The 114,146-nt window shown below is 74.1% G+C and carries 103 protein-coding genes, 1 tRNA gene, 2 rRNA genes, 1 pseudogene and 1 riboswitch (1 of these 108 running past the window's edge); of the genes and pseudogenes, 69 read left to right on the forward strand and 38 right to left on the reverse strand.

Annotated features, from left to right (window positions below):
- The 12 genes from BM237_RS06525 to BM237_RS06580 form a co-directional block, all read left to right on the forward strand.
- Nucleotides 1–103: ribosomal RNA gene (locus tag BM237_RS06525) — 23S ribosomal RNA — on the forward strand; the annotation flags it as partial.
- 70 nt (nt 104–173) lie between these two features.
- Nucleotides 174–290, forward strand: a 5S ribosomal RNA gene (gene rrf / locus BM237_RS06530).
- Between the two features lie 143 nt (nt 291–433).
- A complete protein-coding gene (gene clsA, locus BM237_RS06535) occupies nt 434–1,042 on the forward strand; it encodes a cardiolipin synthase ClsA (RefSeq protein ID WP_093848586.1) in 609 nt (202 codons plus the stop codon).
- A gap of 115 nt (nt 1,043–1,157) precedes the next feature.
- Nucleotides 1,158–3,653 carry a mannose-1-phosphate guanyltransferase gene (locus BM237_RS06540; RefSeq protein WP_093848587.1) on the forward strand — a complete coding sequence of 832 codons (2,496 nt, stop codon included), beginning with the start codon at nt 1,158–1,160 and terminating at the stop codon, nt 3,651–3,653.
- Nucleotides 3,654–3,773: 120 nt separating this feature from the next.
- Nucleotides 3,774–4,682: a DUF881 domain-containing protein gene (locus BM237_RS06545; protein WP_093848588.1), complete on the forward strand. Its 909-nt coding sequence runs from the start codon at nt 3,774–3,776 to the stop codon at nt 4,680–4,682.
- The gene (locus tag BM237_RS06550) at nt 4,679–5,011 is read left to right on the forward strand and encodes a small basic family protein (protein ID WP_093658545.1); all 333 of its coding nucleotides are present in this window, start codon (nt 4,679–4,681) and stop codon (nt 5,009–5,011) included. The genes BM237_RS06545 and BM237_RS06550 overlap by 4 nt, the downstream gene beginning before the upstream one ends.
- A gap of 7 nt (nt 5,012–5,018) precedes the next feature.
- Nucleotides 5,019–5,882, forward strand: a complete 864-nt coding sequence (locus BM237_RS06555; protein WP_093848589.1) for a DUF881 domain-containing protein — start codon at nt 5,019–5,021, stop codon at nt 5,880–5,882.
- A 402-nt stretch (nt 5,883–6,284) separates the two neighbouring features.
- Nucleotides 6,285–6,815 carry an FHA domain-containing protein gene (locus BM237_RS29730; RefSeq protein ID WP_420882496.1) on the forward strand — a complete coding sequence of 177 codons (531 nt, stop codon included), beginning with the start codon at nt 6,285–6,287 and terminating at the stop codon, nt 6,813–6,815.
- 21 nt (nt 6,816–6,836) lie between these two features.
- Complete coding sequence (gene ftsR / locus BM237_RS06565) at nt 6,837–7,637, forward strand: transcriptional regulator FtsR (RefSeq protein WP_093848591.1); 801 nt, start codon at nt 6,837–6,839, stop codon at nt 7,635–7,637.
- 97 nt (nt 7,638–7,734) lie between these two features.
- Nucleotides 7,735–8,208: a bifunctional nuclease family protein gene (locus tag BM237_RS06570; protein WP_093658537.1), complete on the forward strand. Its 474-nt coding sequence runs from the start codon at nt 7,735–7,737 to the stop codon at nt 8,206–8,208.
- A gap of 184 nt (nt 8,209–8,392) precedes the next feature.
- Nucleotides 8,393–8,992, forward strand: coding sequence for a MerR family transcriptional regulator (locus BM237_RS06575; protein ID WP_093848592.1), 600 nt, complete (start codon nt 8,393–8,395; stop codon nt 8,990–8,992).
- A 101-nt stretch (nt 8,993–9,093) separates the two neighbouring features.
- Nucleotides 9,094–10,548 carry a DNA polymerase IV gene (locus BM237_RS06580; protein WP_093848593.1) on the forward strand — a complete coding sequence of 485 codons (1,455 nt, stop codon included), beginning with the start codon at nt 9,094–9,096 and terminating at the stop codon, nt 10,546–10,548.
- On the opposite strand, the gene BM237_RS06585 is transcribed toward BM237_RS06580, so the two are convergent.
- Entirely contained in the window at nt 10,464–10,841 is a 378-nt protein-coding gene (locus tag BM237_RS06585; RefSeq protein ID WP_093848594.1) for a PRC-barrel domain-containing protein, read from the reverse strand. The two genes, BM237_RS06580 and BM237_RS06585, sit on opposite strands and share 85 nt — an antisense overlap.
- A 159-nt stretch (nt 10,842–11,000) precedes the next feature.
- A riboswitch (glycine riboswitch) is annotated at nt 11,001–11,098 on the forward strand.
- A 183-nt stretch (nt 11,099–11,281) separates the two neighbouring features.
- On the opposite strand from BM237_RS06585, the gene gcvP reads away from it, so the two are divergent.
- Nucleotides 11,282–14,188 carry an aminomethyl-transferring glycine dehydrogenase gene (gene gcvP, locus BM237_RS06590; RefSeq protein ID WP_093848595.1) on the forward strand — a complete coding sequence of 969 codons (2,907 nt, stop codon included), beginning with the start codon at nt 11,282–11,284 and terminating at the stop codon, nt 14,186–14,188.
- Nucleotides 14,189–14,275: 87 nt separating this feature from the next.
- Here the strand turns inward: gcvP and BM237_RS06595 are convergent, their stop codons facing one another.
- Together BM237_RS06595 and BM237_RS06600 are read right to left on the reverse strand one after the other, a co-directional pair.
- Nucleotides 14,276–14,482, reverse strand: coding sequence for a DUF5999 family protein (locus BM237_RS06595; RefSeq protein WP_281253909.1), 207 nt, complete (start codon nt 14,480–14,482; stop codon nt 14,276–14,278).
- A gap of 324 nt (nt 14,483–14,806) precedes the next feature.
- Nucleotides 14,807–15,397 carry a hypothetical protein gene (locus BM237_RS06600; protein ID WP_093848597.1) on the reverse strand — a complete coding sequence of 197 codons (591 nt, stop codon included), beginning with the start codon at nt 15,395–15,397 and terminating at the stop codon, nt 14,807–14,809.
- A 538-nt stretch (nt 15,398–15,935) separates the two neighbouring features.
- Between BM237_RS06600 and BM237_RS06605 the strand changes: the two genes are divergently transcribed.
- Both BM237_RS06605 and BM237_RS06610 read left to right on the forward strand, forming a co-directional pair.
- Nucleotides 15,936–17,432: a glutamate-cysteine ligase family protein gene (locus BM237_RS06605; protein WP_093848598.1), complete on the forward strand. Its 1,497-nt coding sequence runs from the start codon at nt 15,936–15,938 to the stop codon at nt 17,430–17,432.
- Between the two features lie 190 nt (nt 17,433–17,622).
- The gene (locus BM237_RS06610) at nt 17,623–18,462 is read left to right on the forward strand and encodes a CPBP family intramembrane glutamic endopeptidase (protein ID WP_412721459.1); all 840 of its coding nucleotides are present in this window, start codon (nt 17,623–17,625) and stop codon (nt 18,460–18,462) included.
- A 51-nt stretch (nt 18,463–18,513) separates the two neighbouring features.
- Here BM237_RS06610 and BM237_RS06615 read toward each other — a convergent pair whose 3' ends face one another.
- Nucleotides 18,514–19,344 (reverse strand): PhzF family phenazine biosynthesis protein, encoded by an 831-nt coding sequence (locus BM237_RS06615; protein ID WP_093848599.1) that lies wholly within the window; start codon nt 19,342–19,344, stop codon nt 18,514–18,516.
- 299 nt (nt 19,345–19,643) lie between these two features.
- Here BM237_RS06615 and selA point away from each other — a divergent pair, with 299 nt between their 5' ends.
- The 5 genes from selA (at nt 19,644) to BM237_RS06640 (ending at nt 24,794) form a co-directional block, all read left to right on the forward strand.
- The gene (selA, locus tag BM237_RS06620; protein WP_093848600.1) at nt 19,644–21,035 is read left to right on the forward strand and encodes an L-seryl-tRNA(Sec) selenium transferase; all 1,392 of its coding nucleotides are present in this window, start codon (nt 19,644–19,646) and stop codon (nt 21,033–21,035) included.
- Between the two features lie 8 nt (nt 21,036–21,043).
- Nucleotides 21,044–22,861 (forward strand): selenocysteine-specific translation elongation factor, encoded by a 1,818-nt coding sequence (locus BM237_RS06625; protein WP_093848884.1) that lies wholly within the window; start codon nt 21,044–21,046, stop codon nt 22,859–22,861.
- Nucleotides 22,862–22,935: 74 nt separating this feature from the next.
- Nucleotides 22,936–23,400, forward strand: a complete 465-nt coding sequence (locus tag BM237_RS06630) for a hypothetical protein (RefSeq protein WP_093848601.1) — start codon at nt 22,936–22,938, stop codon at nt 23,398–23,400.
- Nucleotides 23,401–23,505: 105 nt separating this feature from the next.
- On the forward strand, nt 23,506–24,060 hold the full coding sequence (locus BM237_RS06635) for a DoxX family protein (protein WP_093848885.1): 555 nt from the start codon (nt 23,506–23,508) through the stop codon (nt 24,058–24,060).
- A gap of 110 nt (nt 24,061–24,170) precedes the next feature.
- Entirely contained in the window at nt 24,171–24,794 is a 624-nt protein-coding gene (locus BM237_RS06640; RefSeq protein WP_217655807.1) for a DUF6939 family protein, read from the forward strand.
- A 45-nt stretch (nt 24,795–24,839) separates the two neighbouring features.
- Here the strand turns inward: BM237_RS06640 and BM237_RS06645 are convergent.
- Nucleotides 24,840–24,932 (reverse strand) — tRNA-Sec (locus BM237_RS06645).
- Between the two features lie 148 nt (nt 24,933–25,080).
- Between BM237_RS06645 and selD the strand changes: the two genes are divergently transcribed.
- A complete protein-coding gene (selD, locus tag BM237_RS06650) occupies nt 25,081–26,145 on the forward strand; it encodes a selenide, water dikinase SelD (protein WP_093848602.1) in 1,065 nt (354 codons plus the stop codon).
- 86 nt (nt 26,146–26,231) lie between these two features.
- Here the strand turns inward: selD and fdh are convergent, their stop codons facing one another.
- The 3 genes from fdh to BM237_RS06670 all read right to left on the reverse strand — a co-directional run bounded on the left by fdh (nt 26,232) and on the right by BM237_RS06670 (nt 31,851).
- Nucleotides 26,232–29,516, reverse strand: a complete 3,285-nt coding sequence (gene fdh / locus BM237_RS06655; protein ID WP_175540904.1) for a formate dehydrogenase — start codon at nt 29,514–29,516, stop codon at nt 26,232–26,234.
- 134 nt (nt 29,517–29,650) lie between these two features.
- Nucleotides 29,651–30,796: an NrfD/PsrC family molybdoenzyme membrane anchor subunit gene (gene nrfD, locus BM237_RS06665; protein ID WP_425443658.1), complete on the reverse strand. Its 1,146-nt coding sequence runs from the start codon at nt 30,794–30,796 to the stop codon at nt 29,651–29,653.
- Complete coding sequence (locus tag BM237_RS06670) at nt 30,793–31,851, reverse strand: 4Fe-4S dicluster domain-containing protein (RefSeq protein ID WP_093848605.1); 1,059 nt, start codon at nt 31,849–31,851, stop codon at nt 30,793–30,795. The genes nrfD and BM237_RS06670 overlap by 4 nt, the downstream gene beginning before the upstream one ends.
- A gap of 227 nt (nt 31,852–32,078) precedes the next feature.
- Here BM237_RS06670 and BM237_RS06675 point away from each other — a divergent pair, with 227 nt between their 5' ends.
- The 3 genes from BM237_RS06675 to BM237_RS06685 all read left to right on the forward strand — a co-directional run bounded on the left by BM237_RS06675 (nt 32,079) and on the right by BM237_RS06685 (nt 34,996).
- A complete protein-coding gene (locus BM237_RS06675) occupies nt 32,079–32,648 on the forward strand; it encodes a Clp protease N-terminal domain-containing protein (RefSeq protein ID WP_245793492.1) in 570 nt (189 codons plus the stop codon).
- Nucleotides 32,649–32,679: 31 nt separating this feature from the next.
- Complete coding sequence (locus BM237_RS06680; RefSeq protein WP_093848606.1) at nt 32,680–33,750, forward strand: EamA family transporter; 1,071 nt, start codon at nt 32,680–32,682, stop codon at nt 33,748–33,750.
- A 241-nt stretch (nt 33,751–33,991) separates the two neighbouring features.
- Nucleotides 33,992–34,996, forward strand: coding sequence for a DMT family transporter (locus tag BM237_RS06685; protein WP_245793493.1), 1,005 nt, complete (start codon nt 33,992–33,994; stop codon nt 34,994–34,996).
- 102 nt (nt 34,997–35,098) lie between these two features.
- On the opposite strand, the gene BM237_RS06690 is transcribed toward BM237_RS06685, so the two are convergent.
- Nucleotides 35,099–35,779: a pyridoxamine 5'-phosphate oxidase family protein gene (locus tag BM237_RS06690; protein ID WP_093848607.1), complete on the reverse strand. Its 681-nt coding sequence runs from the start codon at nt 35,777–35,779 to the stop codon at nt 35,099–35,101.
- 79 nt (nt 35,780–35,858) lie between these two features.
- On the opposite strand from BM237_RS06690, the gene BM237_RS06695 reads away from it, so the two are divergent.
- Nucleotides 35,859–37,199 carry an aminotransferase class I/II-fold pyridoxal phosphate-dependent enzyme gene (locus BM237_RS06695; protein WP_093848888.1) on the forward strand — a complete coding sequence of 447 codons (1,341 nt, stop codon included), beginning with the start codon at nt 35,859–35,861 and terminating at the stop codon, nt 37,197–37,199.
- A gap of 13 nt (nt 37,200–37,212) precedes the next feature.
- Here BM237_RS06695 and BM237_RS06700 read toward each other — a convergent pair whose 3' ends face one another.
- Nucleotides 37,213–38,241 (reverse strand): DMT family transporter, encoded by a 1,029-nt coding sequence (locus tag BM237_RS06700; protein WP_093848608.1) that lies wholly within the window; start codon nt 38,239–38,241, stop codon nt 37,213–37,215.
- Nucleotides 38,242–38,314: 73 nt separating this feature from the next.
- Between BM237_RS06700 and BM237_RS06705 the strand changes: the two are divergent.
- Nucleotides 38,315–39,211, forward strand: a pseudogene (locus BM237_RS06705) (LysR family transcriptional regulator); the annotation flags it as partial.
- A gap of 32 nt (nt 39,212–39,243) precedes the next feature.
- Here BM237_RS06705 and BM237_RS06710 read toward each other — a convergent pair.
- Nucleotides 39,244–41,394 carry a S9 family peptidase gene (locus BM237_RS06710; RefSeq protein WP_093848609.1) on the reverse strand — a complete coding sequence of 717 codons (2,151 nt, stop codon included), beginning with the start codon at nt 41,392–41,394 and terminating at the stop codon, nt 39,244–39,246.
- Between the two features lie 222 nt (nt 41,395–41,616).
- On the opposite strand from BM237_RS06710, the gene BM237_RS06715 reads away from it, so the two are divergent.
- The 10 genes from BM237_RS06715 (at nt 41,617) to BM237_RS06755 (ending at nt 51,523) form a co-directional block, all read left to right on the forward strand.
- Nucleotides 41,617–42,327 carry a GntR family transcriptional regulator gene (locus BM237_RS06715; RefSeq protein WP_093848610.1) on the forward strand — a complete coding sequence of 237 codons (711 nt, stop codon included), beginning with the start codon at nt 41,617–41,619 and terminating at the stop codon, nt 42,325–42,327.
- A gap of 324 nt (nt 42,328–42,651) precedes the next feature.
- Nucleotides 42,652–44,754 (forward strand): ATP-binding SpoIIE family protein phosphatase, encoded by a 2,103-nt coding sequence (locus BM237_RS06720; protein ID WP_093848611.1) that lies wholly within the window; start codon nt 42,652–42,654, stop codon nt 44,752–44,754.
- Between the two features lie 187 nt (nt 44,755–44,941).
- Entirely contained in the window at nt 44,942–45,139 is a 198-nt protein-coding gene (locus tag BM237_RS29175) for a hypothetical protein (protein WP_175540906.1), read from the forward strand.
- Between the two features lie 24 nt (nt 45,140–45,163).
- Entirely contained in the window at nt 45,164–45,442 is a 279-nt protein-coding gene (locus BM237_RS29180; RefSeq protein ID WP_175540907.1) for a hypothetical protein, read from the forward strand.
- 296 nt (nt 45,443–45,738) lie between these two features.
- On the forward strand, nt 45,739–46,584 hold the full coding sequence (locus BM237_RS06730; RefSeq protein WP_093848612.1) for a HipA family kinase: 846 nt from the start codon (nt 45,739–45,741) through the stop codon (nt 46,582–46,584).
- Nucleotides 46,581–46,976, forward strand: coding sequence for a DUF3037 domain-containing protein (locus BM237_RS06735; RefSeq protein ID WP_093848613.1), 396 nt, complete (start codon nt 46,581–46,583; stop codon nt 46,974–46,976). Before BM237_RS06730 ends, BM237_RS06735 begins: the two co-directional genes overlap by 4 nt.
- Before the next feature lie 202 nt (nt 46,977–47,178).
- Nucleotides 47,179–47,940 carry a 3-oxoacyl-ACP reductase FabG gene (fabG, locus tag BM237_RS06740; protein WP_093848614.1) on the forward strand — a complete coding sequence of 254 codons (762 nt, stop codon included), beginning with the start codon at nt 47,179–47,181 and terminating at the stop codon, nt 47,938–47,940.
- A gap of 46 nt (nt 47,941–47,986) precedes the next feature.
- Nucleotides 47,987–48,742 (forward strand): SDR family oxidoreductase, encoded by a 756-nt coding sequence (locus BM237_RS06745; RefSeq protein WP_093848615.1) that lies wholly within the window; start codon nt 47,987–47,989, stop codon nt 48,740–48,742.
- A gap of 374 nt (nt 48,743–49,116) precedes the next feature.
- On the forward strand, nt 49,117–50,697 hold the full coding sequence (locus BM237_RS06750; RefSeq protein ID WP_093848616.1) for an ABC transporter substrate-binding protein: 1,581 nt from the start codon (nt 49,117–49,119) through the stop codon (nt 50,695–50,697).
- A 154-nt stretch (nt 50,698–50,851) separates the two neighbouring features.
- Nucleotides 50,852–51,523, forward strand: a complete 672-nt coding sequence (locus BM237_RS06755) for a uracil-DNA glycosylase (RefSeq protein ID WP_175540931.1) — start codon at nt 50,852–50,854, stop codon at nt 51,521–51,523.
- Nucleotides 51,524–51,581: 58 nt separating this feature from the next.
- On the opposite strand, the gene BM237_RS06760 is transcribed toward BM237_RS06755, so the two are convergent.
- Entirely contained in the window at nt 51,582–52,037 is a 456-nt protein-coding gene (locus BM237_RS06760; RefSeq protein ID WP_093848618.1) for a DUF3224 domain-containing protein, read from the reverse strand.
- Between the two features lie 105 nt (nt 52,038–52,142).
- Here BM237_RS06760 and BM237_RS06765 point away from each other — a divergent pair, with 105 nt between their 5' ends.
- Both BM237_RS06765 and BM237_RS06770 read left to right on the forward strand, forming a co-directional pair.
- Nucleotides 52,143–53,174, forward strand: coding sequence for a helix-turn-helix transcriptional regulator (locus tag BM237_RS06765; protein WP_093848619.1), 1,032 nt, complete (start codon nt 52,143–52,145; stop codon nt 53,172–53,174).
- 92 nt (nt 53,175–53,266) lie between these two features.
- A complete protein-coding gene (locus tag BM237_RS06770) occupies nt 53,267–53,773 on the forward strand; it encodes a hypothetical protein (protein ID WP_245793451.1) in 507 nt (168 codons plus the stop codon).
- On the opposite strand, the gene BM237_RS06775 is transcribed toward BM237_RS06770, so the two are convergent.
- Together BM237_RS06775 and BM237_RS06780 are read right to left on the reverse strand one after the other, a co-directional pair.
- Nucleotides 53,761–54,237: a hypothetical protein gene (locus tag BM237_RS06775; RefSeq protein ID WP_245793452.1), complete on the reverse strand. Its 477-nt coding sequence runs from the start codon at nt 54,235–54,237 to the stop codon at nt 53,761–53,763. The genes BM237_RS06770 and BM237_RS06775 overlap by 13 nt on opposite strands.
- A gap of 160 nt (nt 54,238–54,397) precedes the next feature.
- Nucleotides 54,398–54,997: a TetR/AcrR family transcriptional regulator gene (locus BM237_RS06780; RefSeq protein WP_093848620.1), complete on the reverse strand. Its 600-nt coding sequence runs from the start codon at nt 54,995–54,997 to the stop codon at nt 54,398–54,400.
- 108 nt (nt 54,998–55,105) lie between these two features.
- Between BM237_RS06780 and BM237_RS06785 the strand changes: the two genes are divergently transcribed.
- Nucleotides 55,106–56,359, forward strand: coding sequence for an FAD-dependent monooxygenase (locus tag BM237_RS06785; protein WP_093848621.1), 1,254 nt, complete (start codon nt 55,106–55,108; stop codon nt 56,357–56,359).
- Between the two features lie 64 nt (nt 56,360–56,423).
- Nucleotides 56,424–57,329: a Gfo/Idh/MocA family protein gene (locus BM237_RS06790; protein ID WP_175540908.1), complete on the forward strand. Its 906-nt coding sequence runs from the start codon at nt 56,424–56,426 to the stop codon at nt 57,327–57,329.
- On the opposite strand, the gene lnt is transcribed toward BM237_RS06790, so the two are convergent.
- Nucleotides 57,301–58,848 (reverse strand): apolipoprotein N-acyltransferase, encoded by a 1,548-nt coding sequence (gene lnt / locus BM237_RS06795; protein WP_093848623.1) that lies wholly within the window; start codon nt 58,846–58,848, stop codon nt 57,301–57,303. The two genes, BM237_RS06790 and lnt, sit on opposite strands and share 29 nt — an antisense overlap.
- A gap of 248 nt (nt 58,849–59,096) precedes the next feature.
- Between lnt and BM237_RS06800 the strand changes: the two genes are divergently transcribed.
- Genes BM237_RS06800 through BM237_RS06810 form a run of 3 tightly spaced genes read left to right on the forward strand, consistent with a single transcriptional unit; the run spans nt 59,097 to nt 63,362 of the window.
- Nucleotides 59,097–59,933 carry a universal stress protein gene (locus BM237_RS06800; RefSeq protein ID WP_093848891.1) on the forward strand — a complete coding sequence of 279 codons (837 nt, stop codon included), beginning with the start codon at nt 59,097–59,099 and terminating at the stop codon, nt 59,931–59,933.
- 40 nt (nt 59,934–59,973) lie between these two features.
- Nucleotides 59,974–60,852, forward strand: a complete 879-nt coding sequence (locus BM237_RS06805; RefSeq protein ID WP_093848624.1) for an HAD family hydrolase — start codon at nt 59,974–59,976, stop codon at nt 60,850–60,852.
- A gap of 20 nt (nt 60,853–60,872) precedes the next feature.
- Nucleotides 60,873–63,362, forward strand: coding sequence for a glycoside hydrolase family 65 protein (locus BM237_RS06810; protein ID WP_093848892.1), 2,490 nt, complete (start codon nt 60,873–60,875; stop codon nt 63,360–63,362).
- A 27-nt stretch (nt 63,363–63,389) separates the two neighbouring features.
- Here the strand turns inward: BM237_RS06810 and BM237_RS06815 are convergent, their stop codons facing one another.
- Together BM237_RS06815 and BM237_RS06820 are read right to left on the reverse strand one after the other, a co-directional pair.
- Nucleotides 63,390–63,719, reverse strand: coding sequence for a hypothetical protein (locus BM237_RS06815; RefSeq protein WP_139238067.1), 330 nt, complete (start codon nt 63,717–63,719; stop codon nt 63,390–63,392).
- Nucleotides 63,720–63,856: 137 nt separating this feature from the next.
- Complete coding sequence (locus BM237_RS06820) at nt 63,857–64,855, reverse strand: PP2C family protein-serine/threonine phosphatase (RefSeq protein ID WP_093848893.1); 999 nt, start codon at nt 64,853–64,855, stop codon at nt 63,857–63,859.
- Between the two features lie 403 nt (nt 64,856–65,258).
- Between BM237_RS06820 and BM237_RS06825 the strand changes: the two genes are divergently transcribed.
- Nucleotides 65,259–66,476, forward strand: a complete 1,218-nt coding sequence (locus tag BM237_RS06825) for a CapA family protein (protein WP_093848626.1) — start codon at nt 65,259–65,261, stop codon at nt 66,474–66,476.
- Nucleotides 66,477–66,519: 43 nt separating this feature from the next.
- On the opposite strand, the gene BM237_RS06830 is transcribed toward BM237_RS06825, so the two are convergent.
- A complete protein-coding gene (locus BM237_RS06830) occupies nt 66,520–67,392 on the reverse strand; it encodes an undecaprenyl-diphosphate phosphatase (RefSeq protein WP_093848627.1) in 873 nt (290 codons plus the stop codon).
- A 52-nt stretch (nt 67,393–67,444) separates the two neighbouring features.
- Nucleotides 67,445–68,293 carry a TVP38/TMEM64 family protein gene (locus tag BM237_RS06835; RefSeq protein ID WP_093848628.1) on the reverse strand — a complete coding sequence of 283 codons (849 nt, stop codon included), beginning with the start codon at nt 68,291–68,293 and terminating at the stop codon, nt 67,445–67,447.
- 151 nt (nt 68,294–68,444) lie between these two features.
- On the opposite strand from BM237_RS06835, the gene BM237_RS06840 reads away from it, so the two are divergent.
- Entirely contained in the window at nt 68,445–69,344 is a 900-nt protein-coding gene (locus BM237_RS06840) for a spermidine synthase (RefSeq protein ID WP_093848629.1), read from the forward strand.
- On the opposite strand, the gene BM237_RS06845 is transcribed toward BM237_RS06840, so the two are convergent.
- The 3 genes from BM237_RS06845 to BM237_RS06855 all read right to left on the reverse strand — a co-directional run bounded on the left by BM237_RS06845 (nt 69,284) and on the right by BM237_RS06855 (nt 72,340).
- Complete coding sequence (locus BM237_RS06845) at nt 69,284–70,609, reverse strand: MFS transporter (RefSeq protein ID WP_093848630.1); 1,326 nt, start codon at nt 70,607–70,609, stop codon at nt 69,284–69,286. The two genes, BM237_RS06840 and BM237_RS06845, sit on opposite strands and share 61 nt — an antisense overlap.
- A complete protein-coding gene (locus tag BM237_RS06850; RefSeq protein ID WP_093848631.1) occupies nt 70,606–71,676 on the reverse strand; it encodes a DUF8017 domain-containing protein in 1,071 nt (356 codons plus the stop codon). The genes BM237_RS06845 and BM237_RS06850 overlap by 4 nt, the downstream gene beginning before the upstream one ends.
- 115 nt (nt 71,677–71,791) lie before the next feature.
- Nucleotides 71,792–72,340, reverse strand: a complete 549-nt coding sequence (locus BM237_RS06855; protein WP_093848632.1) for a gamma carbonic anhydrase family protein — start codon at nt 72,338–72,340, stop codon at nt 71,792–71,794.
- A gap of 142 nt (nt 72,341–72,482) precedes the next feature.
- On the opposite strand from BM237_RS06855, the gene BM237_RS06860 reads away from it, so the two are divergent.
- The 6 genes from BM237_RS06860 to BM237_RS06885 all read left to right on the forward strand — a co-directional run bounded on the left by BM237_RS06860 (nt 72,483) and on the right by BM237_RS06885 (nt 76,541).
- Nucleotides 72,483–73,349, forward strand: a complete 867-nt coding sequence (locus BM237_RS06860) for an acyltransferase (protein ID WP_093848633.1) — start codon at nt 72,483–72,485, stop codon at nt 73,347–73,349.
- A gap of 181 nt (nt 73,350–73,530) precedes the next feature.
- Complete coding sequence (locus tag BM237_RS06865; protein WP_093848634.1) at nt 73,531–74,094, forward strand: YbaK/EbsC family protein; 564 nt, start codon at nt 73,531–73,533, stop codon at nt 74,092–74,094.
- A 28-nt stretch (nt 74,095–74,122) separates the two neighbouring features.
- On the forward strand, nt 74,123–74,494 hold the full coding sequence (locus BM237_RS06870; RefSeq protein ID WP_093848635.1) for a GvpU-like protein: 372 nt from the start codon (nt 74,123–74,125) through the stop codon (nt 74,492–74,494).
- Between the two features lie 61 nt (nt 74,495–74,555).
- Nucleotides 74,556–74,957 (forward strand): SRPBCC family protein, encoded by a 402-nt coding sequence (locus BM237_RS06875; RefSeq protein WP_175540910.1) that lies wholly within the window; start codon nt 74,556–74,558, stop codon nt 74,955–74,957.
- 218 nt (nt 74,958–75,175) lie between these two features.
- Nucleotides 75,176–75,424, forward strand: coding sequence for a WhiB family transcriptional regulator (locus tag BM237_RS06880; RefSeq protein WP_093848636.1), 249 nt, complete (start codon nt 75,176–75,178; stop codon nt 75,422–75,424).
- 109 nt (nt 75,425–75,533) lie between these two features.
- Nucleotides 75,534–76,541, forward strand: coding sequence for an NADP-dependent oxidoreductase (locus tag BM237_RS06885; RefSeq protein WP_175540911.1), 1,008 nt, complete (start codon nt 75,534–75,536; stop codon nt 76,539–76,541).
- A 61-nt stretch (nt 76,542–76,602) separates the two neighbouring features.
- On the opposite strand, the gene BM237_RS06890 is transcribed toward BM237_RS06885, so the two are convergent.
- Complete coding sequence (locus BM237_RS06890) at nt 76,603–77,010, reverse strand: CoA-binding protein (RefSeq protein WP_093848637.1); 408 nt, start codon at nt 77,008–77,010, stop codon at nt 76,603–76,605.
- Between the two features lie 61 nt (nt 77,011–77,071).
- Here BM237_RS06890 and BM237_RS06895 point away from each other — a divergent pair, with 61 nt between their 5' ends.
- Both BM237_RS06895 and BM237_RS06900 read left to right on the forward strand, forming a co-directional pair.
- The gene (locus BM237_RS06895; protein WP_093848638.1) at nt 77,072–77,725 is read left to right on the forward strand and encodes a YigZ family protein; all 654 of its coding nucleotides are present in this window, start codon (nt 77,072–77,074) and stop codon (nt 77,723–77,725) included.
- A gap of 311 nt (nt 77,726–78,036) precedes the next feature.
- Nucleotides 78,037–79,371, forward strand: a complete 1,335-nt coding sequence (locus tag BM237_RS06900; RefSeq protein ID WP_245793453.1) for a sugar transferase — start codon at nt 78,037–78,039, stop codon at nt 79,369–79,371.
- A 40-nt stretch (nt 79,372–79,411) separates the two neighbouring features.
- Here BM237_RS06900 and BM237_RS06905 read toward each other — a convergent pair whose 3' ends face one another.
- Nucleotides 79,412–80,356 carry a GDP-L-fucose synthase family protein gene (locus BM237_RS06905; protein ID WP_175540912.1) on the reverse strand — a complete coding sequence of 315 codons (945 nt, stop codon included), beginning with the start codon at nt 80,354–80,356 and terminating at the stop codon, nt 79,412–79,414.
- Between the two features lie 137 nt (nt 80,357–80,493).
- On the opposite strand from BM237_RS06905, the gene gmd reads away from it, so the two are divergent.
- From gmd to BM237_RS06920, 3 genes are read left to right on the forward strand one after another with little or no spacing between them, the layout of a single operon-like run.
- Nucleotides 80,494–81,507, forward strand: a complete 1,014-nt coding sequence (gmd, locus tag BM237_RS06910; protein ID WP_093848640.1) for a GDP-mannose 4,6-dehydratase — start codon at nt 80,494–80,496, stop codon at nt 81,505–81,507.
- Nucleotides 81,504–82,040, forward strand: a complete 537-nt coding sequence (locus BM237_RS06915; RefSeq protein ID WP_093848641.1) for an LbetaH domain-containing protein — start codon at nt 81,504–81,506, stop codon at nt 82,038–82,040. Before gmd ends, BM237_RS06915 begins: the two co-directional genes overlap by 4 nt.
- The gene (locus BM237_RS06920) at nt 82,037–83,185 is read left to right on the forward strand and encodes a glycosyltransferase (protein WP_093848642.1); all 1,149 of its coding nucleotides are present in this window, start codon (nt 82,037–82,039) and stop codon (nt 83,183–83,185) included. Before BM237_RS06915 ends, BM237_RS06920 begins: the two co-directional genes overlap by 4 nt.
- Before the next feature lie 80 nt (nt 83,186–83,265).
- Here BM237_RS06920 and BM237_RS06925 read toward each other — a convergent pair whose 3' ends face one another.
- Nucleotides 83,266–84,525: a glycosyltransferase gene (locus BM237_RS06925; protein WP_245793494.1), complete on the reverse strand. Its 1,260-nt coding sequence runs from the start codon at nt 84,523–84,525 to the stop codon at nt 83,266–83,268.
- Nucleotides 84,526–84,708: 183 nt separating this feature from the next.
- Here BM237_RS06925 and BM237_RS06930 point away from each other — a divergent pair, with 183 nt between their 5' ends.
- From BM237_RS06930 to BM237_RS06950, 5 genes are all read left to right on the forward strand, one after another.
- Entirely contained in the window at nt 84,709–86,265 is a 1,557-nt protein-coding gene (locus tag BM237_RS06930; RefSeq protein ID WP_245793454.1) for a hypothetical protein, read from the forward strand.
- Nucleotides 86,262–88,013 carry a hypothetical protein gene (locus BM237_RS06935; RefSeq protein WP_093848643.1) on the forward strand — a complete coding sequence of 584 codons (1,752 nt, stop codon included), beginning with the start codon at nt 86,262–86,264 and terminating at the stop codon, nt 88,011–88,013. Before BM237_RS06930 ends, BM237_RS06935 begins: the two co-directional genes overlap by 4 nt.
- Nucleotides 88,010–89,590 (forward strand): lipopolysaccharide biosynthesis protein, encoded by a 1,581-nt coding sequence (locus BM237_RS06940; protein WP_245793455.1) that lies wholly within the window; start codon nt 88,010–88,012, stop codon nt 89,588–89,590. The genes BM237_RS06935 and BM237_RS06940 overlap by 4 nt, the downstream gene beginning before the upstream one ends.
- A 96-nt stretch (nt 89,591–89,686) precedes the next feature.
- Nucleotides 89,687–91,225, forward strand: a complete 1,539-nt coding sequence (locus BM237_RS06945; protein WP_093848645.1) for a hypothetical protein — start codon at nt 89,687–89,689, stop codon at nt 91,223–91,225.
- A 33-nt stretch (nt 91,226–91,258) separates the two neighbouring features.
- Entirely contained in the window at nt 91,259–91,687 is a 429-nt protein-coding gene (locus tag BM237_RS06950; RefSeq protein WP_093848646.1) for an FAD synthase family protein, read from the forward strand.
- 87 nt (nt 91,688–91,774) lie between these two features.
- On the opposite strand, the gene BM237_RS06955 is transcribed toward BM237_RS06950, so the two are convergent.
- Nucleotides 91,775–92,500, reverse strand: coding sequence for a CDP-alcohol phosphatidyltransferase family protein (locus BM237_RS06955; protein ID WP_245793456.1), 726 nt, complete (start codon nt 92,498–92,500; stop codon nt 91,775–91,777).
- 268 nt (nt 92,501–92,768) lie between these two features.
- On the opposite strand from BM237_RS06955, the gene BM237_RS06960 reads away from it, so the two are divergent.
- Genes BM237_RS06960 through BM237_RS06970 form a run of 3 tightly spaced genes read left to right on the forward strand, consistent with a single transcriptional unit; the run spans nt 92,769 to nt 97,907 of the window.
- Complete coding sequence (locus tag BM237_RS06960) at nt 92,769–93,935, forward strand: exonuclease SbcCD subunit D (RefSeq protein ID WP_093848647.1); 1,167 nt, start codon at nt 92,769–92,771, stop codon at nt 93,933–93,935.
- A complete protein-coding gene (locus BM237_RS06965; protein WP_093848648.1) occupies nt 93,932–97,003 on the forward strand; it encodes an AAA family ATPase in 3,072 nt (1,023 codons plus the stop codon). The genes BM237_RS06960 and BM237_RS06965 overlap by 4 nt, the downstream gene beginning before the upstream one ends.
- 34 nt (nt 97,004–97,037) lie before the next feature.
- Nucleotides 97,038–97,907: an SDR family oxidoreductase gene (locus BM237_RS06970; RefSeq protein ID WP_093848649.1), complete on the forward strand. Its 870-nt coding sequence runs from the start codon at nt 97,038–97,040 to the stop codon at nt 97,905–97,907.
- A gap of 62 nt (nt 97,908–97,969) precedes the next feature.
- Here the strand turns inward: BM237_RS06970 and BM237_RS06975 are convergent, their stop codons facing one another.
- The 8 genes from BM237_RS06975 to BM237_RS07010 form a co-directional block, all read right to left on the reverse strand.
- Entirely contained in the window at nt 97,970–99,064 is a 1,095-nt protein-coding gene (locus BM237_RS06975; protein ID WP_245793457.1) for a cytochrome P450 family protein, read from the reverse strand.
- A complete protein-coding gene (locus tag BM237_RS29735; protein ID WP_245793458.1) occupies nt 99,061–100,581 on the reverse strand; it encodes a cytochrome P450 in 1,521 nt (506 codons plus the stop codon). Before BM237_RS29735 ends, BM237_RS06975 begins: the two co-directional genes overlap by 4 nt.
- A complete protein-coding gene (locus BM237_RS06985) occupies nt 100,578–101,189 on the reverse strand; it encodes a GTP-binding protein (RefSeq protein WP_093848651.1) in 612 nt (203 codons plus the stop codon). Before BM237_RS06985 ends, BM237_RS29735 begins: the two co-directional genes overlap by 4 nt.
- Nucleotides 101,167–101,529 (reverse strand): DUF742 domain-containing protein, encoded by a 363-nt coding sequence (locus BM237_RS06990; protein WP_093848652.1) that lies wholly within the window; start codon nt 101,527–101,529, stop codon nt 101,167–101,169. Before BM237_RS06990 ends, BM237_RS06985 begins: the two co-directional genes overlap by 23 nt.
- Entirely contained in the window at nt 101,526–101,936 is a 411-nt protein-coding gene (locus tag BM237_RS06995; RefSeq protein WP_093848653.1) for a roadblock/LC7 domain-containing protein, read from the reverse strand. The genes BM237_RS06990 and BM237_RS06995 overlap by 4 nt, the downstream gene beginning before the upstream one ends.
- Complete coding sequence (locus BM237_RS07000) at nt 101,933–103,288, reverse strand: ATP-binding protein (RefSeq protein WP_175540913.1); 1,356 nt, start codon at nt 103,286–103,288, stop codon at nt 101,933–101,935. Before BM237_RS07000 ends, BM237_RS06995 begins: the two co-directional genes overlap by 4 nt.
- Before the next feature lie 397 nt (nt 103,289–103,685).
- A complete protein-coding gene (locus BM237_RS07005; RefSeq protein WP_093848654.1) occupies nt 103,686–105,404 on the reverse strand; it encodes a DUF885 domain-containing protein in 1,719 nt (572 codons plus the stop codon).
- Between the two features lie 63 nt (nt 105,405–105,467).
- Entirely contained in the window at nt 105,468–105,950 is a 483-nt protein-coding gene (locus BM237_RS07010) for an Lrp/AsnC family transcriptional regulator (protein WP_093848655.1), read from the reverse strand.
- 59 nt (nt 105,951–106,009) lie between these two features.
- Between BM237_RS07010 and BM237_RS07015 the strand changes: the two genes are divergently transcribed.
- Nucleotides 106,010–107,281 (forward strand): trans-sulfuration enzyme family protein, encoded by a 1,272-nt coding sequence (locus BM237_RS07015; protein WP_245793459.1) that lies wholly within the window; start codon nt 106,010–106,012, stop codon nt 107,279–107,281.
- Here BM237_RS07015 and BM237_RS07020 read toward each other — a convergent pair.
- The 3 genes from BM237_RS07020 to BM237_RS07030 form a co-directional block, all read right to left on the reverse strand.
- Nucleotides 107,229–108,686 (reverse strand): GNAT family N-acetyltransferase, encoded by a 1,458-nt coding sequence (locus tag BM237_RS07020; RefSeq protein ID WP_107415207.1) that lies wholly within the window; start codon nt 108,684–108,686, stop codon nt 107,229–107,231. The two genes, BM237_RS07015 and BM237_RS07020, sit on opposite strands and share 53 nt — an antisense overlap.
- 133 nt (nt 108,687–108,819) lie before the next feature.
- Nucleotides 108,820–109,386, reverse strand: coding sequence for a DUF1990 domain-containing protein (locus tag BM237_RS07025; protein ID WP_093848656.1), 567 nt, complete (start codon nt 109,384–109,386; stop codon nt 108,820–108,822).
- 56 nt (nt 109,387–109,442) lie between these two features.
- Entirely contained in the window at nt 109,443–111,032 is a 1,590-nt protein-coding gene (locus tag BM237_RS07030; protein ID WP_093848657.1) for an alkaline phosphatase D family protein, read from the reverse strand.
- A 364-nt stretch (nt 111,033–111,396) separates the two neighbouring features.
- Between BM237_RS07030 and BM237_RS07035 the strand changes: the two genes are divergently transcribed.
- The 4 genes from BM237_RS07035 (at nt 111,397) to BM237_RS07050 (ending at nt 113,663) form a co-directional block, all read left to right on the forward strand.
- The gene (locus BM237_RS07035) at nt 111,397–111,831 is read left to right on the forward strand and encodes a roadblock/LC7 domain-containing protein (protein WP_093848658.1); all 435 of its coding nucleotides are present in this window, start codon (nt 111,397–111,399) and stop codon (nt 111,829–111,831) included.
- The gene (locus BM237_RS07040) at nt 111,828–112,682 is read left to right on the forward strand and encodes a hypothetical protein (RefSeq protein WP_093848659.1); all 855 of its coding nucleotides are present in this window, start codon (nt 111,828–111,830) and stop codon (nt 112,680–112,682) included. The genes BM237_RS07035 and BM237_RS07040 overlap by 4 nt, the downstream gene beginning before the upstream one ends.
- Nucleotides 112,683–112,719: 37 nt before the next feature.
- Nucleotides 112,720–113,154, forward strand: coding sequence for a roadblock/LC7 domain-containing protein (locus BM237_RS07045; RefSeq protein WP_245793460.1), 435 nt, complete (start codon nt 112,720–112,722; stop codon nt 113,152–113,154).
- Between the two features lie 134 nt (nt 113,155–113,288).
- A complete protein-coding gene (locus tag BM237_RS07050) occupies nt 113,289–113,663 on the forward strand; it encodes a hypothetical protein (protein WP_093848661.1) in 375 nt (124 codons plus the stop codon).
- Nucleotides 113,664–113,687: 24 nt separating this feature from the next.
- On the opposite strand, the gene pdxR is transcribed toward BM237_RS07050, so the two are convergent.
- On the reverse strand, nt 113,688–114,146 hold the end of the coding sequence (pdxR, locus tag BM237_RS07055) for a MocR-like pyridoxine biosynthesis transcription factor PdxR (RefSeq protein WP_093848662.1). 1,095 nt of this gene lie beyond the right edge of the window; the window shows 459 of its 1,554 coding nt (coding positions 1,096–1,554); its start codon lies off the right edge, out of view; the stop codon is at nt 113,688–113,690.

The raw sequence follows: 114,146 nt of genomic DNA on the forward strand, positions 1-114,146 counted from the left end.
GAGGGGGTAAGGCTCCCGGGAGACGACCGGGTTGATAGGCCGGAGATGGAAGCTCCGTGAGGGGTGGAGTTGACCGGTACTAATAGGCCGAGGGCTTGACCGTAGATGTTCGCGTCCACTGTGTGGGTTCTGAGACCACGACCCGCCGGCCGGCGGTTGTTGTTTCATTGTGTTTCGGTGGTCACAGCGTAAGGGAAACGCCCGGTTACATTCCGAACCCGGAAGCTAAGCCTTTCAGCGCCGATGGTACTGCATGGGGGACCGTGTGGGAGAGTAGGACACCGCCGAACAATTGTTGAGAGAATGCCCTGCCGGGTTCCCGGCGGGGCATTCTCGCGTTGTGTCCGGTTTTCGGGGCCCCCTTTCATACCTGGCCTCGGGCTGCGGGTAGGGTCAGGAGACATCGTTGGCACGGACTCACAGGAGGTCTTGGGTGGAGGCCCAGGAGACAGGCGTCCAGACGGACCGTGTCCTCACCATCCCCAACATCCTCAGCATGGCGCGGCTCGCAGGGGTGCCGCTCTTTCTGTGGCTGATCCTCTGGCCGGAGTTCGGAGGCCCCAACGCCGACGGCTGGGCGCTGCTCGTGCTCGCGTTCAGCGGCGTCAGCGACTATCTGGACGGCAAACTCGCCCGGCGCTGGAACCAGATCAGCGGCCTCGGCCGCATCCTCGATCCGGCAGCCGACCGGTTGTACGTGCTTTCCACTCTGGTCGGACTGACGTGGCGTGGCATCCTCCCGCTCTGGCTCACCGGGCTGCTCCTGGCGCGCGAACTCATGCTGCTGGTCGCCGTCTGGGTCCTCGACCGCCACGGGTACGCACCACCACAGGTCAACTTCCTGGGGAAAGCCGCCACCTTCAACCTGATGTACGCCTTCCCGCTGCTGCTGCTCAGTGACGGAAGCGGATGGCTTCCGTCACTGGCTGCTATTTTCGGATGGGCGTTCGCAGGCTGGGGTACAACCCTGTACTGGTGGGCAGGAATCCTCTATGTGGTTCAAGTCCGCCGGCTTGTCAAGGCGGACGCCGCAGCCGACTAGGCCCTGACTCTCGTCGGGGGCTGCGAGACCCGAGTGGCCCTTTAAAGATTCACGGGCCTCTTCGGCCGGGCACAGTCGGCATGTATGTCGTCTCTTCAAGGAGGACGCTTCCGACATGAAGGCCGTCGTAATGGCCGGTGGCGAGGGAACTCGCCTTCGCCCGATGACCGCGAGCATGCCCAAGCCACTGCTGCCAGTGGCCAACAGGCCCATCATGGAGCATGTGCTGCGACTGCTCAAGCGTCACGGTCTCAGCGAGACCGTGGTGACCGTGCAGTTCCTGGCCTCATTGGTCAAGAACTACTTCGGTGACGGCGAGGAGCTCGGAATGGAGCTCACTTACGCCAACGAGGAAAAGCCTCTGGGCACCGCGGGCAGCGTCAAGAACGCAGAGGAAGCCCTCAAGGACGACTCCTTCCTCGTCATTTCCGGTGACGCCCTCACCGACTTCGACCTGACCGAACTCATCAATTTCCACCGAGAGCGCGGCGCGATGGTGACCGTGTGTCTCACGAGGGTACCCAACCCGCTCGAGTTCGGTATCACCATCGTCGACGACGACGGAAAGGTCGAGCGGTTCCTGGAGAAGCCGACCTGGGGTCAGGTCTTCTCCGACACCGTGAACACCGGCATCTACGTCATGGAGCCGGAAGTCTTCGACTATGTCGACCCCGACGTCCCCGTGGACTGGTCCGGTGACGTCTTTCCGCAGCTCATGAAGGAGGGCAAGCCGGTCTACGGCTATGTCGCCGAAGGCTACTGGGAGGACGTCGGCACCCATGAGAGCTATGTGAAGGCACAGGCCGACGTTCTCGAGGGGAAGGTCGACGTCGAGATCGACGGATTCGAGATCTCCCCGGGGGTCTGGATCGCGGAAGGCGCGGAGGTCCACCCCGACGCGGTGCTGCGCGGACCGCTGTACGTGGGCGACTACGCCAAGGTGGAGGCCGGCGCCGAACTGCGGGAGCACACGGTCATCGGCTCCAACGTGGTGGTCAAGAGCGGCGCGTTCCTGCACAAGGCCGTCGTCCACGACAACGTCTACATCGGTCCGCAGTCCAATCTCCGCGGCTGCGTCATCGGCAAGAACACCGATGTGATGCGGGCCGCCCGGATCGAGGACGGCGCGGTCATCGGTGACGAATGCCTGGTGGGCGAGGAGTCCATCGTCCAGGGCAACGTACGGGTCTATCCCTTCAAGACGGTCGAGGCCGGTGCCTTCGTCAACACGTCGGTCATCTGGGAGTCGAGAGGCCAGGCCCATCTGTTCGGCGCTCGCGGCGTTTCCGGCATCCTCAACGTGGAGATCACGCCGGAGCTGGCCGTACGACTGGCCGGAGCGTATGCCACGACGCTGAAGAAGGGGTCGACGGTCACCACGGCCCGCGACCACTCCCGGGGCGCGCGCGCCCTGAAGCGCGCGGTGATCTCGGCCCTCCAGGCGAGCGCCATCGATGTGCGGGACCTGGAGAACGTGCCGCTGCCGGTGGCCCGGCAGCAGACCGCGAGAGGTAGCGCCGGCGGCATCATGATCCGTACGACGCCGGGCGTCCCCGACTCCGTCGACATCATGTTCTTCGACGAGCGGGGCGCCGATCTCTCGCAGGCGGGGCAGCGCAAGCTGGACCGCGTCTACGCTCGTCAGGAGTACCGCAGGGCGTTCCCGGGAGAGATCGGCGACCTGAGCTTCCCGGCCAGCGTGTTCGACTCCTACACGGGAACGCTGCTGAGGGCGGTGGACACCACCGGCGTCGCCGAATCCGGTCTCAAGGTCGTCGTGGACGCCTCCAACGGGAGCGCCGGCCTCGTCCTGCCCAGTCTGCTCGGCCGGCTCGGCGTCGACTCGCTGACGATCAACCCGGGGCTGGACGAGTCGCGGCCGACCGAGACCGCGGACACCCGTCGTGCCGGGCTGGTGCGGCTGGGGGAGATCGTGGCCTCGGCCCGGGCGGCCTTCGGCGTCCGGTTCGATCCCGTGGGCGAGAAGATCTCCCTGGTGGACGAACGCGGCACGATCATCGAGGACCAGCGGGCACTGCTGGTGATGCTCGACCTGATCGCCGCGGAGCGGCGCAGCGGGAAGGTCGCCCTGCCGGTGACCACGACCCGTATCGCCGAGCAGGTGGCCGCCTACCACGGCACCCAGGTGGAATGGACCACGACCTCGCCGGACGACCTCACCAGGGTCGGAAGGGACGAGGCCACCGTCTTCGGCGGTGACGGCCGGGGCGGGTTCATCGTGCCGGAGTTCAGCAGCGTCTTCGACGGCACGGCGGCCTTCGTGCGCCTGCTCGGACTCGTGGCCCGTACCCAGCTCACCCTGAGCCAGATCGACGCCCGTATTCCGCAGGCACATGTGATGCGACGCGACCTGGCCACCCCCTGGGCGGTCAAGGGCCTGGTCATGCGCCGGGTCGTCGAGGCCGCGGGGGAACGTTTCGTCGACACGACCGACGGCGTGCGCGTGGTGGAGTCCGACGGGCGCTGGGTCATGGTGCTGCCCGATCCGGCCGAGGCGGTCACCCATCTGTGGGCCGAGGGGCCCGACGACGCTTCCGCGCAGGCGCTGCTCGACGAGTGGTCGGCGGTGGTCGACAGCGCCGGACGCTGACGGCCCGACGGTTTCCGGAGGCGACCCGGACTTTGGAACACCGCGGTACCGTACCGCCGAACGGAGGCGCTCCGGCGCTGTGGAGGCCCCGTTCGGCGGTACGGCCCTCGACGTGCGACGATGTGCGGCATGTCGCAGCAGCACCCCGTACGGAGCACCCCCCCGAGGCCTGCGCGACCCGATGCCTCCATGTCGCTGCTCACCAATGTGATGGAGCACAGCCTCGACGACGGCTACGCGGAAGCGGCGGCCCGCCGGGGCGTCGAGGGCCGGTCCGGGCTGCCCCGCACACTGCGCGGGAAGCTCGTCCTGGCCGCCGGTCTCGTCCTGGCCGCGCTGGTGGTCACGCTGGGGGCCGCCCAGGCGCGTTTCGAGGCACCCACGGAGGCGCGGGAACGGCAGGAGCTGATCGACCGGATCGAGGACGGCAGCCGGGACGCCGACGGCCTGCAGAGCAGCGTGGACGGCCTCCGTGGGGAGGTCGCGACGATGCAGCGCGAGGCGCTCCAGGAACACGGCGGCGACCGCGGCGAAGTGGTCGCGCTGCTGGCCGGGGCGGTGCCGGTCGAGGGGCCGGGGATCAGGCTCGTCGTCGACGACGCCGAGGACTCCGGATCGGGTGCGGGCGGGGGACCGCGCCAGAGCACCGGCTTCGCCGACACCGGGCGGGTGCGGGACAGGGACCTGCAGCGGGTCGTCAACGGGTTGTGGGAGTCGGGGGCGGAGGCGATCTCGGTCAACGGACAGCGGCTGACGGCCCTGTCGGCCATCCGTGCCGCCGGTGACGCCATACTCGTCGACAACAAGCCGCTGGTGCCGCCGTACACCCTGCTCGCGGTGGGTGACGGCGAGGACCTGAGCGAGACCTTCCAGGACAGCAGCGACGGCCTGTACCTGGAGGTGCTCAAGGACAACTACGGCATCCGCACCGGCATCTCCGTCCAGGACAGGGTGCGGCTGCCGGCCGCGCCCAGTCTCACCGTTCGTACGGCAGAGCCCGTGAAGACAGGAAAGGGCAGCACATCGTGATCGCCGTTCTGGGCCTCATCGTGGGAGTCGTGGCCGGACTCCTGGTCCGTCCCGTGGTGCCTACGGTCGTCGAGCCCTATCTGCCGATCGCCGTCGTGGCGGCGCTGGACGCGGTCTTCGGCGGGCTGCGCGCGATGCTGGACGGCATCTTCGACGACAAGGTCTTCGTGGTGTCCTTCCTGTCGAACGTGGTGGTGGCGGCCCTGATCGTCTTCCTCGGCGACAAACTCGGCGTCGGTGCGCAGTTGTCGACGGGCGTCGTGGTGGTGCTGGGCATCCGTATCTTCTCCAATGCCGCCGCCATCCGGCGGCACGTGTTCCGGGCGTGAGTGAGCGATGAGCGACGACAGGACGACACCGCCGGGCAGGGGCCCGGGGGAGGAGCGGAACGGGCTCGCCGGAGGACGGGAGGAGCCCGTCGGTCCCACCGGTCCCGCGGGGCCCGCCGGCCCGGCCGGCGAGGGGCCGCCTCCGGACGGGCGTGAGCGGCTGCTCCGCGGACTGTGGCCACCGCGGGTGAACCGCAATCAACTCACCGTGGCGCTGCTGCTGTTCGTCCTCGGGCTGGGGCTCGCCATCCAGGTCCGCTCCACCAGCGAGAACAGCCCGCTGCGCGGTGCGCGGCAGGAGGACCTCGTGCGGATCCTCGACGAGCTCGACAGCCGCACCCAGCGGCTGGAGGAGGAGAAGCGGACGCTGGAGAACCAGAAGTCCGAACTGGAGAACAGCTCGGACCAGGCGGAGGAGGCGCGCCGGCAGACCGAGGAGAGGGCACGGCAGCTGGGTGTGCTGGCCGGCACGGTCGCGGCCGAGGGGCCGGGTATCCGGATGACGGTGAACGACGCCGCGGGTGCGGTCGAGGCCCACATGCTGCTGGACGCCATCCAGGAACTGCGTGCCGCGGGTGCCGAGGCGATCGAGGTCAACGGCGTACGGGTGGTGACGAGCACCCACTTCACCGACAGCGGCAGCGGCGGCGGCGACATCAGGATCGACGGCCGCAAGGTGTCCTCGCCCTACCGTTTCGAGGTCATCGGCAAGCCGCAGGACCTCGAGCCGGCGCTCAACATCCCGGGCGGGGTCGTCCAGTCCCTGGAGAAGGAGCAGGCCACCGTGTCCATAACCCGTTCAGAGAAGATCGTCGTGGATGCCTTGCGATCGGCGAAGCGGCCTGACTACGCTCAGTCGTCATCGCAGTGAGCCGACGCGTGAAGAAACCGGGGGTCGGCGCGCTTGCCGGCCTGCGGGTAAGGGAAACTGTCCGAAGGCCGGGGACGTTGTGAGGGCGTCCGGTTCGGCCACCGTGAGCAATGAGGGTCTGTCCTGCCCCACGGGCGGGTCTGTTTCGTGCGAGGGGAATCGCCCGTGAGTTTTCTTGGGAAGTTGTTCGGCAAGCGTCAGGGTGCCGGGGACGGCGCCCGGCACCGTGCGTCGCGCGGCGGCGAGCCCGCGGCGGAGGGGGCGGAGCGTCCGCTCTTCCGTGACGAGGTCGCGCCCGGCGACAATTCGAGTGGTCACGGCCCTGTCTCTGTTGACCGGGGAGCGTCCGGCCGCATAGGTTCCGAGGCACCATCAGCCTCGAATACGGGTGGAGGATCTGACTTGCCGGTCTGTGCGAGGTGCGGGAACCGCGCCGCCGAGGCGAGCCGGTTCTGTTCCAACTGCGGAGCGCCGCTGCGAGGCGGTGCCGCTCCCGAGCGTTCCTCGGAGACGACCTCCACCATCTCGATCTCGGGCATCGAGGCCTACGACGCGGAGATGACGGGGCAGACGCCCCTGCCGTCGCTGTCCCCCGAGGCCCAGGCGGCCGTGGACGCGCTGCCGATGGGCTCGGCGCTGCTGGTGGTGCGCCGGGGACCGAACTCCGGCAGCCGTTTCCTGCTGGACAGCGAGCTGACGACGGCGGGGCGCCACCCCGAGAGCGACATCTTCCTGGACGACGTGACCGTCTCCCGCCGCCATGTGGAGTTCCGGCGCGGCTCGGACGGCCGGTTCACCGTCGCCGACGTGGGCAGCCTCAACGGCACGTATGTCAACCGCGAGCGGATCGACTCGGTCGTGCTCAACAACGGTGACGAGGTCCAGATCGGCAAGTACCGGCTGGTCTTCTTCGCGAGCCAGCGCACCGTCTGACCCACCGCCCCGGGGGCGTCCATGCTGCAATCACGGTCCGGCGGTGCCCGCGGGGGCACCGCCGCCGCGAAGTCCGCTCCGATGAGTATCGGCGCCGTGCTCAACCTGCTGCGGGACGAGTTCCCCGAGGTGACCATCTCCAAGATCCGCTTCCTGGAGTCCGAAGGACTGGTGGAGCCGCAGCGGACCCCGTCGGGGTACCGCAAGTTCACCGCTGCGGATGTGGAGCGGCTGAGCCGGGTGCTGCGGATGCAGCGCGACCACTATCTGCCGCTGCGGGTCATCAAGGAGCACCTCGACGCGCTCGACCGCGGTGAGGAGGTCGCTCTGCCCGGTCCGGCGAGGCCGTCCGACGTCATCGATCCGTTCGACTCGCGGGAGGGCGGCCCGGCTTCGGCCGCCGCCCCGCGGGACCGGGCCCCGGACGGTCAGGCCGGCACGGACGGTCCCCGTACGGCGCGTGTGGGGCGCGCGGAGCTCCTGGCCGCCGCGGAGGCGGAGGAGGAGCAGCTCGCGGAGTGGGAGTCGTACGGTCTGATCGGCCCCGGAGGGGACGGCGGGTACGACGCCGAGGCGGTCGCCATCGCCCGGATCGTCGCGGACCTGGGCCGGTACGGCCTGGAGCCGCGGCACCTGCGGGTGGTGAAGGCTTCCGCGGAGCGGGAGGCCGGACTGGTCGAGCAGGTCGTGGCGCCGCTGCGGCGGCACCGCAACCCCCAGACCAGGGCGCACGCGGAGACGACCGCGCGGGAGCTGGCGACGCTGGCCGTACGGCTGCACGCGGCCCTGGTTCAGTCGGCGCTGAAGGCGCGGCCGCGCTGACGGCGTGCTGACGCCGCGCCGGCGACAGGCCGATGATGGGCCGGGTCACGGGGCGCCCGACTACCCAAAGGGGGCGCATACGTCCTAGGGTTGCTGTGTGAACGAGCTCGACGTTGTGGGTGTCCGGGTCGAAATGCCCTCCAACCAGCCGATCGTTCTCCTGCGAGAGGTGGGAGGCGACCGGTACCTTCCCATCTGGATCGGTCCGGGGGAGGCGACAGCGATCGCCTTCGCCCAGCAGGGCATGACGCCCGCCCGCCCGCTGACACATGACCTGTTCAAGGACGTCCTGGAGGCGGTCGGGCAGGAACTCACCGCTGTGCGGATCACCGACCTCAGAGAGGGCGTCTTCTATGCCGAGCTGGTCTTCGCCAGCGGTGTGGAGGTGAGCGCCCGCCCGTCCGACGCCATAGCGCTGGCCCTGCGTACCGGGACGCCGATCTACGGCAGCGACGGTGTGCTGGACGACGCCGGGATCGCGATCCCGGACGAGCAGGAGGACGAGGTGGAGAAGTTCCGCGAGTTCCTCGACCAGATCTCCCCGGAGGACTTCGGCACCAGCAACCAGTGAGCGCCGTCGGCGCCAGGCCATTCCGGCACCCATTCCCGCGGCGAGGACACGCGAAACCACTCCTTGGGTGATTATCACTCGGCGTGCCGAGTGTGGCGATCGTTGACGCACCCCGAGTGACTGCCTACCGTCGATTGGGCAGGTCCCGGGCATATCCGCGGGACGTGAAGGACGGAGGGTCGGCGTGAGAAGCACCGGCGACAGCAGGGCGGCGGGCGATCCGTATCCGTTGCGCGAATCCTCCATACGGCCCACCACCCGGCCCGCCTCCACCGCGCAGGGCGCCGCACCCGAGCTGATCGGCTACCGCGGCCCGACGGCGTGCGCGGCCGCGGGCATCACCTACCGGCAGCTGGACTACTGGGCCCGTACCGGCCTGGTCGAGCCCAGTGTCCGCCCGGCGTACGGTTCGGGCACCCAGCGGCTCTACAGCTTCCGCGACGTGGTCGTGCTGAAGATCGTCAAGCGGCTTCTGGACGCCGGGGTGTCGCTGCAGAACATCCGTACCGCCGTGAGGCACCTGCGCTCGCGCAGGGCCGGGGACCTGGAGCGGATGACGCTCATGAGCGACGGCGCGACGGTCCACGAGTGCTCGTCGCCCGACGAGGTCGTCGACCTCCTCCAGGGCGGCCAGGGGGTCTTCGGAATCGCGGTCGGCGTGGTGTGGCGGGACGTCGAGGCCGCCCTGTCCCGGCTGCACGCCGAGCGGGTCGACACCGGGGAGACGATCGTCGGGGACAATCCGGCCGACGAACTGGCGCGCCGCCGCAACCGGGCGGGATGACCCGGCGCGCCGACCGGCCGGACCACCGGTACGGCCCGGCGGGGCGGAGCCGGCGGGTGCCGCGGCCGTCCCTGTCAGTGGCGTAGGGCAGCATCACAGGTGTGAGAGGGACAGCGACGGTCCTGCACCTGGACATGGACGCCTTCTACGCCGCCGTGGAGCAGGCGGCCAAGCCCAGTCTGCGCGGAAAGCCCGTGATCGTCGGTGGTCTCGGACCGCGCGGGGTGGTCGCCACCGCCTCCTACGAGGCCCGGGCCTTCGGAGTGCACTCGGCGATGCCGATGGCGCAGGCCCGCAGGCTGTGTCCGAACGCCGCCTACCTCACCCCCCGCTTCGGTCTCTACCGCCGCGTCAGCGAGGTGGTGATGGGGCTGCTGTGCGAGCTGTCGCCGCTGGTGGAGCCGCTCAGCCTGGACGAGGCGTTCGTGGACCTCCAGGCGGGCGGGGCGGCGGGAGAGGCGGGGCGGTGGTCCGCCGACGCCGCCCGTGCCGTGGGCGAACGGCTGCGCCGTGACATCCGTGCCGCCACCGGGCTCAGCGGCTCGGTGGGGCTGGCCGGGTCCAAGATGCTTGCCAAGATCGCCTCGGAGCAGGCCAAGCCCGACGGGCTGGTGATGATCCCGCCGGGCACCGAGCGGGCGCTGCTGGCGCCGATGCCGGTGCGCACACTGCCCGGGGTCGGCCCCGCCACCGCCCAGACCCTGCGCCGGGCGGGGATAGCCACCGTCGGCGAGATCGCCGAGGCGGGGGAGGCGGAGCTGGTCCGGCTGCTGGGCCGGGCGCACGGTGGAGCGCTGTACGCGATGGCGCGGGGGGTCGACGAGCGGCCGGTGGTCGCCGAGCGCGACGCCAAGTCGGTCTCGGTCGAGGACACCTTCGACACCGACCTCACCGACCGCGCGCGGATCCAGGCCGAGATCGCACGGCTCGCCGACCGCTGCGTCGCGCGGCTGCGGGCCGCGGGGCGCTCCGGGCGCACGGTGGTGGTCAAGATCCGCAGCTACGACTTCTCCACGCTCACCCGCTCCGAGACGCTGCGCGGCCCGACCGACGACCCGGCGGTGGTGAGGGAGGCCGCCGCCCGGCTCGTCGCGGGCGTGGACACCACCGCCGGGGTGCGGCTGCTGGGAGTCGGGGTGAGCGGGCTGGCCGACTTCACCCAGGAGGACCTGTTCGCCCAGGCCGGCACCCGGGCCTCCGGGCTCCTCGGCGCGGGCCGGCCGCCGAGCCCCGCCGGGCCTGCGGCGGCGGGCGGACCGGCGGCCGGAAGGGAAACGCGGGAGGTACGGAACTGGCTGCCCGGCCTGGACATACGGCACGCGCGGTACGGGCCGGGCTGGGTGCAGGGCAGTGGTCTGGGGCGGGTCACGGTGCGGTTCGAGCAGCCCGGGTCGCCGCCGGGCCGGGTGCGCACCTTCACGGTGGACGATCCGGAGCTGGAGCCCTCCGAGCCGCTCCCGCCGTGGGGCGGTCAGGCCTCGGAGCCCGCGATCCGTCCGAACGTCATGTCCTCGTCGGAGGCGGGCGCGCCGGAGCCGGGCACTCCCAGCCCGTAGTGACGGTAGAGCTGCACTTCCTGCTCGGGGGAGAGGTGGCGGCCCACACCGAAGTCGGGCGCCTCCTTCACCAGGGAGCGCTCGAAGGGCACCTTCAGCGCCCCGTCCACCACCTCGCTGGGTTCCAGCGGGACGAAGGCGTCGCGGCTGAAGAACCCGGTGCGCACAGCCGCCCACTCGGGGACTCCGGTGGCGTCGTCGAGGTACACCTCGTCCACAGTCCCTATCTTCTGCCCGGTGCTGTCGAACGCCTTGAGGCCTATCAGATTCCGCGGGTCGATGTCGGTCTGCACGGCGGTCCCTCCAACTCCTCGCACGAGAAGGCGCCTGCTCGCGAACAGTCGCCACAAACAACGAAACGGCACATTCGGCGCACCGGCCACTCGGGCAGGGCGGCGGGAGCCGCGGCCGGGTTGATGCCACCGGGCGCTGGTAGGCTCTGAAGTGGCTGTTGACCCCGAGCGGGAGAGTCCTCCGGTGACAGTGCCGGGGGCGCCGAAGGAGCAAATCCTCCCCGGAATCTCTCAGGCTCACGTACCGCGCGGGTGAGGTCACTCTGGAAAGCAGGGCGGGCCACGACGGACGACGCCGCAGCCCCTCCTCACCGACGGTGAAAACCGGACCGCGCACGCGGACCGGTGAAGCTCTCAGGTCGCGATGACAGAGGGGGAGGCCGTCGGGGCACCCGCGCCGCGGTGCCCCTCGCAGGTCGCGCAGACCAGGAGGCCTCCAGATGACAGCAGACCGCACTCCTTACGCCACCTCCCTCGCGGAGCTGGAGCGGGGCACTCCCTTCGAGGAGCGCCACATCGGCCCCGATGCCGGTGAGCAGGCCAAGATGCTCGCCCAGGTCGGCTACGGGTCGCTGGCCGAGCTGGCCGCCGCCGCCGTACCGGAGGTGATCAGGAGCACCGAGGCGCTGGATCTGCCCGCGGCCCGCAGCGAGGCGGAGGTCCTGGCGGAGCTGCGCTCCCTGGCGGGGCGCAACCAGGTGCTGGACTCCATGATCGGCCTGGGCTACCACGGCACCTTCACCCCGCCGGTCATCCTGCGCAACGTCATGGAGAACCCCGCCTGGTACACGGCCTACACCCCGTACCAGCCGGAGATCTCGCAGGGGCGCCTGGAGGCGCTGCTGAACTTCCAGACCGTGGTCGCGGACCTGACCGGGCTGCCGACCTCCGGGGCCTCGCTGCTGGACGAGGGCACCGCGGCGGCCGAGGCCATGGCGCTGTCCCGGCGCGTCGGCAAGGTCAAGCAGGGTGTCTTCCTGGTCGACGCCGACTGCCTGCCGCAGACCATCGCCGTGATCGAGACCCGCGCCGAGCCCACGGGGGTGGAGGTCGTCGTCGCCGACCTGTCCGGCGGCATCCCCGCCGAGGTCGCCGAGCGGGGTGTCTTCGGCGTGCTGCTGCAGTACCCGGGCGCCTCCGGCGTCGTGCGCGACCTGCGCGGCGTGATCGAGGAGGCGCACGGGCTGGGTGCGGTCGTCACCGTCGCCGCCGACCTGCTCGCCCTCACCCTGCTGACCTCCCCCGGCGAGCTGGGCGCCGACATCGCGGTGGGCTCCAGCCAGCGCTTCGGCGTGCCGATGGGCTTCGGCGGGCCGCACGCCGGGTTCATGGCGGTGCGGGAGAAGTTCGCGCGCAGCCTGCCCGGCCGCCTGGTGGGTGTCTCGGTGGACGCCGACGGCACCAGGGCCTACCGCCTGGCCCTGCAGACCCGGGAGCAGCACATCCGCCGGGAGAAGGCCACCAGCAACATCTGCACCGCCCAGGTGCTGCTCGCCGTGATGGCCGGGATGTACGCCGTCCACCACGGCCCCGACGGGCTGGCCGCCATCGCCCGCCGCACCCACCGCTACGCCGCCGTCCTCGCCCAGGGGCTGCGCGAGGGCGGGGTCGAGGTCGTCCACGGCACGTTCTTCGACACCGTCACCGCGCGGGTGCCCGGCCGGGCCGCCGAGGTCGTCGCCGCCGCCCGCGAGGCCGGGGTCAACCTGCGGCTGACCGACGCCGACCACGTCGGCATCGCCTGCGACGAGACCACCGGCCGCGCGCAGCTCGCCGCGGTGTGGGGCGCCTTCGGCGTGGAGTCCGGGGCCGGGGACGCCGAGGCGCTGGACGAGGCCGCCGGCGAGGTGCTGCCCGCCGCCCTGCTGCGCACCGACGACTACCTGACCCACCCGGTCTTCCACCGGCACCGCTCCGAGACGTCGATGCTGCGCTACCTGCGCCGGCTGGCCGACCGGGACTACGCGCTGGACCGCGGCATGATCCCGCTGGGCTCGTGCACCATGAAGCTCAACGCCACCACCGAGATGGAGCCGGTCACCTGGCCGGAGTTCGGCGCGCTGCACCCCTTCGCGCCCGCCGAGCAGGCCGAGGGCTATCTGACGCTGATCCGCGAGCTGGAGGAGCGGCTGGCCGAGGTCACCGGTTACGACAAGGTCTCCATCCAGCCCAACGCCGGCTCCCAGGGGGAGCTGGCGGGCCTGCTGGCGGTACGGGCGTACCACCGGGCGAACGGCGAGGCCGGCCGCACCGTCTGTCTGATCCCCTCCTCCGCGCACGGCACCAACGCCGCCAGCGCCGTGATGGCCGGGATGAAGGTCGTCGTCGTGGGGACCGGCGAGAACGGCGACGTGGACGTCGAGGACCTGCGGGCCAAGATCGACAAGCATCGCGAGGAGCTGGCGGTGCTGATGGTCACCTACCCCTCCACCCACGGTGTGTTCGAGGAGCACATCACCGACATCTGCGCGGCCGTGCACGAGGCGGGCGGGCAGGTCTACGTGGACGGGGCCAACCTCAACGCGCTGGTGGGCCTGGCCAAGCCGGGGAAGTTCGGCGCGGACGTCTCCCACCTGAACCTGCACAAGACCTTCTGCATCCCGCACGGCGGCGGCGGCCCGGGCGTCGGCCCGGTGGCCGTCCGCTCCCACCTGGCACCGTACCTGCCCAACCACCCGCTCCAGCCCGCCGCCGGACCCGAGACGGGCGTGGGGCCGATCTCGGCGGCGCCCTGGGGGTCGGCGGGCATCCTGCCCATCTCGTGGGCGTACGTGCGGCTGATGGGCGCCGAGGGGCTGCGCCGCGCCACCCAGGTGGCCGTGCTCGGGGCCAACTACGTCGCCAAGCGGCTGGAGCCGCACTACCCGGTGCTCTACACCGGCCCGGGCGGTCTGGTGGCGCACGAGTGCATCATCGACGTCCGTCCGCTGACCAAGGCCACCGGCGTCAGCATCGACGACGTGGCCAAGCGGCTGATCGACTACGGTTTCCACGCCCCGACGATGTCCTTCCCCGTGGCGGGGACGCTGATGATCGAGCCCACCGAGAGCGAGGACCTGGCGGAGCTGGACCGCTTCTGCGACGCGATGATCGCGATCAGGGCCGAGATCGAGAAGGTCGCCTCGGGGGAGTGGGACGCGCAGGACAACCCGCTGCGCAACGCCCCGCACACCGCCGCGCAGCTCGCCGGCGAGTGGGAGCACTGCTACGGGCGCGAGGAGGCGGCGTTCCCGGCCGGTGTCGCGGCCGCCGACAAGTACTGGCCGCCGGTGCGGCGCATCGACGGTGCCTACGGCGACCGCAACCTGGTCTGCTCGTGCCCGCCGATGGACGAGTACGACGGCTGAGCCGCGGCCGGGCGGTACCGGCGGGGGCGGGCCCCCGCCGCACCGCCGCGGGGGCCCGCCCCCGCGGCGGTGCGGCGCCGTCCGCCGTCAGGCGGCGGCCGTGACGTGCCCGGCACCGAGCGGCCGGTGCGGCGCGACGACCTGCCCGTCGGGCAGCAGTTCGCCGGTGTCCTCGAAGAGCAGGACACCGTTGCACAGCAGGCTCCAGCCCTGCTCCGGGTGGTGCGCCACGAGGTGGGCGGCCTCCCGGTCGGCGGAGTCGGCTGACGGGCAGGGCGGCTGGTGCTGACACATGGTGGAGTTCTTCCGCTGCGATGTGGTGGTGCTCTGGTCGGATGCGTGGTTCATGGCCGCCCCCGTGTCTCCTGGTCGATGACCCCCAGTGTTGTCCCGCGGCCGGGATTCCGCAGGGGTTTCGCCGCGGCTTCCCCCAACGTTCTGACGACGTGTCCTTCCTGAGGGCGGTCGCCCGGGCCAGAACCATCCGTTCGGGTGATATCGGAGCCGTGGATGACTAGTCATTCAGGAGGGCGGAAGCGACAGTGGTGCCCCGCGGCCGGCCGGCCGCGGGGCACCACTGTCGCTTCCGGGCCCGTCGCCGGGCCGTGCCGCCGCCGGTCAGGCGGGCGTGCCCAGCAGGGGCGGGGGCGCCAGCCGCCGGGTCAGCAGCGGCAGCAGGCCGTCCACGCGGTGCGGCCGGTGCGCCGCGATCCCGGGCGGGGCCGGAGCGAGCGGCACCAGCAGATCCGCCGGGGCGGGTGAACCGCCGGCGGCGTCGGCCTCCGTGTCACCGTGCAGCCACAGCGTCAGCATGTAGAGCTCCGGTACCGACAGCAGACGCGGCTGGTACGCCGCCGGCAGTGTCTCGGCGCGGCGCAGGGCGGTCTCGGCCGAGGCGACGAACGGTCCCTCGCAGAAGTGCGAGAACGTCCAGCCGTCCGCGGTGAGCATCGTGTCGGCGGCGCCCACCACGCCGTGCGCGTCCCGCAGCAGGAAGCGCCAGCCCGCCAGCCTGGTGCGGGGCGGCCCCGCCGAGGCGGTGATCCCGTTCAGTACGTGGAGCGGCAGGGAGAGGTCCGGATGCACCGGGCCCGTCCGGGCCCGGAGGCCGGGAGGGGCGGCGTCGCCGCGGAGGCCGGCGGGGGAACCGAGGGCCGCGTGCACACTGCGCAGAGCGGGTGCCGGGGCCAATTGGACACGCAGGGGCATGGTGGGTCGCCTCTCGATCGGAGACACGGTGGTGCTCAGCTGCTGGCGCGGACGGCGCTGTCGGCGTATGGAAGGGCCGTGAGGAAGGCCGGGAAGGAACCGGGAAGGAGGGGGACGGCGGATGCGCGCCCATCGTCGGGTCGCGTCTCCGCCGCTTTCGTGGAGTTTATACGAAGGTTGTTCAGCAGATGTTTCGGCTAGCTGTCCCACATGTTACCGGCAAGGGGGCATCCGGACATTCTCCGGCGGTGTTCCATCTGCTACTTCTCGGATGTCCGACCGCTGACCTGGAAAGTGGCTGACCATGCGGTCGTCCGTATCTCTTCGCTATTCCCTGCGGACCAGGGGCACAGGTCCGATGTCAGCGGGTGGACGTCGGCGAGCTGAGAGTAGTGGCGTATGCCTGACGTATGACATGGGAATGTGCCCCGCGAAAGCCTGAGTCCAGCTTACCGGACCCTCACTGTCGCACGGGGCGTTATCTCCCGCATCCGCGGGGCATCATCCGGTCACGGTTCATTCGAGGAGGGACGCTTCGATGGGCGAGAAGGTCGAGGCCGGCGGGTTTGCCCTGTCCGACCGCCGGCGTTACCGGGACAAGCTCCAGCGGTGTCTCCAGGGGCTGCGGCGGCTGCTGGACGAGCAGCGCTTCGACCGCCCCCGCGATCTCATGGGGCTGGAGATCGAGCTGAACCTCGCGGACGCCCAGGGGATGCCGCGGATGATGAACGCCCAGGTGCTGGAACGCATAGCGAGCCGGGATTTCCAGACGGAATTGGGGCAGTTCAATCTTGAGGTGAATATCCTTCCGCACCGGCTGTCCGGGCGGGTGCTGGACCAGCTCGCCGAGGAGTTGCGCACCGGTCTGGCCTATGCCGACCGCAAAGCCGCCGAGGTCGACGCACGCATTGTGATGATCGGTATTCTTCCGACCCTCACGGGAGACGACCTGGTTTCGGCGAACCTCACCGCCGCGGACCGCTACACCCTGCTGAACGAACAGATCATGACCGCCCGGGGCGAGGAGGTCGTCCTGGACATCGAGGGTGTGGAACACCTGAGGTACGCCTCGTCCTCCATCGCCCCGGAGGCCGCCTGCACCTCCGTACAGCTCCATCTGCAGGTCACCCCCGGCCGCTTCGCCGATGTGTGGAACGCCGCCCAGGCCGTCTCGGCCGTCCAGGTCGCGGTGGGCGCCAACTCGCCCTTCCTCTTCGGCCGCGAACTGTGGCGGGAGTCCCGTCCCCCCCTCTTCCTCCAGGCCACCGACACCAGGCAGCCGGAGCTGATCGCCCAGGGGGTGCGGCCGCGGACCTGGTTCGGCGAGCGGTGGATCTCCTCGGCGTACGAGCTGTTCGAGGAGAACAGCCGCTACTTCCCGCCGCTGCTGCCCGTCCGCGAGGACGAGGAACCGCTGGAGGTGCTGGAGGCCGGCGGCGTCCCCTCGCTGGCCGAGATGACACTGCTCAACGGCACCGTCTACCGCTGGAACCGGCCCGTGTACGGCGTCGCCGACGGAGTGCCGCATCTGCGGGTGGAGAACCGGGTGCTGCCCGCCGGCCCCACCGTCACCGACGTGCTGGCCAACACCGCCCTCTACTACGGCCTGGTGCGGGCGCTGGCCGACGACCCGCGCCCGGTGTGGAACCGGATGCCGTTCTCCGCCGCCGCCGAGAACTTCGACGCCGCCTGCCGTCACGGCATGGACGCCAGGCTGTGGTGGCCCCGCCCCGGCCGCGGCGGGGAGCTGTCGGCCGTACCCGTGGACCGGCTGGTGCTGGAGGAGCTGCTGCCGATGGCCGCCCGGGGCCTGGACATCTGGGGCATCGAGCCCGGTGACCGGGACCGCTATCTGTCGGTCATCGAGGAGCGCTGCCGCCGCCGGGTCAACGGGGCCTCCTGGCAGGCCGACTCCTACCACCGGGCCCTGGAGGGCGGACTGGACCGGGAGAAGGCGCTGGCGGCGACGGTGCGGCGCTACTGCGAACTGGTGCGCACCGGGGAGCCGGTGCACGGCTGGCCGGCCGGCCCGTAAGACCCCGGCGGACCCGGAGCGGCCTGCGGGCCGCGCCTTCGGATCCCGCGCACCCGGAGCCCGTGCATCCAGGGCCTCGGGCTCCGCCTCTCCCGGCCTTTCCCGGGCCCGCCGCCGGAGGACGGGAGCGGTGGGGCAAGCTGTGTCGTTCCATGTCCGGGACGGACGAACGGCGAAGCGGGAGGCACGAGTGCGAGCGGGCGTGCGCGACGAGGAACACGGACCGGGAAGCGGAGTCGGTGCACCGGTACGGCGGGTGCTGGGCCGTGAGACGCTGCTCGTGCTGGCGCTGTCGCTGGGCGCGAGCGCCGTGTCGGCGCTCATCAGCTTCGCCGGGTCGCTGACCAGGCCCGGCGGGCTGAAGGACCAGGCGGCCCGGCTCAACGGCTCCTACGCCCCCGACCGGCCCTGGCTGGACCTGGCCTGGCAGCTGTTCGGCATCGCCACCGCCCTGGTCCCGGTCCTGCTCGTGGCCCATCTTCTGACACGTGAGGGACCGGACAGGCCGGCCGGCGGCGCCGCAGGCGGGCCGGGGCTGGGCGGGATCGGCTTCGACCTGCGCCGCCCCTGGTCCGACCTGGGCCGGGGAGCGGTGGTCGCGGCGGGGATCGGGGGCAGTGGTCTGCTGCTCTACCTGGGCGCGCGGGCGAGCGGTTTCAACCTCACGGTGGTACCCGAGTCACTGCCTCAGGTGTGGTGGAAGATCCCGGTGCTGATCGCCTCGGCGGTCCAGAACTCCGTGGTGGAGGAGGTCATCGTCGTCGGCTACCTGCTGCGCAGGCTCGACCAGCTGGGCTGGAGCCCGGCGTCGGCGCTGGCGGCCAGTTCGCTGCTGCGCGGTACGTACCACCTCTACCAGGGGATCGGCGGTTTCGTCGGCAACGTGGTGATGGGTGTGATCTTCGTGTGGCTGTACCGGCGCTGGGGGCGGGTCGGGCCGCTGGTCGCCGCGCACGCCCTGATCGACATCGTGGCGTTCGTCGGATACGCGCTGCTGGCGGGCCGGGTGGGCTGGCTGCCCACGGGCTGACGGCCCGCCCGGCCCGCCCCCGTTCGGTGGTGGGGAGGCGGACGCACCGGCTCACGGCCCGGCGAGCAGCTCCCCGTCGATGACGGTCACGGCGTCGCCCGTCAGCAGGGTGCGGTCGCCGCGCACCGTGGTGCGCACCAGGCCGGTGCGGGCCGAAACCTGGAGACCGGTGAGGGACTCCCGGCCCAGTCGGCCCGACCACAGGGGCGCGAGCGCGGTGTGGGCGCTGCCGGTGACCGGGTCCTCGTCGATGCCGACGGCCGGGCCGAAGAAGCGCGACACGTAGTCGTACGCACCCTGCCCCCCGCCGTCGCCCGAGGCCCGGGCGGTGACGATGACACCCCGGTGACCCAGCCGCGCCACGGCGGCGAGATCGGGGGTCAGGGTGCGTACGGTCTTCTCGTCGGCCAGTTCGACCAGCAGGTCGCCGATGTTGGGACCGGTGTCGTGGACGGAGAGCACATCGGCGCCCAGGGCCGCGCGGACATCCTCGCCCACGGGGAGTTCGGTGAGCGGGGCGGTGGGGAAGTCCAGGGTGATCGAGCCGTCGGCGGCCGCCTCGGCGGTGAGGATGCCGCTGCGGGTGGCGAACCGGATGGTGCCGGCGGCCGCGCCGGTGGAGCGCAGTACATGGGCGGTGGCGAGCGTGGCGTGGCCGCAGAGGTTGACCTCGGTGACGGGCGTGAACCAGCGCAGCGCCCAGTCGGCCTCGGAGCTGTCGGGCAGCGGGCGGGCGTAGGCGGTCTCGGAGAGGTTGACCTCGGCGGCGAGTCTCTGGAGCCGGTCGTCGCCGGGGAACGGCCCGGAGTCCAGGAGGACGACGGCGGCGGGGTTGCCCGCGAAGGGCCGGTCGGTGAAGGCGTCGACGATACGAATCCTCATGATCGGCAGCCTAGAAGGCCCGGGCGGCACCGGCCACGGCCAATGGCGGTCGGGTGGCCCGGAAGGAGGCGGGCGGGCGGGGAGACGAGGACTGACCGGACCAGGTGCGGGCACGTGCCGGAACGCGGCGCACGGCGGTGCGGCACCACGGTGCCGGGCCACCGCGCGCCTATCCTGGCCGACGCCCCGCGCCACGCCGGCAGCCGCCGTCACCCGTCCGCGGCCGCGCCGGACGGCACCGGACCGGCGGCGGACGGCCGGGCCCCTACCCGTACCGCGTCCCACCAGGAGGCCACCGGATGGACCGCGACACCGCGACGGCGGACGTACAGACGGCGGATGCGCAGGCGGCGAGGAAGCCTGCGGCCGACGTGCGGCGCCGGCTCCCCCGTACGGACGCGGTGCTCGCCGATCCCCGGCTGGCCGAGGCCGCCCGGCGCCTGGGCCGCGCCCTGGTGAAGTCCGAGGCGGTCCGCGCCCTGGAACGCGCCCGGGCCGGCGAGATCCCCCCGGAGTCCGTCGCCGACGCCGCGGCCGGGGCGCTGCCCCCGACGGCCGGGGGACTGCGGCCGGTGGTCAACGCCACCGGTGTACTGCTCCACACCAACCTGGGCCGGGCCCCCCTGTCGCGGGCCGCCCGGGAGGCGGTGGACGCCGCCTGCGGTCCCACCGACGTGGAACTCGACCTGACCACCGGCGCCCGCTCCCGGCGAGGGGCCTCCGCCCTGGACGCCCTGTGCGGGGCGGTGCCGCACGCCGAGGCCGCCCATGTGGTGGGCAACGGCGCGGCCGCCCTCGTCCTGGCCGCGACCGCGCTCGCGGCGGGGAAGGAGATCGTCGTCAGCCGGGGCGAGATGGTCGAGATCGGTGACGGCTTCCGCCTGCCCGACCTGCTGGTGTCCACCGGCGCCCGGCTGCGCGAGGTCGGCACCACCAACCGGACCTCGGCCGAGGACTACGCGGCCGCCATCGGACCCGGCACCGGCTTCGTGCTGAAGGTCCACCCCTCCAACTTCCGCATCACCGGCTTCACCCGCTCGGCCTCCGTGGCCGAACTGGCCCGGATCTGCCCTCCCGGCGTCCCCGTCGTCGCCGACATCGGCTCCGGGCTGCTGCGCCCCGAACCGGTGCTGCCGGACGAGCCGGACGCCTCCGGCTGGCTGCGCGCGGGCGCGTCCCTGGTCACCGCCAGCGGTGACAAACTGCTCGGCGGCCCGCAGTGCGGCCTGCTCCTGGGCCGGGCCGGCCTGGTGCGGCGCCTGGCCCGCCATCCGCTGGCCCGCGCGCTGCGCGTGGACAAGCTGACACTGGCGGCCCTGGAGGCCACGGTGCGCGGCCCCGCCGCCCCCGTCCGCACCATGCTCCACGCCGACCCCGGCGGCCTGCGGGCACGCGCCGAGCGCCTCGCCGCCGAACTGCGCGGCGCGGACGTCGACGCCCGCGCCGCGGACAGTGAGGCAGCCGTCGGCGGGGGAGGGGCGCCCGGCGTCACCCTGCCCAGCGCGGCGGTGTCGCTGCCCGAGGAGTACGCCGGGCCCCTGCGGCTGGGCGAACCCGCCGTCCTGGGACGGGTGGAGGGCGGACGGTGCCTGATCGACCTGCGCACCGTCCCGCCGGAGCGGGACGCGGACGTGGCGGAGGCGGTGCGGCGGGCGGCCAAGGCCGCCGCGAACGGCCGGGGGGAGGAGTGAGCGCGGACGTGCACGTCATCGCCACCGCCGGCCACGTCGACCACGGCAAGTCGACCCTCGTCCGTGCGCTGACCGGCATGGAACCCGACCGCTGGGAGGAGGAGCGCCGCCGCGGCCTCACCCTCGACCTGGGCTTCGTGTGGACGTCCCTGCCCGGCGCCGGACGGATCGCCTTCGTCGACGTGCCCGGCCACGAGAGGCTGGTCGGCAACATGCTGGCCGGAGTCGGGCCCGTACCGGCCGTCCTGATCGCCGTCGCCGCCGATCAGGGCTGGCAGCCGCAGTCCGAGGAGCACCTCGCCGTCCTGGACGCCCTGCGGGTGCGGCACGGCGTACTCGCCGTCACCCGCGCCGATCTCGCCGACCCCGGCCCGGTCCGCGACGACGCGCTCACCAGGATCGCCGAGACCTCACTGGGGAAGGTCGAGGCCGTGCCCGTCAGCGCCGTCACCGGCGAAGGACTGGAGGAGCTGCGCGCCGCCCTGGCCCGGCTGACCGCCGCGCTGCCCGAACCCGACCGGGCCGCCGACGTACGGCTGTGGGCGGACCGCTCCTTCACCGTGCGCGGCCGCGGCACCGTGGTGACCGGCACCCTCGCCGCGGGCACGATCCGCACCGGCGACCACCTCGCCCTCGCCTCCGGCGACCGGTCGGTGGTCCGCGTACGCGGAGTGCAGTCCCTCAAGGAGGACCGTGACGAGGTGGGCGCGGTCGCCCGCGTCGCGGTCAACGTGCACGGTGCCGGAGCCGAGGCGCTGCGGCGCGGCGACGCCCTGCTCACCCCCGGCCGCTGGCTCGTCACCGGCCTGCTGGACGTACGGCTGCACGGCGACCCGGCGGCCGACCTGCCCCGGCATCTGGTGCTGCACGCCGGCTCCGCCGCCGTCCCCGTCACCGTACGGCCGCTGGGGGCGGACACCGCCCGTCTGACCCTTGAGCGCCCGCTGCCGCTGCGGGTGGGCGACGTGGCGCTGCTGCGGGACCCCGGGCGGCACCGGATTCCCGCCGGGATCACGGTGCTCGACGTCCGTCCGCCCCGGCTGAAGCGGCGTGGCGCGGGACGGGCCAGGGCCCGTGAGCTGGAGACGTCGGCCGGCGTGCCCGACGGCGTGCCCGACGGCGCGGCCCAGGTGCGGCGCCGGGGGCTGGTGCGGGGCGCCGAACTGCTGGCGATGGGGGTGCGGCCTCCGTACGAGCCCGTCGCCGGGGACTGGCTCGCCGATCCCGGCCACTGGGCCGGGCTGCGGCGCGCGCTGGCGCGGGCCGTGGAGGAGCACGCCGCCCGGCACCCGATGGACCCGGGGCTGCCCGCCGAGGCCGCCCGCCGCGCCCTCGGCCTGCCCGAACGCGCCCTCGTACGGGCTCTGGTGGACGCCGCTCCCCGGCCGCCCCTGGAACACCGCGACGGCCGGGTCTACGGCAGCGCCGCACGACCCCAGTTGCCGCCGCGGGTGCGCAAAGCGGTGGACACCGTACGTGCGGAGCTGCGCACCGCGCCCTTCCGTGCCCCGGAGGCGCACCGGCTGGCGGAACTCGGCCTCGACCCGAACACGGTCGCCGCGGCCGCGGCCGCGGGCGAACTGCTCCGGATCGGCGACGGGATCGTGCTGCTGCCCGGCGCCGACGGCCGGGCCGCCTCGCTGCTGGCCCGGCTGGAGCAGCCCTTCACCACCAGCGAGGCGCGCCGCGCCCTGGACACCACGCGCCGGGTCGTGATCCCCCTGCTGGAGCACCTGGACGCACGCGGTCTGACGGTCCGCCTGGACAACACCCGACGGCGCTGCGAGCGGCCGTCCGGGCGGGCGGCCGACGCACCGGAGGGCTGACGCGCCGTCCCGTCGGCCGCACCGGCCCACTACGCTCCCTGCGCGAAGCATCAGTGCGAGAAGGGGGCTTGCCGATGTCCGACCACCACTCCGGCGACCGGTCCGACCACCACTCCGGCGACCGGTCCGGCGACCGGTCCGGTGACCGGTCCGGCGACGCGACCGGCGCGAGGACCGCGAGGACCGGTACGCGTGCGCGCGGACTCATCAACGACGGGGACCCGCGTGTGGAGGCCGTCGAACGGCAACTGGGCCCGGAACTGGTCGAGCCGCTCCCTCCGGAGCGGCTGCGCTACCTCGCGGCCCTGGCCGTCGCCGTGTGCGACGAGCACGCCGACCGCGGCCGGCCCGCACGGCGTGAGGGGCGCGGCGGGCGCGTGGAACGCGCCCGTTCGGCCCATGCGGAGCGCAGCCGTGCCACTCGTGCGCTCGCGGGCGTCCTGGCGGGGGTGCTCCTGCTCCTGCTTCTGGTCCTGGCCGCCTCGGTGGTCGCGGCGGTGGCCGCCGCCGTCGTCGCCCTGTGGCGCGCCGTGCTCTGACACCGGCCGCGGCTGCCCCGAACGGGCCCGGGAAGTGGTGGGAGCGCGGGGGAGCGGTGAGGCTGGGGAGGGCGACCGACCCCCGGAGAGGTGATCCTCATGCCCATGCCCCCGATCGACCGCGGCGACCTGGGACTGCTCGTCCTCAGAGCGGGCACGGGCGGCGTCCTGTTCGCGCACGGCGCCCAGAAGCTCTTCGGCTGGTTCGGCGGACACGGCCCGGAGGGCACCCGGGAGGCCATGGAGTACATGGGTTTCACGCCCGGCAGGACGAGCGCGCTCGCCGCCGGGCTGGCCGAGGCCGGCGGCGGTGTGCTGCTGGCACTCGGCCTGGCCACGCCGGCCGCGGGAGCGGCGGTCGCGGGGACCATGACGGGGGCGGTATCGGTCCACGCCCCGGCGGGCTTCTTCGTCACCGAGGGCGGCTACGAGTACCCGGCCTTCCTGGGATTCGTCGCCACCTGTCTGAGCGTCACCGGCCCCGGGCGCCACTCCCTGGACCATGTGCTGGGCCACCGCCTCAACCGCCCCTGGGTGATGGCGGCCGCCTTCGCGGCGAGCACCGCGGCCGCGGCCGTCGTCCTGCGCCGCCGGGCGGGCGCGCTCGGCAGCGGACCGGAGCAGGCGACGCCTCCCGGCGCGGGCCCCGTCCCGGACTGACGGCGCCGGGGGCGCTCCTGAGCGGGCGTCCGGCACGGGGCACGGAGAGCCGGTGTCAGAGGCATGGGGGATGCTCGGTGGTCCGTAGCGCCGAGAGGGGAGCTTCCTCGATGACGATCCATGTGGCCGGCCGCCGCCGTACGCCCGACTCGCTGGGCAGGGCCTTTCCCGGTGCGGAGATCGTCGACGTGACCTCCCGGGCGGAGGAGCCCTGGGTGCGGCTGAGTCCCTTCTTCCCGCACGGCGGCATACCGGTGCCCTTCTCCGGCGGCCTGACGGGCCGGTCGGTGGAGGGCGTCTGGCAGGCGCTCAAGGTCTTCCGCGACACCGACGTCGACCTGTCGAAGCTCGACGTCACGACGATGCGCGGGCTGAAGCGGACGGTGCGGCGGTACGGGCCGGTGCTCGGGCACCGCGCGGGCCCGTCGGGGGAGCGGCTGCTGGGGTACGAGGCGGCCCGCCGCCTCATCTATCTGCCGTCCTACCGGTGGGTCCTGGAGAACCGCGTCGCGGACCTGGTCTCCCGGCTCCGGGAGACGGCCGCGGAGACGGATGTGGTGCTGCTCGACCACACCACCAACGGCGACGTCGCCGACCTGGCCACCCCGCTCTCCCACGCGGCACTCCTGCGCTCCTGCGTCGAGGGCCGCCGGCCGAGCGAGGAGGAACCACCGGGCGAGGCGCCGGGACCGGCCGCCGAACCGGAGCCGGGGGAGGGCGTACGGACGTGGTGAGCGGCGGCTGAACGGCGGCGGGCCGCAGGCCCGGTGGGCGGCCGGCGGAGGCGGATGGGAATCGAACCCACCTGCCCGAGATCCTCGGGCACCTCGGTTTTGAAGACCGGGAGGGCCACCAGGCACCCTTACGCCTCCATGCCGCCGGGACACTCGTGCCCGGACCTGGATCATCCAAACGCCGCCGCTCGGGGGGAGTCAATCTCCTCCTGCGGCGTTTCGGCCGGTGACCGAGGGGCAGTCAGTGCCCCGACATCCGGCACGGGGGCGGTGAGAGGGGATCGCGATGTACACCCGGAACGAGACGGACGGCCACCGGGACGGAGGTGCGGTGGAGACAGTGGAGACACCCGTACGGCTGACCCGCTACGCCCACGGCGGCGGCTGCGCCTGCAAGATCCCGCCCGGCGAACTGGAGGAGGCCGTGGCCGGGCTGACGGGCATCCAGCCCACCACCGAGCCCGCCGGCGAGCTGCTGGTCGGGCTGGACACCGGCGACGACGCGGCCGCCGTGCGCCTGCCCGGGCCGGAGGGCGGCCCCGCCGTCGTCGCCACCGCCGACTTCTTCACCCCCGTGGTGGACGACCCCTACCACTGGGGGCGCATCGCCGCCGCCAACGCGCTGTCGGACGTGTACGCGATGGGCGGCCGCCCCCTGGTGGCGGTGAACCTGCTGGGCTGGCCGCGCGGGAAGCTGCCGTTCGAACTGGCGCGGGAGGTGCTGCGCGGCGGGCTGGAGGTCGCCGCGCAGGCGGGCTGCCACGTCGGCGGCGGCCACAGCGTCGACGACGTCGAGCCCAAGTACGGCATGGCCGTCACCGGGATCGCCGACCCGGACGCACTGCTGCGCAACGACGCCGGGCGGCCGGGGGTGCCGCTGTCGCTGACCAAGCCGCTGGGCCTGGGCGTGCTCAACAACCGGCACAAGGCCACCGGCGAGTTCTTCGGGCACGCGGTGGAGACCATGGCGGCCCTCAACCGGGAGGCGGCGCGGGCGGCCCTGGCGGCGGGCGCGCGGTGCGCCACGGACGTCACCGGCTTCGGCCTGCTGGGCCACCTGTACAAGATGGCGCGCGCCTCGGGGGTGAGCGCCGTGGTGGACTCATCGGCCGTCCCCTACCTGGACGGCGCGCGGGAGGCGGTCCGCGACGGCTACGTCAGCGGCGGCACCCGCCGCAACCTCGACTGGGTCGTCCCGCACACCGACTTCGGCTCCGCGGACGAGCACACCCGGCTGCTGCTGGCCGACGCCCAGACCTCCGGCGGCCTGCTGGTGGCCGGGGAGATCCCCGGCGCGCCCGTGATCGGAGAGCTGGTCCCGGCCGGGGAGCACGCCCTGGTGATCCGCTGACGGGGCACCGCCGGAGCACGGGCCGGATCCCGCCGGGACCCCGCCGGGGGCGGCACGGATAGGCGCATGCCGCCCCCGGCGGGCCGTCACATCTCCCGGCCCGTCTCCTCGGTGATCCCCGACCGCACCCGGTACTCGCGCACCAGATCCAGCAGCTCCGGCCCGCGCGGCCGCCGCCCCGGCCGGATGTCGCACGCCAGCGCCTTGGTCTCCTGGATGTGCACGTTCGGATCCAGCGCCAGGTGGAGCAGCTCGTTGGCCGAGTCCCCGCGCGAGTAGCCGTTGGGGCCCCAGTGGTAGGGGAGGCCGACCTGGTGCAGGGTCCGGCCCTGCACGGTGATCGGCGACATCCGGTCGGTCACCATCACCCGGGCCTCGATCGCGGAGCGGGCGCTGACCACCGTGGCCCAGCCCATGTGCTCCAGTCCCCGCTCGGCCGCCAGTTCCGGCGAGACCTCGCAGAAGAACTCCGGCTGGAGCTCGGCCAGATACGGCTGCCACCGTGACATGCCGCCCGCGGTGTGGTGCTCGGTGAGCCGGTAGGTGGTCGCCACGTACGGGAACACCTCAGAGCCCGGCTCCGCGCCGATGGGCTGGTACCGGTTGGCCGGGTGCGGCTTCCCCAGCACCCGGACGGGGTTGCGCTGCTGGCGGTAGAGCGGGTTGGTGAACGGCGTCTCCTGCGGTTCGTAGTGCGTCGGCAGCGGCCCGTCCAGCAGGCCGGTGGGCACGTACAGCCAGGCCTTGCCGTCGGCCTGCATGATGAAGGCGTCGGTGCCCGACAGGGCGTCGGGCCCCTCGGCGTCCTCGGCCGGTACGTGGTCCGGGCGCCGCTTCTTCGGGAAGTCCGGGACGTCGTGCCCGGTCCACTGCCCCTTCTCCTCGTCCCACCACACCAGTGCCTTGCGCTCGCTCCACGGCCTGCCCCCGGGATCCGCCGACGCCCGGTTGTACAGGATCCTGCGGTTGGCGGGCCAGGCCCAGCCCCACTCGGGGGCCACCCAGTTCTGCTGTTCCCCCGGTTTGCGGCGCGCCGCCTGGTTGACGCCGTCGGCGCGGACGCCGCAGTAGATCCAGCAGCCGCACGCCGTCGAGCCGTCGCCCTTGAGCTGGGTGTAGGAGGACAGCGGCCCGCCGTCGGCGTCGAAGCCGTTGATCTCGGCGAGGACGGCCTCGGCATCCGGTTCGGCGCTGTCGCCGTGGACCGGGTAGTCCCAGGTCAGGTCCAGGACGGGACGGTCCCTGTCATCGGTGGAGCCGGCCAGCTTCTCCCGGATGATCCGCCCGAGGTGGTACATGAACCACAGGTCGCTGCGTGCGTCCCCGGAGGGTTCCACCGCCTTGTGGCGCCACTGGAGCATGCGCTGGGTGTTGGTGAAGCTGCCGTCCTTCTCGGTGTGCGTGGCCGCGGGCAGGAAGAACACCTCGGTGCGGATGTCCTCGGTGCGCAGCTCGCCCGACTCGATCTCGGGGCCGTCCTTCCACCAGGTGGCGCTCTCGATCAGGGAGAGGTCACGCACCACCAGCCAGTCCAGGTTCGCCATGCCCAGGCGCTGCATCCGGCCGTTGGCGGAGCCCACCGAGGGGTTCTCGCCCATCAGGAAGTAGCCCTTGCAGACCCCGTCCAGCTGGTTCTGCACGGTGGTGTAGGTGTCGTGCGAGCCGGTCAGGCGCGGCAGGTAGTCGAAGCAGAAGTCGTTCTCCTGTGTGGCGGCCTGACCCCAGTACGCCTTGAGCAGGCTCACCAGGTAGTCGCGCATGTTGCCCCAGTAGCCCCGCTTGCCCGCCTCGGCGTCGACGAAGGTGTCCAGGTCGGTGCCGGTGTGGGCGTGCGGCATGGGGATGTAGCCGGGCAGCAGGTTGAACAGCGTCGGGATGTCGGTCGACCCCTGGATCGAGGCGTGTCCGCGCAGGGCGAGGATTCCGCCGCCCGGGCGCCCGATGTTGCCCAGCAGGGTCTGGAGGATCGCCGCGGTCCGGATGTACTGCACGCCGACCGTGTGATGGGTCCAGCCGACGGCGTAGGCGAGCGCCGTGGTGCGGTCCCGCCCGGAGTTCTCGGTGATCAGCTCGCAGACCTTCAGGAACGTGTCGCGCGGTACGCCGCAGACCTCCTCGACCAGCTCCGGCGTGTACCGGGCGAAGTGCCGTTTGAGTACCTGGAAGACGCAGCGCGGGTCGCTGAGCGTCTCGTCCCGCCGGGGCTTGCCCTCGCCCAGGTCGGCGCCGCCGGAGCCGTGGGACTCGCCGCGGGCCTCCCCCGAGAGCTCGTCGACGCTCTCGTCGGAGGACGCCTCGTTCCCTCCGCCGGTGTCCGGGTAGTTCTGCTCCCGGTGTCCCGAGGCGGCCTGCGCCCGCATCCCCTCGTACTGCCAGGTGCTCGCGTCGTACGTGCGGTGCTCCGTGTCCAGTCCGGAGAAGACGCCGTCGAGGTCCTCGGTGTCACGGAAGTCCTCGTTCAGGATCACCGGTGCGTTGGTGTAGGCCAGCAGGTAGTCGCGGAAGTACTTCTCCTCGCTCAGGACGTGGTTGACGATCGCGCCGAGGAACGCGATGTCGCTGCCCGCGCGCAGCGGCACGTGGACGTCGGACAGCGCGCTGGTGCGGGTGAACCGCGGGTCGACGTGGATCACCTTCGCGCCCCGGGCCTTGGCCTCCATCACCCACTGGAACCCGACCGGGTGGCACTCGGCCATGTTCGAGCCCTGGATGACGATGCAGTCCGAGTTCTGCAGGTCCTGCTGGAAGGTGGTCGCGCCGCCGCGGCCGAACGAGGTCCCCAGACTGGGGACCGTGGAGGAGTGTCAAATACGTGCCTGGTTCTCGATCTGTACGGCGCCCAGCGCCGTGAACAGCTTCTTGATCAGGTAGTTCTCCTCGTTGTCGAGCGTGGCGCCGCCCAGGCTCGCGAAGCCCATGGTGCGCCGCACCCGCTTGCCGTCGTGCTCCTCCTCCCAGCCCGACCGGCGCGACTCGATCACCCGGTCGGCGATCATGTCCATCGCCGTGTCCAGGTCCAGCCGCTCCCACGCGGTGCCGTGCGGCCGCCGGTAGAGCACCTGCCGGGCGCGGGCCGAGCCGGTGGTCAGCTGGAGGCTGGCCGCGCCCTTGGGGCACAGACGTCCCCGCGAGACCGGGGAGTCGGGGTCGCCCTCGATCTGGGTGACCTTCCCGTCCTCGACGTAGACGTTCTGACCGCAGCCGACCGCGCAGTAGGGGCAGATGGACTTCACCACCCGGTCGGCGGTCTCCACCCGCGGTGTCAGGTTCGCGGTGTGCTCGCTGCTCGCCGCGGCGCCGCGGCCCAGCGGGTCGTCACCGGTGAGCTGCCGGTAGACCGGCCAGGAGTTGATCCAGGTTCGGATGCCCACGACTGCCGTCCTCGCTGAACTCGTGCCACTGGTCTGCGGTGCGACCGCCCGTGCCGCCCCTGTAGGGGGACGGCACGGGCCACCCTGTCACCGGTCTCCCGGGGTACCCGGGGCCGCGCCCGCCAAACCGGCGTTCACACCGCCGGCCCGTCGTTCCCACTGTCCGTGCCGTTCCCGCTGCCCGTGCCGCCCGTACCGTCCGCTCCGCCGCCGGCGTGCTCGCGGCGGCGCTCCCGGGCGCGGGCGCGCAGCCGTTCGCGCTGGGGCAGGACCGTGTACTTCGGATCCTCCGCGGACGCCACGCCCGCGTTGAAGACGCCGAACCGCAGGGCCGCCGAACCGGCCAGCAGGGCCGCGCCCGAGAGCGCCGCGGCCGTCCGGCTGCGCCGTCCGGCCAGCAGCCCGGCGGCCGCGCCGGCCGCGGTGAGCACCTTCGAGGCGCGCATCAGGACTCCGGGCCCGCCGCGCTCCAGCGGCTCGGCGGCCAGGCCCATGCGGCGAGTCATCACCGCCGCGGCCCCCAGTTCGAGCGCGGCCCCGAAGACGGCGGCCCGGCGGGCCGGGCCGGCCTGTTCCACGGGAGCGGCCAGCATGCCCAGCCCGGCCGCCGCCGCTGCCCCCGAGCCGGTGAAGACGAACGGCAGTTCGCGGTAGCCCTCGTGCCAGGACGGCACGGCCGTGTCGGCGATCAGCACGGCCGTGTAGGAGGCGACGGCCGGACCCAGCACCGCCGCGCCGGCGGTGGCCGCCGCACCGGAACGCCGGAACAGACCGGTCGCGTCGGTGACGGCGGACACCCCGGCGAGCGGGCCGTAGGCGGCCAGGAGCCAGGACCCCATGCTCATGGGCGAGGTGGGCTTGGCGACCCGCAGCATGTTGTAGAAGCGCCCCGGGCGGCCCAGATCGTGGATCAGCGCCACCGTGGAGGCGGAGATGGCCCCCAGTGCCCCGATCTTCGCCGACCGGGCCAGGACGCGGCGCCCGGTGGCATGCGCCCCGGCGGCCAGCAGCGAGGACCCCCCGGCCAGGCCCCCCAGGAAGAGGTAGCCCGCGATGTCGAGGGCCTTCCAGGTGGGCCGGTTGAGGATCGGCATGCCGTAGTACGAGGTGAACTCGGTCTCGGGGACTACCGGCTGCTCCCCGCGCCGGCGCCTGCGGCGGTGCCTGCCACCGCCCTGGCCTGCCGCCGCCGTCCGGCCGGGGTGCTCGCCGTCCGTCTCCGCCCCGCCGGGGCCGCCGGGGGTGACCGGGCCCGGCACGTTCGGCTCGGGGGTGCTCACCGGCGCCTCCCCGCGAAGCAGGCGGCCACCCCGGCGGCCATCGCCGCCGCCGCGACCGCCGCGTGCCGCCACATCGACGGCAGGTCACGGGTGGTCACCACCGGGTCGGGCGGCATGCCGTAGGCCTCCGGTTCGTCCAGCAGCAGGAAGAAGGCGCCGTCACCGCCGACGCCGTCGCCTGGGTCCTCGCCGTACAGCCGGGCGTCGGGCACGCCCGCGGCGTGCAGTTGCGCGACCCGGGCGGCGGCCCGCTCCCGAAGCTCGTCCAGGGGGCCGAACTGGATGGAGTCGGTGGGGCACGCCTTGGCGCAGGCCGGTTCCATCCCCGCGCCCAGCCGGTCGTAGCACAGGGTGCACTTCCAGGCGCGGCCGTCTTCCTCGCGCTGGTCGATCACCCCGTAGGGGCAGGCCGGGACGCAGTAGCCGCAGCCGTTGCAGATGTCCTCCTGGACGACGACGGTGCCGAACTCGGTGCGGAACAGCGAGCCCGTGGGGCACACGTCCAGACAGGCCGCGTGGGTGCAGTGCTTGCACACGTCCGAGGCCATGAGCCAGCGCAGTTCGGTGCGCCCGTCGGGTGCGATCGGGGAGATCTCGCCGGTGGGGGCGCCCGGACCGTCCCCGGCCGAGGCACCGGGCCCGCGGGCCGTGGCGTCCAGGCGTCCGGCGGCGGCGAAGACGTCGAAGTCGCCCATGTCCTCCGCGCCGCCGGCGCCGGCCGCGGGGCCGTGCGCCACACCCGGTTCCTGGCTCCCCAGGGGCTTGCGCTGCTCGATGAAGGCCACATGCCGCCAGGTGGAGGCGCTCAGCCCCTGGGAGTTGTCGTAGGACATCCCGGTCAGTTCCAGGCCGTCCTCGGGCACGGCGTTCCACTCCTTGCACGCCACCTCGCACGCCTTGCAGCCGATGCAGATCGAGGTGTCGGTGAAGAAGCCCACGCGCTGCGGGTGGTCGCGGTGGCCCGCGGCGCCCGCCACGTCCGGCTGCGCGCCGTGGAGCAGACCCCCCGAGGCGGACGGCCCGGTGTCCCCGGTCTGTGCGGCGGTGTCGGTCATGGAGCCCCTGTCTCCCTTCCAGTGCACCTGTCGGCGGCTGTGCTGTCCACGAGTCCCCGGGAGACGGCCGGACGAAACGGGGCCGTTCGTTCCTCCGTCCGGGGAAGGAGACGACGGGCCGCGCCCCCGCCCCCGGGGGGACGCGCGAATGGGCCGCGGCGCGGATGCCCGGGCGCCGGCGGGGTGATGGGGTGGGGAGCGTGCACAGTCATACGTCCCGCCCGGCCATGGCCGGGCGGAGGCCGAAGGTCTGCGCCGCGCTCGGCCCGGGGCCGGCGGCGGCGCTGTCGAGCGCGCGCCGCCGCGCCGTGCGGGACGGGGACCGGCAGGTCGACACCGCCCATCTGCTGCACGGTCTGGTCGAGTCGGACCCGGCCGTACGCGAGGCACTCGGCGGCACGGCGCGCCTGACGCGGGTCCTCGGCTATCTGGCGCAGCGCAGCATCGGCTACGGGCTGCGCTGGCGGCGAACCGTCGAAGGCGCGGCGGGCGCGGCGGGCACGGTCGAAGAGGCGCTGGCCGCCGCCCCGGCCGGTGTCCTCGGCTGGTCCCCCGCCGCCGCGGCGGCCCTGGAGGACGCGCTCCGGCGGGCACGGGGCGGGGCACGGGTGGAGGGCGTGGACCTGCTGGACGCGCTGCTCGCCGATCCGTGCTGCCGGGCGGTGGAGGTGCTGCGCCGCACGGGCGCCGTCCCCGTCGCGGCCCCGGTCTCGGCCTCCGTCCCCGCCGCCGTGGGGACGGAGGCGCAGGACGCCGGGGGCAGCTCACCGCAGCTCTGTCAGGGGCGCAGTCGCTGACACTCCTGTCGGGTGCTGGCATGATGGGCCGGTGAATGCTCCCACTTCCCCGACCGCCCCTTCGAGGGCGAGGAGCGGCCTCACCCTCGCCCTCGTCTCCGCCGTCGCCTTCGGCGGTTCCGGCCCGGCGGCGAAGCCGCTGATCAACGCGGGGCTCGATCCGCTGCACGTCACCTGGCTCAGGGTCGCGGGCGCCGCCGTCGTGCTGCTGCCGCTGGCCTGGCGCCACCGCGGCCTGCTGCTGCGGCGGCCGGCGCTGCTGGCCGGGTTCGGGCTGCTGGCCGTCGCGGGGGTGCAGGCGTGCTACTTCGCGGCGATCTCCCGCATCCCGGTCGGGGTCGCCCTGCTGGTGGAGTACCTCGCGCCCGCGTTGGTGCTGGGCTGGGTGCGCTTCGTCCAGCGCCGCCCGGTGAGCCGGGCGGCGGGGGTCGGGGTGGTGCTCGCGGTCGGCGGCCTGGCGTGCGTGGTGGAGATCTGGGCCGGGCTCGGCTTCGACCTCTGGGGGCTGCTGCTGGCGCTGGGCGCAGCCTGCTGTCAGGTCGGCTACTTCGTCCTGTCCGCCCACGGGGCCGGCGATCCCGGCAAGGACCCCGGCGAGGGCGGGGTTCCCGATCCGCTGGGCGTCATCGCCTACGGGCTGCTCATCGGCGCGCTGGTGCTCACCGCCGTCGCACGGCCCTGGGAGATGGAGTGGTCGGTGCTGGGCGGGAGGGCCGAACTGGCGGGCATGTCGGCATCCGGCGCACAGGTGCCCGCGGTCGTACTGCTGTGCTGGATCGTGCTGGTGGCGACCGTGGCCGCCTACCTGACCGGAGTGGTGTCGGTACGCAGGCTCTCGCCGCAGGTGGCGGGGGTGGTGGCCTGCCTGGAGGCGGTGGTGGCCACCATGCTGGCCTGGGTGCTGCTGGACGAGCGGCTGTCGGCGGTACAGCTGTTCGGCGGTGCGGTGGTGCTGGCGGGCGCGTTCGTCGCGCAGCGCGCCACGCCCGCGGCTTCTCCCGCACCGGCCGGGCCGGTGGCCGCGGGGGGCGGCGAGGGGGGAGCCACGGGTGAGGGAGGGCACGCGGGGGAGCTGTTGTCGCAGGACGCGCCCGCACCGTAGGGTGCGGGCATGCATTCGACCGTGCTTCCCCCGCCCGCCGCCTAGGGCGGGCCGCCGAGGAGAACCGCGCCGGCGTCAGTGCCGCCGCGCAGGTCATCGCTGCCCGCGTACGGGATCACATGACGACTTCCCGATACACGCGGAGAACCCACACGTGTCGAAACCCACTTCTGCCCTGTCCACCGCCGCGCCCACCGGCGGAAGCGGTGATTCCGCAAGCGGTTCCGTTCCGCCCGACGGACTGTCCGTCGGGCGCGGACTGCTCTACCTGATCGTCGCCGGAGTCGCCTGGGGCACCGCCGGAGCCGCGGCCGCCCTGCTGTACCGAGCCAGTGACCTGGGGCCGATCGCCCTGTCCTTCTGGCGCTACGTCGGTGGGATCGTCCTGCTGCTGGCGTTCCTCCCCCTGCGCCGCACCGCCCGTCCGGGCCGCCGGGGACGTGCCGCCCCGGCCGTGCCCGAACCGCGGCGCCGCCGCGTGGGGCGGATCGTGGCCACCGGGCTGGGTCTGACGCTCTTCCAGACCGCCTACTTCGCGGCCGTCCAGGCCACCGGGCTCGCCGTCGGCACGGTCGTCACCCTCGGCGCCGGGCCCGTGCTGATCGCGCTCGGCGCCCGGCTGACGATGGGCGAGCGGCTGGGGCGCGGCGGTCTGGCGGCCGTGGCCGGCGCGCTGGCCGGCCTGACGGTGCTGTATCTGGGTGGCGACGGGACCACGGTGCGGCCGCTGGGCGTCGGTCTCGCTCTGCTGTCCGCCTCCGGCTACGCCGCCGTCACCCTGCTGACCCGGTGGATGGGCCGCAACGGAGCGAGCGGCGACCCGTACTCCACCACCACCTGGGCGTTCGGTGTCGGCGCGGTGTGCCTGCTGCCGCTGGGACTGGCCGAGGGACTGCTGCCGCACGCCGCCGAGGACCCGGTGCGGGTGCTGCTCCTGCTGGCGTACACCGCCGCGGTGCCGACTGCGCTGGCGTACGCGCTGTACTTCGCGGGGGCGGCGGTCGTACGGTCGGCGACCGCCTCGGTGATCATGCTCATCGAACCGGTGAGCGCGGCCGTGATCGCCGTCGTGCTGCTGGGCGAGCGGCTGACCGCCGCGACCGTCACGGGCACCGCGCTGCTGCTCACCGCCGTGACGGGGCTGGCCATCGCCGAGGCACGCCTGGCCTCCGGGGCGCGCCGCAGGCCCGCCCCGGGCGCGGGCGTCGGGGGGACCGGAGGCGTCGGAGGCGGAGCCGGGGCGTGACAGCCGGAGTGTGAGGGGCCGAAGCGGGCGCGGGCGGAGGAACCACCCGCGCCCGCCCGTACCCCGCCCGCGCCGGCCGTCAGTCGGCCCGCGCCCGCCTCGTCAGAGCGCGGCGAGCGCGGTGAGATAGCCGGGCACCGCGGCGCCCGCGGCCATGTCCTCGGCCGGCACGGGAGTGCCGTAGACCCTCCGCACCGGCACCACGCCGCTCCAGTGGGGGAGGGAGAGGTCCTCCGGCTCGTCGTTCGGGCCGCCGGTGCGGACCTTCGCCGAGACCTCCTCCAGGTCCAGGGCGATGACGGCGGTGGCGGCCAGCTCCCGTGCGTCGGCCGGACGCGAGTCGGCCGAGCGTCCGGGGACGGCCTGGTCGACGATGGCGTCGAGGGCGACGGCCCGCTCGCTGGGGTCGTCGACCCGGTGCGCGGTGCCGTGCACCACCACCGAGCGGTAGTTGACCGAGTGGTGGAAGGCGGAGCGGGCCAGCACCAGTCCGTCCAGATGCGTCACCGTCAGGCAGACGGGCAGCCCCGAGCCGGAGGAACCCGTCGCCCGCAGCGGCCGGGAGCCGGTGGAGCCGTGGACGTACAGGCGCTCGCCGACCCGGGCGTAGAGCGTCGGCAGGACGACCGGTGCGCCGTCGCGGACGAAGCCGAGGTGGCACAGGTATCCGTCGTCGAGGATCGCGTGCACCAGTTCGCGGTCGTATGCCGCGCGCTCGCGGCCGCGGGTGGGAACGGTGCGCTCGGTCGGGGCGTACGCGTCCCCGGGGGCGGTGGTGGACATGGTGTTCGACTTCCTCTCGTGCGTGGCGGCCGGGCTCGCCGACTTGCTCCCGTTATTGCACTAGTGCATAATGTTCTTTGTGCTAGGAGAATATCGGATCGAGGGGCGGCGCGCTGCCGAGATCGCCGCCAGTGTGGAACGCGGGGTCGGCACGGGGGAGTTGGAGCCGGGCGGACTGCTGCCCCCCATGCGGGAGTTGGCGGCGGAGCTGGGCGTGAACCCCAACACGGTCGCCGCCGCCTACCGCACCCTGCGCGAGCGCGGAGTGATCGAGACGGCCGGACGGCGCGGCAGCCGGGTGCGCCCGCGCCCGGCCACCACCGCACGCGAGGCCATCGGCGTCGAGGCGCCCGAGGGCGCGCGCGACATCTCCACGGGCAATCCGGACCCGACGCTGCTGCCCTCGCTGAACACCGCGCTCGCCGCCGCCGCACGGCGTCACGAGCGGCACCCGACGCTCTACGGCGCCCCCGGGCTCACCGACGACCTGGCCCGGCTGGCGCGCGAGGCCTTCGACGCGGACGCGGTGCCGCCCGGTCCCGTCGCCGCCGCCTCCGGATCGCTGGACGCCATCGAACGGGTACTGGCGGCCCATCTGAAACCCGGCGACGCGGTCGCCGTGGAGGACCCGGGATGGGGGAGCCTGCTGGACCTCGTCCCGGCGCTGGGCCTGCGGACGCTCCCGGTCGCCCTGGACGACGACGGCCCGCTGCCCGAGTCGGTCGAACGGGCGCTGCGGCAGGGCGCGCGGGCCCTGGTCGTCACCGACCGGGCCCAGAACCCGACCGGCGCCGCAGTCTGCGCGTCGCGCGCCCGCGAACTGCGCCGAGTCCTGGCCGCACACCCGCGCGTACTGCTGATCGAGGACGACCACGGGCACGGCATCGTCGACCTGCCCCTGCACCCGCTGGCGGGCGAGGACGGCCCGGCCGAGCACTGGGCGCTGGTGCGCTCCACCGCCAAGGCCTACGGCCCCGACCTGCGGCTGGCGGTGCTGACCGGTGACGCCGTCACCGTCGACCGGGTGCGCGGACGGCAGCGGCTGGGCCCCGGCTGGGTCAGCCATCTGCTCCAGCGCACCGTCACCGCCCTGTGGGAGAGCCGGGCGGTCGACCCCGCGCAGGTGGCCGGCTCATACGGCCGCCGCCGCACCGCGCTGCTCGACGCGCTCGCCGCGCGGGGCGTCGAGGCGCACGGACGCAGCGGGATGAACGTGTGGGTGCCGGTGCCCGACGAGACCGGCGCGGTCGCCCGGCTGCTGCGGGCCGGCTGGGCCGTCGCCCCCGGGGCCCGTTTCCGGATCGCCTCATCGCCCGGCATCCGGCTGACCGTCTCGGCCCTGTCCGAGGACGAGGTCGGGCCGGTCGCCGACGCGGTGGCGGCGGCGATCCGGCCCGGCGAGGCGCGGCGGTACGGCTGAACCGTACCGCCTGTCACGGCCGCGCGCTCCGTGTCCGGATCCGTGTCCGGCCCCGTGCCCGGTCCTGTGTCCGGCTCTGTGTGAGGGCCGCGCCGACGAGTACGACCAGCGCGCCGACGGGGGTGCTCCAGGCCAGGTGCTCGTCCAGCAGCGCCACTCCGGCCGCCGTGGCGATCACGGGGATGAAGTACGTCACCAGGGTGGCCGTGGTCGGCCCCACCTCCGCCACCAGCCCGTACTGCAGCAGGAAGGCGACCCCGGTGCCCAGTGCGCCCAGTGCCGCGACCGCCAGCAGCGGCCCGGCGGGGAACGAGGCGGGGAAGGAGGTGAACAGAGGCGTGACCACGGCCAGTTGGAGAGTGCCGAGCAGAAGCTGGGAACCGGCCATCGCCACGTTGGAACCTCCCGCGCCCGCCAGCGTGCGCCGCACGTACACCCAGCCGACCGCGTAGCTGAGCGCGGCGACCAGCGCCATGGCCGTGCCGGCGGGATCCTGCCCGTCGAACCCCTGCCAGGCGCCGAGCACGGTCAGGACGCCCGCGAAACCGATGCCGAGCCCGGCCACCCGGCGCCGGGTGGGCCGGTCGTCGGAGAGGGCGACCAGGGAGAGCAGCATGCCCCACAGCGGGGTGGTGGCGTTGCAGATGCCCGCCAGGGTGGAGGAGATGGTCAGCTCGGCGTAGGAGAAGAGGGTGAACGGCAGCGCATTCAGCAGGAACGCCGAGACCGCCAGATGCCCCCAGGTGTGCAGGCCCCGCGGCAGCCGCTCACGCCGCACCAGCAGCACCGCGCCCAGAACGGCCGTGCCGAACACCAGGCGCCCCAGGGTGACCTGGAGCGGGGCGAAGCCGTGAGTACCGATCTTGATCAGCAGGAAGCTGAAACCCCAGATCAGGCTGAGGGCGGCGAAGCGCACGCGCCAGTCGACCGCGGGCGGGCGGCGGACGGACGCGGAACCCGGGGCAGCCGGAGCGGCGACCGGAGCGGTGGGGCCGGGGGAGTCGGGGAGCGGCGCGACGCCGGCGCGAGCGGAGGCGGACATGCGTCAACGATCGCGCCTTCAAAGATTAAGAACAAGCGAGAAGTTCTGGAGTGGACCGCTTAGTATCACTTACATGTTGAACCTGGACCGGCTCCGCATCCTCCACGCCGTCGCCCGCCACGGCTCGGTGAGCGGCGCGGCCGAGGGGCTGCACGTCACCACCTCGGCCGTCTCCCAGCAGATGGCCAAACTGGAGCGCGAGACCGGTCAGCAACTGCTCGCCAGGAACGGCCGCGGCGTCCGGCTCACCGATGCCGGCCGCCTGCTCGCCGAGCACGCCCGGCGTGTGCTGTCCCAGCTCGAACTCGCCGAGGCCGAACTGGAGGCGCACCGCGGCCGAGCCGTCGGCGAACTGCTGCTCGGAGCCTTCCCCACCGCCGCCCGGGGGCTGTTCCCCACCGCCCTGGCCGCCCTGCGCGCCGACCACCCCCAACTGCGCCCCCGGATGCGGGAGATGGAGCCCGAGGAGTCGGTACGGGCACTGGTGCGCGGGGACATCGACCTCGCGGTCGTCCTGGACTGGTACAACCGCCCGCTGTCCCTGCCCGGAGGACTGGCCAAGGAACCGCTCCTGGACGACCCGGCCGATGTGGCGATGCCCGCCGGTCATCCCCGCGCCGGGGCCCGGTGGGTGGAGCTGGCGGACTTCGCGGACGACGAGTGGATCTCCTGGCCCGGAGGCGAGTTCTGTCACGACTGGCTGCTGTTCACCCTGCGCGGCCAGGGCATCGAGCCCAGGCTGTGCCACACGGCCGGGGAGCACCACACCCAGCTCGCCCTGGTCGGCGCCGGGCTCGGGGTCGCCGTCGCGCCCCGGCTCGGACGCGGACCGCTGCCGAGGGGAGTGGCCGTCGCCCCCGTGCGGCACTCGATGAAGCGGCACGTCTACGCGGTCTGGCGGGAGGACGCCGACCGCAGGCCGTCCATCCGGGCGGCGGTGGAGGCGCTGCGCACGGCCGCGGACGGGGTCGGCGGCCGACGCGGAGGCCGCCCGCCCGGCCGTCACCCGTTCCCGGATCCGTTCCCGGATCCGCTCCCGAGCCCGAGCGCGTCGCGCAGGAAACCGAGCTCGAAACCGAGCAGCCGTCCGGCCGTTCTGTCGCCGCCGGTGTGCCCAGCGCCGGACAGCGGCAGCACCGTGTGCTCACGCCCGGCGGCCAGCAGTGCCGCCGACAGCCGCAACGTGTGCGCGAAGGCCACGTTGTCGTCGGAGGTGCCGTGCACCAGCAGCAGTGGACGGCGCAGCCGGGGGGCGTCGCGCAGCAGCGAGGAGCGCTCGTAGTTCTCCGGCTCCCGCTCCGGATGGCCCAGGTAGCGCTCCTTCCAGTGCGTGTCGTACATCCGCTGGTCGGTGGGGGCCGCTCCGGCGACCGCGGCGTGGAAGACCTCCGGGTGGCGCAGCACGGCCGCGGCGGCGAGGGTGCCCCCGAAGGACCAGCCGCGGATCGCCACCCGGCCCGCGTCCAGGTACGGACGTTCGGCCACCGCCGCGCGCAGGGCGTCGATCTGGTCCTCCAGTACGGGGGTGAGCTGGTCGCCGCGGATCTCCTTCTCCCACTCCGGTCCCCGCCCCGGGGTACCGCGTCCATCGGTGACCAGCACGGCGAAGCCCTGCTCGGCGAACCACTGGGCCACACACGCCCACCACGTCCGGGCCCGCACCACCAGCCGCATCCCCGGGCCGGCGTAGGGACTGAGCAGGACGGGCAGGGAACGGGCGTCCGGCGCGTCCGGGTCGTACCCCGAGGGCAGGAACAGCGCGCTGCGCAGCCGCCGGGTGCCGTGTACGGGGAAGACGGGGCGGGGCGTCACGACGGGCTCCTCGGCCAGGGAGGCGATCCGTCCCACCGCCGTACCGCCGCGCAGGACGGCGACCGTGTGCCCGCCCGGTGTCAGGCTGTCGAGCACCACGGTGCCACCCGCCGCGGCGGCCGAGTGCACCCCGGGCCCGTCGCTGACACGGCGGCAGCCCGTCCCCGGCGCCGTCGCCCACACATGCTCCTCGAGCGGGTCCTCGCACCCGGTGAACAGCACCTCGTCGCCGTCCGTGCCCAGCACCCCGGTGACCTGGAGACCCTCCGGGGTGAGGGTGTCGCCGACGCGCAGCCGCCGGGTTCCGGCCGACTCCTCGGCCCTCACCAGCAGCCCCGAGGCGGTGCGGCACGGCGCGCCCGGCACCAGTTCCACCCAGTGCCGGTCGCGCTGCTCGTGCAGGACGCGGGTGGCGCCCGTGACGGGATCGACCGCCAGGACCCGCAGCACGCGCTGGTCACGGTTCTGCACGGTGACCAGCGGACCGTGGGCGTCCCAGTCGGCGGCCACCACGTACTCGAAGGCCGCGCGGTCCCAGACGACCTCGGTGCGGCCGCCGTCGAGGGAGAGCAGATGCAGGGAGACATCGGCGTTGGGCGTACCCGCCGCCGGGTAGGCCATGGAGCGCGGCGGGAGGTCGGGACGCGCCGGATCGCAGACCCACCGCCGCCGCACCGCGGTGGTGTCCACCCGGGCCGCCAGCAGGGCCCGGCCGTCGGGCGCCCACCAGTGGCCGCGCAGCCGCCCCATCGACTCGGCCGACACATGGTCGGTCAGCCCGTACGTCACCGAAGGCCCCTCGGGGGCGGCCAGGCACCGGTCGCCCCCGAAGCCGCCGCCGAAGCCGGTGACGTGCAGTGCGCCGCCGGTGACGTAGGCGATCAGTTCCCCGTCCGGGGAGGGCCGCGGATCCACCACGGGGCCGGCCGCCGGCACCGGGAACGGCGCGCCGCCGCCGGTGTCCACCGCCCACAGCGCGCCGCCGAGCGCGTACACCGCACGCCGCAGCTCCCGGTCGGCCGCGTACGCCACCACGCCCGTGGACCGCTCGCGGGCCCGCTCGCGCCGCGCCCGCTCCTCCGGCGGGACCGGGCGCGTGCCGCCGCCCGCGCCGTACGGAGCGGCCAGCAGCCGCTCCGCGCCCTCCTCCCACAACCACAGCCGCCCGACGGGGTCGTCCCCGCCCCCGGTGCGGACGAACAGCACCCGCGCACCGTCCGGGGACACCGACGGGTGCCGGGGAACACCGAGTGAGAAGCGGCGGGTACGGGCCAACTGCTCCGGAAAGAGGGCCCGTCCGGGAAGGGGCGCGCCGTCGGGGGCCGCGGTGGTGGAAGGCATGGGAGCAGGCATAGCAGACGGCCGCCGGACCCGTCGCATCCGGTGCGGTTCCCGGCCTCCCGCGCAGGAGCGCGGCCGACCGGGCCCCTGACAGAGCGGCCGGGTCCTGCCCGCCCCGGTACGCCGGCCGGATCGCCGCCCGCCGCAGGACCACCGGCACGGCATGGGTGCCGCACAACGTGACATTTTATGGTGGGGCCACAAACCCACGGAGGGGAATCCATGAACGGGCTGAGATCCCGGAAACTCGTTTCGGTGCAGGAACGTCTGCGCGACCAGGTGGCCAACGCCCTCCGGGCCGCGCTGATCGCGGGCGAACTGCGGCCCGGGGTGACCTACTCCGCCTCCACCCTCGCCGCCGAGTACGGCGTCTCCGCCACTCCCGTCCGTGAGGCCATGCTGGACCTGGCGCACGAGGGGCTGGTCGAACCGGTGCGCAACAAGGGCTTCCGCGTCACCGAGTTGTCCGAGCGCGACCTGGACGAGTTCACCGAGATCCGCGCCCTGATCGAGATCCCGACCGTCGGCAAGGTGGCCAGGTCCGCCACGCGGGAGCAGTTGGGGGCCCTGCGCCCCACGGCCGAGGAGATCGTGGCGGCCGCGCGTGCCGGCGACCTCGTCGGCTACCTGGAGGCGGACCGCCGCTTCCACCTCGGCCTGCTCGCCCTGGCCGGCAACTCACGCCTCGCCGAGACGGTGGGCGACCTGCGCAAACGCTCCCGGCTCCATGGACTCGCCGGGCTCGCGGAAGCGGGGACGCTGGTGGCCTCCGCGCGGGAACACACCGAACTTCTGGACCTCATGCTGGCCGGCGACGCCGCGGCGGCCGAGGAACACATGCGCCGCCACCTGGCGCACGTGCGCTCCCCGCGGGGCGCACGCGAGCAGGGCGCCGGGCGCAGGCGCCCGGCACGGAAACCGGGAGCCCGCTGAGTCCTTCAGCGTCTTTCAGGGCTCTGCCGCGTTGCACAGCCGATCCTCCCCGGGCGCTTCCCCGAGGTTGCGGGTGATGTCGCCGAGGATGCCGGTGGTGACCACCACGCCGGGCCGGCCGCCGGGCTCCACGGGCCTGCCGTGGGGAAATCCTCTCGCTGATGAACCCGCCGTCCTCCTCGCTGACGAGCAGGGCACCGTCCGAGCGGCCGAGGACGACACCGCGGCGGGACGCGGCCGGGTTGCGGCCGGGTTGCGGCGGACGGAAGGAGGTCTTCTCCTGGGAAGCACGGGGTCTTGTGACGATGTCGTGGTGGGAGGCGTATGACCGGCCGTGGCGGGCCCCCCGGAACCGGGGCGGCGGGTTGGGGACAGCCCGCCGAGCTGGTGCTGGACGCCGCCGGTGCGGTGATGATGTGCACGCGGCCCGTGCTGGAGTTGCTGGGCGGCTCGGCCGGAGAGCTGCGCGGCAGGGAGCTGGAGTCCTTCCTCGAGGATCCGTCGGAGTGGGCGGAGCTGGCCGAGAGGGCTGAGCACGGCCGCCGCAGCGGCGGGCGCGCGGTGCTGCGGCGCGTCGGCGGCGGCCGGGTGGACGTGGACGTGAGCGTGTTCACGCTGGCCGGGGGAGGCGGGGCGCGTTTCCTCGTCTGGCTGGTGCCCGCGGCGGGAGCCGAGCTCGAGGACCGGTTCGGGATGCGGGTGGCCCTGGCCGGAGGCGGCGTGCTGGCCTCCAGCCCGCGCGCACAGCAGCGGCTGGACCTGCTGCACGCGGCGGCGGTACGCGTCGGCGGTTCGCTGGACGTGGCGCGCAACGCCGAGGAACTGGTCGATCTGCTGGTGCCGGTGTTCGCCGACCTGGGCGCGGTCGATCTGACCGAGGACGTGCTGACCGGGGAGGAACTCGGGGAGTTCGCCGCTGACGCGCCCATGAGGCGCGTCGCCGTGGCCGCCGGGGAGGGAATGTGGCCCGAGGAGGTCTACGGCCCCGGGGACACGTTCTCGATCGGGGATGTCGAGCGGGAGCACCTGCTGCGAGGGGTGGCCGGCACCATGCCGGACCTGAGCGAACTGCGGAGGGCGGCGGCACGGGATCCGCGGCGGTCCCGGCTGACCCTGCCCGGGGCCGCGACCTCCTTCCTGGTCCTCCCGCTGCGGGCGCGCGGGACCGTACTGGGGGCCGTACTGCTGTGGCGCACCGGGGACCGGCCTCCGTTCGACCGGGGTGACGCGACCCTGGCCGAGGAGATCGGCTCCCGGCTGGCCCTGGGCCTGGACAACGCCCGCCGGTACACCCGGGAGCGGCGCACGGCCGAGGCCCTGCAGCGCAGTCTGCTGCCTCCTCCGGAGGTGCGCCTGGCCGCGGCGGAGACCGCGGGGGTGTACGCGCCGGCCAGCACCGCGGCCGGGACCGGCGGGAGCTGGTACGACGTGATCCGGCTGTCCGGGGTCCGGGTGGCCTTCGTGGTGGGCAAGGTCGCCGGACACGGGGTGAACGCGGCCGGGGCGATGGGACGGCTGCGGTCGGCGGTGCAGACCCTGGCCGACCTGGACCCGCCGCCCGACGAACTGCTGAGCCATCTGGACGACCTGGTGACCCGTATCGGTGAGGACGAGGGGCGCCGGGCGGGACCGGCCGTCAGCTCCCTGCACGGAGCGACCTGCCTGTACGCCGCCTACGATCCGGTCACCGGGCGGTGTCTCCTCGCCAGCGCCGGCCATCCCGGCCCCGTCGTGGCCAGGAGGGAGGACCGCACGGCGGGTGATGTCGCGCTCCGTCCCGGGCCGCCGCTGGGGGGCGGGGCCGAGCCCTTCGAACCGCTGGAGCTGCTCCTGCGGCCGGGCGATGTCCTCGCCTTCCACAGCGGATCGCTCACCGCGACGGTGCGGAACACCGAACGGGACCTGGAGCGGATGTGCGAGGGCGCGCGGATCGCCGCGGGCACCCAGCAGCCGCTGAGCGAGGTCGGGCCCCGCCTCCTGGCCCGCCTGCGGGGGCGGAACCGGGACGAGGACTTCGCCCTGCTCCTGGCCCGCGTGGAGCGGGTTCCGCCCGAGGACACGGCCTTCTGGCGACTGCCCGCCGACCCCAGCCTCGTCGCGCACGCCCGGGCCCTGGCCTCCGCCCAGCTGGCGCAGTGGGACCTGGGCGAGCTGGACTTCGCCACCGAGCTGATCGTCAGCGAGCTGGTCACCAACGCCGTCCGCTACGCCGGCGGCCCCATCGGCCTGCGGCTGATCAGGAACCACCGGCTCGTCTGCGAGGTGTCCGACCCCAGCCAGTCCCAGCCCTACCTGCGCCGCGCCCGCCTGTCCGAGGAGGGCGGCCGCGGTCTGTTCCTCATCTCCCAGCTCGCCCACCGCTGGGGCAGCCGCTACACCCCCGGTGGCAAGACCATCTGGACCGAGCAGCTCACCGACGGCCCCTGAGTTCACCGGCGACCGCACCCCATGGAGCACGCCTCCGGGCCCGCCGGTGTCCACGGCAACGAGGTGCTCAGGGAGCTGACGGCCCGTAGGGGGCGGCAGGAATCCGCAGCCTGATCGCGGCGCATCCGGCTCCGGCCGGCCCGCTCGCCCACGCCCTGGCTTCGCCCGCGCCCTGACCTTGGCCACGGTGGCCACCGCACTCGGCGCCTACAGCGCCGGCTCCACGATCGTCGCACTGGTGCTTCCCGGAGTGCTCGACAAGGTCCCGGACCGAGCCGTCATGCTGCACGGCGCCCTGCTGACCGCCGTGATCCTCCCCGGCCTGGCCGTGATCACCGCAGCCGGGGCGGGCGCCTGGAGACGGCCCGCCCTGCTGGCCGTCTGAGCGGCGTTCGGAGCGGCGTCCTCGATGGTGCTCACCCCCGTCGGCCGACTGATCCGCCGTTCGGCCGGGCCCGCCGACCGCACCGAACTGTTCGCCGCGCAGTTCTCCCTGACACACGGCTGCCGGCTGCTGACCTATCCACTGGCCGAATGGCCCGCCACGGCAGCGGGACTGCAGTCGGCTGTGCTTGTCCTCGGGGCGGTGGCCTGCGCCTTCGGGGTGCTGGCGATGCGTGTGTGGCCGGCGGACGACACCGGCCTCGGGGACGGCGACCGCGCCCGAGGGGCCGGTGAAGACCTGTGAGAACGCTTCGGCCGGCTACCGCACCCGCACCGACGCCCGGACCACCCACGCTCGCGCGGGGACCACTCGGGCTCCCCTGCCTTGTTCTGCGGGAGTCGGCGTCGAAGGACGGTTTCCATGTGCTGCGGCACACCTACGCCTCGGTCACGTCGGAGGCGGGGGAGGCCGGGCGGCGGCTGAAACTCCCCGGATTCTCCCCAGGGTGGTTCGGGAGTGGTTCCGGCGGGATCCCCGGTCCGGGGGCCTCCGGGGAAAACCGTGGATTGCAAGGCCGGTAGGTTCGATAGCCTGTGAAAATGCTTCCCGAAGTCACCGCCACGCGCTATGTGACGCCCCTGCGCGAGGGCGGATCGCTGCCCGGCATCGTCGAGGCCGACGACCTGGGCACCTATGTCGTGAAGTTCACCGGAGCCGGGCAGGGCCGCAAGACCCTGGTGGCCGAAGTGCTGTGCGGGCGGCTCGCCCAGCGGCTCGGCCTGCGCGTGCCCGATCTGGTGCGCGTACAGCTGGATCCGGTGATCGGCCTGGGCGAGCCCGACCAGGAGGTGCAGGAGCTGCTCAAGGCCAGCGGCGGGCTGAACCTGGGGATGGACTTCCTGCCCGGCTCGATGGGCTTCGACCCGCTCGCCTACCGGGTGGACGCGCGGGAGGCCGGGCGCGTGGTGTGGTTCGACGCCCTGACGGGCAACGTCGACCGCTCCTGGCGCAACCCCAACATGCTGGTCTGGCACGGCGGCCTGTGGCTCATCGACCACGGCGCCAGCCTGATCTGGCACCACAACTGGGCCACCGCGGCCAAGGCGGCCGACAAGCCGTACGACGCCTCCGACCACGCCCTGGCGCCCATGGGCCCGGACATCGCCTCGGCCGCCGCCGAGCTGGCGCCGCGGGTGACGGAGGAACTGCTGGCCGAGTGCGTGGCCGACATCCCCGACGAGTGGCTGGCCGGCGAGCCCGGCTTCGACACACCGGGCGCGCTGCGCCGTGCCTACACCGAGGTGCTGGCCGCCCGGGCCGGTACGGTCCACGAGCGGATCACCGTCGGCGCCCCGAGCCAGGACGGGCCCTCCAGGGCGCCCGGCTGGCTGAAGGACTGGGCCGACGCCGTCAGCGGGCTGAACAAGGGCGGAGGGGCACGGTGAGCGGGCAGTTCGGCGGGCGCGACGTCTTCGAGTACGCCGTGCTGCGCGTCGTCCCACGGGTGGAGCGCGGCGAGATGATCAACGCCGGGGTCGTCGTCTACTGCCGCGCCCGGTCCTTCGTCGCGGCCCGCACCCATCTGGACGTCGAACGGCTGCGGGCGCTCGATCCGCACGCCGACATCGAGGGAGTGCGGGCGGCCCTGCACGCCGTGGAGTGCCTGTGCCGCGGCGGGGTGGAGGCCGGGCAGGCCGCGGCCGACGACGCCGGGCGGCGTTTCCGGTGGCTGGTCGCCCCCCGCTCCACCGTCCTCCAGCCGGGGCCGGTGCACACCGGGCTGACCGCCGATCCCGAGGCGGAGACCGAACGGCTGCTGGAGGTGCTGGTGCGCTGAGCGGGCGCACCGGACGCCCCTCGGCGGACCCGGCGGACCCGGCGGACCCGGCGCACCGGGCGGAGGCGGAGGCGGAGACCCGGACGTGGGCTGGGCCTCACCGTGCCGGTGGCCGTTGACACAGCGTGTCCATGCTTCTAGCGTCACGTCTGCCGAAGGTACTAAGCGGTTGCTCACCCATTCGAGTGCGAGGAGAACCAGCATGTCCACCACCGAGCAGCGTGTCGCGATCGTCACGGGCGGAGCCCGGGGGATCGGCGCCGCCACCGCCGTCCGGCTCGCCGCCGAGGGCCGGGCCGTCGCCGTGCTCGACCTGGACGAGTCGGCCTGCGCGGACGTCGTGGAGAAGATCACCGCGGCGGGCGGCAGGGCGCTGGCGGTCGGCTGCGACGTGTCGGACGCCGAGCAGGTGGAGGCCGCCGTCGCACGGGTCGCCGGTGAGCTGGGCGCACCGACCGTCCTGGTCAACAACGCCGGAGTGCTCCGCGACAACCTGCTGTTCAAGATGAGCGACTCCGACTGGGACACCGTCATGAACGTGCACCTGCGCGGCGCCTTCCTGGTGTCCCGGGCCTGCCAGAAGCACATGGTCGACGCCGGGTTCGGCCGGATCGTCAACCTCTCCTCCAGCTCCGCCCTCGGCAACCGCGGGCAGGCCAACTACGCCGCCGCCAAGGCCGGTCTGCAGGGCTTCACCAAGACCCTCGCCAAGGAGCTGGGCAAGTTCGGCATCACCGCCAACGCCGTGGCCCCCGGCTTCATCGTCACCGAGATGACCGCCGCCACCGCCGCCCGCGTCGGTATGGACTTCGAGGACTTCCAGAAGGCCGCCGCCACCCAGATCCCCGTCCAGCGCGTGGGCAGGCCCGAGGACATCGCGAACGCCATCGCGTTCTTCACCGGCGAGGAGGCCGGTTTCGTCTCCGGCCAGGTGATGTACGTGGCCGGCGGCCCGCTCAACTGACGGCCGCCGACGGCCGCACCGCGAAAACGACGGAACGGAAAAGCTCATGGCAGTGCAGGACAGCGGCAGGGTCGCCCTGATCACCGGGGCGAGCCGCGGCATCGGCTACGGCATCGCCGAGGCGTTCGTGGCCCGTGGTGACCGGGTGTGCATCACCGGCCGCAACGAGGACGCCCTCGCCGAGGCGGTGAGGCGGCTCGGCGCGGACCGGGCCGTCGGCGTCGCGGGGAAGGCCCACGACGAGGCCCACCAGGCGGAGGCCGTCGAGCGCACCATGGAGGCGTTCGGCCGCGTCGACCACCTGGTCAACAACGCGGGCACCAATCCGGTCTTCGGGCCCATCGCGGAGCTGGACCTGAACGTCGCCCGCAAGGTCTTCGACACCAACGTCCTCTCCGCGCTCGGGTTCGCCCAGCGCACCTGGGCGGCCTGGCAGAAGGAGCACGGCGGCACCATCGTCAACATCGCCTCCGTCGCCGGGCTGTCCGCCTCGCCCTTCATCGGCGCCTACGGCATCAGCAAGGCCGCGATGGTCAACCTCACCCTTCAGCTCGCCCATGAGCTGTCGCCGGGTGTGCGGGTCAACGCCATCGCCCCGGCCGTGGTGAAGACGAAGTTCGCCGCCGCGCTCTACGAGGGGCGCGAGGAGGAGGTGGCCAGGCGCTACCCGATGGGGCGGCTGGGCACACCCGAGGACATCGGGGGAGCGGCGGCCTTCCTCACCTCCGACGACTCCGGCTGGATCACCGGCCAGACCCTCGTGGTCGACGGCGGGATCTTCCTCAACGCCGGGGTCGAGTGACTCCCGGGGCCCCGGCGCACCGTCGCGGTGCGCCGGGGCCCCGCCGCTTCGGCGCCGCGCCGTGCCTTCGGGGTGGTGCGGCACCGGTGTGCTTCCCGAAACGGTTCCCGTACTCTGTGCGACCGTCCGGTCCGCCGCGGACGAAGTCCTGATCTTGCCCGGTCCAGAAGCCTGTCAGCCCCGTCATATGCTGCGGTAAGGTCTGCCACGTCCTCGGCACGACAGGCCCGTTGAGACCCTGCCGTACGTGTGGTGGCACGCGCTCCGCACCGTGGCGGGCGCTCCGTCCCGTCAGCCGATGGATCCCCCACAGCACCCAGGCAGTAGTGGCATCTAGTGGCGTTCAGTGGCATCGCCGACCGAGGAGCGTGCAAGTGTTCAGCCAGAACAAGCCTCTGAAGGGCGCAGTCGTGCTGGTGACAGCGACCCTGCTCGCCGGATGCGGCTCGCTGCTCGGTGACGGCGAGAGCGAGGAGGCGATCGTGGTCGGCACCACGAGCACGCCGAGCGTCCTCGACCCGGCCGGCGCCTGGGACGGTTCGTGGGAGCTGTACCGGAACATCTACCAGACCCTGCTGCACTTCCCGAGCTCCAGCGGCACCCCGGAGCCCGACGCCGCCCAGCGCTGCGGTTTCACCGACACCGTCAGCAGCGTCTACCGGTGCGTCCTGAAGAAGGACCTGACGTTCTCCAACGGCAACGCGCTGGACGCGGAGGCGGTCAAGTACTCCTTCGAGCGCACCCTGGAGATCAAGTCGCCCACCGGCCCGGCCCAGCTGCTGCAGAGCATCGACCGCATCGAGACGTCCGGTGAGCGGACGATCATATTCCACCTCAAGCGGCCGGACGCGACCTTCCCGCTGGTCCTGGCCACCCCCGCCGCGTCCATCGTCGACCCCGCCGCCTACCCGGCCGACCGGCTGCTGGAGTCGGACAAGGTCAGCGGATCCGGACCGTACCTGCTCGACGGCTACAAGGAGGACGAGCGGGCCGAGCTGGTCAGGAACCAGAAGTACAAGGGCTCCGCGGAGATCAAGAACGACGCCGTGACCGTCCGCTACTTCAAGGACTCGGCCAAGATGGTCGAGCAGCTCAAGAGCGGCGAGGTCGACCTCACCTACCGCGGCCTCACCCCCGAGCAGATCGACGACTTCGGGAAGAACCGCAGCGACCACCCGGAGATCAAGCTCAACGAGGTCTACGGAACCGAGATCCGCTACCTGGTGTTCAACCCGCAGCACGAGTCGGTGGCCGAGCCCGCCATCCGCAAGGCGATCGCCCAGATCATCGACCGCAAGGCCCTGGTCCGCAACGTCTACAAGCGCACCGCCGCCCCGCTGTACTCCATGGTCCCCGGCGGGATCACCGGCCACACCAGCGCCTTCTACGAGAAGTACGGCGAGCCCAGCGTGGAGAAGGCTCGCAGCACGCTGAGCCAGGCCGGGATCAACGGGAAGGTGAAGCTGACCCTCTGGTACACCACCGACCGCTACGGTGCGACGACCGCCGAGGAGTTCGCCGAGATCAAGCGGCAGCTGGAGGCGTCCGGGCTGTTCGACATCGCCCTGGAGGGGCGCGAGTGGCGCGAGTTCCAGGAAGGCATCACCGACGGCGAGTACCCGGTGTTCGGCCGCGGCTGGTTCCCCGACTTCCCGGACGCGGACAACTACATCTCGCCGTTCGTGGGCAAGGAGAACGCCCTGGGCACGCCGTACGAGCACAAGACGCTGACCGGCACGCTGCTGCCCAAGTCCCGCAAGGAGAGCGACCGGGGCGCCGCCAGCGAATCCTTCACACAGGCGCAGAAGATCCTGGCCGAGGACGCCCGGCTGCTGCCCCTGTGGCAGGGCAAGCTCTACATCGCCGCGCACGACGACATCGCCGGCGTGGAGTGGAGCATCGACTCCTCGACGATCATGCGGCTGTGGGAGCTCGACCGCAAGAAGAGCTGGTGACCCGAAGGGGTGGGTGGACAGGCGGTGACCGCCCGCCGGTGACCGCCCGCCCGCCCGCGCGGCGTGGCTGTCAGCGGTCACCGGTACGTTCTGGGGTACGCGCCCGCACGAGGCGCGCGGAACCGACACCGGAGGTCTGTCTCACGTGAACGCCATGCTGCCCGAGTCCTGGCAGAAGGTCCTCGGCGACGAGCTGGAGAAGCCCTACTTCAAGGAGCTCACCGAGTTCGTCGAGGAGGAGCGGGCACGCGGGCCGGTCTACCCGCCCCGGGAAGAGGTCTTCGCGGCGCTGGACGCCACCCCGTACGAGCAGGTCAAGGTTCTCGTCCTCGGGCAGGACCCGTACCACGGCGAGGGACAGGGCCACGGCCTGGCGTTCTCGGTGCGGCCCGGGGTGCGGATCCCGCCGTCCCTGCGGAACATCTACAAGGAACTGCAGGCGGACCTGGGCTGCCCCGTCCCGGACAACGGCTATCTGATGCCCTGGGCGAAGCAGGGCGTGCTCCTGCTCAACGCGGTGCTGACGGTCCGGGCCGGGGAGGCCAACTCCCACAAGGGCAAGGGCTGGGAGAAGTTCACGGACGCGGTGATCCACGCCGTGGGCGCCCGCCCCGACCCGGCCGTCTTCGTGCTGTGGGGCAACTACGCGAAGAAGAAGCTGCCGCTGATCGACACCGAGCGGCACACGGTGGTCCAGGGCGCGCACCCTTCGCCGCTGTCGGCGAAGAAGTTCTTCGGATCACGCCCCTTCAGCCAGATCGACGAGGCGATCGCGGCGCAGGGGCACACGCCGATCGACTGGTGCATCCCCGGCATCGGCTCCTGAGCCGCTTCCCGGACGGCGCGGACGGCGCGGAGGATCCGGACGGCGCGGCCGGGCCGGCTCAGTCCAGCCCGTAGTCGAAGGCGTACGCGACGGACGGCTCGCCGTGCACGGCGGTGAAGCCGCCCGTCCCCCGCAGTCCGGCCAGCTCGCCGGTGGCCGAGCCGGGCACCACCTCGAAGACGCAGCGCACGGTGCCCTTGTCGTCGAAGGTGCCGTGCTCGGCGAGCACGAAGGAGCCCGCGCGCCCGTCGAGGGTGCCGGAGACCAACTCGTGGCCGGTGAAGCTCCCGGCGGAGCCGGGCTCTTTCGCGGCGTAGACGATGGTGTAGGCGCAGGAGGTCCCGGTGGCCTCGATGCCGCCGGTGAAGTGGTTGGTGACGACGGCGGAGGCCAGCTTCGGGCCGCTCCCCGCGCTCGCGCCGTCATCGCCGCCGTCATCGCTGCCGCCGGCTTCGGCGATGACCTTCTCCTGCCAGTCGGCGAAGGTGAAGCTGCCGGTGGTGTGCGTGGTCATGGAACTCCTCACAGGTGGTGGCGCGGGCCCTCCCCGCACCGGCCGCCACCACTGTCCCGCCCGTACCTGACATCTCCTGTCAGGTACGGGCGGCAGACTGTCGCCATGCGCGCCGACCGCCTTCTGCAGATGCTCCTGCTGCTCCAGAACCGGGGCCGGATGACCGCACCGGAACTCGCCGCCGAACTGGAGGTCTCGGTCCGCACCGTCTACCGCGACGCCGAGGCGCTCGTCGCCTCCGGCGTGCCGCTGACCGCCGAGCGGGGGCCGGAGGGCGGCTACCGCCTGATGGAGGGCTACCGCACCCGGCTGACCGGCCTCACCGGAGAGGAGGCCGACTCCCTGTGGCTGGCCGGGATGCCGGGCGCCGCGGCCGAACTGGGGCTGGGAGCCGAGCTGACGACCGCCCAGCTCAAGTTGCGCGCCGCGCTCCCCGCGCAGCTCGCCGAGCGCACCCGGCGCGTCTCCGAGCGCTTCCACCTCGACGCCCCGGCCTGGTTCCGGGACGCCGATCCCGTACCGCACCTGGCACGCGTGGCCGAGGCCGTCTGGGAGCAGCGGACGCTGCGCGTGCGCTACCGCCGCTGGAAGGGCGAGGTGCGCCGTGAACTGCACCCGCTCGGGCTCGTCCTCAAGGGCGGCATCTGGTATCTCGTCGCCCGGTCCGCTCCCGGCCCGGAAGACGGCGGTGGCGGAGTCCGGCCGGGAGAGCGGGTGCGTACCTACCGGGTCTCGCGCATCCTCGCCCTCGACGGGCCGGGCGAGCGCTTCGAGCGGCCCGCCGGCTTCGGCCTCGCGGCGTACTGGACCGAGACCACGGGCCGCCTGGAGGCCGGCCGCCTGCGGGACGAGGCACTGCTGCGGCTCTCCCCGCGCGGCCTGCGGCTGCTGCCCATGCTCTTCGGGGCGGTGGGCGCGCGGGCGGTCCGGGAGGCGCGGGAGGCGGACGGGTCGGACGGCGACGGCTGGGTGCGGGTGCTCCTCCCCGTGGAGAGCATCCCTGTGGCGGTGGGCGATCTGCTCCGGCTCGGTGCGGAGGCGGAGGTGCTCGGCCCGGCCGGGCTGCGCGCGGCGGTGGCGCGGGAGGTGGAGGCGCTGGCGGGCAGGTACGGACGGGGCACCGGCGAGAGCGCCTGAGCGCCGCGGCCGCCTTTGGCGGTTAGCGTCGGGGGACGGTGCGGGAGAAACGCCCGCGCCGCCGGTACCGACACCACCACACAGGAGAGCCCGTGGCGGAGCATCGGCAGGAGACGGGAGCGGCGGGGGAGGAGGGCGGTGCGGCGGGTGAGCCGCTGCCGACCAGGATCGGCCAGGCGGTCATCCTGCACCGGGGCGGGGACCGGGAGGAGGCGCGCAACCGGCTGGCACGCCTGTGGGAGGAGGCGGCCGGGGACGGCGCCCCGTTCCACCGCTGCGCCATCGCCCACTATCTGGCCGGTGCCCAGGACGATCCCGTGGCCGGACTCCAGTGGGGCCGGCGCGCGCTGGCCGCCGCGAGGGCTCCGGCCGGGGACCGGGCGGCCGTGCGGGCCCTGCTGCCCTCGCTCCATCTGAGTCTGGCCGCCGGCCACGCCGGGCTGGGTGACCACACCGCCGCCCGGCACGAGCTGGCCCGGGCCCGCGGCGCGGCGCGGGAGCTGCCCGACGACGCGTACGGCGCCGGCGTCAGGGCCGCCATCGAGAGGCTGGCGCGGCGGCTGGCCGCCTCCGGCGGACCGCCCGCTCAGTCGCCGTAGACCTGCCTGCAGGTCCGGGCCGGTTCGCCGTCCGCGTTCCAGCCGCCGTACGCCTCCCCGAGCCCGCACACGTCAGGGCCGGGCCGCCGGGCGGTGCTGCCAAAGGTGCGCCCCGGCCGGGCCGAGCCGGCGGGGAGGCGTTCGCCCTGCGGCCGACGGGGCGCCGGGCGTGCGGTGGGCCGGTGGGCCGGGGCGGACACGGAGGGGGGAGCGGAGCGAGGGCCGGAGCGGGTCGGGGAGGAGGCGCCGGGGCTCTCCGGGCCGTCCTCGACCCTGGTGAGGGCCTCCCGTGGCGGGCCGGGGGTCCGCGGGGCCTCGGTACCCTGCCGGGACAGGGCGGGGCCGCCGGGCCGGGGAGGCGGCCCGCTCTCCTGCGGCCGCTGGCCGCCCGCCACGGTGACGCACCCCGAGACGGCCGTCAGGGCGGCTCCGGCCAGGAGCAGGGCGCTTCTCACATGTCGCACCCGGCCTACTCTGCTGCATCGCACAGCCGCCGGGAACTCCCCGCAGGAGTGATGCGGGTGGCCCATGTGTTCTCTGTGCTTCATGTGTTCCAGGTGGTCCATGTGGTCTGTGTGACATGTGCGGCCCGTGCGGCAGGTGAACGGGCCCGCCGGAGGCGTCTCATCCGCCCAGCACGCCGCGCAGCAGTTCCTCCAGCCCGGTCCGCAGCTCCTCCAGCGTCGGCACCGTCGAGTGGTAGGAGCCCGCCGTGCAGGAGAACATCACCCCGTCGCACCAGGCGACCAGCGACAGCGCGTGGCGCTCGGGGGCGGTGGAGCCCGCGGCGGCCATCACCGCCACCAGCGGTTCGCGGAAGGCTCTGGTCCCCGCCCGGTCGTAGATCGCCCGCAGGGCGGGGCGCCGGGTCGCCTCCAGGGCCAGTTCGTAGCGGGCGACCGCCAGGTGGCGGTGGTGGGTCAGGTAGCGGTGCAGGGCCGGTGCCACCGCCTCGGCCAGTGCGCCGGGGCCGTCGCCGGGCTCCGGCATCCTCTGCGCCGGCCCCAGCACACGCGCCTCGCGTACCGCCAGCCGCCGTACCGCCGCCTCCAACAGGGCCTCGCGGGTGCGCGCGTGGTTGGAGGTGGAGCCCTGCGGCAGGCCGGCGGCCTCGTCCACCGCTCGGTGGGTGAGGCCGCGCAGACCGCGCTCGGCCAGCAGGTCGATCGCGGTGTCGGCGATCAGCTCGCCGCGTGCGGTGGTGCGGGCCGTGCTCCGGGACATGCCCGCCAATCTACCTCTCACTACAGATGTAGTAGAGTGAGGAGTGCCACTACAGGTGTAGTGGCACCGTCGTTGTCGCCGCCGCAGTCCGCACGGAGGAGCACGCCCGTGAACCAGCCCCGAGCCGTCGTCATCGGTGCCGGAATCGGAGGACTGACCGCCGCCGCGGCGCTGCACCTGCGCGGATGGGCGGTCACCGTCCTCGAACGCGCCGCCGCCCTGGAACCCGTCGGCGCCGGGATCGCCCTGGCCCCCAACGCCCAGCGCGCCCTGGACGTCATCGGGGTCGGCGACGCGGTCCGGGCCATGTCCGCCTGGCAGGGCGAGGGAGGACTGCGCACACCGTCCGGCCGCTGGCTGTCGCGCACCACCCCCGACGCGGCGGCCGAGCGTTTCGGCGGCCCCGTCGTCGTCGCCCACCGCGCCGACCTCGTCGGCCTGCTCGCCGCACTGCTGCCCGCCGGCGCGGTCCGCACCGGCACACCGGCCGAGGTCGCCGACCCGGGCGAGGACGGGCGGCCCGCGACCGTACGTGCCACGGGCGGCGACGGGCGGAGCGGCGTCCGGGAGTACACGGCCGACCTCGTCGTGGCCGCCGACGGCATCCACTCCGCCGCCCGGCAGGTCCTCTTCCCCGGCCACCCGGCCCCCCGCTACGCGGGATTCACCGCATGGCGCTTCGTCGTCCCCGCACCCGAGCGGCCCTTCAGCCCCCACGAGACCTGGGGGCCCGGCTCGGTGTGGGGCACCGTCCCGCTCCACGACGGCCGGGTGTACGCGTACGCCACCGCCACCGTCCCCGCCGGAGAGCGGTCGCCCGACGGCGAACGGGCCGAACTGCTGCGCCGCTTCGGCGACTGGCACCACCCCGTCCCCGACCTGCTCGCCGCCGTGCGGCCCGACGGCGTCCTGCGCGGCGACGTGTACCGTGCCGCCACCGCGCCGCCCGCCTACCACCAGGGGCGCACCGCCCTGCTCGGCGACGCCGCCCACGCCATGACCCCCAACCTCGGCCAGGGCGGCTGCCAGGCGATCGAGGACGCCGTCGTCCTCGCCCACCACGCCGGCCCCGGCGCCGCCGGCGGCGCCGGTCTCGAACGCCGCCTGGCCGCCTACACCCGCGACCGCCTGCCCCGCACCATGGAGGTGGTACGCCGCTCCGGGCGGATCGGGCGGCTGACCACCTGGTCCTCCCCGCCCGCCCGAGCCCTGCGCACCGCCGCGTTCACCGCCCTGGACCGGCTCGGCCCGCGCCTGGCCCTGCGCAGCCTCGACGGCATCGCCGACTGGGAGCCGCCGTGCGCCGCGTATGCTGCCGGTCCGCGGGGAACACGGGGCGGCGGCGGAGCGGCCGCGCCCTGACCGGCCCGGTCGGCGGCGGACCGCCCCGGGCGGCACCGGAGGACGGCGATACCAAGGGGGTACCGTGAGGATCGCAGTGATCGGACTCGGCGACATCGCGCAGAAGGCGTATCTGCCGGTGCTCACCGCCCGGCCGGGGCTGGAGCTCCATCTGCACACCCGCACCCGCGCCACCCTGGAGCGGACGGCCGAGGCCCACCGGATCCCCGGCCCGCAGCGGCACACGGACCTCGACGGGCTGATCGCGGCCGGCCCCGAGGCGGCCTTCGTCCACGCTCCGACGGCCGACCACCCCGCGATCGTCGCCCGGCTGCTGGAAGCCGGAGTGCCCACCTACGTCGACAAGCCGCTCGCCCACACCCTGGCCGACTCCGAGCGCCTGGTGCGCCTGGCCGGCCGGCGGCGCGTCCCGCTCGCCGTCGGCTTCAACCGCCGCCACGCACCCGGCTACGTCCAGTGCCTGGAACACCCGCGCGACCTGATCCTGATGCAGAAGAACCGCATCGGGCTGGCGGCCGACCCGCGCGAGGTGGTCTACGACGACTTCATCCACGTCGTGGACACCCTCCGCTTCCTGCTGCCCGGGCCGGCCGGTCACATCGACGTCCGCGCCCGGGTCAGGGACGGGCTCCTGCACCATGTGGTGCTCCAGATGTCCGGCGACGGCTTCACCGCGATCGGCGTCATGAACCGCATGAGCGGCAGCGCCGAGGAGATCCTGGAGGTCTCCGGGCGGGACGCCAGGCGCCAGGTGTTCAACCTCGCCGAGATCGTCGACCACAAGGGCCAGCCCAGTGTCCGCCGCCGCGGGGACTGGGTGCCGGTGGCCCGCCAGCGCGGCATCGAGCAGACCGTCTCGGCCTTCCTCGACGCCGTGCGCGCCGGACGGCACCTGGACGCCGAGGACGCCCTGCGCACCCACGAGCTGTGCGAGCGGGTCGTCACCGCCGCGCTGGAGCAGGCCGGATAACCCTCTTCCGCGCCCCGGGCCGCCGCTTCCCGTACCGCCCGAGCCGGAACCGGCGCACCGCCGCCACGGCCGCAGCCGACAGCAGCGAGCCCAGCGCGGCGGCGACCGCCCAGTCGCCGGACCGGACGTAGACGGTGGTGCCCGAGGCGAGCGGCACCTCGTGGACGGCGGCCCCGCTGCGCCCGGTGCCCAGCCGCTCGCCCACCGGCTCGCCGCGCGGGCCGTACACCGCGCTCACCCCCGTCAGCGTGGCGTGCACCATCGGCCGCCCGCTCTCCGCGGCCCGCAGCGCCGCCAGGGAGGCGTGCTGGGACGGCGCCCAGCTGTCCTGGAAGGTGGAGGTCGCCGACTGGGCGACGAGCAGCTCGGCGCCCTCGCGCGCCAGCACCCGGCCCATGTCGGGGAAGGCCGACTCGAAGCACACCAGCGGACCGGTGCGCACCCCGAGGGTGTCCATCACCGTCGGTGCGTCCCCGCGACGGCGGTCCTCCTCGGCCGCCTCGCCCACCGCCGTCGCCCAGCCCAGCAGGGAGCGGGCCGGCACGTACTCGCCGAACGGCACCAGCCGCATCTTGTCGTAGCGCTCCCCGGTGGGCCCCCGCGGGCCCACCGCCACCGAGCTCTTGAAGATCCCCGGCCCGTCCGGACGCCGGGCGTCCACGTTCACCAGCAGTGGCGCCCCGAGGTGCGCGGACAGCGCCGCCAGCCGCTCCCGCAGGTCCGGGCGGGCCTCCAGGTCGTGGCCGACGCTGCTCTCGCCCCACACCACCAGATCCACCCCCCGGCCCGCCAGGCCGCGCGTCAGCCGCTCCCCGGTGTCGAAACGCGCCTCGGCCCCGTCGACCACGCCCGGCTGCACTACCGCGACACGGACCGTGCCCGACGGCCGCGGCAGCGGCGCCCACGCCCAGGCCGCGGCCGGGACCAGCACGCACACCGCCACCGCGGCCGCGGCGGCCCGCCGCGCGCCGGGCACCGCGACCAGCACCCCCAGCGCGGTGTTCGCCGCCACCACCCACACGGTGACCAGCCACACCCCGCCCAGCGAGGCCAGCCGCAGCGCGGGCGGCACCTGCCACTGACTTGCCCCCAGCAGCGCCCACGGCCCGCCCAGGTACTCCCAGGAGCGCACCAGCTCGATCATCAGCCACGCCGACGGCACCAGCACCACCGCCGCCACCGCCCTCCCCGGAGCCGGCGCGCCCGCCAGCAGCCGCCGCACCAGCCACCCCCACGGGGCCCACAGCAGCCCCATCAGGGCCGCCACCACCACGACGAAGGCGTGCAGGCTCGGCGCCAGCCAGTGGTGGGTGGCCAGCAGGAAACCGGTGCCGCCCAGCCAGCCCTCCACGGCGGCGCGCCGCCCGCTGTCCGCCGTACGGAGCAGCAGCAGCCACGGGACCAGTGCGGCGTAGGCCCACCACCACAGCGACGGTGCGGGAAAGGACAGGGCGGGCAGCGCGCCCGCCGCCGGCGCGAACACCCCGCGCCGCCACCCGGGCCCTGCGGACACCCGCATGCCGTGCCTCCCTCGCCTCGCCTCGGCCGGACCGGTGCGGTGCGGTGCGCGGACCCCACCGTGCCACCGGGCGGGTGGCCGGGAACCGCCCGCCGAGGGTTTCACCGGTCCGTATGCGGGTGACCGTTCCCGGGAACCGGCGGGTGAACCCGCGGCCCGCCGGTTCCCGGGAACGGTCACCCGCCGGCCGGAATGGGCGGCACGGGAACCGGGAAACCGCAGGAGGCCGGGACAAGGAGGTGGCGGCGGTGGAGCTTCCCCTGCTGGTGGGCGTCGACGGATCCGGACCCAGCCTGCTCGCGGTGGACTGGGCCGCGGACGCGGCGGTCCGGCACTCGGTACCGCTGTGTCTGGTCCACGGCGTCGAGGAGCGCGGGGAGGACGACCCGGAGCCGGAGGAGCTGATGTCCGCCGCGACCGAACGCGTCCGCCTGCGTGCCCCCGACCTGCGGGTGACCACCGTCGTCCTCGACGAGGAGCCCGGAGCCGCTCTGGTCCACGCCGGCCGCAACGCGTTCGCCCTCGTCGTCGGCTCGCGGGGCCGGGGCGGGATCGCGGGCCTGCTGCTGGGCTCGGTGGGACTGGAGGCGGCCGGCCGGGCCGACTGCCCGGTGGTCGTCGTACGCGGCGGGGAGAACGCCCGCGCCGGCGGTCACGGCCGGGTCGTCCTGGGCGTCGGGGACAGGGTGGACGGTTCGCCCGCCGCCCACTTCGCCTTCCGCGAGGCCGCCGCCCGGCACTGCGAACTGCACGCCGTACGGGCCTGGCGCCGGCCCGCCCACACGGCGGAGAACCACCCGCTGCTCCAGGGCAGTCCGGCCGGCGCCCGCCACCGGGAGGCGATGGACCACCTGGACGGCGCCCTGCGGGCGGCGGCCCGCGAGTACTCCCAGACCGACCTGCACCTGCACGCGCTGGAGGGCTCCACCCGTGCGGTGCTGCTGGAGGAGTCGCGCAGGGCGGATCTGCTGGTGATCGGCGCCCACCGCCGGCAGGGCCGCCTCGGTCTCCAGCTGGGGGTGGTCGACCACACCGTCATCCACCACGCCGACTGCCCCGTGGCCCTCGTACCGGAGCACATCTGACCCCGACCGCCCCGACGACCCCACTGGATGGAGCGACCGTATGCCGTCTGCCGCAGCCGCAGCCGCAGCCGCAGCCCGGGACCCGGAGGAGGCCGCCGCGCCGGCACACCCGCCGACACACCGCCTGGACGGCCTGAGGGCCGTGGTGTTCGACACCGACGGGGTGATCACCGACTCCGCCCGGGTCCACGCCGCGGCCTGGAAGGAGGCCTTCGACGACTGCCTGCGCGAGTGGCGCGAGCGCGGCGGCGGACAGCCTCAAAAGGGCCCGCGGGACCGGTTCCGCCCGTTCGACATCCGGGAGGACTACCGGCGGTACGTCGACGGCAGATCCCGTCTGGACGGCGCCGCCGCCTTCCTCGCCTCCAGAGGGCTGGACCTGCCGCCGGGCGAGCCGGACGACCCGCCCGGCAACGGCACCGTCCGGGCCGTCGCCGCCCGTAAGGAGCGGCTGTTCACCGCCGCCCTGCGGCAGGACGGCGTCCAGGCCTGGCCCGGCACCCTGCGGCTGCTGCGCGCCCTGCGCCGGGAAGGGGTGCCCATGGCGGTGATATCCGCCTCCCGGCACGCGAGGGAACTGCTTTCCGGGGCGGGGGTGCTGGAGGTGTTCGACGCCGTGGTGGACGGCCACGAGGCGGCCCGGCTGGGACTGCCCGGCAAACCGGACCCCGCGGTGTTCCTGGAGGCCGCCCGGCGGCTGGGAGTGGCTCCCGGGGAGGCGGCCGTCGTCGAGGACGCGCTCGCCGGTGTCGAGGCGGGCCGCCGGGGCGGCTTCGGGCTGGTCGTCGGAGTGGACCGGACGAACGGCCCCACCAGCGCGCGGGACCTGCGCGAGCACGGGGCCGACGTGGTCGTGACCGACCTGGCCGAACTGCTGCCGCCCGGCCCCCGCACCGGCCGGCACGACGAGGAGGGCTGACAGTGGCGGAGGAGGGGACCGTGGAGCGGTGGGAATGGGCCTACGAGGGCTACGAGCCGGAGGAGGAGCGGCTGCGCGAGGCCCTGTGCACCCTGGGCAACGGCTACTTCGCGACCCGGGGCGCGGCTCCCGAGACGGACGCCGGAGGACCCCACTACCCCGGCACATACGTGGCGGGCTGCTACAACCGCCTGGTGTCCACCGTGGGGGAGAGCGAGCCCAGGGACGTCGAGAACGAGGACATGGTCAACCTGCCCAACTGGCTGCCCCTGCGCTTCCGCGTCCTCGACGGCACCCTCGACGGCGCCGTCGAGGGTGCCGTCGAGGACGGCCCCGGCGCCCCTTCCGGCGGCGGCCCCGCGAAGAGCCCCACGAACGGATCCACCCCGCCCTGGTGGACTCCCGACGGGGACGGGCTGCTGGAATACCGGCAGCGGCTGGACCTCAGGCACGGCGTCCTGACCCGGACCCTGCGCCTCCAGGACGCCGCCGGCCGGCGGCTGCGCGTCGAGCAGCACCGGCTGGTCCACATGGGGCAGCCGCATCTGGCAGCACTGCGCACCGTCCTCACCGCGGAGAACTGGACCGGCACGCTCGAGGTCGAGTCCGCACTCGACGGCGGGGTCGCCAACGAGGGCGTGGAACGCTACCGCGCCCTGAACGGCCGCCATCTGACCGGCCACAGCACCGGATCGACCGAGCCGGACACCGTCTGGGTGCGCTGCCGCACCACGAACTCGGGGATCGGCGTGGCCCTGGCCGCCCGCACCCGCCTGGAGAGCGGCGAGGCCGTCTCGGCGCGCACCGACCTGGGAGGGCTGCGGCCCGCGCGGCGGCTGACCGTCGCCGTCCGGCCCGGGCGGCCCGTCACGGTCGTCAAGACCGTGTCCCTGCACACCTCGCACGACATCGCGGTCAGCGACCCCCTGCACGCCGCGCTGGAGGACATCGACTACGCGCCCGGCTTCCCCGACCTGCTCGACACCCACCGTGCCGCCTGGGACGAGCTGTGGCGGCACGCCGAACTACAGGTGCCGGGCGAGGCGGGCCGCATCCTGCGGGTCCACCTCTTCCACGTCCTGCAGACACTCTCCCCGCACATCACCGACCTGGACGTCGGCGTCCCGGCGCGCGGGCTGCACGGAGAGGCGTACCGGGGGCACGTCTTCTGGGACGAACTGTTCGTGCTGCCCTACCTCAACGTCCACTTCCCGGAGGTCTCCCGCGCCCTGCTGGCCTACCGGCACCGGCGGCTGCCCGAGGCCGTCCGGGCCGCCGAGGACAGCGGCTACGAGGGCGCGATGTTCCCCTGGCAGAGCGGCAGCGACGGGCGCGAGGAGACCCAGACGCTGCACCTGAACCCGCGCTCGGGCCGCTGGCTGCCCGACCACTCCCGCCTCCAGCACCACGTGGGCTCGGCGATCGCCTACAACATCTGGCAGTACTGGCAGGCCAGCGGCGACATCGACTTCATGCACACCCGGGGCGCCGAGACGCTGCTGCGGATCGCCCAGTTCTGGGGGAGCGCCGCGCGGTACGACGCGGATCTGGGGCGCTACCGCATCCTCGGCGTGGTCGGTCCCGACGAGTACCACGAGGCCTACCCGGACAGGGAGCGGCCCGGCCTGGACGACAACGCCTACACCAACGTCACCGCCGCCTGGGTGCTCGGCCGGGCCCTGGAGACGCTTCGGACCGTCCCCGAACCGCTGTGCGAGGAGCTGTGCCTGAAACTCGCCCTGGACGGGGAGACGCTGGAACGCTGGGACGACATCTCCCGGCGGCTGCGGGTGCCCTTCCACGCGGGCGTCATCAGCCAGTTCGACGGCTACGGGGAGCTGGCCGAACTGGACTGGGAGGGCTACCGCCGCAAGTACGGGGACATCCGCCGGCTGGACCGGATCCTGGAGGCCGAGGGCGACACCGTCAACCGCTACCAGGCGTCCAAGCAGGCCGACGCGCTGATGCTCGGCTACCTGTTCCAGCCCGCCGAACTGGCGAGCCTGTTCGAGCGGCTCGGCCACACCCTCGACGACGAGCTGTGGCGGCGCACGGTCGACTACTACCTGCACCGCACCAGCCACGGCTCGACCCTCAGCTCCCTGGTCCACGGGTGGGTGCTGGCCCGGGTGCGGCGCCCCGACGCCTGGCGCTACGTCCAGGAGGCGCTGGTCAGCGACATCGCCGACATCCAGGGCGGCACGACGGCCGAGGGCATCCACCTGGGCGCCATGGCCGGGACGCTGGACCTCGTGCAGCGCGGACTGACCGGCCTGGAGACCCGCGGGGGCGCTCTGCGGCTGGACCCCGTGCCGCTCCCGGAACTGTCCCGGTTCTCCTTCACCATGCGCTACCGGCACCACTGGGGGGTGGGCGTGCGGATGCGCTCGGACGGGATGCGCGTCAGCCTGCCCGGATCGGCCGAGAGCCCCGTACGCCTGGTGCTGCCCGACCGGACCGTCACCATCGAACCCGGCGAGTCCGCCTGGCTGGACCTGGCCGACCGGTGACGGCCGAGCGGTGGCGGCCGCCACCGCTCAGCCGGAGCCCGGCCCCCGCCCGGGGCGGCGGCCCGGGCGGCGGCCGGCCCGGACGGCCGTGCCCAGGAGCACGGCGGAGAGGAAGACCAGCACGCCGACCACCGGATGAAGAACCATCAGCGCGGGAACCAGGAAGAGGCAGACGCCGACGAGCAGCCACAGGCGGGACGGTGTCGCCGGCCCGCCCGCCGCGGGCTCCGCCGCTTCGCGTTCCGTCTCGCCGAACCCCCGGAACAGGGCGGCGAGGCGGGCGTCACGCAGCAGCGCCCGTTCGGTCTCGTGCAGGATGCGCAGTTCACGGAGAGTGAGGCGACGGGATTCGTTCATGGTCTCGGTCCAGCTCGGTCGGTACGGACTGCGGTGATCGGTCGTCCGCCGAGTACCCCCTCCGAGCGGGTGAATCTTCCGGAATCCGGTGATCCGTCCGACGGCCGGGCCGGTGATCCGGCCGGAGCCGGCCCGGCTCACCCTTCGCGGTACCGCAGGAGCAGCATCGCCGCGTCGTCCTGCAGCGGCCCGCCGACATGCGTCACCAGATCCCGGCACAGCGACTCCAGACCTATGTCCGGGTTCTTCTCCCGCAGCAGGAAGGCCCGCCGGACCAACGGATAGAAGCGGTCGTCCGGATCGCGCGCCTCGGTCACGCCGTCGGTGTACAGCAGCATCTGCTCGCCGGGGGCGAGCGACAGCCCGTAGGGTTCCGGGGGCTTGAGGTCGAAACCCATGCCCAGGGGCGGCGCGGTCTCCGGCGGCTCGGCCAGATGAGCCGTCCCGTCCGCGCGGACCACCAGCGGCGAGGGGTGGCCGTGGTTGAGCAGGGTCACCGAACGGTCCTCGTGCGTCTCGGCCAGGACGGCCGTGACGAACCGCTCCTGTGTCATGTGCCGGTTGACCGAACGCTCCAGCCGGGCGCTCACCGCCGCCAGGTCCGGCTCGTCGTACGCCGCCTCCCGGAACGCGGCCAGGACGACCGCCGCCGTCTCCACCGCCTCCAGCCCCTTGCCCTGGACATCGCCCACGATCACCCGGACCCCCGAGGGCGAGTTGACCACCTCGTACAGATCACCCCCGATCCGGGCCTCGGCCACCGCGGAGGTGTAGGACACCGCGATCCGCAGGTGCCCCGCGGCCCGGGGCACCGGGCGCAGCAGCACCCGCTGGGCCACCTCGGCGATGGACCGCACGTTCGCCAGCTCGGCCTCGTGCCGCTGGCGGATGGCGGCCGCGACCAGTCCGGCCGCCGACACCCCGGCCACCGACAGCAGTGCCGTGTAGCCGCGCGTGGTCCCCAGCAGGCCGTCGTAGAAGGCCAGGCAGAAGCAGAGGACCAGGGCCAGCAGTCCGATCAGCGCGGTGCGGCGCATGCCGCCGACCAGGCTGGCGAAGGCGGGACCGAGTGACAGCAGCGGCAGGAACCCCACGCCCGGGCCGGCCGTCACGTCCACCAGGGCGACGACGGTCATGGCCGCGAAGGGCAGCCCGGCCAGGAGTCGGTAGCTGTCGTCGTCGCGCTCGGCCAAGGTGAACTCCGGATTCGCTGCGGATGTCCCGCGGTTGTCTGCGAACAGCTTCCCAGGCCGGGGCGGCACGGGAAAGCGACCCGCGCGGTCGCGCCGTTTCCCGCGCCCGCTCGCCCGGTCCGCCGTCGGCGACGGGCGGCACGCTCCTCCCGGCGCGTGCCGCACCCGCCCTCCCCACGTCGTTCGCCGTGCCCCTCGTTCCGGCAGCCGCGCGATCCGTTCGCCCGGCCGGCGCAGTGGACGGCCGCCAAAGGTGCCGTCCGCCCCGCCACCGCCCACGCTGCCGGAAGAGGAGGACGGCGCGACCGCCCCGAAGCGGCGTGCCAGGACGCACAGGAGGCGAAGGATGCGCCGGATCGCAGCAGTGGGGACGGCAGCCGGACGGAGCGCACGGCGGACGGCCGGGCGTACGGGGGAGGGCGAGGCGGCGCACCGGATACGCCGGATACGCCGAGCACGCCTCGCGGCCACGGCCGCCGCCGTGCTGGCGCTCGCCGCGCCCGCCTCGTGCACCGCGCCCGGCAGCGCCCCGGGGGAGGACCGGGCGGCACGGACGGACGGGGGCAGGCCGTTCACCGTGGTGGCGACCGGCGACATCATCCCGTACCCGTCGATCATCGAGCAGGCCCGGCGGGACGCGGGCGGCGCCGGACATGACTTCACCCGCATCCTCGCGGGCGTGAAACCGGTGGTCGAACCCGCCGACATCGCGCTGTGCCACATGGAGACGCCCTACGGCGACGAGGACGGCCCTTTCACCGGCTATCCGCTGTTCCGCTCCCCGCCCCAGCTCGCGAAGGCCCTGCGGGCCACCGGCTACGACAGCTGCTCGACCGCCTCCAACCACAGCCTCGACGACGGCTTCGAGGGCGTGCGCCGCACCCTCGACGCGCTGGACGCGGCGGGAGTGCGGCACACGGGCACCGCCCGCGACGCGGCGGAGGCCGCCCGCCCGGCACTGCTGGAGGCCGGCGGCGCCCGGATCGCCCACCTGTCCTACACCTACGGCACCAACGGCATCCCGCTCCCCGGGGACCGGCCGTGGGCGGTGAGCATGCTGGAGCCGGAACGCGTGCTCGCCGACGCACGCGCCGCCCGCCGCGCCGGGGCCGACGTGGTGATCGTCAGCCTGCACTGGGGCACGGAGTGGCAGCAGGCGCCCGACGCGACGCAGAGGGAGCTGGCCCGCAGGCTCACCGCCGCGCGCACCGGCGGACGCCAGGACGTCGATCTGCTGATCGGCACCCACAACCACGTGCCCCAGCCGTACGAGAAGGTGAACGGCACCTGGGTGGTCTACGGCCTGGGCGACCAGATCGCCAGCTTCGTCCCCGGGAACAAGCGCAGCGGCAACGATGGCTCCATGGCCCGTTTCACCTTCACCCCCGGGGACGGCCGCTGGACCGTCACGGGGGCGGAGTTCCTGGTCGGCCACTCCGACATGGGCCCGCCCTTCCGCGTGGTGCGCGCCACCGGGGAGAACTTCCCCGAGGTGCACAGGCGGGTGCGGGAGGCGGTGCTGAGCCGGGGCGCGGCCGAGGACGGTCTCACCGAGGGCCGGTGAGACCGGGCGCCGGCCCGGACGGTCCGGTGGACGCCCGCGGGCGTCAGCCCGCCGCCTCGCCCGCGTGCGGGGAGATCACCCCGGCCGCGACCAGGGCGAAGATCAGCAGGCCCAGCAGTATCCGGTAGACCACGAACGGCATGAAGCTCCTGGTGGAGATGAACTTCATGAACCAGGCGATGACCGCGTAGGCCACCAGGAAGGACAGCACGGTCGCGAAGAGCGTCGGCGCCCAGGAGACGTGCCCCTGGCCGATCTCCGTCAACTCGAACAGGCCGGAGGCGAGTACGGCCGGGATGGCCAGCAGGAAGGAGTAGCGGGCGGCGGCCTCACGGGTGTAGCCCATGAACAGACCGCCGCTGATCGTCGCGCCCGAGCGGGACACACCGGGGATCAGCGCCATCGCCTGGGCCATGCCGTACAGCAGGCCGTCGCGCACGGTCAGCCGCTCCAGCGACTTGCGCTCGCGCACGGCGCGGTGGCGTCCGCCGGAGGCGTCGCGGGAGGCGAGCCGGTCGGCCAGGCCCAGGACGACACCCAGCACGATCAGGGTCGTGGCGATCAGCCGCAGATCGCGGAAGGGGCCCTCGATGTAGTCCTTGAAGGTCAGGCCGAGGACGCCGATCGGGATGGAGCCGACGATCACCAGCCAGCCCAGCTTCGCGTCGTGCTCACGGCGCGCCTGCCTGTCGTACAGCGAGCGGAACCAGGCGGAGACGATCCGCGCGATGTCCTTGCGGAAGTAGATCAGCACCGCCGCCTCGGTGCCGATCTGGGTGACGGCGGTGAAGGCCGCGCCGGGGTCCTCCCATCCCGCGAAGACCGCCGTCAGCCGCAGATGGGCGCTGGAGGATATGGGAAGGAACTCGGTCAGCCCCTGGACGAGCCCGAGGATGAACGCTTCGAACCAAGACATGTCGGGGTGTGCTCGTCCCTATTTTGTGATCATCGGTCAGGTCGGGCAGATGCTATGGCCGGTCGGGAACGGGGAGGGAAACGGCGGGCGAACGCCGCGGGTTCGCGCGTACCGGCTCGGTGACCGCCCGGCCCGGCGCCTGGTCCGCGGCCTGATCGGTGGCCTGACCGGTGGCCCGGCCCGCGGCCCCGGCCGGCGCCCCGGACCCGCGCAGCCGGGCGCGCCTGCGCCAGGCGACGACCGCGGCGGCCAGTCCGGGAACGGCGATGAAGGCGGACGCGACCAGGAAGACCGGCGAGGTCGGTGTGGAGGCCTGACTGCCGGCCACGGCGTACGCGGCGGTGTTGGGCACGCAGCCCAGCGCGGTCGCCGACAGGAAGGCGGACCAGCGCATCCGGCTGACGGAGGCGCCGTAGTTGGAGACGACGAACGGGACCCCCGGCAGCACCCGCAGCACCAGCATCGAACGGAAGCCCCGGCGGCTGAGCTGCCGGTCCCCGGCCGCCAGCCAGCGGCCGCGCAGCAGCGGGCGCAGGGCGTCCTGCCCCAGCAGCCGCCCCAGCCCGAAGGCCAGCCCGGCCCCCAGCACCGTCCCGGCCACCGCCGCGGCGGTACCCAGGGCGGCGCCGAAGAGGGCGCCCGAGGCCAGGTTCAGTACCGGTCTGGGCACGAGGGCCGCGGTGCCCAGACCGTACGCGAGGGCGAACAGCGCCAGCGCGCCGCCCCCGGTCAGCGGGGGGCGCCACCCCTGGGCGATCAGCTGCTGGGGCTCGTGGAGGGCCACCGTCGTGGCGGCGGCGGCCAGCAGCACGGCGAGGAGGGACAGACGGGACCACGGGGAGAACAGCACCGCGGAGCACCGGGCGGCGGGTCCGACGGGCCGGGGAGCGGGGACGGGCACCGGGCGAGCGTAACCGACTCGGGTGACATACGTCCCGGTCTGCCCACTGTGAGGTCCGCGACCCGGCCGCGGCCAAACGCTGTGCCCCGGCCGTGCCCGGGCGCCCCCACCCCGTCGTCCCGGCCGGCCGGGACGACGGGACAATGGGGCGATGGACAAGGCAGCGCAGGGCCGGACGGCGGACGACCGGGCGGCAGGGGAGCCGGTGCCCGTACGCCGGACCGTGGACCAGGGCACCGCCCGGCTGCTGCCGGACGTGGACCGGCCGCGCGCCTGGCTGCTCACCGTCGACGACGCCCCCCAGTCGTACGTGGACCTCGGCGATCCGGCGCATCTGGAGTTCGAGTACGTGCGCCGGATCGCCCACGTCCTGGACTGCGCCGCCGCCCCGGACACGCCGCTGGACGTCCTCCACCTGGGCGGCGGGGCCATGACACTGCCGCGCTATCTGGCCGCCGCCCGCCCCGGCTCCCGCCAGGAGGTGGTGGACGCCGACCGGGCCCTGCTCGGCCTGGTCGCCGAGCACCTGCCGCTGCCGCCCGGCGGCGGCATCGCGGTGCGGGCCGAGGACGCCCTCACCGCGCTGCGGGGCAGGCCCCCCGCATCGGTGGACGTCCTGGTCGCCGACGTCTTCGGCGGCTCCCGCGTCCCGGCCCACCTGGCCACCCTGGCGTACGCCCGGGCCGCGGCCCGGGCGCTGCGGCCGGGCGGCGTCTACGTCGCCAACCTCGCCGACGCCGCGCCCTTCGGCTTCCTCCGCTCCCAGCTGGCCGGCTTCCGCACGGTCTTCGGCGAGGACCCCGGCCGGCTGTGCCTGATCGCCGAGCCCGCCGTGCTGCGCGGCCGCCGCTTCGGCAACACCGTGCTGGCCGCCTCCCGCGCCGGGCTGCCCGTGGCGCGGCTGGCGCGGCTGGCGGCGGGCGACCCGTTCCCCGCACGGGTGGTGCACGGGGTGGCGCTGGAGCGGCTGGCCGGGGACGCGCGCCCGGTTCAGGAGAGCGAGGCGGCCGCCTCGCCCGAGCCGCCGGAGGGCTCCTTCACGGTCGGCTGAGAGCCGACCGCCGCGGTCCCGTCCCGCCGGGTCAGGCCGCGCACCCCCGGTACGCACAGCACCGCGGCCGTCAGCACCGCGACCAGCACCGAGCAGCCCCACAGCGCCGCCGGCCGGCCCACCAGCGACTCGACGGGGCCGGCCGCGGCCGTGGCCAGGGGCACCAGGGCGATCGACCCCAGCCAGTCGTAGGCCGAGACCCGGGAGAACTTCTCCTCGGGCACCTCCTGGTGCAGCGCCGTCATCCAGGAAACCCCGAACACCTCGATGGCCACCCCGGTGGTGAACATCACCGCGGCCAGGCCCGCCGCGGGCAGGGGAACCGCCAGTGCCGCCGAGGGCAGCGCCAGGGGGAAGACGCACAGGGTGCCCGCGAGCATGATGCGGCGCGGCCGCCAGCGGGTCATCAGCACCCCGCCGCACACCGTGCCCGCGCCGAAGGCGGCCAGGGCCAGCCCCCACGGCCGGGCGCCGCCCAGGTGCTCCTCGGCGACCTGCGGCCCGTACACCGCCTCGGCCGCCGCGACCACCGCGTTGACCACCGCGAACTGCCCGACCACCGCCCACAGCCACGGCCGCCCCACCACCTCGCGCCAGCCGTCGCGCAGATCGCCGAGCAGGCCGCCGCCCGGCGCGCGCTCGGGCACCGCGCGCAGATCGAGCAGGGCGCGCAGCGCCCCCGCGGCGGCGAACGCGGCGGCGTCGACCGCCAGCACCCAGCCGGGGCCGACCGCGGCGATCAGCGCGCCGCCGAGCGCCGCGCCGCCGATGGAGGCGCCGTTGACCCCCATCCGGAAGACGGCGAAGGCGCGCCCCGCCTGCTCGCCGCGGACACTGGCGAGCACCATCCCCTCGGCGGCCGGGGCGAAGAAGGCGTGACCGATGCCGCCCAGCGCCGACAGCAGCACCATCTGCCACAGCTCGGCGCTCCCGGTGATCACCAGCGCGGCGAAGACGCCCTGGGAGACGCAGTTGAGCGCGTTGGCCGCCACCATCACCCGGTGACGCGGCAGCCGGTCGGCGACGGCGCCGCCGACGAGCAGGAACAGCACCAGGGGGACGGTGCGGGCGGCGGCGACCAGGCCCACGTCGGTGCCGTCGCCGCCCAGGGCGAGCACGGCGAACGCGGCCGCGATCAGCGCACCGGAGTTGCCCAGCCCGGTGATCACGGCGGCGGCCGTCAGCAGCGTGTAGTCGCGTCCCGCCCAGGCGGGGCGGGACGGCCGCCGCCCCGCCCCGCCCCCGGCGGGCCCCTTGCCGGTCAGTCCTTCTCCGCGTACGGCCGCAGACTGCCGGTCATCTTGTCGATGGTGTCCTGGGACACCTCGTCATCGACCCCGGCGTCGGTGATCAGGAGCCAGATGCGCAGGTCGTTGCTGCCGTCGATCCAGGAGACGGTCACGACCCTGCCGTCGGAGTCGCACTTGTTCTCTTTCTTGACCCCGGTGGCCGTGGCGCTCGCTATGTGGCCGGTGATGCCGTGCTCGTTGGAGAACTTCTTCGCCTTGGTGAGCTTGACGGTGTCCTTCTGCTCGCCGTAGGCGAAGTAGACGAAGTTCTCCGCGGCGATCTCGGCGCCCTCGGCGGTGTTGCGGGAGCCCTGGCCGCCCTTGCTGCCGACGGTGGCCCGGGTGTACTTGCTGTTGCCGACCTTGCACCAGCCCTCCTTGTAGAAGGCCGGGGCGCTGAAGGCGACCTGGGGCCCGGAGAAGGGGTCGTCCTCGTCCTTCTGCCCGTAGCCGATGATCGTCGTCTCCGTGCCGAGCTTCCAGTCGGCGGGCACGTCGAAGGCGTTGTGGTGCTTGGCGTTGGTGACGACCTTCCAGCCGGAGACCACCGGATCCGGCTTCTCCGGGGCGACCCCGTCGCGCGGGTTGGTGGGGTCGTCCCGCTCGGCCCCGGAGCCGCCGTCCTCGTCCGGCTCGGCGGTGGAGGGCCCGGGGCTCGGCGAGGCACTGGCGCCGGGGCCCGCGGTCTTCTCGCCCTTGTCGTCGCCGGTGAGGACGAGGACGCCCGTCACCACGGCCGCGGCGATCACCGCGACGGCCGCGACGATGGCGATCGCCGCGTTCCGGCCCCTCTTCCCGCCCTTGCCGCCCTGCGGCGGCCGCGGTGCGCCGGGCGTGCCCGGCTGCCCCCAGTGGCCGCCGGGCTGCCCCTGGTAGCCCGGGCCCTGGTAGGGGTTGGGCGCCTGGTACCCCGGCGTCTGATAGGGGTTCGGAGCCTGGTAACCCGGCGTCTGGTACGGGTTGGGCTGGTTTTGCCGGTTCTGCGGGCTGTGCGGGTCCTGCGGGTTCTGCTCGCCCCCGGGCGGCTGCTGTCCTGGCCACATGGCGAGAACACTAGAGCCGCCGCCGCGGCCGGACCACGGCCACCCCCGCTTCGGTACGCACCCGGTACACGGAAGCCCGCACGGGCTTCCGTGTACCGGGCGCCCGCCTTGGGTCTCAGCCCTCGTCGTCCTCCAGGACGACCAGCGTCTCCCGGTGCGTGCCGGCCAGCCCCCGGTACGCCGCGGCGTTGACGCGGACGCCCTCGCGCTCCTCTTCGGTCAGCTCCCGCCTGACGCGGGCCGGCACCCCGGCGACCAGGGAACCGGGCGGGACCTCCATGCCCTGCGGGACCAGGGCGTGGGCCGCCACCAGCGAACCGGCGCCCACCCGGGCCCCGTTGAGCACCGTCGCGCCCATCCCGACCAGGACCTCGTCCCCGACCGTGCAGCCGTGCAGCACCGCGTTGTGACCCACCGAGACGCGCTCGCCCACGACCACGGGGAAGCCCGGGTCGGCGTGGACGGTGCAGTTGTCCTGCACGTTGCTGTCCCTGCCGAGGGTGATCGCGTCGCAGTCGCCGCGCAGCACCGCGTTGTACCAGACGCTCGCGCCCGGTCCCAGCGACACCTGGCCGACCACCACGGCCGTGGGGGCGACGTACGCCTCCGGATCGATCTCGGGCTCCCTGCCCACCACACCCGCGATCATCGCCCGCCGTTCCATCAGTGCCCTCTCCCGCCTGCCGTGCCGCGCACGGCCCGTGTGCCGAGCGCCTTCTTCCGAACGGCACCGTAAGCGATGGGTGGGGCGGGAATCACAGCACGGCGGGCGGTGCGCCGCCCGCCCGGGCGTCTACCGTGATCGGGTGCCCAAGAACAGGAACGTGTTCTCCTCCCTGCTGTCCCGTACGGCCTCCCGCGCCGTGCACGGGCTGTGGCGCCACGCGCAGCGGGCGGGCGCCGTCTCGGCCGAGCGCCCCGGACCGTACGCCTTCCGCGGCATCGGGGAGGGTACCCGGCTGGCCTTCCCGCAGGGCACGCTGTTCGGCACCGAGTGGATCGAGCTGGGCGCGTGCTGCGTCATCGGCGCCGAGGTCACGCTGACCGCCGGGATGATGCCCGGCCTCGATCTCGGACCGGACACGGTGCTGAGGCTGGGCGACGGGGTGGTCCTGGGCCGGGGCAGCCATGTGGTCGCCGACGGGGCGGGGGCGGGCGTGACGATCGGGAACGACGTCTTCTGCGGCCCGTACGTCTACATCACCTCCACCAACCACTCCTACGACGACCCCCATCAGCCGATCGGCAGGCAGTGGCCGCGCTCGGCGCCGGTGGAGATCGGCGCGGGCAGCTGGCTGGGCACGGGAGCGGTGGTGCTGCCGGGCGCGCGGCTGGGGCGGAACACGGTGGTGGCGGCCGGTTCGGTCGTCCGCGGCGAGGTGCCCGACCACGCCGTGGTCGCGGGCGCGCCCGCCAAGGTCGTACGGCGCTGGGACCCGCGGGAGGGCTGGCTGCCCCCGCTGCGCACCCCGCCGCCGGTGCCGCTGCCCGAGGGCGTCACCCCCGGGCAGCTTGCGGCGCCGGCCGGTCTGGAGATCCCCGAACCGGGGACCCCCGGGCCGGAGACGGCCGGGGCGGAAGCGGGCAGACTGGAGGGGGCGGCCGGTCACGGACCCGTTCCGTCCCCGCCCGCCGACCGGACAGGAAGCACCGACGGGATGCGTACGCCATGAGCAACCGGACCCTGCGCCTGCTGCTGCTCTGCGCCGTTGCCCTGCACGGCCTGGCACTGCTGCTGTACGTCGCCCGCAACCACTGGATCTGACCCTCGCCGCGCAGCCCGCCCTGCCCCCGAGTCCGCTCCCGGGTCCGCCCCGCGCGGCGGGCACCCGGGCGGCTGCTAGCGTGCACGCCATGCGCGCCCCCATCGGGAACTTCACCGACGCCTGGCCGGTCACCGACAAGCTCGACCTGCTGGCCCCGCCGGTCGCCGCCGCGCTGCGCGGCCCCGTGCCGGCCGACGGGATCGTCTACGTGGACAGCGACCCGGACGACGCCGACACCGCCCGCTTCGGCGAGGTCCACGGCATCCCGCCCGAGCAGTCCGCCAACTGCGTGGTCGTCGCGGCCCGCCGCGGCCAGGAGGCCACCCTGGCCGCCTGCGTCGTCCTCGCCCACACCCGCGCCGACGTCAACCGCACCGTCCGGCGCGAACTGGGAGCCCGCAAGGCCTCGTTCGCCCCCATGGAGACGGCCGTCGGCGAGTCCGGCATGGAGTACGGCGGCATCACCCCGGTCGGACTGCCCCCCGGCTGGCCCCTGCTGGTGGACGCGGCGGTCGCCGACACCCCGTACGCCGTCGTCGGATCCGGGCGCCGCCGCGGCAAACTGCTGGTGCCCGGTAAGGTCCTGGCCGGACTGCCCGGAGCACGAGTGCTCGGCGGTCTGGGCCTCCACGCCACCCGCACCGGCGACTGATCACCGCCGCGGACGCTACTCTGCCCGCATGTCTAACCACGATGACCTGCTCGTCTCCATCGCCGAGAAGGTGGAGTCCGAGCGGAGCAACCAGATGCCCCTCACCGTGGTGGTCCCCGGCGCGGTCATCACCGGCAGGCTGGCGCCCGAGGCCGTCTGGAAGGCGCGGGTCGCCGAGGTCCTGCGGGACTCCGAGCGCCTGAAGCCGTTCGCCGAGCTGTTCGGGTCGTCCGGGGAGGACGACCGGCACGGCGGCGGCAGGCCCACCCACCTGCACCTGCACGTCGCACGCATCCTCCAGGGAAGCTACGGCCTCCCCGACACCGGCGGCATGTACCGCGTCGCCATCGGTGAGGTGAGCAGTTGGACTCTGGGGGAACTCAGCTACTCCGACGGGTGAGGGGAGCGGCCCGGCACATGCCGTGCCCGGTCGTCCCTTTCGTGACGAGGAGCCGACCGGTATGGCACGGATGACCCTGCGGGCGACCGGGCGGGCCCCGGCCGAGGACGTGTGGGAACGTTACGCGCGTCCGGGGCTGTGGCCCACCTGGTCCCCGCAGATCCGGTCCGTGCGCGTGCGCGGCGACCGCATCGAGCCTGGGATGGAGGGCGAGGTCGTCTCGCTGCCGGGGGTGCCGGTCGCCTTCGCGGTCGAGGAGGTCAGCGAGGCGCGGCGGCGGTGGACCTGGCGGGTGAGGGCCGGTCCCGTGCGGATGCGCCTGCACCACTCGGTCGCCGTCCTGCCCGACGGGCGGACCGGCACCGAGCTGCGCATGGAGGGGCCGCTTCCGGCGCTCGTCCTCTACGCGGGTCCGGCCCGCCTCGCCCTGCGCCGTCTGGTGAGGGCCCGGGCCGGAGCGTGACCTTCACCGGAAACCGGGACATTCCTTTATATTTGAACATCAACGCCCCTGCCGGGCTCTGCGGCACACCAGTGTGCCGCGGGGATCTTCGGGCTGCCCGCCCGCGGGCCGCCCCGATTCCTCGGAGGTTCCGGTGAGCGTTCCCGACTTCTTCCCCTTCCGCGCGTGCCGGGCGGTTTCCCGGCGGCTGCCCCGTGCCCCGCGACCGGTGCGCTGACATGGGCTGGCGTGAGTCCGCGGCGTGCCGCGGCGAGGATCCCGAACTCTTCTTCCCCATCGGCGAGGGCGGCCCGGCCGAGCGGCAGGCGGCCCGGGCGCGCGCCGTCTGCCTCGGCTGCCCCGTCATGCCGCAGTGCAGGGACTGGGCCGTCAGGAACGGCGAGACCGAGGGGGTGTGGGGCGGCACCACCGCGGCCGAGCGGCGGCTGATCAGGCGCCGCTTCGTGGGCCGGCTGCCTGACGGCTGACGGCCGGGGTCGCTCCGAGTCGCTCCGGGGCGAAGGTGTCGCAGATCACATCGACCTCGTACCTACCGGTCGGTACGGTGCAGGGAGTCTTGAGTCAGCAGGAGGCCCCATGCCAGCGACCAACCGCCAGATCCGCCTGGCGGCCCGCCCCACCGGAGAGGTGAAGCCCGAGGACTGGGAGCATCGCTCGGTGCCCGTGGAGGATCCCGGGCCGGGCCGCTTCGCGGGCCGCACCCGTGTCATCTCACTGGACCCCGCCATGCGGGGATGGCTCGACGACCGTCCCTCCTACCTGCCGCCCGTCGGCATCGGCGAGGTGATGCGCGCGGGCTCGGTCGTGGAGGTCACCGCGTCCGACCACCCCGACTACCGGCCCGGCGACCATGTGGTGGGCACGTTCGGCGTCCAGGAGCACGTCGTCTCCGACGGCAGGGGCGCGATGAAGGTCGACACCGCGCTCGCCCCGCCCTCGACGTACCTGGGCGCGCTGGGCATGCCCGGCATGACGGCGTACTTCGGCCTGCTGGAGGTCGGGGCGCTCAAGGACGGCGAGACCGTGGTGGTCTCCGGCGCCGCGGGCGCGGTGGGCACCATCGCCGGGCAGATCGCCAAGGCCAAGGGCTGCCGGGTCGTGGGCATCGCCGGAGGGCCGCACAAGTGCGCCATGCTCACCGGCGAGCTGGGCTTCGACGCGGCGATCGACTACCGGGCGCAGGACGTGCGCAAGGCGCTGCGCGAGCACGCGCCGGACGGCATCGACGTCTACTTCGACAACGTCGGAGGCGACATCCTGGACGCCGCGCTCGCCCGGCTGGCGATGCACGCCCGCGTGGTGATCTGCGGCGCGATCAGCCAGTACAACAACGCCACCCCGGTCAAGGGCCCGTCCAACTACCTGTCCCTGCTGGTCCGCCGGGCCCGGATGGAGGGCTTCGTGGTCTTCGACTACGCCGAGCGCTACGGGCAGGCCGCGCAGGAGATCGCCGGCTGGATCGGCGAGGGCCGCGTCAAGGTCAAGGAGCACGTGGTCAAGGGGACCGTGGACGACTTCCCCGAGACGCTGCAGATGCTCTTCCGGGGGGAGAACGTCGGCAAGCTGGTGCTGGAACTGCCCTGACCCCGCGCGGAGCGGGCGTCCCGACCACTGGACGGTGGTCGGGACGCCCGCTCTCGGGCGCTCAGCCCAGACGCGGGATCTCGATGGCCGGGCAGCGGTCCATCACCATCTCCAGGCCCGCCGCGCGGGTCCGCTCACAGGCCGCCTCGTCGACCACGCCGAGCTGGAACCAGACGGCCTTCGCCCCGACCGCCACCGCCTCGTCCGCGACGCCGCCCGCCAGCGCGGAGTTGACGAACACGTCCACGACGTCGACGGGGAAGGGGATCTCGGCCAGGGAGGCGTAACCCTGTTCGCCGTGCACCGCCTCCGCCTTGGGGTGGACGGGTACGATCCGCTTGCCGAACCGCTGGAGCGTGGCGGCCACCCCCCAGGCCGCGCGGTCGCGGTTGGACGACAGGCCGACCACCGCCCAGGTGTCGCCGGCCTCGGTCAGGATCCTGCGGACTGTCTCTGAGTCTGCGTACATGCCCCTGCCAACCGGCGGCCCGGCCGGGCCATTCCCCGCGGCGGACCGTAGGGTGGGCCGAATGCGGGAGCAGTATGTGACGGTCGCGGGCGAGGGCGTGCACGAGACCGAGGTGAACAGGTCGCGCTTCATCTGCGCGCTCGCGCCCGCCGCCACCGAGGAGGAGGCGCGGGCGTTCGTCGTCCGCGTCCGCGAGCGGCACGCGGACGCCACCCACAACTGCTGGGCCTACGTCATCGGCGCCGACGCCGGTGTGCAGAAGGCGAGCGACGACGGGGAGCCCGGCGGCACGGCCGGCGTGCCGATGCTCCAGATGCTGCTGCGCCGCGAGGTCCGCTACGCCGTCGCGGTCGTCACCCGCTACTTCGGCGGGGTGAAGCTGGGCGCCGGCGGGCTGATCCGGGCCTACGGCGGCGCGGTCGGCGAGGCCCTCGACGCGCTGGGCACCGTCACCCGGCGGCGGATGCGGCTGGCCACGGTCACGGTGGACCATCAGAGGGCGGGCCGGGTCGAGAACGAGCTGCGCACCGGCGGCCGGGACGTGCGCGGCGTGCACTACGGCGCCGAGGTCGCCATCGAGGTGGGGCTGCCCGAGGCCGAGGTCGCCGCATTCCGCTCCTGGCTCGCCGACGCCACCGCGGGCACCGCCCGGCTGGAGCTGGGCGGCGAGGCGTACGGGGCTGGGCGGGGAACACGATCGAACACCCGCGGGTGATCTCCGGGCGCCATGTGAACCCGAAGCCGCGGATATCGACAACTTGGGTAAACAGCCACGGAAATCGGCAAGTGTGTTCTAGTCTTCACACTCAGTACGGAGGCGAATGCAAAGTCGGCATCAGCCGGCCGAGCGGGGGGAAGGGGACGCCGACCGAGTAGGGGGGCAGGGCCTTGTTCGAGGCTGCCGGAACGCGGGTCGCCGAGGCGCCCGCGGACTTGGCCGAGCCGTTACGCGTTCGCACGCGGGACGGGAAGCGGAAGACGAGGGGAAGACCGGGGGCCGGCCGGCGCCTTCCACCGGCTCTGGCGGTGGATGTGCTGGGCGCCGCACTGCCGGCCGGCGCGCTGGGCGCCGCAGGGGGAGGGCCGGGCCCGCTGCCGGCCGCCGCGGTCGTCGGCGCCGCGTGGCCGCTGATCGCGGCACTGAGGGGACGCTACGCGGCACAGGAGGCGGGGGAGAGCGGAGCCGTGCTGCCGGTGTTCCGCGACTGGCTGGCGATGCTGGGCCTGCTCGCCGCGGTGTGCGTGACGGTGCGGCTGGAGGTGTCGGCCGGAACGTGGCTGCCCGCCCTCCTTCCCTGCCTGGCGCTGACCGCCGCCCACCGCGGACTGGCCCACCGGCGCACCCTGGCACGGCGACGCCAGGCGCGGGGGCTGCGGCGGGTACTGGTGGTGGGGGAGGCGGGGGCCGCGGACGGCCTGACGGCCCGGATGGGCGCCCGCACCGACGACGAGTACGTGGTGGTCGGCGGCTGCGTGCCCGGGGGATTTGAGAGACCCGAAGACGCCGCGGACGCCGAGGGGGCGGTGGACACCGCCACCGTCCTCGAACGCGCGGCGGAACTCGGCGCCGACACGGTCTTCGTCGTCCCCGGGCGGTGGACGACGGGGGAGGGGCTGCGCCGGCTGGCCCGGACCCTGCACGACGACGGCCGGAGCCTGGCCGTCGTGCCCGGCCTCGTCGACGTCTCGCGGCGCCGGCTGCGGCTGACCCGGGCCGCGGGGATGACCGTGCTCCATGTGGAGCCGGCGCCCCGGCGGGGGCTGCCGGTACTGCTCAAGCGGATCACCGACCGGGTGGGCGCTCTGCTGCTGACCGCGGTGCTCTCGCCCGTCCTGCTGGGTGTGGCGGCGGCGGTGCGCCTGTCGTCGCCGGGGCCGGTGATCTACCGGCAGCTCCGCGTCGGACAGGGGCGGCGGCCGTTCCCGATGTGGAAGTTCCGCACGATGGTGGAGGCCGCCGACCGGATGCGCCCGGCGCTGGAGGCGGCGAACGAGCACGACGGGGCGATGTTCAAGATCCGCGAGGACCCCCGGGTCACCCCGCTGGGCCGCTTTCTGCGCCGCTACTCCCTGGACGAGCTGCCCCAGCTGTTCAACGTGCTGGCCGGCCACATGTCGCTGGTGGGACCGCGCCCGCCGCTGCCCGAGGAGGTGGAGCGCTATGACGACACCGAGCTGCGCAGACTGTCGGTCAAGCCGGGGATCACGGGGCTGTGGCAGGTCAGCGGGCGGTCCGACCTGTCGTGGGACGAGACCGTCGCGCTCGATCTGAGGTACGTGGACAACTGGTCCTACGCCGGGGACGTCGGCATCCTGGCCCGCACCTTCCGCGCCGTGGTGAGCGCCCGTGGCGCGTACTAGGAACGGCCGGACGGGCGCCGGGGCGGGCGGCGCGGCCGGGTCAGCCCGGCTCGGCCGCCCCGCGCCAGGCGCGGTGGGTGGCGGCGATCCCCTCGGCCAGGCCGATCGAGGGGGACCAGCCCAGCGCCCTCATCCGGCCGACGTCGAGCAGCTTGCGCGGGGTGCCGTCCGGCTTGGCGGGGTCGAAGGCGATCCGGCCCTCGTAACCCACCACCGAGGCGACCAGCTCGGCCAGCTCGCGGATCGTCAGGTCCTCGCCGCAGCCGACGTTGACCGGCTCGTCGCCGTCGTAACGGCGCAGCAGCACCTCGCAGGCGGCGGCCAGATCGTCCACGTGCAGGAACTCGCGGCGGGGGCTGCCGGTGCCCCACAGCACCACCTCCTTCGCGCCCTTCTCGCGGGCCTCGTGGAAGCGGCGGATGAGCGCGGGCAGGACGTGCGAGGTCTCGGGGTCGAAGTTGTCGCCGGGGCCGTAGAGGTTGGTGGGCATCGCCGCTATGTAGGAGGCTCCGAACTGCCGCCGGTAGGACTGGACCTGGACGATCCCGGCGATCTTGGCGACGGCGTACGCCTGGTTCGTCGGCTCCAGCGGGCCGGTCAGCAGGGCGCTCTCGGTGATCGGCTGCTCGGCGTGCTTGGGGTAGATGCAGCTCGACCCGAGGAAGAGCAGCCGGCGCACCCCGGCGGCGTACGCGCCGCCGATCACGCCGAGCTGGATGCGGAGATTGTCCTCCAGGAACTGCACGGGGAAGGTGCTGTTGGCCATGATCCCGCCCACCTTCGCGGCGGCCAGGACCACGGCGTCGGGCCGGATGTCGCGCAGGTGGGCGGCGGTGGCCGCGCCGTCGCGCAGGTCGAGTTCGGCGCGGGTACGGGTCAGCACCTCGTAGCCCCGGGCGGACAGGCGCCGGGCCACGGCGGAGCCGACCAGGCCGCGGTGCCCCGCGACGAAGACGCGGGCGGGCGGGGGCAGCAGATCGTCCATGGCGCGCATTCTGTCAGGGAGGGGCTTACTTTCTCCCGACTTTCGCTGAAACATGGCCAGTTGCCGCCCGGAGCCCGTCCCGCTCCGGCGCCCGGCCGGACACGGGCCGACACCAGACCACCTGTGGGGGGAACACCATGCCGCGTACCGCTGTGATCACGGGCATCACCGGGCAGGACGGCTCCTATCTGGCCGAACTGCTGCTGGACAAGGGCTACACCGTGCACGGCCTGATGAGACGCTCGTCCAGCTTCAACACCGAGCGCATCGACCACATCTACCAGGACCCGCACACCCCCGGCCGCCGGCTCGTCCTGCACCACGCCGACCTCGCCGACGGGGTCGCGCTGGTGAACCTGCTGCGCGACATCCGGCCGGACGAGGTGTACAACCTGGGGGCCCAGTCCCACGTCCGCGTCTCCTTCGACGCGCCCCTGTACACCGGCGAGGTGACCGGGCTCGGCGCCTTACGGCTGCTGGAGGCGATCCGGGCCGGCGGCGTGGAGACCAGGCTGTACCAGGCCTCCTCCTCGGAGATGTTCGGCTCCACCCCGCCACCGCAGAACGAGACCACACCCTTCCATCCGCGCAGCCCGTACGGCTGCGCCAAGGTGATGGCGTACTGGGCCACCGTCAACTACCGGGAGGCGTACGGCCTCCACGCCGTCAACGGCATCCTCTTCAACCACGAGAGCCCGCGCCGCGGCGAGACCTTCGTCACCCGCAAGATCACCCGCGCCGTGGCCCGGATCCGGGCGGGCCTGCAGGAGCACCTCTACCTGGGCAACCTCGACGCCGTCCGCGACTGGGGCTACGCGCCCGAGTACGTCGAGGCCATGTGGCGCATGCTCCAGCGCGACGAGCCCGACGACTACGTGGTGGCCACCGGAGTGGCCGCGACCGTCCGCGACTTCCTCACCGCCGCCTTCGGCGCCGCGGGGCTGGACTGGGAGCGCCATGTGCGCTTCGACCCCAAGTACGAGCGTCCCGCCGAGGTGGACGCCCTGATCGGGGACGCCTCCAAGGCGCACAAGCTGCTGGACTGGTCCCCCAAGGTGCACTACGACGAGCTGGCCCGGATCATGGTCGAGGCCGATGTGGCGCAGCTGGACGCCGAACTGTCCGGCCGCCGAGTGCGGGTGGACCGTTGAGCGCCCCGGCCGCCGGGCGCCGGCTGCGCGGCTTCACCGGCGCCGGCTACGACAAGCAGCGCGGCCTGCTGGTCCAGGCCGCCTGGTTCGCCGCGCTCAACCTGCTCTTCGTCAAGTGGTGGTTCCCGCCGCGCTGGCGCCCGGCGCTGCTGCGGGCCTTCGGCGCGCGCGTGGGGCAGCGGGTCCTCATCCGGCACCGGGTGCGCGTGCAGTGGCCCTGGAAGCTGGCCGTCGGCGACGACGTGTGGATCGGCGAGGGCGCCTGGCTGATCAACCTGGAGCCGATCACCATCGAGAGCGATGTGTGCGTCTCCCAGGAGGCGGTGCTGTGCACCGGCAGCCACCAGCGGCACTCGCCCACCTTCGAGTTCGACAACGCCCCCGTCCGTCTGGAGCGCGGCTGCTGGGTGGCCGCCCGCGCCCTGGTGCTGCGCGGCGTCACCGTCGGCGCGGGCGCGGTGGTCGGGGCCGGGGCGGTCGCCCACCGCGATCTCGCGCCGAAAGCCGTGCTCACCGCCGGAGGCACGCGATGAGGATCGTCCACACCGTCACCCTCACCGGCGACGACGGTGCCTACGGCGGCCCGGTGAGCGTGGCCACCGGACAGTTGGCCGAACTCGCCGCACGCGGCCACGAGGTCGCGCTGGTCTCCCTGTGGCGCGGGCGCGCCGCGCCGCCGCGCACCCTGGACGGTGTGCCGCTGCGCGCCCACCGGGCCCGCACACTGGTGCCCGGCCAGGGCTTCCTCGGCCTGTTCCACCCCCGGCTGGTCCTCACCCTGTGGCGGCTGGCGGGCCGGGCCGACGTGCTGCACGTCCACGCCGGACGCGATCTGGTCTCCCTCGCGGCGCTGGCCGCCGCCGTACTGCGCCGCCGCCCCTTCGTCGTCCAGACCCACGGGATGGTCCAGCCGCGCCGCTCGGCCGCCGTCCGCCTCTTCGACCGCTGCTACGTGCCCCTGCTGCGCAGGGCGCGCGCCGCGCTGGTGCTCACCGAGGCCGAGGAGACCGGGCTGCGCAGGGTGCTGCGGCCGGGCGGCCCGCCGACGGTACGGCTGCCCAACGGCGTGAGGCCACCGGAGGAAGGGGAGGGCGAGCCGGAGGACCCGCCGGACGGGGCGGACGTGCTCTTCCTCGCCCGACTCCACCGGCGCAAGCGCCCCGAGGCGTTCGTGCGCATGGCCGCGCTGGTGCGCGCCGAGCACCCCGGGGTCTCCTTCACCCTGCACGGGGCCGACGAGGGCCGGCTGGCCCCGGTGCGCCGGCTGATCGCCGAGGAGGGGCTGGTGGAGGCGGTGGAGTACGGCGGACCGCTGGACCACGCCGCCGCCGTGCGGCGCATCGCCCGCGCCACCGTGTACGTCCTGCCCAGCGTGGACGAGCCGTTCCCGATGAGCGTGCTGGAGGCGCTGGCCGCGGGCACCCCCGTGGTCTGCACCGACAGCTGCGGGATCGCCGCCGAACTGGAGCGGCGCGAGGCCGCGCTGGTCACCGACGGCTCCCCCGGGGCGCTGGCCGACGCGGTGCTGAGCCTGCTGGAGGACCGGTCACTGCGCGAGCGCACCGCCGCGGCGGGCCGCGCGGCGGTGCGGGAGCGGTTCTCGGCGGCGGCCGTGGCCGACCGGCTGGAGAGGCTGTACGGGGCCGCCGCCGGCGCCGTCCGGCCCGGAGCGCGGTGAGGCGCCGCGGGCGGCCCGCACCGCCGCCGCACCGCCCCGCACCGGCGCACCGCCCCGCGCCCGTGTGCCGTACCCGTCCGTCATCCGGCGGTCGACGCCTCCCGCAGCAGGGCGGTGATCCGCTCCAGACCGGCCCGGCGGCTCAGCCGCCGCTCGACGTACTCGCGCCCCCGCGCGCCCAGTTCGGCGCACCCGCCGGGATCGCCGGCCAGCCGACGGACCGCCTCCAGCAGGGCCTCGGGGTCCTCCGCGGGCACCACCACCCCGGCGCCGGAGCGCTCGACCTCCCGCGCGGTGCCGCTGCCCGCGGCGACGGAGGCGACCACCGGACGTCCGGCCGTGAAGTACGAGGTCAGCTTGGACGGCAGACTCATGTCCAGCACCGATGCCCGCTGGGTGACGGCCAGTACGTCCGCGGCGGCCAGGACCTCGGGGAACTCCTCCGCGTCCGCGGGCGGGAGGAAGTCCAGCGACTCCACCCCCCGGGCCAGCTCCCGCAGATACTCGCGCCGGTGCCCCTCGCCCATCAGCACCACCCGCACTGTGCCACCCGTCTCGCCGGCCGGGGCGCCGTCCCGGCCGGCGAGACGGGCGGTCTCCACCAGCACCTCCAGCCCCTGCTTGAGGCCCATGTTCCCCGAGTGCAGCACCACGGTGGTGTCCTCGGGCCAGCCCAGCCGGGCCCTGGTCCGCGCGCGGTCGCCGCCGGGGGCGCGCACATGCGTCCAGTTGGGCACCACCCGCACCCGCTCGCGCGGCACCCCCATGGCCGCCACCCGGCCGGCGAACGACTCGTGCACCACCCCCACCAGCGCCGCCGAGCGCAGCACCCGGCCCTCCACGCCCCCGGCGAACGAGGCGACCCGGCCGCCGCCGCTCATCCCGCTCTGCCCGGCCGCCGCGCCCATCAGGTCCTGGACGACCACCGCGTGCGGCACCCCGGCGCGCCGGGCGATGCGGGCACCGAGCACACCTCCGGCCAGGCTGGGCATCTGGGAGAGCACCACGTCCGGGCGGACGCGCGGCGGCGCCGCGACGCCGTGCGCCAGGACGCTGGCCTCGAACAGACCCCGGCGCAGCGCCGTCTGCCGCCGCGGCACGGTGTGCCTGCGGCGGTGGACGGTCACGCCCTCGCGCGCCTCGCGCACCCGCCACCTGCCCCGGTACTCCTCGTGCACCCGCCACGCCGGGTAGTGCGGCATCCCGGCGAGCACATGGGTGTCGGCGCCCAGCGAGGCCAGGTGCTCGGCGATCTGCGCCGAGTACGGTCCGATGCCGGCGTGCTCCGGCGCGTAGTTGGTCGAGACCACGAGCACGCGGCGGCCCGCGAACGAGTCCAGCACAGCCGTCCCCCCTTCGAAGACGCGGTCATCGTAGGGGCTTACGGCCTCATCCGCTGCCAGAACACCAGAAAAGCCGATAAACGTAGTGAATCCGAGCAGTCCAACCCCGATCGAGCGCGAGAACCCGCCCGTGCCGCCCCGGACCGGGACCGGCGCGGAACGGGGGGAGGAGAACGGCTCATGCCCGTGAGGGAACCGTCCCCGGCGGCGGAGCGGGCCGGGCGGCGCAGCGTCCCCGCGCTGTGCCTGTGCACCGTTGTGCTCGTCCTGCTGCTGCCCGCCCTGGTGCTGTACGGGCAGGACGTGCGCACCGGCGCCGCGTTCGCGGTGCAGTGCGTGGTGGTGGCCCACACCGGAGGGGCGCTGGCGCGGGTGCTGACCGACCCCCTGGTACGGGTGGTCGGCTTCGGCTTCTGGCTCTTCTGCTACGTCTGGCTGGGCCTGGCGCCGCTGGCCATGCTGGCGACCGACTCCTACCCCTGGGGCTTCGCCGTCGACGCCGGCACCGCCTTCACCTCGGCGGCCTTGGTGGAGACCGGACTGCTCGCCCACAGCGCCGGGTCGGCGCTGGCGGGACGGCGGACGCCGCGCACCTCACCCGTGCTCGAGCCGCTGCTCGCCCGCCGGATCACCCCCGTGCGCACCCTGCTGCTGTGCGGGCTGTCCCTGGCGCTGGCGGCCGTGCTGGTCCCCGCCCAGGGCGGCCCGGCGGCGTTCTTCCAGAGCCGCCAGGCCGTCAACGAGGCCGCCGCACAGGGAGATCCGGGCGGGGCCGCGGACCAGGCCCTGGCCGCCTGGAGCCTGTCGGTCCCGGCCTTCTGGGCGCTTCTCGCGCTGCTGTACGTGCCCCGCACCCCGGGCGGCGACCGGACTCTGCGCGGAGTGCGGTGGATCCTGCTGCCCGTGCTGGTCGCGGTGAACGCCGTGGTGAACAACCCCGTCAGCCAGCCGCGCTTCTGGGCCGGGACGGTGCTGCTGACGCTTCTCTTCGCCGCCCCCGCGCTGTGCCGGCCGCGGGCCTTCCGGGCGGGGGCGGCCACCGTCACCGCCGTGGTGCTCCTGGTGTTCCCCTACAGCGACTACTTCCGCCACGAGCGGCGCGAGCCGGTCGAGATCGTCTCGCTCGCCGAGCAGTTCACCTCCAACGGCGACTACGACGCCTTCCAGCAGATCGCCACCGGCGTCGACCACGTACGGGAGAGGGGCCACCGGATGCGGGACGCGCTCGGGCCGCCGCTGTTCTTCGTGCCGCGCGCCGTCTGGCCCGGCAAGCCCGGCGACGCGGGCGTCACCCTGGCCCGGCACGCCGGCTACTCCTTCGAGAACCTCTCCGCGCCGCTGTGGATCGAGAGCTACATGTGGGCCGGCCTCCCCGGGGTCGTCGCCGTCTTCGCCCTGTTCGGGGCGGCGGGACGGCGCATCGACGGCGTACGGCACCGGCTGCGCGAACACGGCGGTACGCTCGCGGCCCTGGCCGTGACCGCGTTCGGCTTCTACCAGATCATCCTGCTGCGCGGCAGCCTGCTGTTCGTGATGGGACCGCTCACCCTGCTGCTCCTGGCACCCGTACTGATCACCGGAAGACCGGGCCGGACGGCGTCCGGGCGGCCGTACCCCGAGTCCCCCTCCGAGCCGCCGGCGGACCCGGCGACGGCACCCGGCCCCGTGCCCGCGGGCGCCGCGTCCCGCACCCGCACCACCTTCTCGACCACCTCCACAGGAGAAGCACGCACGTGAGCGCCTACGACCCGTCCTCGCGGGAGCCCGACCAGCTCCGCGAACAGCTGAGCCGGCTCTTCCGCCACCGCGCCGTCATCGCCTCCGGTCTGCTGCTGGGCGCCGTCTGCGGCGGGGCCGTGTCCACCGCGGGCGGCACGGACTACACCGCCACCGGCGAGGTCGTCGTACAGGCCATCAGCACCGCGCCGTTCGAGGCCGGCGGGGTCTCGGCCGACAAGCAGATCAGCATGGGCACCGAGCGGCAGGTCGCCCGGAGTGCCACGGTCGCCGGACGCGCCGCCGAGGAGCTGGGCGGGGGAGCCGACCCGGCGCAGCTCCTCGACGGTCTGCGGGTGAGCAACCCCCCCGACACGCAGATCCTGGAGTTCGAGTACACGGCCGACTCGCCGCGGGAGGCGGCCGAACGCGTCAACGCCTTCGTACGCGCCTATCTGGACCACCGCGAGGCAGCCGTCGTCCGGCGCATCGACAACACCGTCGCCGAGCTGAACGAGGAACTCCAGCCCCTGATCGACCAGCGCGAGGAGCTGGACGAGGAGATCGCCGGCGCGTCCACCGAGTCCGCCCGGCAGACCGCCGAGTCCGAACGCGCCAACCTCGCCGCCCGCATAGCCGACCTCCAGGGACGCGTCACCGGACTGAAGACCCTGGACACCTCCCCCGGCGACGTGGTGCGCCGGGGCGAGGCCCCCGAGGCGCCCTCCGGCCCCGGTATCGCGGTACTCGTACTGGTCGGATCCGTCGCCGGACTGGCCGGCGGACTGCTCGCCGCCTGGATCCGCTCCCTGCTGGACCCGCGGGCGCGCTCGGCCGGCGAGGTGCGCACCGCACTGCGCGCGCCCGTGCTCGGCGCCCTGCCGCGGCGGCGGGACGGCGCGGGGATCCTGGAGGTCGGTCCGTCCCGCGGCGGGGAGCGGGCCGAGGAGTTCCGCACGATCGCCCTGCGCGCGCTGCGCCACCCGCGCCTGGCGGAGCCCGGCGGCCTGCTGGTCGTGTCCGCCCGGGAGCACCCCGGGACCCTGCCCGCCGCGGTCAACCTCGCCGCGGCCCTGGCCGAGACCGGCCGCGACGTGCTGCTGGTCGAGGCCGACCCGCGTACGCCGCGCCTGGCCGGGGAGCTCCCCGTGCGCGGCGCCGTCCGCGAGCCCGTGCCGGGCCGCTGGCCGGACGGCGCGCGGGCCACCGTGGACACCGGTACCGCCGGATACCTCGAACTCGTCCCCGGATGCCGGGTGCCCGACGCCGCACGGGCACTGAACTCACCCGGTTTCACCGGGCTGCTGAGCGGGGCCGCCGAGCGGGGCGAGTACGTCGTGGCCGTCACCGCGCCACTGCTGTCCCATGCGGACGGCACGGCCGTGGCCGGACTGGCGCGCGGGGTGCTGGTGGTCTGCGATCCGGACACCACCCTCAGGGAGGACCTGGACCGGGTGCGGGACCTGGTCACCTCCGTCGGCGGGCACGTCCTGGGCGCGGTGCTGTACGAGGGCGGCCGCAAGCGCCGCCGCAATCCCTCTCCCGCCGCGCCCTCGGCGACCTTCGAGCCCGCCGAACCGGCCTCGCCCGCCTCGCCCGCAGGGACGGGCGGCGGCCCCGGCCCCGGCCCCGGTCCCGGCGGCACGGGCGAGGACACCGTGGCGCTCAAACGGCTCGAACCGGAGCCGTCCGACGCCCGTCCGGACACCGCCTACGGCTCGTACGGCCGGTACCGGCGCACCGGCGACGGCACCGCCCCGCGCCCGTGACCGGCACACGGCCCGCCGCGCACGGCGGCACGGCGGCCGGGGCACGCGCCCGGGGGGTCGCCGCGACCGTGCGCGGCGGCTGGTTCGGCTTCGCGGGCTCCGCCGTCAACGCGCTGTTCGGCTTCCTCCTGGTCGCCGTCGTCACCCGCGGGCTCGGCGCGCACGGGGCCGGCGCGGTCTTCGCGGGAGTCGCCGCGTTCACCATCGTGAGCAACGCCTGCAAGCTGGGCGCCGACACCGCGCTGGTGCGCTTCGTCTCCCGCGACCTGGAACTCACCGGCGGGGCCGGCGTACCGGCGCTGCTGCGCACCGCCGTGCCGCCCGCCCTGGCGGCGAGCACGGCGTGTGCGGCGATGCTGTTCCTCTCGCCGGCTCCGGCGACCTGGCTGCTGCCCGGCCTCCCCGCCGGGCAGGCGCTGACGGTGGTGCGGCTGTTCGCGCTCCTCCTGCCGGTGGCGACCGTCTCCCTGGTGCTGCTGGGAGCCACCCGCGGATACGGCTCGGTGGTCCCCTTCGTGGGCGTGGAGCAGATCGGCAAACCCGTACTGCGGGTGGTGCTCGCGCTGCCCCTGGTCCTGCTCGCACCGAGCGTGCTCGCGCTGTCCGCGGCCTGGCTGGCCCCCGCCCTGCTGGGCGCGGCGGCGGCCTGGGTCTCGCTGCGCCGCTCCCGCGCGGCACACCGCGGCGGCCCGGGCAGGCCAGGGGAGGAGCGGCCCGTCTCCCCGGGCGAGTTCTGGTCCTTCGCCGGCCCCCGCGCCCTGTCCTCGGTCTTCGACATCGCCGCCGTCTGGATCGGGGTGGTCCTGCTGTCGGCGCTGGGCACCGGCACCGAGGCCGGGATCTACACGGCCGTCGGCCGGCTGGTGACCGCCGGCACCCTGCTCCAGCTCGCGGTACGCCTCGCCGTGGCCGCGCAGATCAGCAGACTGCTGACGGTCGGCCTGGAGCGGGAGGCGGAGCATCTGCACCGGCTGTCGACCCGGTGGATCGTGCTGTTCTCCTGGCCCCTGTTCATGCTGCTCGCGGCCTTCCCCGCCGCCGTGCTCTCCCTGTTCGGACCCGGCTTCGGCCAGGGCGCCGCCGCGCTGGTGGTGCTGTCGGCGGCCTGCGTGGTCAACGTCGGGGTCGGCAACGCGCAGACGGTCGTCCTCATGGCCGGCCGCAGCACCTGGAACCTGGCGACGGCCGGTGCGGGCTTCGCCGCCCAGCTCGGCGCCGGGATCTGGCTGGTGCCGCGGTACGGGGTGACGGGCGCGGCCCTGGCCTGGGGGCTGGCGATCGTGGTGGACAACACCGCCTCGGCGCTGCTGGTGCGGCGGCTGGGCTTCCGTACCGCCGACCGCGGCTACCTCCACGCCGCGGCCGTGGCCGTCGCCGCCGTCGCGCCGCCGGCGTTCGCCGCCCGCCTGCTGTGGGGGGACACCCTCTGGGGCGCTGTGCTGGGCGGTGCTTTCGCCGTCTGCGGGTTCTGCGCGGCCCTGTGGCGCTATCGTGTGCCGCTGGGGGTGGGGGAGTTCCTCCGGGCGCTGCGCAAGGGCAGCGAGGGGAAGTCGCGCCGAGCAAGCCGAGCAAGCTGAACCGATGGGGTGGCCGCCGCGTGCGCCGACCGGCGCGGGCGCCCTCCCCGCCCCGGCTCGTTCCGTCCGCGCTCATGCGTTTCCAGGGGGGAATCCATGCGCAGAAGAAGAACCGTCACGACCCTGCTCGCCGCCGCTGTACTCGGCCTGTCGTCCACGGCGTTAGGGGCCGGGCCGGCCCAGGCCGCCGGCGAGACCACCCTGACCGCCGATCCGCTGGAGACCTGGCAGACCGACGGCGTCGTCTGGGCCCTGGCCTACGCACGGGGCGTCGTCTACGTGGGGGGCTCCTTCGAGCACATCCGCCCGCCCGGGGCCGCGCCCGGCGCCGGCGAACTGCCGCGGAAGAACTTCGCCGCCTTCGACGCGGTGACCGGTGAGCCCCTCCCGTGCGCACCGGAGTTCACCGGAGGCGTGGAAACCGTGCGGGCCCTGAAACCGTCCCCCGACGGCTCGCTGCTCTACATCGGCGGCTCCTTCGGCAGCGCCGGGGGAGTGGGACGCTCCAACACCGCCGCCCTGAACACCGGCGACTGCACCATCGGCTCCGACTGGAAGCCGGTGGTCTCCTCGACCGTGCGGGCCATCGACGTCACCGACGACACCGTCTACATCGGCGGCCAGTTCACCACCGTCCAGGGGCGGACCCGCGAACGCGTCGCGGCCCTGGCCCCCGACAGCACCCTGCTGCCCTTCGACGTCACCGTCCGCGGATCGTCGATCTCCAACGACCCCATCCCGGGCATCAACGCCATCACCGCCGTCCCCCACCTGAACAAGGTCATCATCGGCGGCCGCTTCACCTCCATCAACGGCAGCCTCCTGAACAGCGTGCACGCGCTGGTCGGCCTGGACGCGGCCACCGGGCGGATCACCGACCGCTTCACCGGCTGGATCCCGCGCAAGTCGGCGGTGAAATCCCTGGTCAACGACGGCACCAACTTCTATCTGGGCGCCGAGGGCACCGGCGGCGGGGTCTTCGACGGCCGTGCGGCCGGACGGCTCTCGGACGGGGCGATGCTGTGGAAGGACACCTGCCTGGGCGCCACCCAGGCCGTGGTGCCCCACCGGGGCGTGCTCTACAGCGGCTCGCACGCGCACAACTGCGGCGACACCCCCGGCGGCTTCCCCGAGCACCGAAACCGCCAGCACCTGCTGGCCCAGTCGATCTCCGACGAGACGATCCTGCCGTGGTTCCCCGACACCAACGACGGCATCGGCGAGCAGATCGGCCCGCGCGCCATGGTCATGGCCGACGAAATCCTGTGGACGGGCGGAGAGTTCACCACCGTCAACGAGAAACCGCAGCAGGGACTGACCCGCTTCGCGGCCGGACCGGACACCGGAGCGCCCCAGGTACCGCTGATGAGCGGCGCCACCGGCGACAGAGGGAAGATCGAGCTCGGCTGGAAGGCCTCCTGGGACCGTGACGACGGGAACTTGACCTACCTGCTCTACCGGGACGGCGTCTACCTGACCTCCATCGAGCAGGACTCCCGCTACTGGGACCGGCCCATGATGGGCTACACCGACACCGTGGAGCCCGGCGCCACCCACCGCTACTCGCTGGAGGTCACCGACGGCACCAACCTCTCGGGACGCAACGGCCCCGTGTATGTGACAGCCGGCAGCTGACCCGACCGCACGCCGAGGAGCCGAGGAGAGCGGATGACGCACCGAGTGGGCTACGCGCCCGGGGTGTACGACTTGTTCCACATCGGGCACCTGAACATCCTGCGGCACGCCAGGAGCCGCTGCGACTACCTGGTGGCCGGGTTGGTGTCCGACGAGATGGCCCGGCAGGCCAAGGGCAGATCGCCGGTCGTGCCGCTCACCGAGCGGCTGGAGATCGTACGCAGCATCCGCTTCGTGGACGCGGCGTTCGTGGAGACGGTGCCCGACAAGCTGGAGACCTGGCGGCAGGTGCGCTTCGACGTCATCTTCAAGGGCGACGACTGGCAGGGCACGGAGAAGGGGGAGAAGCTGGAGCGCGACTTCGCCGGCGTCGGGGTCGAGGTCGTGTACTTCCCCTACACCGTCCACACCTCCAGCACGCTGCTGAGGCGGGCACTCGACGGACTGGTCGAGTCGGCCTGAGCCCGCCGCGCGGCGCACCGCCGTCCTCCACGCGGTCCTCCCGCCGCCCCGGCCCGGGGCGGCGGGAGGACAGGACAGGCCGGCCGGTCAGCGGGCGGGGGCGGACAGCTCGCGGTACCACTTCGCCAGGAACGCCGGCAGGAACAGCAGATGGGCGGCGAGCAGCGAGCAGTACAGCACCAGGAACAGCTCGCGGCTGCCCAGGAAGAGGAACACCGCGCACAGCAGCCCGTAGTCCACCGGCAGCAGCGCCACCGAGCGGAGCGCGGAGGGCGCGGAGGCCGCGGGCGCCCCCGCCCCGGAGCCTGCCGCGTTCCGCTTCAGCTGCTCGGTGAGGACGCCGCCGAAGAAGACCGTCACGGCGGCGAACTGGAAGGCGAGCGGGATGAGCAGGTACACCGGGTCGGAGAATCCGAAGTGGCGGTGGAAACAGATGAGCACCGCCGTGTGGAGCGCGAGCATCTTCGCGCAGTCCACCACATGGTCCAGCCACTCCCCGGCCGGGCTGCCCCGCCGCGTCAGCCGGGCGAGCTGCCCGTCGGCCGAGTCCAGCGCGAAGCCGGTCACCAGTGCGGCGAACACCCCCAGCGCCAGACCGTGCGAGGGCGGCAGCACGGCGATCAGCGCCACCCCCGTGAACGTGAACACCGCGCTGACCGCCGTGACCTGGTTGGGCGACATCCGCGTGCCGTAGGCCGCGGCGGCCAGTAACCGGCCGGCGGGCCGGTTGACGTACCGCGAGTACAGCGACACCCCCTTGGCCGACTTCTGCGCCGCCGCCAACTCCCCCACCGCGTAACGGAACCGGCTCACCGTCTCTCCCCCCAACTCGGATCCCCACTCGAAGCACGCAAGCACACAAGCACACAAACAAGCGCGAAGGAGCATCATGGCAGGCGGCCCCCGCGGGCTCCCCGGCGCCGCGAGCCGGGTGCGGTCCGCCGGCCGTCCGGCCGCCGGGCGCCCCGAGCCGCCCGATTCGCCCGTCCGGGGCATTTCGCCGAACGGATCGTGCGAGAATCCGGAGGGCGGCCGACGGGGGGCGAGGAGAGGGACAGACGTTGCGGGGCGGAGCCGGATCTTGAGACTGCTGCACACCTCCGACTGGCACCTGGGCCGGAGCTTCCACCGGGTGGGCCTGCTGTCCGCGCAGGAGGCATTCGTCGACCACCTGGTGGAGGTGGCGCGCACCGAGCGCGTCGACGCCGTCCTCGTCGCCGGGGACGTCTACGACCGGGCGGTGCCGCCGCTGGCCGCCGTCGAACTCTTCGACGACACCCTGCACCGCCTGGCGGACCTCGGCGTGCCGACGGTCATGATCTCCGGCAACCACGACTCGGCCCGCCGGCTGGGGGTGGCCGCCGGGCTCATCGAGCGGGCGGGCATCCATCTGCGCACCGACCCCGCCGGCTGCGCCACCCCCGTCCTGCTGTCCGACGCCCACGGCGAGGTGGCGTTCTACGGTCTGCCCTACCTGGAGCCGGCCCTGGTCAAGGACCACTTCGGGGTGGAGCGGGCCGGGCACGCGGCGGTGCTGGGCGCCGCCATGGACCGGGTGCGCGCCGACCTGGCCGCCCGCCCCGCCGGGACCCGCTCGGTCGTCCTCGCCCACGCCTTCGTCACCGGGGGCGAGCCCTCCGACAGCGAGCGCGACATCACCGTGGGCGGTGTCGCCTCCGTCCCGGCCTCCGTCTTCGGGGGCGCCGACTACGCGGCGCTGGGCCACCTCCACGGCTGTCAGACGCTGACCGAGCGGATCCGCTACTCCGGATCGCCACTTGCCTACTCCTTCTCCGAGACCCACCACCGCAAGTCGGTGTGGCTGGTCGACCTCGGGCCGCACGGGGAGGTGGCGGCCGAGCGGATCGACTGCCCGGTGCCGCGCCCACTGGCGCGTGTCCGCGGGAGACTGGAGGAACTGCTCGCCGACCCCGCGCTGGAGCGCCACGAGCAGGCCTGGGTCGAGGCCACCCTCACCGACCCCGTCCGCCCGCGCGAGCCGATGGCCCGGCTCGCCGCCCGCTTCCCCCACGTCCTCACCCTCGTCTTCGACCCCGAGCGCGCCGAGCAGGGCCCCCTCGCCTCCTACGGACGCCGGCTGCGCGACCGCACCGACCAGGAGATCGCCGAGGACTTCGTCGCCCACGTCCGCGGCGGAGCGGAACCCGACGGAGACGAACGGGCCCTGCTGGGCGCGGCCCTGGACGCCGTACGCGCCGACGCGGCCCGCACGGAGGCGCCCCGATGAGACTGCACCGGCTCGCCGTCACCGCCTTCGGCCCCTTCGGCGACACCCAGGAGGTCGACTTCGACGAACTGTCCGCCGCCGGGCTGTTCCTGCTGCACGGACCCACCGGCGCGGGCAAGACCTCCGTGCTGGACGCCGTCTGCTACGCCCTGTACGGCGGGGTGCCCGGCGCCCGCCAGTCCTTCGGCCCCGCCAGGCTGCGCAGCGACCACGCCGACCCCGGCACCCGCACCGAGGTGGTCCTGGACCTGACCGTCGGCGGGCGGCGGCTGGAGATCACCCGGCAGCCCGAGCAGCGGCGCCCCAAGAAGCGCGGCACCGGCATGACCACCGACAAGGCCCAGTCCTGGCTGCGCGAGTACGACGCCGTGGCCGGCACCTGGAAGGCGCTCAGCCGCTCCCACCAGGAGATCGGCGAGGAACTGGCCCAGCTGCTGGGTATGAGCCGCGAGCAGTTCTGCCAGGTGGTGCTGCTGCCGCAGGGCGACTTCGCGCGCTTTCTGCGGGCCGGCGCGGAGGAGCGCGCGAAACTGCTGGGCCGCCTGTTCGACACCCACCGCTTCGCCGCCGTCGAACAGCACCTGGCCGAGCTGCGCACCGCCGCGCAGCGCCGGGTGCGCGACGGCGACGAGCGGCTGCTCGCCCTGGCCCACCGCATGCGGCAGGCGGCGGGGGGCGCCACCGAACCGGGCGCCGAGCCGGGCACCGGAGCAGACGGCGACCCCTTTGCCGGTCTCTCCCCCGGCGACCTCGGCCTGGCCGACGCCGTACTCGGGTGGGCCGCGCCCGTCCGCGCCCTGGCCCGCGAACGGCTGGACGCCGCCGCCTCGGCCCTGCGCCTGGCCGAAGAGGCCCACACCGACGCCCGGCGGAGGCTGGACGAGGCGCGCGAGCTGGAACGGCGGCGCGGGCGGTACGCGCGGGCCCGGCGGCGCGCCGGGGAACTGGCCGCGCGGGAGGAGGAGCACCGCGCCGACCGCGCCCGGCTGGAGCGGGCCCGCGCCGCCGACACCGTCGCCCCCGCCCTCGCCCTGCGGGAGGAGGCCGAGGCCGAGAGCCGCCGTACCGCGTACGCCGAGGAACGGGCCCGCGCCGGACTGCCCGGCGAGGCGGCCCAGGCCCCGGCCGAGCACCTGGCGGAGCTGGAACGCGCCACCCGCCGGGAGCTGGGCGCACTGGAGGCCGCCCGGCGCGCCGAGGAGCGCGTCGCCCGGCTCAACACCGAACTCGCCCTGCTGGAGCGGGAGTCGGATTCGGACGAGGAAGCACTGCGCGAGGCGGAGCAGTGGCTGGAGGGGTGGGAGGCCACCCGCGCCGCCCACCAGCGGAACGTGGACGCCGCCGCGGAGGCCGCGCCCCGCGCAGAGCGGCTCGCCCGGCGACTGGACGGCCTGCGGCGCACCCTGGACGCCGCCCGCCGCCGCGACACCCTCACCGCCGAGCGGGAAGCGGCCGGCGCCGAGCTGTCGGCCGCCCTCGGGCGGGCCCTGACCGCCAAGGAGCACTGGCTGGAGGTCAAGGAGCGGCGCCTGCGCGGCATCGCGGCCGAGCTCGCCGCCGGGCTGGAGGAGGGCGAGCCGTGCACGGTGTGCGGCTCCCGCGAACACCCCGCCCCGGCCCGCCCCGGGACCGGGCACGCGGACCGGGACGCCGAGGAGAGCGCCCTGGCCGGCTACCAGCGGGCGGAGGACCTGCGGCGGCGGGCCGAGCAGCGGCTGGAGTCCATACGCGACCGGCTGGCCGCGGCGGACGAGGAGGCGGGCGGGACGCCCGCGGCCGGACTCGCCGAGCAGGTCGCCGCGCTGGAGGACGACCACGCCGACGCCCGGCTGGCGGCCTCCGGCGCGCAGGACGCCCGCGCCGCCCTGGAGCGCGCCGTCCGCGAGCACGACGCCCGCCTGGCCGTCCGGCGGGAGGCCGAACGGCGCACCGCCTCCCGCGTCTCCCGGCGTGAGGCGCTGCTGGGGGAGCGGGACGAGCTGGCCGAGCAGGTGGCCCGAGCCCGGGGCGAGGCCCCCTCCGTCGCCCACCGGGCGGCCGAACTGGAGCGCCAGGCACGGCGGCTGGCCGGCGCCGCCGAGGCCGCGGCCGCCGCCGGGGCCGCCGCGCTGCGGCTGAAGGAGGCCGACGCCCGGCTCGCGGACGCCGTCTGGCGCGCCGGGTTCGACACCCCTCGGGCAGCCGCGGACGCCCGGCTCACCGGCGACGAGCAGCGCCTGCTGCAGCGCCGCATCGACGAGTGGCAGGCCGAGGAGGTGGCCGTCGCGGCGGAGCTGGCCGCCCCCGAACTGGCGGACCTCACACCCGAGGACCTCGAACCGGCCGGCGCCGAACCGACCGAACCGACCGGAGCGGCCGGGGCCGAGGCCGCGTCGGTGGCGGCCGTGGCACGGCTGAACGACGCCTCCGCCGCCCACGCCGAGGCCCGCACCCGCTGCGAGCAGCTCGGCCGGCTCTCCGCCCGCGCCCTGGCCGACGCCCGGGAACTCGCCCCGCTGCGCGAGGAGTACGACCGCGTCGCCCGGCTGGCGGCCCTCACCGCCGGCACGTCGGCGGAGAACGAGCACCGGATGCGGCTGGAGTCCTATGTGCTGGCCGCCCGTCTGGAACAGGTCGCCGCCGCGGCCAGCGCACGCCTGGCGCACATGTCCGCGGGCCGCTACACCCTCGTCCACTCCGACGCGCGCACCTCCGGCCGAGGCCGTTCCGGGCTCGGCCTGCACGTGATCGACGCCTGGACGGGCAACGAGCGCGACACCGCCACCCTCTCCGGCGGCGAGTCCTTCTTCGCCTCCCTCGCCCTCGCCCTCGGTCTGGCCGACGTGGTCTGCGAGGAGGCGGGCGGACTGCGTCTGGACACCCTCTTCATCGACGAGGGATTCGGCAGTCTGGACGACCAGACCCTCGACGAGGTGCTGGACGTCCTGGACTCCCTGCGCGAACGCGACCGCAGCGTCGGCATCGTCAGCCACGTCGCCGATCTGCGCCGGCGCATCCCGGCGCAGCTGGAGGTGGTCAAGACCCGCTCCGGCTCCGCCGTCCGCCACCGGGTGCCGAAAACCGGGTGACGGCCGGCGCGGCACGCCGCGAGGATGACGGACCATGCCCCCCGATACGACCCCCGACGCGACCCCCGGCACGAAACCCGGCACGGCCTCCGGCGCTCCCCGCCGCGACCCCCTGCCTCTGCTCGGCCGTACCGCCCTGGTCACCGGCGCCTCCCGCCGGGCCGGGATCGGCTACGCGATCGCCCGCCGGCTGGTGGCGTACGGCGCGAGCGTCCACCTCCACCACCACACCCCCCACGACGCCGAGCAGCCCTGGGGAGCGGACCCGGAGGGCCCCGGAGCGCTCGCCGCGGATCTGCGGACGCTCGCGGCCGACGGCGCGACCGTCACCCACGGCCCCGGCGACCTCACCGCCCCCGGCGCCCCGGCGGAAGTCGTCGGCGCCGCCGCCGAGGCCCTCGGCGGACGGCTGGACATCCTGGTCGCCAACCACGCCCTCAACGGCCGCGACGGCACCCTCGACGAGATCGACGCCGGCATGCTGGACGCCCACTGGGCGGTGAACACCCGCTCCACGGTGCTGCTGGTCCAGGCGTATGCGCGCATCCGCGGCGAGGGGTGGGGCGGCGGCCGGGTGGTGATGACGACCTCCGGCCAGGACGAGGGCGCCGGCATGCCGGGCGAGATGGCCTACGCGCTGGCCAAGGGGGCGCTGGCCTCCGTCACCCGGAGCCTGGCGACCGCCCTGGCCCGCCGGGGCGTCACCGTCAACACGGTCAACCCCGGCCCGGTGGACACCGGCTACGCCACCGGCGGCACCCACGCCTCCGTCGCCGCCCTCTTTCCCGGCGGGCGCTGGGGACGGCCGGACGACCCGGCCCGGCTGGTCGCCTGGCTCGCCACCGACGAGGCGGCCTGGATCACCGGCCAGGTCATCACCTCCGACGGCGGCTTCGGCCGCTGACACCGGTGGGCCGCCGGGCACGGAGCCCGGCGGCCCACCGGCACGCGACGGTTCCGGCGGCTTCAGGCGACGGGCTTGAGGTGGACCGGCAGGGACTGGTGGCCGTTGGCGATGAACGACGCCTGGGGCACGGGCCCGTCCACCCCGGCGGCCGGCCGGATGTCGGGGAAACGCTCGAAGAGGGCGGGGAGGGCGATGGCCGCCTCCATACGGGCCAGGGGCGCGCCCAGGCAGAAGTGGACGCCGTAGCCGAACGCCAGGTGCTCCCGCTCGGTGCGGGTCAGATCGAAGGCGTCGGCGGCCTCGCCGTGGAGGGCGGGATCGCGGCCCGCGGCGCCGAAGCCGAGGATGATGGGCTCGCCCTTGCGGATCCGCACGCCGTCGAGGTCGATGTCCTCCACCGCGTAGCGCAGGGGCATGTGCATGATCGGGCCCTCGACGCGCAGCGTCTCCTCGATCACGTCGTCCCAGCTCGCCTTCCCCTCCCGTACCAGGGCGAGCTGGCCGGGCCGGGTGATCAGGGCGTGGACGGCCTTGGCGATCAGATTGACGGCCGTCTCGCTGCCCGCGCCGATCATCAGCACGAGGGTGCTGATCAACTGGTCCTCGTCGAAGGCGAAGTCACCGTCGCGGGCGGCGATCAGCTCGGTGGTCATGTCGTCGCCCGGCCGGACGCGCTTGACGTCCGCGAGCGCGCGCATGCAGGCCCACATCTCGGCGTAGGCCGCCCGCGCCTCCTGGGGGGAGGCGCCGGTGTTCAGGACGGCGTCCATGACCCGGCGGGTCCAGGCGCGCATGTCGGTGGGGACGCCGAACAGTTCGCAGATCACCTCGTTGGGGATGATGTAGGCGAACTTCGCGCGCAGATCGACCGCCTCGCCCGGATCGGCGGCCTCCAGGGAGGTGATCAGCCCGTCGACGATCTCCTGGACGCGGGGGCGCAGCGCCTCGGTGCGGCGGGGCGTGAAGGAGGGGGCGATCATGTTGCGCAGCCGGCGGTGCTCGGCGCCGTAGCTGGTGAAGGCGCTGACCACCCGCACCCACACGTTCAGCGACCAGTCCTGGGGTATTCGCTCCAGCTCCGGCCAGTGTTGTCTCGGGTCACGGGAGACGCGCCGGTCGCCGGCCAGCCGCTTGATGTACTCGTGCCCGGTCACCGACCACGCGACCACCCCACCGGGAAGCTCCACCTGCGTCGCCGGCCCCCGGGCGCGGAGCCGGGCCGCCTCGCCGTGGAGGTCTCGGCCTGTGGGGTCGAGGACGGGGATGTCGGGGGATTCCAAGGCTGGCCTCCGGAGGTCGTGTCGGACGGTGCGGAAGTGCGCGCGGGCACGGATTCGTACCCGGAGCCGGGAACGGGACCGGATACGGAGACGGCTTCGGGTACGGAGTCGGGCGCGGGGAGCGCCGGGAAGGCCACCGGAAGCGCCGACAGGCTGCGGTGGAAGGGGCCCGGCCGCCAGGTCAGTTCGGACGCCGGGACGGCCAGCGCCACGTCGGGCAGCACGTCCAGCAGCGTCTCGATGGCCACGTCGGTGATGATCTGGGAGATGCCCTGGGCGGGGCACACGTGCGGCCCCGCGCCGAACGCCAGATGGGCGTGGTTGGCCGGCCGTCGGCCGCCGCCGTCGCGCGGCTGTTGGGTGTTGGCCGCCGCGTGGCTGACGAGCACCGGGACACCCGGCGGGATCAGCAGCCCGGCGCCGGAGTCGTCGCGCAGGTCGTACTCGTTCGTGGCGTAGTGGAAGCAGAAGTTCGCCATCGGCGACTGCTCCCACAGCACCTCATTGAGGGCGTCGGAGACGGTCAGGCTGCCGCCGGAGAGGTCGCCGGCGAACCTGTCGTCGGTCAGCAGCAGCATGACGGAGCTGGAGATCCAGGCCGACTGCGGCACGGTGCCCGCGCCGATGAGGACCACCAGTTGGTGGATCATCTCCTCGTCCGACAGCCCCAGCGGGTGGTGCAGCAGCCAGGAGGTCACATCGGCGCCGGGGGAGCGGCGTTTGGCGGCGACGAGCTCGCCCAGGCAGCGGGCCAGGTCCTCGCTGCCCTGCTGGGCCGTGGCCGGCTCGGCGTCGATCATCCGCGCGCAGGCCCGGGACATGCGGCCCGCCAGCGCGTCGTCGCAGCCGAAGAGCTGGGTGAACACCAGCGCCGGGAGCCGCTCGGCGTACTGGGAGATCAGGTCCGCCGAGCCGACGGGACCGAACTCGCCGATCAGCGCGGTCGCGCTGCGCCGCACGAAGGCGCGCACGCGGTAGGAGTCGACGCGGGCCAGCGCGTCGTCGACGGTCCTGCGCAGCCGCAGGTGCCGGTCGCCGTCGACGAACAGCAGACTGGGCCGGAAACCCATCATGGGGACGACCTGGTTGTCCATCGGGATCAGGCCCTGGTTCAGGGCCGTCCAGCGGCGGGCGTCCTTGCTGAACCGCGAGCTGCGCAGCACCTCCAGGGCCGCGCCGTAGTCGGTGACCACGATCGCGGGGACGCCGGGGGCGAGCTCCACCCAGCTCGCCGGGCCCTGTGCGCGCAGCTCGGCGTAGGTGGTGTCCGGGTCGGCGGCGAAGGCGGGGCCGTACAGCCGCGGCAGGCCGGCGGCGGACGCGCCCGGGGGCCGGTGGGCGGGGCAGCCCGGCGGCGGAGCCGCGCCCGGGCCGGAAGGCGGGATCGTCACGAAACATGCTCCTGGTGGTGGGTGCGGACGTGCTTGACCAGGGCGATCAGCGCCCGTGCGGCGGAGGCGCGGTCCCGCGCGTCGCAGTCGACCAAAGGGGTCTCGGGCCGCAGATCGAGGGCCTCTCGCAGTTCCTCCTCGGGGAAGCGCGGGGAGTCGGGGAAGGAGTTGAGGGCGACCGCGTACGGCAGGCCGTGCCCCTCCACCGTCTCCATCGCGTCGAAGGAGGCGTCCAGGTGCCGGGTGTCGGCCAGCACCAGGGCCCCGTAGGCGCCGAGGGCCAGCTGCCGCCACACCGGAGCCACCCGCATGAAGCGCTGCTGGCCGGGCGCGCCGAACAGGTACAGCACCAGCTCGGGGGAGAGGGTGAGACGGCCGAAGTCCATCGCGACGGTGGTGGTCCTCTTGTCCTCCACGCCCCTGAGGTCGTCCACCAGCGCGCCGGCCTGCGTCATGACCTCCTCGGTCCGCAGCGGCTCGATCTCGCTGACCGCGCCGATCAGTGTGGTCTTGCCGACGCCGAACGGCCCGACGACCAGGAGCTTGGCGGCGGTCTGGACGGTGTCGCGGACGTAGATGCCACCGTCAGAGAATGTTGTTGAGGCCATCCAGGACCTTCTCCAGGACGTCGAGGTCGGTGGGCCGGGCCACCGGCGGGGGCTTGCGGGCGACCATGTGGCCGCTGTCGATCAGGTCGGCCAGCAGGATGGTGGTGACCGACACGGGCAGCCGTACGTGACCGGCGACCTCGGCCACCGACAGATAGCCGCCCCGGCACAGCCGGACCATCCTGTGCTGTTCGGGCTCCAGTTCGGCCACCGGCCGGTCACCGGTGGCGGTGACCAGGGTGACCAGTTCCAGGGTGTGGGTGTTGCGGCTGGGCCGGTTGCGGCCGCCGGTGATGACGTACTGCCGGACCAGGTCCGTGCGTACGCGGCGGGGGGTCATGTCGGGCCGCCCGCGTCGTGGCGGGGTTCGCTGGTCATCTGCCCGCCGAGCTGGGCCACCAGCTGGTGCATCCGGAAGCCGACGGCCTCCACGTCCGCCGCGCCGGAGGTGCCCACGGCCAGGAAACTCCCGTCGCCCGCCCGGATGGTGATGACGTATCCGTCGCGGAACTGCGTCAGGCTCTGCTCCCAGGAGTCCGGTGCGGAGCGGCACAGCCGGGCGCTGGCGCTGGAGGTGGCCTGGACGCCGGCCAGCGCGGCGGCGGTCTGCTCGGCGGTGTCCCGGTCCAGGCCCGGGGTGCAGGCCCGGACCAGGCCGTCCCCCGAGACCAGCAGGGCGTCGTGGACCTCGGGCTGGTCCATGATCTGCCCCAGCATCCAGGCCAGCTTCTCGTTGTCGAAGATCATGCCTCGGTGTTCCCTTCAGATCCGTCCGGCTCGGACCCTCCGGACGTCGACGTGTTGCGCTGGGCGGCCCGCGCGGCACGGGCGAAGCCGCCCAGGGCGGCAGCGGAGTCCCGCGGCGAGCGGCCGGACGCCGGCTGCCCGGCGGACCGGGGGGCGGGGACGGAGGGCGTCTGCGCGCCGGCGGTGCGCCGCCGCTTGGGCAGCCCGCCCGCGGTGGTCGCTCCCGCCGGCCCCGTCGGGCCCACCGCCGCTCCGGCTGCCGCTTCGGTGGCCGTTTCGGCGGCCGGCGGGGGAGCGGCGGCCTCCGGCCGGGAGCCGGACGAGCCGAGTGAGGCCACCGGCTGGGTCGGGGTCGAGTCGGTGAGCAGCGGGCTGGGCAGGAACGCCACCGCCCGCACCCCGCTGTAGGGGGACTTGGTCACCGACACCTCGAACCCGTACCGGCTGCTCAGCATGCCGATCACGGCGAAACCGAACTTCGGGGGGTCGCCGAGCCGGGTGACGCTGACGGGCCCCTGCCCCGACAGCAGGCACTGGGCCCGCTCCCGCTCGCCCGGCTGGAGGCCCACGCCCTTGTCGTCCACGATGACGGACAGCCCGTTGTGCGCGCGTTCGAACTGCACCAGCACCTGGGTGTCCGGGTGCGAGTAGCGGGTGGCGTTCTCCAGCAGCTCGGCGAGCGCGAGCACCAGCCCCTCCACGGCCCGTCCCACGACGGCGCGGTCCCCCTCGTCGTGGAAGATCCTGACGCGCCGGAAGTCCAGGATGCGGCTGACCGCGCCCCGCACCACGTCGCTGAGCGGGGTGGCGTTGTGCTGCCGGCCCGGGTACGAGCCGCACACCACGGTGATCGCCTGGGCGCGGCGCAGGATCTGGGCGGTGGCGTGGTCGACCACCTGCAGATCGCCCAGCACCTCGGGCGAGTCGTGCTTGCGGAGCATGTCGGTGACGGCCATCTGCTGCTTGTTGGCCAGCGCCTGGAGGGTGCGGGCCACGGACAGCAGCGTCGCCTGGGTCATCTGCGCGGTGCGGCCCTCGGCGTCGGTGAGGGCGCGTACGACCTGTTCCTGGAGGTCGTCGAGATGGCGGGCGAACGGCGTTCCGGCCAGTTCCGCGGAGACCGGCGGGAGGTCCGGCACCGGCTGCCGGTCGCTGACGGCCTGGACGGTCGCCGGCAGGCTCACCCCGGCCAGCCGGGCCAGCTCGGAGTCCCGCACCCGGCTGCCGGAGCGGGCTTCGGACAGCTGCGTCCGCAGCCCGCGGATCAGACGAGCCTGGCGCACCGCCACCGGTGTGAGGGCCACGGCCAGGCCCGAGCCGAACAGGCTCGCCACGGTCGTTATATCGGTCATCAACTTTCCTCGCGGACGCGTCGTTGCGGGAAGAAACGGTCAAACCGTCGGGCGGTGCCGACCGGGGTAACCGCGGGTCGCGTGCGACGACAGCGTAGGGCCCGGGCCCGTGCGATGGAGGGGAAATGGCCAGGCTGTGGCCCTGCGGACGATCATCTGATATGGCGTCGGACCAAGCGCCGCAACGGTGTCCGGAAAGGGGCGGTGGTGGTTTCCGCAAACCCGGCATGTACACCAGCAACGTGTCGAAAGGGTGACGGCGGGGAGGCCGGGGAGTGGCGGCGGGGCGAGGGGGAAGCGGCGGGCGGCCCTCGCAGGGCGCGCGACGGATGTCCGCGCGCCCCGCGAGGCGCCGTACCGCGCTCGGAGTGCGGATCGGAGCGCGGCTCGCGCGCGGTCAGAGCGCGGAGAGTTCCGTCACCAGGTCGTCCAGGCCCAGCGAGCCCAGGGAGAGCGCGTCCATGTGCCACTTTCTGGCGTCGAAGGCGTCGCCGTGCGCCGTGCGGGCGGCCGCGCGGCCCTTCAGCCAGGCGCGTTCGCCCAGCTTGTAGCCGATCGCCTGGCCCGGCATGCCCAGGTAGCGCACCAGTTCGCTCTCGACGTGGTCGGCGGGCAGGCCGCTGTGCATGCCGAAGAACTCCTGGGCCAGGTGCGGTGTCCAGCGCTCGCCGGGGTGGAAGGGGGAGTGGCCCGGGATCTCCAGCCCCAGATGCATGCCGATGTCCACGATGACCCGGACGGAGCGCATCATCTGCGCGTCCAGATACCCCAGCCGCAGCTCGGCGTCGTGCAGGAAGCCGAGCTCGTCCATCAGCCGCTCCGCGTACAGGGCCCAGCCCTCGGCGTTGGCGCTGACCATCCCCACCGACGTCTGGTAGCGCGAGAGCCGGTCGGCGACGTACGTCCACTGGGCGAGCTGGAGGTGGTGGCCGGGAACGCCCTCGTGGTACCAGGTGGTGACCAGCTCGTAGACGGGGAAGCGGGACCGCCCCATCGCCGGCAGCCAGGTGCGGCCGGGCCGGGAGAAGTCCAGCGACGGCTCGGTGTAGTACGGCGCAGCGGCGCTGCCCGGCGGAGCGATCATGGACTCCACACGCCGGACCGGCCCGGCCAGGTCGAAGTGCGTGCCGTCCAGCTTCTCGATCGCCTCGTCCATCAGCCCCTGGAGCCAGGCTCTGGTCTCCTCCACGCCCTCGATCGCCCGGCCGTGCGTGTCGAGGTGGCGCAGCGCCTCCCACGGGGTCGCGGCCCCCGGCAGGACCTTCACGGCCTCGGAGCGCATCTCGGCGTGGATGCGGTGGTATTCCTCCCAGCCGTAGGCGTACGCCTCCGTCAGGTCCAGGTCGGTGCCGTTCCAGTAACGCGCCCACCGCCGGTACCGCTCACGGCCCACGGTGTCCGGGGCTCCGTGGACGGCCGGGGCGTAGGTGTCGCGCAGCCAGTCGCGCAGACCGGCCACCGCGCCGGCGGCCGCGGCGGCGCCCCTGTCCAGCTCGGCGCGCAGGGGCTCGGGGCCGCCGGCGGCGAAGGAGGCGAACCAGCCGGCGCCGCCGCTCCCGCCCAGCCACTGGCCGAGCTGCCCGATCACGGTGTCCACCTGGCGCGGTCCGGCCGGAAGCCCGCCGGCCAGGCCCTTGGCCAGCGAGGCGCGGTAGCCCTCCAGGGCGGCCGGCACGGCCGTCATCCGCCGGGCGACGGCTGCCCAGTCCTCGTCGGTCGCGGTCGGCATGAGCGTGAACACGCTGCGTACCGAGTGCACCGGGGAGTGGAGGTTGCTGACGGCGCGCAGCCCCTCGCCCGCCTCGTGCACGGCGAGCCCCGCGGTCAGCCGCTCGCGCAGCAGGCGCGCGCAGCGCCGTTCGGCGTCGCCGTCCCCGCCGGGCCGCCGCTCGGCCTCGGCGAGCCGCTCCAGGGTGGCGCGGTCCAGGGCGGCCTGGGCCTCCTGGCCGTCGGGGGAGAAGTCGGGCAGTTCCTTCGGGCCGCCGGGGAGACCGAGGTAGGTGCCGAGGATCGGATCGAGTGCGACCAGGTCGTCGACATAGGCGTCGGCGACCCGGCGGGGCAGGGGTTCGGCGCCGGGTGCGGTCTCGGGTGAGGTGTTCGTGTCATCGGACATGGGCCTCATCCTGGTACGGCGGCGCCCGCCGAGTCACGGGGGAGGCCGCCGGGGCGCCGCGGGTCAGCCCGGTCGTTCGGCGGGCAGCAGCGGGCCGCACGTCCACTGCTGGAAGATCAGCCGCGTCTCGACCCGGGCGACCTCCCGGTGCGAGGTGAACTCGTCCAGCACCAGCCGCTGCAGATCGGCGGTCCCGGCGACCGCGACATGGACGAGGTAGTCGTCGGGGCCGGTCAGGTGGAACAGCGCCCGCGACTCCGGCAGCGCTCGGACGCGCTCCACGAACGGACCGATCAGCTCCCTTCTGTGGGGCCGGACCTGTACCGAAAGAAAGGCCTCCAGCGGCCTTCCGAGTTTGGCCGGATCCAGTCGTAGCGCATGGCCGAGGATCACCCCGCCGCGACGCAGTCGCGCCACTCGGTCCAGACAGGTCGAGGGGGCCACGCCGACGGCGGCGGCGAGATCGCGGTAGGTGGTCCGGGCGTCGTTCTGCAGAAGGCGCAGAATCTCCAGATCGACCGGATCGAGAACGACTGAATCGGACATTCGCCGAACATAGCACGGAGCATTTCCGCTACACACCGGTAGTTGTTCAGCATCGCGGCATGACTCACCAGGACAGCATGGACACGACGCCGCCGGCCGCCACCCGAACGCTGGCCACCGAGGCCGTGCACGCCGGACGCGAGGACCTCGCCGCTCTCGGCCTGCACGCCGCCCCCCTGGACCTGTCCACCACCTACCCCTCCCACGACAGCCGGGCCGAGGCGGCCCGGCTGGACGAGTTCGCCGCCACCGGCGCCCAGCTGCAGGGCCCGCCGGTCTACGCCCGGCTCGACAACCCCACCGTGGCACGCTTCGAGACGGCCCTGGCCCGGCTGGAGGGCGCCGAGGCGGGCGTGGCCTTCGCCAGCGGCATGGCGGCCCTGACCGCCGTGCTCCTGGTGCGCGCCGCCCAGGGGCTGCGGCACGTCGTCGCGGTCCGGCCGCTGTACGGCTGCAGCGATCACCTGCTCGGCAGCGGGCTGCTGGGCACCGAGGTGACCTGGACCGACCCGGCGGGCATCGCCGACGCCATACGCCCCGACACCGGCCTGGTGATGGTGGAGACACCGGCCAATCCCACTCTGGCCGAAATCGACCTGAAGGCCGTGGCGCACTCCTGCGGTTCCGTGCCGCTGCTGGTCGACAACACCTTCGCCACCCCCGTGCTGCAGCGGCCGGTCGAGCACGGCGCCCGCATCGTGCTGCACAGCGCCACCAAGTACCTGGGCGGCCACGGAGACGTCCTCGGCGGCGTCGTCGCCTGCGACGAGGAGACGGCCCGCGAGCTGCGGAAGGTGCGCTTCGCCACCGGCGGCGTACTCCACCCGCTCGCCGGCTACCTGCTGCTGCGCGGCCTGTCCACGCTGCCGGTGCGGGTGCGGGCGCAGTCGGCCACGGCCGCGGAACTGGCCCGGCGCCTGGCCGGCGACCCGCGGATCACCCGGGTGTACTACCCGAGGCTGGGCGGCGCCATGGTCTCCTTCGAGGTCGAGGGGGAGCCGCACGAGGTGATCGCGGGGGTGCGGCTGATCACCCCGGCGGTCAGCCTCGGCAGCGTGGACACCCTCATCCAGCACCCCGGGTCCATCAGCCACCGCATCGTCTGCGAGGACGACCGCCGCACCGGCGGGATCGGCGAGAGGCTGCTGCGGATGTCGGTCGGCCTGGAGGACGTCGAGGACCTGTGGAACGACCTCGACGCGGCGCTCGGCTCCGCCCGGGGAGCCGGGAGCGGGGCCGAGCGCCGCGCCGGGAGCGCCGAAGAGGATGCCGCGAGTGTCAGCGCGGTCCCGTCTCGGCGGCTGCCGGAACCGGGACGAGCCGGGCGGTGATCACCAGGGTGCCCTCCTCGACCTGGTAGTCCAGCGGCAGCCCCAGGCCGCGCATGGCCGCCACCATGCCGGTGTTGTGCGACTGCGTCACGGCGTAGACGCTCTCGCACCGCGCCTCGGTGGCCATCGCCACCAGACGGCGCAGCAGTTCGGCACCGATGCCGCGGCGCTGCCAGACGTCCTCGACGAGGAGGGCCACCTCCGTCTCGTCGCCGTCCCACATCAGATGGCCGAGCGCCACCAGCTTCCCCGACGCGGTCTCGGCCGCCAGTGTGCGGCCGAAGCGCGGGCTGAGCAGGTGGTTCAGATAGCGGTCGGCGTCCCTGACCGGGCCGTGGTAGCGCGCGGCCAGGGTGCGCGCCGAGCAGCGCCGGTGCATCGCGCGCGCGGCCTCCAGGTCGCAGGTGTCCGCCCGCCGCACGGTGATCTCGTTACCCTCCGGGAGCGTGAGCGTCTCGCGGCGGCGCGGCATCCGGCCCGCCGGCTCCGCCCCGGGGCCGGACCCGGCGGCTCCGGCCGGGCGGGGGTCCGGCTGGGCGTCCAGCCGGGTGTCCAGCTCGACCAGGGCGCGGGCCCGGGCGAACTCGGTCGGGGTGAAGGGCAGGTGAGGGCGCTCCACGACGATCGTCCCGCCGTGCGGATCGCGCATCCGGATCACCGTCCCCTCCAGCACGCCGTCCTCGGGGACCTCGTCGCCGCACGGCTCTCCGTGCGGCTGCCCGCCCGTCGCCCGGGAGGGCACCGAGCGGATCGTGCAGCGGCCGAGCAACTGGCGCAGCGCGAGCGGGAGTTCGGCGCTGTCCAGCGCGGTACGGGTGGCCAGGCCCAGCACCCGGGTCGGGGTGTCCACCAGATCGTGGGCGTCGGCCCGCTCCAGCCAGGTGTCCCGCCCGCCCGCCGCGGCCGCCGCCCGGCCCAGCTCGGCGGCCTCCAGCGCGCGGGGCGCCCGCAGCAGGAACTCGTCCACCGTCATCTCGCCCAGCGGGTGCGTCTGGAGGCCGATGACGTCCACCCGCAGCTCCGCCAGGGCGGTGCACAGCGCGGCGAGCGATCCGGGCTCCTCCCGCACGGTGGTGCGCAGCCGCCACAGCACCGGCGGCTCCTGCGCGGAGCCCGCGTCGGCCGGACCGCCGCCGGGATCGGGCGGCGGATGGTGGCGGCGCCGCGCCCACCAGATGTGGATCCCCGCCGTGGCCAGCAGGGCGGCGGCCGACAGCACCAGCAGCACGGGCCCGTCGGGTCCGTGCGCCACCGTCTTGGCGATGCTGTCGGCCACGGCCACGGCCGTGAACAGCGCCGCCAGCTCGACCAGGTCGTGCCGCCAGTGGTGCGGGCCGCGGGCCTTGCGGCGGGTGGCGCGGCGAGTGGTGCGGCGGTCTGCGCGGTGTGCGGAGGATTCGGTCATGCGGCCACTCTCACCGACGGGTGTTGCGTGATCACGAACGGGTTGTGACCGATGGGTTAAGGGCCTTCTGGGAACCATGCCCTTTTTGCCGGACGCCTCCCCGCCGGGCGCCGCGTCATGCGCGGGGGCTGCGTCATGCGCGGGAGGCGGGGGAGGCGCGGGAGAGCCGTCGCAGCACCGCCGCGCACCGCCGGGCGTACAGCCGCTGGAACAGCGGGACGAGCGGCCCGGCGGCCCGCGCCCACCACACCTCGGGACGGCTGAAGGCACGCACCTCCAGCCAGACGGCCCCCTCGTCGTCCAGCTCCACGACGAACGCCTCCTCACCGCGCTCCGGATGCCCCGGCAGTGTCCCGTAGCCGAAGCCCGCCCGCCGCTCGCCGTCCGCCGCCCACACCACCCGGCACGGCGCGTGGATCCGCAGCCGTCCGGCGCCCAGGCCCACCACCACACGCACCCCGGGCTCGGCGCGCGGGGAGCCGGTGGCCATCTCCACGCCCATGGCCCGGTGCATCCGCCAGGTCAGCACGGCCCGCCCGGCGGCCCGGAAGACCTCCCGGCCCGTGCCGAGGCGGGTGCGCACCCGCAGCAGCCCGAAGCCCGGCGGCCGGCCGGGCATGCCGTCCTCGCGGGTGGCGCCCGCCCCGGTGTACGTCAGGCCGGCCGCGGAATCGCCGGTGCGGTCGTCGTTCGCGTCCATGGGCGCAGCGTATTGCGCCGTATCGCGCCGCGCCGCGCCCGTGGACGCCCCGCCGCCTACTGCCCGACGCGGCCGGGGTGCAGCACCTTGGTGAACAGCACCGCGCCGCCCTCCTCGCGCAGCCGCACCGTCAGCTCGCCGCTGTCGCCGTCGATGTCCACCTGGCCGTAGAACTGGTAACCCTCGCCCGGGGAGACGTTGCCGCGCTCCGGCGCCTTGACGAAGACCCGCTCGGGGCCGAACGTGCCGTCCAGCGCGCTCGCCGGGAAGGCCCCGGCGTTCAGCGGCCCGGTGACGAACTCCCAGAACGGCGCGAAGTCCTTGAACGCCGCCCGAACCGGGTCGTAGTGCTGGGCCGAGGTGTGGTGCACATCCGCGGTCAGCCACACCGTGCCGGTGATCCGCCGGTCGCGGACGAACCGCAGCAGCTCGGAGATCTGCAGCTCGCGCCCCAGCGGCGCGCCCGGATGGCCCTGTGCCACCGCCTCGGCGTGTTCGCCGTCGGAGACGACCAGCCCCAGCGGCATGTCCGAGGCGATCACCTTCCACACCGCGCGCGAGCGCGCCAGCTCCCGCTTGAGCCAGGCCAACTGCTCCGCGCCCAGCACACCCTGTGGATCGGAGGCCTCAAGGCCGGGGGAGTTGGCGTTCCGGTAGGTGCGCATGTCCAGCACGAAGACGTCCAGCAGCGGGCCGTGGCGCACCACCCGGTAGACCCGCCCGTCGCGGTCGCGCCGCGGGGAGGAGAGGGGGAAGTACTCGCCGAACGCCCGCCGGGCCCGGGCCGCCAGCACGTCCACGCGCCGCTCGGTGTAGCGGGCGTCGGCGAGGATCTCGCCGGGATACCAGTTGTTGACCACCTCGTGGTCGTCCCACTGCACGATGGAGGGCACCTGCGCGTTGAAGCGCCGCAGCGACTCGGCCATGAGGTTGTAGCGGAAGTTGCCCCGGTACTCGTCGAGGGTCTCGGCGACCTTCGACTTCTCCTCGGTGACCACGTTGCGCCAGGTGCCGCCGCCGGGCAGCGCCACGGTCTCGGTCAGCGGGCCGTCGGCGTAGACGGTGTCGCCGCTGAAGAGGAAGAAGTCCGGGTCCAGCCGGGCCATCTCGTCGAAGACCGGATAGCCGCCGCGGTCGGGGTTGATACCCCAGCCCTGCCCGGCGAGGTCGCCCGACCACACGAAGCGCACCCCGTCCCGGCGCCGCGCCGGGGCGGTGCGGAAGGTGCCGTACACCGGCTCGCCGGTGCGCCGGGGGTCGTCGGGGTCGGCCAGCACCACCCGGTAGTGGATCTGCCGGCCCGGCGGCAGTCCGTGCAGCGCCGTCGTACCGGTGAAGTCCGTGTCCGGCCCGAGGAGGGGGCCGTACCGGCGGCGCGGGTTGCGGAAGGACTCCGTGGCGGAGGTCTCCACCAGCATCCGGGCCGGTCGGTCCGAGCGCACCCACACCAGGCCGGACGTGGCCGTCACATCCCCGGTCTGCACTCCCCAGCCGGCCCTCGGCCGTCCCGACAGCGCCAGCGCGGGCGCGGCGGCCGGCACCAGCGCGGCGGTGGGCAGGGACAGCGCCGCCGAGGCGGCCAGCGTGCCGCGCAGAACCGAGCGCCGAGCGGGCGCGGCGCGCTCCGGTGAGTCCTGGTGTGCCATGCGCGAACAACCTCCTGAGCATCGGGCCGAGCGGGTCGTACGGCCGGTCATGGTGGCCGCGCGAGGCGAACGCGGGGGAACCGCGCCGCTGCGTGCGGGCCCGTTCCGGGTGAACGCGGCGGTGCCCGCCGCACCAGAGCCTCCGCGCCGGGACGGACGCCGGGCAGACGCCGGGCAGGCGCTGGGCAAGGCGGGCGGAGAACGACGTGAAAATGACAAGTTCACTTGCCACTCGAACAGTACGCCGCTTCCTCGGTCGAAATCGTTCAAATGTACCCGGAACGGGTGACACGATGCGTAACCTCGTCGTCACTTCCGCACCACCGGTGGTGCGTCCGCACGTCGAGCAGGAGGGGGGTCCTACGTGCCCGGAATCGACGAATGCCTGCTCGAAGCCATGACGCTGCCCGGTGCCCGTGGCGCCGCCGTGGTCGACTGGACCAGTGGACTCGCGCTCGGCGCGGTGGGCGAGCCGTCGTGCGGCGACCACGAGACGACCGCCGCCCGGACGGCCGAACTCGCCCGCACGGCCGCCGAGCACATCGCGTTCGCCGCACCCGGCGGCTCCGGACGCGGAAGCGACGGCGGGGAGTTCGCGGGAGAGCCGGAGACCGGCGGGGGAGAGCCGGTCGAGGACCTCATCGTCACCACCCGTGACGGCTACCACCTGCTGCGCTTCGTCGGGCAGGTCTTCGACGGCGGCCTCCTCGTCCACCTGTGGCTCGACCGGGACGACGGCAACCTCGCCCTCGCCCGCATCCGCCTGCGCCACCTGTCCGAACGACTGGTGCTCGGATGAGGGCCGCCCTCTCACCGATGCTCGTCCATCTCGCGGCGCGGCGGGCCACCGGGGCACTGCTGCGGGGCAGCGGGACGCTATACCTGCGAGACGGCGATGTCGTCCACGCGGAGAGCCCCGTCTCCCCGGGGCTGGACGTACTGCTCACCCTCGGCGGCAGACTCCCCGCCGAGGGCTGGCGGGAGGCCGTGGAGCGGGCCGGGGCCCGTCGGCAGGTCGCACGCTTCCTGGTCGACAACGGCCGGCTGACCCGGGGCGAGCTGGAGGTCTACCACCTGGGCGCGCTGTACGACGCGGCCTTCTTCGCCCTTGCCCCCGGCAGCGGACCGGCCCGGTTCCGCAGCGGCCTGTCCCACTGGCTGGGGCCCGTCCGGCCGGTTCCGGCAGAGGACCTGCAACGGGAGGTCCTGCGCCGCAGAAGGCTGCTGGAGGATCTGTGGCCGCACCCGGAGGTGGACGCCGCCCCGGTGGTCCGAAGCAGGCAGGCCGTTCTTCCCGCCCCGACCCGCAGGCAGCGCGCCCTTCTGGAACTGGCGGACGGGACGCGCACTCCTGCCGACATCGCGCGACGGCTCGGCCGCCCGGCCTTCCATGTGCTGATCGACGTACGGCGGCTGGCCGCCGCCGGGCACGTCCAGACCCCCGCGCCCGGACCGGCGTCCTCCTCCCGGCCCCCGGCGTTCCCGGACTCTCCGGACTCTCCGGACTCTCCGGATTCCGCGGACTCCCCGACGTCCGGAGCCGCCCCGCCCCCGTCCCCCGTGTCCGCCGCCCGGTTACCGGAGGTGTCCGCCGATCCGGACATCGCCCTGCTGCTCCGGATCCGCGATGCCCTGGAGGCGCGCCTGTGATGCACCCGACCGTCCCCGCCGGCTCCGGAGTCCTGCCGTGAGGCGCGCGCTGAAGCAGCTCGCCGGAGTGCGGCAGCCCGCCGCGGCCGACCCGGAAGTGCTGCGGGAGCTGCGCATGCTGCGCTCCCGCGTCCCTCATCTGACCGGCGCCCTCGCGGTCGGCGCCGGGGGCGTCCTGCTCGCGGAGGACGCCCCCGGCACGCGGACCGGAGCCCTGGCGGCGCTCACCGCCACCGCCCTCGCCGACGCGCTGCGGCTGGCGGAGACCGCCGACCGGGGCCGCCTCCGCGAACTGCTGGTGCGAGGGGAGAGGGGCTACGTCGCGGCCTACGCGGCGGGCCCCGCCACCTTCCTGGCCGTCCTGGCGGAGCCACGCGCCAACGTGGGCCGCGTCCATCTGGAGGCCCGCCGGACCGGAGCCCGCATCGCCCGCCTGGCCGCGGGCACGAACGAACGGCCACAGGAGGGCTGAGCCGAGCCGGACCACCGGCACCGCCCGGCCTCCCCGGGGCCACACCGCGGGCGAGTCCGCCCACGAGAAGCCGATATGTGAAAAAGAGACCGGAACGTGCACCGCGGTGCACACGGAAAGGAAGTGCGACAGCCATGGCCAACGTCGAAACCTCACTCAAGGAAGCGATGACCGCCATCGAGGGCTCCCTCGGGGCCGCCCTCGTCGACTACACCAGCGGCATGGCGCTCGGCACCGTCGGAGGAGGCAAGGAGCTCGACCTGAACGTCGCCGCGGCCGGCAACACCGACGTGGTCCGCGCCAAGGTGCGCACCATGGAGATGCTGGGCCTGAAGGACGAGATCGAGGACATCCTGATCACCCTCGGCGGGCAGTACCACCTGATCCGGCTGCTGAGGGGGCGCGGCAGCGACGGCCTCTTCCTCTACCTGGCCCTGGACAAGGCGCGGGCGAACCTCGCCATGGCCCGGCACCAGCTGCGCAGGATCGAGGCGGAGCTGGAGATCTGACGCGGCGGACCCTACCCGCTCCTGTCACGGGTGCCGGGCCGCCTCGGCCAGCAGCCGTACGCCGTGCGCGATCCGGTTCGGCGTCAGATGGGCGTAGCCCAGCACCAGCCGTACGCGCCCGCCGTGCTCACCGTTCCCACGGTCCTCGCCGTCGCTTTGCGGCGGCGAGGACGGAGGCGAGGGGTGCGGCGGTGTGTAGTCGGACAGCGGCCGCACCGCCACCCCCACCCGGGCCGCACGGGCCAGGAGTCGCTCCTGCGGGCCGCACCGGGGCGGCAGCGAGGCGATGACGTGGAGCCCCGCGGCGATCCCCGTCACCTCCGTGCCCCCGATGTGCTGCGCCAGCGCCCGCAGCAGTGCGTCGCGCCGCTGCCGGTAGGCGCGTCCGCAGCGCCGCAACTGCCGGTCGTACTCGCCGCGGGCGATGAAGTCGGCCAGCAGCGCCTGGTCCAGTACCGGATGGCCCAGATCCATGGTCCGTTT

Origin of the sequence: Streptomyces mangrovi, from assembly GCF_900114215.1 — a bacterium.
GTDB lineage: Bacteria > Actinomycetota > Actinomycetes > Streptomycetales > Streptomycetaceae > Streptomyces > Streptomyces barkulensis.

Coding starts and splice junctions, on each gene's coding strand:
- BM237_RS07020 (WP_107415207.1), bottom strand. CDS start 108,686: ATGACCGAATCCTCCGCACACCGCGCAGACCGCCGCACCACTCGCCGC.
- BM237_RS06730 (WP_093848612.1), top strand. CDS start 45,739: ATGCTTCCCGAAGTCACCGCCACGCGCTATGTGACGCCCCTGCGCGAG.
- BM237_RS07025 (WP_093848656.1), bottom strand. CDS start 109,386: ATGGACGCGAACGACGACCGCACCGGCGATTCCGCGGCCGGCCTGACG.
- BM237_RS07010 (WP_093848655.1), bottom strand. CDS start 105,950: ATGTCCGATTCAGTCGTTCTCGATCCGGTCGATCTGGAGATTCTGCGC.
- ftsR (WP_093848591.1), top strand. CDS start 6,837: ATGCTGCAATCACGGTCCGGCGGTGCCCGCGGGGGCACCGCCGCCGCG.
- BM237_RS06865 (WP_093848634.1), top strand. CDS start 73,531: ATGCGCGCCCCCATCGGGAACTTCACCGACGCCTGGCCGGTCACCGAC.
- BM237_RS06755 (WP_175540931.1), top strand. CDS start 50,852: ATGCTGCCCGAGTCCTGGCAGAAGGTCCTCGGCGACGAGCTGGAGAAG.
- BM237_RS06670 (WP_093848605.1), bottom strand. CDS start 31,851: ATGACCGACACCGCCGCACAGACCGGGGACACCGGGCCGTCCGCCTCG.
- BM237_RS06675 (WP_245793492.1), top strand. CDS start 32,079: ATGGCCGGGCGGAGGCCGAAGGTCTGCGCCGCGCTCGGCCCGGGGCCG.
- BM237_RS07015 (WP_245793459.1), top strand. CDS start 106,010: ATGACTCACCAGGACAGCATGGACACGACGCCGCCGGCCGCCACCCGA.
- BM237_RS06595 (WP_281253909.1), bottom strand. CDS start 14,482: ATGTGTCAGCACCAGCCGCCCTGCCCGTCAGCCGACTCCGCCGACCGG.
- BM237_RS06745 (WP_093848615.1), top strand. CDS start 47,987: ATGGCAGTGCAGGACAGCGGCAGGGTCGCCCTGATCACCGGGGCGAGC.
- BM237_RS06945 (WP_093848645.1), top strand. CDS start 89,687: ATGCGCAGAAGAAGAACCGTCACGACCCTGCTCGCCGCCGCTGTACTC.
- BM237_RS06715 (WP_093848610.1), top strand. CDS start 41,617: ATGAACGGGCTGAGATCCCGGAAACTCGTTTCGGTGCAGGAACGTCTG.
- BM237_RS06720 (WP_093848611.1), top strand. CDS start 42,652: ATGACCGGCCGTGGCGGGCCCCCCGGAACCGGGGCGGCGGGTTGGGGA.
- BM237_RS06600 (WP_093848597.1), bottom strand. CDS start 15,397: ATGCCCCTGCGTGTCCAATTGGCCCCGGCACCCGCTCTGCGCAGTGTG.
- BM237_RS06990 (WP_093848652.1), bottom strand. CDS start 101,529: ATGACCCCCCGCCGCGTACGCACGGACCTGGTCCGGCAGTACGTCATC.
- BM237_RS06875 (WP_175540910.1), top strand. CDS start 74,556: ATGGCACGGATGACCCTGCGGGCGACCGGGCGGGCCCCGGCCGAGGAC.
- BM237_RS07000 (WP_175540913.1), bottom strand. CDS start 103,288: ATGACCGATATAACGACCGTGGCGAGCCTGTTCGGCTCGGGCCTGGCC.
- lnt (WP_093848623.1), bottom strand. CDS start 58,848: ATGCGGGTGTCCGCAGGGCCCGGGTGGCGGCGCGGGGTGTTCGCGCCG.
- BM237_RS07005 (WP_093848654.1), bottom strand. CDS start 105,404: ATGTCCGATGACACGAACACCTCACCCGAGACCGCACCCGGCGCCGAA.
- BM237_RS06825 (WP_093848626.1), top strand. CDS start 65,259: ATGCGCCGGATCGCAGCAGTGGGGACGGCAGCCGGACGGAGCGCACGG.
- BM237_RS06890 (WP_093848637.1), bottom strand. CDS start 77,010: ATGTACGCAGACTCAGAGACAGTCCGCAGGATCCTGACCGAGGCCGGC.
- BM237_RS06995 (WP_093848653.1), bottom strand. CDS start 101,936: ATGATCTTCGACAACGAGAAGCTGGCCTGGATGCTGGGGCAGATCATG.
- BM237_RS06815 (WP_139238067.1), bottom strand. CDS start 63,719: ATGAACGAATCCCGTCGCCTCACTCTCCGTGAACTGCGCATCCTGCAC.
- BM237_RS06905 (WP_175540912.1), bottom strand. CDS start 80,356: ATGGACGATCTGCTGCCCCCGCCCGCCCGCGTCTTCGTCGCGGGGCAC.
- BM237_RS06700 (WP_093848608.1), bottom strand. CDS start 38,241: ATGTCCGCCTCCGCTCGCGCCGGCGTCGCGCCGCTCCCCGACTCCCCC.
- BM237_RS06690 (WP_093848607.1), bottom strand. CDS start 35,779: ATGTCCACCACCGCCCCCGGGGACGCGTACGCCCCGACCGAGCGCACC.
- BM237_RS06830 (WP_093848627.1), bottom strand. CDS start 67,392: ATGTCTTGGTTCGAAGCGTTCATCCTCGGGCTCGTCCAGGGGCTGACC.
- fabG (WP_093848614.1), top strand. CDS start 47,179: ATGTCCACCACCGAGCAGCGTGTCGCGATCGTCACGGGCGGAGCCCGG.
- BM237_RS06840 (WP_093848629.1), top strand. CDS start 68,445: ATGGACAAGGCAGCGCAGGGCCGGACGGCGGACGACCGGGCGGCAGGG.
- BM237_RS06970 (WP_093848649.1), top strand. CDS start 97,038: ATGCCCCCCGATACGACCCCCGACGCGACCCCCGGCACGAAACCCGGC.
- BM237_RS06805 (WP_093848624.1), top strand. CDS start 59,974: ATGCCGTCTGCCGCAGCCGCAGCCGCAGCCGCAGCCCGGGACCCGGAG.
- BM237_RS06920 (WP_093848642.1), top strand. CDS start 82,037: ATGAGGATCGTCCACACCGTCACCCTCACCGGCGACGACGGTGCCTAC.
- BM237_RS06615 (WP_093848599.1), bottom strand. CDS start 19,344: ATGAGGATTCGTATCGTCGACGCCTTCACCGACCGGCCCTTCGCGGGC.
- BM237_RS06765 (WP_093848619.1), top strand. CDS start 52,143: ATGCGCGCCGACCGCCTTCTGCAGATGCTCCTGCTGCTCCAGAACCGG.
- BM237_RS06930 (WP_245793454.1), top strand. CDS start 84,709: ATGCCCGTGAGGGAACCGTCCCCGGCGGCGGAGCGGGCCGGGCGGCGC.
- BM237_RS06895 (WP_093848638.1), top strand. CDS start 77,072: ATGCGGGAGCAGTATGTGACGGTCGCGGGCGAGGGCGTGCACGAGACC.
- selA (WP_093848600.1), top strand. CDS start 19,644: ATGGACCGCGACACCGCGACGGCGGACGTACAGACGGCGGATGCGCAG.
- BM237_RS06850 (WP_093848631.1), bottom strand. CDS start 71,676: ATGTGGCCAGGACAGCAGCCGCCCGGGGGCGAGCAGAACCCGCAGGAC.
- BM237_RS06640 (WP_217655807.1), top strand. CDS start 24,171: ATGACGATCCATGTGGCCGGCCGCCGCCGTACGCCCGACTCGCTGGGC.
- BM237_RS06870 (WP_093848635.1), top strand. CDS start 74,123: ATGTCTAACCACGATGACCTGCTCGTCTCCATCGCCGAGAAGGTGGAG.
- selD (WP_093848602.1), top strand. CDS start 25,081: ATGTACACCCGGAACGAGACGGACGGCCACCGGGACGGAGGTGCGGTG.
- BM237_RS06855 (WP_093848632.1), bottom strand. CDS start 72,340: ATGGAACGGCGGGCGATGATCGCGGGTGTGGTGGGCAGGGAGCCCGAG.
- BM237_RS06555 (WP_093848589.1), top strand. CDS start 5,019: ATGAGCGACGACAGGACGACACCGCCGGGCAGGGGCCCGGGGGAGGAG.
- BM237_RS06950 (WP_093848646.1), top strand. CDS start 91,259: ATGACGCACCGAGTGGGCTACGCGCCCGGGGTGTACGACTTGTTCCAC.
- gcvP (WP_093848595.1), top strand. CDS start 11,282: ATGACAGCAGACCGCACTCCTTACGCCACCTCCCTCGCGGAGCTGGAG.
- BM237_RS06780 (WP_093848620.1), bottom strand. CDS start 54,997: ATGTCCCGGAGCACGGCCCGCACCACCGCACGCGGCGAGCTGATCGCC.
- BM237_RS07040 (WP_093848659.1), top strand. CDS start 111,828: ATGAGGGCCGCCCTCTCACCGATGCTCGTCCATCTCGCGGCGCGGCGG.
- BM237_RS06630 (WP_093848601.1), top strand. CDS start 22,936: ATGTCCGACCACCACTCCGGCGACCGGTCCGACCACCACTCCGGCGAC.
- BM237_RS29180 (WP_175540907.1), top strand. CDS start 45,164: ATGGTGCTCACCCCCGTCGGCCGACTGATCCGCCGTTCGGCCGGGCCC.
- BM237_RS06635 (WP_093848885.1), top strand. CDS start 23,506: ATGCCCCCGATCGACCGCGGCGACCTGGGACTGCTCGTCCTCAGAGCG.
- BM237_RS06710 (WP_093848609.1), bottom strand. CDS start 41,394: ATGCCTTCCACCACCGCGGCCCCCGACGGCGCGCCCCTTCCCGGACGG.
- BM237_RS06605 (WP_093848598.1), top strand. CDS start 15,936: ATGGGCGAGAAGGTCGAGGCCGGCGGGTTTGCCCTGTCCGACCGCCGG.
- BM237_RS07050 (WP_093848661.1), top strand. CDS start 113,289: ATGGCCAACGTCGAAACCTCACTCAAGGAAGCGATGACCGCCATCGAG.
- BM237_RS06885 (WP_175540911.1), top strand. CDS start 75,534: ATGCCAGCGACCAACCGCCAGATCCGCCTGGCGGCCCGCCCCACCGGA.
- BM237_RS06540 (WP_093848587.1), top strand. CDS start 1,158: ATGAAGGCCGTCGTAATGGCCGGTGGCGAGGGAACTCGCCTTCGCCCG.
- BM237_RS06965 (WP_093848648.1), top strand. CDS start 93,932: ATGAGACTGCACCGGCTCGCCGTCACCGCCTTCGGCCCCTTCGGCGAC.
- BM237_RS07030 (WP_093848657.1), bottom strand. CDS start 111,032: ATGGCACACCAGGACTCACCGGAGCGCGCCGCGCCCGCTCGGCGCTCG.
- BM237_RS06880 (WP_093848636.1), top strand. CDS start 75,176: ATGGGCTGGCGTGAGTCCGCGGCGTGCCGCGGCGAGGATCCCGAACTC.
- gmd (WP_093848640.1), top strand. CDS start 80,494: ATGCCGCGTACCGCTGTGATCACGGGCATCACCGGGCAGGACGGCTCC.
- BM237_RS06760 (WP_093848618.1), bottom strand. CDS start 52,037: ATGACCACGCACACCACCGGCAGCTTCACCTTCGCCGACTGGCAGGAG.
- BM237_RS06545 (WP_093848588.1), top strand. CDS start 3,774: ATGTGCGGCATGTCGCAGCAGCACCCCGTACGGAGCACCCCCCCGAGG.
- BM237_RS06985 (WP_093848651.1), bottom strand. CDS start 101,189: ATGGCCTCAACAACATTCTCTGACGGTGGCATCTACGTCCGCGACACC.
- BM237_RS06820 (WP_093848893.1), bottom strand. CDS start 64,855: ATGACCGTCGTCGCCCTGGTGGACGTGACGGCCGGCCCGGGCGTGGGG.